At 72.7% G+C, this 112,907-nt stretch carries 106 protein-coding genes and 2 pseudogenes (1 of these 108 running past the window's edge); 74 read left to right on the forward strand and 34 right to left on the reverse strand.

The genetic code is table 11. The annotated features are described in order from the left end of the window. Positions 1-181 precede the first annotated feature (181 nt). Complete coding sequence (locus ABZ810_RS18740; RefSeq protein WP_358404434.1) at positions 182-1,099, forward strand: IS3 family transposase; 918 nt, start codon at positions 182-184, stop codon at positions 1,097-1,099. 198 nt (positions 1,100-1,297) lie between these two features. On the opposite strand, the gene ABZ810_RS18745 is transcribed toward ABZ810_RS18740, so the two are convergent. Beyond that, positions 1,298-1,531, reverse strand: coding sequence for a hypothetical protein (locus ABZ810_RS18745; RefSeq protein ID WP_358404437.1), 234 nt, complete (start codon positions 1,529-1,531; stop codon positions 1,298-1,300). A gap of 148 nt (positions 1,532-1,679) precedes the next feature. Between ABZ810_RS18745 and ABZ810_RS18750 the strand changes: the two genes are divergently transcribed. Continuing rightward, positions 1,680-2,498, forward strand: coding sequence for a helix-turn-helix transcriptional regulator (locus ABZ810_RS18750; protein ID WP_358404439.1), 819 nt, complete (start codon positions 1,680-1,682; stop codon positions 2,496-2,498). Next, on the forward strand, positions 2,495-2,695 hold the full coding sequence (locus ABZ810_RS18755; RefSeq protein ID WP_358404442.1) for a DUF397 domain-containing protein: 201 nt from the start codon (positions 2,495-2,497) through the stop codon (positions 2,693-2,695). The genes ABZ810_RS18750 and ABZ810_RS18755 overlap by 4 nt, the downstream gene beginning before the upstream one ends. Before the next feature lie 122 nt (positions 2,696-2,817). Here ABZ810_RS18755 and ABZ810_RS18760 read toward each other — a convergent pair whose 3' ends face one another. Further along, entirely contained in the window at positions 2,818-3,663 is an 846-nt protein-coding gene (locus tag ABZ810_RS18760) for a polysaccharide deacetylase family protein (RefSeq protein ID WP_358404445.1), read from the reverse strand. A gap of 179 nt (positions 3,664-3,842) precedes the next feature. Between ABZ810_RS18760 and ABZ810_RS18765 the strand changes: the two genes are divergently transcribed. Next, entirely contained in the window at positions 3,843-4,469 is a 627-nt protein-coding gene (locus tag ABZ810_RS18765) for a carbon monoxide dehydrogenase subunit G (protein WP_358404448.1), read from the forward strand. Positions 4,470-4,504: 35 nt separating this feature from the next. On the opposite strand, the pseudogene ABZ810_RS18770 reads toward ABZ810_RS18765, so the two are convergent. From ABZ810_RS18770 to ABZ810_RS18785, 4 genes and pseudogenes are all read right to left on the reverse strand, one after another. Beyond that, positions 4,505-4,954, reverse strand: a pseudogene (locus tag ABZ810_RS18770) (Pr6Pr family membrane protein); the annotation flags it as partial. Positions 4,955-5,049: 95 nt separating this feature from the next. Then, positions 5,050-5,877, reverse strand: a complete 828-nt coding sequence (locus ABZ810_RS18775; RefSeq protein ID WP_358404450.1) for an ABC transporter permease subunit — start codon at positions 5,875-5,877, stop codon at positions 5,050-5,052. A gap of 278 nt (positions 5,878-6,155) precedes the next feature. Then, positions 6,156-7,061 (reverse strand): annotated as a pseudogene (locus tag ABZ810_RS18780) (ATP-binding cassette domain-containing protein); the annotation flags it as partial. Positions 7,062-7,170: 109 nt separating this feature from the next. Beyond that, on the reverse strand, positions 7,171-7,545 hold the full coding sequence (locus ABZ810_RS18785) for an FKBP-type peptidyl-prolyl cis-trans isomerase (protein ID WP_358404453.1): 375 nt from the start codon (positions 7,543-7,545) through the stop codon (positions 7,171-7,173). Between the two features lie 143 nt (positions 7,546-7,688). Between ABZ810_RS18785 and ABZ810_RS18790 the strand changes: the two genes are divergently transcribed. The 3 genes from ABZ810_RS18790 to ABZ810_RS18800 are packed head-to-tail and all read left to right on the forward strand — an operon-like array spanning position 7,689 to position 12,441. Beyond that, a complete protein-coding gene (locus ABZ810_RS18790) occupies positions 7,689-9,794 on the forward strand; it encodes a hydantoinase/oxoprolinase family protein (protein ID WP_358404455.1) in 2,106 nt (701 codons plus the stop codon). Continuing rightward, the gene (locus ABZ810_RS18795; protein WP_358404458.1) at positions 9,791-11,812 is read left to right on the forward strand and encodes a hydantoinase B/oxoprolinase family protein; all 2,022 of its coding nucleotides are present in this window, start codon (positions 9,791-9,793) and stop codon (positions 11,810-11,812) included. The genes ABZ810_RS18790 and ABZ810_RS18795 overlap by 4 nt, the downstream gene beginning before the upstream one ends. Before the next feature lie 44 nt (positions 11,813-11,856). Next, positions 11,857-12,441, forward strand: coding sequence for an exonuclease (locus ABZ810_RS18800; protein WP_358404460.1), 585 nt, complete (start codon positions 11,857-11,859; stop codon positions 12,439-12,441). 50 nt (positions 12,442-12,491) lie between these two features. Here the strand turns inward: ABZ810_RS18800 and ABZ810_RS18805 are convergent, their stop codons facing one another. The 5 genes from ABZ810_RS18805 to ABZ810_RS18825 all read right to left on the reverse strand — a co-directional run bounded on the left by ABZ810_RS18805 (position 12,492) and on the right by ABZ810_RS18825 (position 15,940). Further along, positions 12,492-13,178 (reverse strand): phenylalanine--tRNA ligase beta subunit-related protein, encoded by a 687-nt coding sequence (locus ABZ810_RS18805; protein ID WP_358404463.1) that lies wholly within the window; start codon positions 13,176-13,178, stop codon positions 12,492-12,494. A gap of 8 nt (positions 13,179-13,186) precedes the next feature. After that, on the reverse strand, positions 13,187-13,789 hold the full coding sequence (locus tag ABZ810_RS18810) for a LysE family translocator (protein ID WP_358404465.1): 603 nt from the start codon (positions 13,787-13,789) through the stop codon (positions 13,187-13,189). Positions 13,790-13,916: 127 nt separating this feature from the next. Beyond that, positions 13,917-14,675 carry a GAF and ANTAR domain-containing protein gene (locus ABZ810_RS18815; RefSeq protein WP_358404468.1) on the reverse strand — a complete coding sequence of 253 codons (759 nt, stop codon included), beginning with the start codon at positions 14,673-14,675 and terminating at the stop codon, positions 13,917-13,919. 45 nt (positions 14,676-14,720) lie between these two features. Beyond that, entirely contained in the window at positions 14,721-15,197 is a 477-nt protein-coding gene (locus tag ABZ810_RS18820; RefSeq protein WP_358404471.1) for a GAF domain-containing protein, read from the reverse strand. A gap of 167 nt (positions 15,198-15,364) precedes the next feature. Then, positions 15,365-15,940, reverse strand: a complete 576-nt coding sequence (locus ABZ810_RS18825) for a hypothetical protein (RefSeq protein WP_358404474.1) — start codon at positions 15,938-15,940, stop codon at positions 15,365-15,367. Positions 15,941-15,963: 23 nt separating this feature from the next. Between ABZ810_RS18825 and ABZ810_RS18830 the strand changes: the two genes are divergently transcribed. The 5 genes from ABZ810_RS18830 to katG are packed head-to-tail and all read left to right on the forward strand — an operon-like array spanning position 15,964 to position 22,783. Further along, positions 15,964-17,400, forward strand: a complete 1,437-nt coding sequence (locus tag ABZ810_RS18830) for an acyl-CoA synthetase (RefSeq protein ID WP_358405492.1) — start codon at positions 15,964-15,966, stop codon at positions 17,398-17,400. Next, on the forward strand, positions 17,397-18,698 hold the full coding sequence (gene codA, locus ABZ810_RS18835) for a cytosine deaminase (protein WP_358404477.1): 1,302 nt from the start codon (positions 17,397-17,399) through the stop codon (positions 18,696-18,698). The genes ABZ810_RS18830 and codA overlap by 4 nt, the downstream gene beginning before the upstream one ends. 27 nt (positions 18,699-18,725) lie before the next feature. Further along, a complete protein-coding gene (locus ABZ810_RS18840) occupies positions 18,726-20,078 on the forward strand; it encodes an APC family permease (RefSeq protein WP_358404480.1) in 1,353 nt (450 codons plus the stop codon). Between the two features lie 27 nt (positions 20,079-20,105). Beyond that, complete coding sequence (locus ABZ810_RS18845; protein WP_358404483.1) at positions 20,106-20,537, forward strand: Fur family transcriptional regulator; 432 nt, start codon at positions 20,106-20,108, stop codon at positions 20,535-20,537. A 23-nt stretch (positions 20,538-20,560) separates the two neighbouring features. After that, complete coding sequence (gene katG, locus ABZ810_RS18850) at positions 20,561-22,783, forward strand: catalase/peroxidase HPI (RefSeq protein WP_358404486.1); 2,223 nt, start codon at positions 20,561-20,563, stop codon at positions 22,781-22,783. A 74-nt stretch (positions 22,784-22,857) separates the two neighbouring features. Here the strand turns inward: katG and ABZ810_RS18855 are convergent, their stop codons facing one another. Further along, positions 22,858-23,289 carry a Fur family transcriptional regulator gene (locus tag ABZ810_RS18855; RefSeq protein ID WP_358404489.1) on the reverse strand — a complete coding sequence of 144 codons (432 nt, stop codon included), beginning with the start codon at positions 23,287-23,289 and terminating at the stop codon, positions 22,858-22,860. Then, complete coding sequence (locus tag ABZ810_RS18860) at positions 23,286-24,098, reverse strand: carbon-nitrogen hydrolase family protein (RefSeq protein ID WP_358404492.1); 813 nt, start codon at positions 24,096-24,098, stop codon at positions 23,286-23,288. Before ABZ810_RS18860 ends, ABZ810_RS18855 begins: the two co-directional genes overlap by 4 nt. A gap of 88 nt (positions 24,099-24,186) precedes the next feature. On the opposite strand from ABZ810_RS18860, the gene ABZ810_RS18865 reads away from it, so the two are divergent. The 15 genes from ABZ810_RS18865 (at position 24,187) to ABZ810_RS18935 (ending at position 38,806) form a co-directional block, all read left to right on the forward strand. After that, entirely contained in the window at positions 24,187-24,924 is a 738-nt protein-coding gene (locus ABZ810_RS18865) for a hypothetical protein (protein ID WP_358404495.1), read from the forward strand. A 67-nt stretch (positions 24,925-24,991) separates the two neighbouring features. Next, entirely contained in the window at positions 24,992-25,927 is a 936-nt protein-coding gene (locus ABZ810_RS18870; RefSeq protein ID WP_358404498.1) for an ABC transporter ATP-binding protein, read from the forward strand. Continuing rightward, positions 25,924-26,718, forward strand: coding sequence for an ABC transporter permease (locus ABZ810_RS18875; protein ID WP_358404501.1), 795 nt, complete (start codon positions 25,924-25,926; stop codon positions 26,716-26,718). The genes ABZ810_RS18870 and ABZ810_RS18875 overlap by 4 nt, the downstream gene beginning before the upstream one ends. Positions 26,719-26,772: 54 nt before the next feature. Continuing rightward, entirely contained in the window at positions 26,773-28,008 is a 1,236-nt protein-coding gene (locus ABZ810_RS18880; RefSeq protein ID WP_358404504.1) for a histidine kinase, read from the forward strand. Then, on the forward strand, positions 28,005-28,610 hold the full coding sequence (locus ABZ810_RS18885) for a response regulator transcription factor (protein WP_358404506.1): 606 nt from the start codon (positions 28,005-28,007) through the stop codon (positions 28,608-28,610). Before ABZ810_RS18880 ends, ABZ810_RS18885 begins: the two co-directional genes overlap by 4 nt. 29 nt (positions 28,611-28,639) lie before the next feature. Continuing rightward, entirely contained in the window at positions 28,640-29,803 is a 1,164-nt protein-coding gene (locus ABZ810_RS18890) for a pyridoxal phosphate-dependent aminotransferase (RefSeq protein WP_358404509.1), read from the forward strand. Positions 29,804-30,048: 245 nt separating this feature from the next. After that, positions 30,049-30,315, forward strand: coding sequence for a hypothetical protein (locus ABZ810_RS18895; RefSeq protein ID WP_358404511.1), 267 nt, complete (start codon positions 30,049-30,051; stop codon positions 30,313-30,315). Beyond that, positions 30,312-30,557 carry a hypothetical protein gene (locus ABZ810_RS18900; protein ID WP_358404514.1) on the forward strand — a complete coding sequence of 82 codons (246 nt, stop codon included), beginning with the start codon at positions 30,312-30,314 and terminating at the stop codon, positions 30,555-30,557. Before ABZ810_RS18895 ends, ABZ810_RS18900 begins: the two co-directional genes overlap by 4 nt. Positions 30,558-30,669: 112 nt before the next feature. Then, complete coding sequence (locus tag ABZ810_RS18905; protein WP_358404517.1) at positions 30,670-31,620, forward strand: carbamate kinase; 951 nt, start codon at positions 30,670-30,672, stop codon at positions 31,618-31,620. A gap of 6 nt (positions 31,621-31,626) precedes the next feature. Further along, positions 31,627-32,733 carry a ring-opening amidohydrolase gene (locus tag ABZ810_RS18910; RefSeq protein WP_358404520.1) on the forward strand — a complete coding sequence of 369 codons (1,107 nt, stop codon included), beginning with the start codon at positions 31,627-31,629 and terminating at the stop codon, positions 32,731-32,733. A 69-nt stretch (positions 32,734-32,802) separates the two neighbouring features. After that, complete coding sequence (locus ABZ810_RS18915; protein ID WP_358404521.1) at positions 32,803-33,510, forward strand: SseB family protein; 708 nt, start codon at positions 32,803-32,805, stop codon at positions 33,508-33,510. A 10-nt stretch (positions 33,511-33,520) separates the two neighbouring features. Further along, positions 33,521-34,117 carry an A24 family peptidase gene (locus ABZ810_RS18920; RefSeq protein WP_358404524.1) on the forward strand — a complete coding sequence of 199 codons (597 nt, stop codon included), beginning with the start codon at positions 33,521-33,523 and terminating at the stop codon, positions 34,115-34,117. 45 nt (positions 34,118-34,162) lie between these two features. Continuing rightward, a complete protein-coding gene (locus ABZ810_RS18925) occupies positions 34,163-34,945 on the forward strand; it encodes a phytanoyl-CoA dioxygenase family protein (RefSeq protein ID WP_358404526.1) in 783 nt (260 codons plus the stop codon). A gap of 70 nt (positions 34,946-35,015) precedes the next feature. Beyond that, complete coding sequence (locus tag ABZ810_RS18930; RefSeq protein ID WP_358405493.1) at positions 35,016-38,015, forward strand: glycine--tRNA ligase; 3,000 nt, start codon at positions 35,016-35,018, stop codon at positions 38,013-38,015. Then, entirely contained in the window at positions 38,012-38,806 is a 795-nt protein-coding gene (locus ABZ810_RS18935; protein WP_358404528.1) for a hypothetical protein, read from the forward strand. Before ABZ810_RS18930 ends, ABZ810_RS18935 begins: the two co-directional genes overlap by 4 nt. Before the next feature lie 18 nt (positions 38,807-38,824). Here ABZ810_RS18935 and ABZ810_RS18940 read toward each other — a convergent pair whose 3' ends face one another. Together ABZ810_RS18940 and ABZ810_RS18945 are read right to left on the reverse strand one after the other, a co-directional pair. Then, the gene (locus tag ABZ810_RS18940) at positions 38,825-40,210 is read right to left on the reverse strand and encodes a phenylacetate--CoA ligase family protein (RefSeq protein WP_358404530.1); all 1,386 of its coding nucleotides are present in this window, start codon (positions 40,208-40,210) and stop codon (positions 38,825-38,827) included. A 26-nt stretch (positions 40,211-40,236) separates the two neighbouring features. After that, the gene (locus ABZ810_RS18945) at positions 40,237-41,028 is read right to left on the reverse strand and encodes an SAM-dependent methyltransferase (protein WP_358404532.1); all 792 of its coding nucleotides are present in this window, start codon (positions 41,026-41,028) and stop codon (positions 40,237-40,239) included. Between the two features lie 172 nt (positions 41,029-41,200). On the opposite strand from ABZ810_RS18945, the gene ABZ810_RS18950 reads away from it, so the two are divergent. The 6 genes from ABZ810_RS18950 (at position 41,201) to aroQ (ending at position 47,089) form a co-directional block, all read left to right on the forward strand. Beyond that, complete coding sequence (locus ABZ810_RS18950; RefSeq protein WP_358404534.1) at positions 41,201-42,463, forward strand: hypothetical protein; 1,263 nt, start codon at positions 41,201-41,203, stop codon at positions 42,461-42,463. Further along, positions 42,460-43,734 carry a hypothetical protein gene (locus ABZ810_RS18955; RefSeq protein WP_358404537.1) on the forward strand — a complete coding sequence of 425 codons (1,275 nt, stop codon included), beginning with the start codon at positions 42,460-42,462 and terminating at the stop codon, positions 43,732-43,734. The genes ABZ810_RS18950 and ABZ810_RS18955 overlap by 4 nt, the downstream gene beginning before the upstream one ends. 90 nt (positions 43,735-43,824) lie before the next feature. Then, positions 43,825-45,006, forward strand: coding sequence for a chorismate synthase (aroC, locus tag ABZ810_RS18960; RefSeq protein WP_358404539.1), 1,182 nt, complete (start codon positions 43,825-43,827; stop codon positions 45,004-45,006). Between the two features lie 13 nt (positions 45,007-45,019). Then, positions 45,020-45,532, forward strand: a complete 513-nt coding sequence (locus tag ABZ810_RS18965) for a shikimate kinase (protein ID WP_358404540.1) — start codon at positions 45,020-45,022, stop codon at positions 45,530-45,532. Further along, positions 45,529-46,605 (forward strand): 3-dehydroquinate synthase, encoded by a 1,077-nt coding sequence (gene aroB / locus ABZ810_RS18970; protein ID WP_358404543.1) that lies wholly within the window; start codon positions 45,529-45,531, stop codon positions 46,603-46,605. Before ABZ810_RS18965 ends, aroB begins: the two co-directional genes overlap by 4 nt. A 34-nt stretch (positions 46,606-46,639) precedes the next feature. Next, positions 46,640-47,089 carry a type II 3-dehydroquinate dehydratase gene (aroQ, locus tag ABZ810_RS18975; protein WP_358404545.1) on the forward strand — a complete coding sequence of 150 codons (450 nt, stop codon included), beginning with the start codon at positions 46,640-46,642 and terminating at the stop codon, positions 47,087-47,089. 105 nt (positions 47,090-47,194) lie between these two features. Here the strand turns inward: aroQ and ABZ810_RS18980 are convergent, their stop codons facing one another. Next, positions 47,195-47,767 carry a TetR/AcrR family transcriptional regulator gene (locus tag ABZ810_RS18980; protein ID WP_358404548.1) on the reverse strand — a complete coding sequence of 191 codons (573 nt, stop codon included), beginning with the start codon at positions 47,765-47,767 and terminating at the stop codon, positions 47,195-47,197. A 100-nt stretch (positions 47,768-47,867) separates the two neighbouring features. Between ABZ810_RS18980 and ABZ810_RS18985 the strand changes: the two genes are divergently transcribed. From ABZ810_RS18985 to ABZ810_RS18995, 3 genes are all read left to right on the forward strand, one after another. Continuing rightward, the gene (locus ABZ810_RS18985) at positions 47,868-48,326 is read left to right on the forward strand and encodes a PaaI family thioesterase (protein WP_358404550.1); all 459 of its coding nucleotides are present in this window, start codon (positions 47,868-47,870) and stop codon (positions 48,324-48,326) included. 36 nt (positions 48,327-48,362) lie between these two features. Further along, positions 48,363-49,028, forward strand: coding sequence for an enoyl-CoA hydratase/isomerase family protein (locus ABZ810_RS18990; RefSeq protein ID WP_358404552.1), 666 nt, complete (start codon positions 48,363-48,365; stop codon positions 49,026-49,028). A gap of 76 nt (positions 49,029-49,104) precedes the next feature. Continuing rightward, positions 49,105-50,151 carry an LLM class F420-dependent oxidoreductase gene (locus tag ABZ810_RS18995; RefSeq protein WP_358404555.1) on the forward strand — a complete coding sequence of 349 codons (1,047 nt, stop codon included), beginning with the start codon at positions 49,105-49,107 and terminating at the stop codon, positions 50,149-50,151. 102 nt (positions 50,152-50,253) lie between these two features. Here ABZ810_RS18995 and ABZ810_RS19000 read toward each other — a convergent pair whose 3' ends face one another. Continuing rightward, positions 50,254-51,750: a flavin monoamine oxidase family protein gene (locus tag ABZ810_RS19000; protein ID WP_358404557.1), complete on the reverse strand. Its 1,497-nt coding sequence runs from the start codon at positions 51,748-51,750 to the stop codon at positions 50,254-50,256. Between the two features lie 149 nt (positions 51,751-51,899). On the opposite strand from ABZ810_RS19000, the gene ABZ810_RS19005 reads away from it, so the two are divergent. The 6 genes from ABZ810_RS19005 to ABZ810_RS19030 all read left to right on the forward strand — a co-directional run bounded on the left by ABZ810_RS19005 (position 51,900) and on the right by ABZ810_RS19030 (position 56,591). Beyond that, a complete protein-coding gene (locus ABZ810_RS19005; RefSeq protein WP_358404558.1) occupies positions 51,900-52,979 on the forward strand; it encodes an aminopeptidase P family protein in 1,080 nt (359 codons plus the stop codon). A 34-nt stretch (positions 52,980-53,013) separates the two neighbouring features. After that, a complete protein-coding gene (gene efp / locus ABZ810_RS19010) occupies positions 53,014-53,571 on the forward strand; it encodes an elongation factor P (protein ID WP_358404560.1) in 558 nt (185 codons plus the stop codon). Further along, on the forward strand, positions 53,571-53,987 hold the full coding sequence (nusB, locus tag ABZ810_RS19015; RefSeq protein WP_358404561.1) for a transcription antitermination factor NusB: 417 nt from the start codon (positions 53,571-53,573) through the stop codon (positions 53,985-53,987). The genes efp and nusB overlap by 1 nt, the downstream gene beginning before the upstream one ends. Positions 53,988-54,001: 14 nt before the next feature. After that, on the forward strand, positions 54,002-54,811 hold the full coding sequence (locus ABZ810_RS19020) for a methyltransferase domain-containing protein (RefSeq protein WP_358404563.1): 810 nt from the start codon (positions 54,002-54,004) through the stop codon (positions 54,809-54,811). Further along, positions 54,808-56,070 carry a DNA polymerase IV gene (locus tag ABZ810_RS19025; RefSeq protein WP_358404565.1) on the forward strand — a complete coding sequence of 421 codons (1,263 nt, stop codon included), beginning with the start codon at positions 54,808-54,810 and terminating at the stop codon, positions 56,068-56,070. Before ABZ810_RS19020 ends, ABZ810_RS19025 begins: the two co-directional genes overlap by 4 nt. 134 nt (positions 56,071-56,204) lie before the next feature. Further along, the gene (locus tag ABZ810_RS19030; RefSeq protein ID WP_358404568.1) at positions 56,205-56,591 is read left to right on the forward strand and encodes a DUF3040 domain-containing protein; all 387 of its coding nucleotides are present in this window, start codon (positions 56,205-56,207) and stop codon (positions 56,589-56,591) included. A 157-nt stretch (positions 56,592-56,748) separates the two neighbouring features. Here ABZ810_RS19030 and ABZ810_RS19035 read toward each other — a convergent pair whose 3' ends face one another. From ABZ810_RS19035 to ABZ810_RS19045, 3 genes are read right to left on the reverse strand one after another with little or no spacing between them, the layout of a single operon-like run. Then, on the reverse strand, positions 56,749-59,154 hold the full coding sequence (locus ABZ810_RS19035) for a DUF3488 and transglutaminase-like domain-containing protein (protein ID WP_358404571.1): 2,406 nt from the start codon (positions 59,152-59,154) through the stop codon (positions 56,749-56,751). Beyond that, on the reverse strand, positions 59,154-60,395 hold the full coding sequence (locus tag ABZ810_RS19040) for a DUF58 domain-containing protein (RefSeq protein WP_358404573.1): 1,242 nt from the start codon (positions 60,393-60,395) through the stop codon (positions 59,154-59,156). Before ABZ810_RS19040 ends, ABZ810_RS19035 begins: the two co-directional genes overlap by 1 nt. A 21-nt stretch (positions 60,396-60,416) precedes the next feature. Beyond that, entirely contained in the window at positions 60,417-61,352 is a 936-nt protein-coding gene (locus ABZ810_RS19045; RefSeq protein WP_358405495.1) for a MoxR family ATPase, read from the reverse strand. 517 nt (positions 61,353-61,869) lie between these two features. Between ABZ810_RS19045 and mraZ the strand changes: the two genes are divergently transcribed. The 19 genes from mraZ (at position 61,870) to ABZ810_RS19140 (ending at position 83,534) form a co-directional block, all read left to right on the forward strand. Beyond that, positions 61,870-62,301 carry a division/cell wall cluster transcriptional repressor MraZ gene (gene mraZ / locus ABZ810_RS19050; RefSeq protein ID WP_358404574.1) on the forward strand — a complete coding sequence of 144 codons (432 nt, stop codon included), beginning with the start codon at positions 61,870-61,872 and terminating at the stop codon, positions 62,299-62,301. A 248-nt stretch (positions 62,302-62,549) separates the two neighbouring features. Continuing rightward, on the forward strand, positions 62,550-63,527 hold the full coding sequence (gene rsmH, locus ABZ810_RS19055) for a 16S rRNA (cytosine(1402)-N(4))-methyltransferase RsmH (RefSeq protein WP_358404575.1): 978 nt from the start codon (positions 62,550-62,552) through the stop codon (positions 63,525-63,527). Next, complete coding sequence (locus ABZ810_RS19060) at positions 63,524-64,330, forward strand: hypothetical protein (protein WP_358404578.1); 807 nt, start codon at positions 63,524-63,526, stop codon at positions 64,328-64,330. Before rsmH ends, ABZ810_RS19060 begins: the two co-directional genes overlap by 4 nt. Positions 64,331-64,355: 25 nt before the next feature. Next, on the forward strand, positions 64,356-66,467 hold the full coding sequence (locus tag ABZ810_RS19065) for a penicillin-binding protein 2 (protein WP_358404579.1): 2,112 nt from the start codon (positions 64,356-64,358) through the stop codon (positions 66,465-66,467). 81 nt (positions 66,468-66,548) lie between these two features. After that, entirely contained in the window at positions 66,549-68,084 is a 1,536-nt protein-coding gene (locus ABZ810_RS19070) for a UDP-N-acetylmuramoyl-L-alanyl-D-glutamate--2,6-diaminopimelate ligase (protein WP_358404581.1), read from the forward strand. Further along, positions 68,081-69,478, forward strand: a complete 1,398-nt coding sequence (gene murF, locus ABZ810_RS19075) for a UDP-N-acetylmuramoyl-tripeptide--D-alanyl-D-alanine ligase (protein ID WP_358404582.1) — start codon at positions 68,081-68,083, stop codon at positions 69,476-69,478. The genes ABZ810_RS19070 and murF overlap by 4 nt, the downstream gene beginning before the upstream one ends. Then, positions 69,475-70,536, forward strand: a complete 1,062-nt coding sequence (gene mraY / locus ABZ810_RS19080; RefSeq protein WP_358404585.1) for a phospho-N-acetylmuramoyl-pentapeptide-transferase — start codon at positions 69,475-69,477, stop codon at positions 70,534-70,536. Before murF ends, mraY begins: the two co-directional genes overlap by 4 nt. Before the next feature lie 56 nt (positions 70,537-70,592). After that, entirely contained in the window at positions 70,593-71,954 is a 1,362-nt protein-coding gene (gene murD, locus ABZ810_RS19085; RefSeq protein WP_358405496.1) for a UDP-N-acetylmuramoyl-L-alanine--D-glutamate ligase, read from the forward strand. A 5-nt stretch (positions 71,955-71,959) separates the two neighbouring features. After that, complete coding sequence (gene ftsW / locus ABZ810_RS19090; protein ID WP_358404588.1) at positions 71,960-73,216, forward strand: putative lipid II flippase FtsW; 1,257 nt, start codon at positions 71,960-71,962, stop codon at positions 73,214-73,216. Positions 73,217-73,253: 37 nt separating this feature from the next. Beyond that, positions 73,254-74,348, forward strand: coding sequence for an undecaprenyldiphospho-muramoylpentapeptide beta-N-acetylglucosaminyltransferase (gene murG, locus ABZ810_RS19095; protein WP_358404590.1), 1,095 nt, complete (start codon positions 73,254-73,256; stop codon positions 74,346-74,348). Further along, positions 74,345-75,763, forward strand: a complete 1,419-nt coding sequence (murC, locus tag ABZ810_RS19100) for a UDP-N-acetylmuramate--L-alanine ligase (protein ID WP_358404592.1) — start codon at positions 74,345-74,347, stop codon at positions 75,761-75,763. Before murG ends, murC begins: the two co-directional genes overlap by 4 nt. A 59-nt stretch (positions 75,764-75,822) precedes the next feature. After that, positions 75,823-76,599, forward strand: a complete 777-nt coding sequence (locus ABZ810_RS19105; protein WP_358404593.1) for an FtsQ-type POTRA domain-containing protein — start codon at positions 75,823-75,825, stop codon at positions 76,597-76,599. Positions 76,600-77,017: 418 nt separating this feature from the next. After that, a complete protein-coding gene (ftsZ, locus tag ABZ810_RS19110; RefSeq protein WP_358404595.1) occupies positions 77,018-78,499 on the forward strand; it encodes a cell division protein FtsZ in 1,482 nt (493 codons plus the stop codon). Beyond that, the gene (gene pgeF / locus ABZ810_RS19115; RefSeq protein ID WP_358404597.1) at positions 78,496-79,254 is read left to right on the forward strand and encodes a peptidoglycan editing factor PgeF; all 759 of its coding nucleotides are present in this window, start codon (positions 78,496-78,498) and stop codon (positions 79,252-79,254) included. Before ftsZ ends, pgeF begins: the two co-directional genes overlap by 4 nt. Next, complete coding sequence (locus ABZ810_RS19120; protein WP_358404599.1) at positions 79,247-79,948, forward strand: YggS family pyridoxal phosphate-dependent enzyme; 702 nt, start codon at positions 79,247-79,249, stop codon at positions 79,946-79,948. Before pgeF ends, ABZ810_RS19120 begins: the two co-directional genes overlap by 8 nt. A gap of 122 nt (positions 79,949-80,070) precedes the next feature. Continuing rightward, positions 80,071-80,625, forward strand: a complete 555-nt coding sequence (gene sepF, locus ABZ810_RS19125; RefSeq protein WP_358404602.1) for a cell division protein SepF — start codon at positions 80,071-80,073, stop codon at positions 80,623-80,625. A 21-nt stretch (positions 80,626-80,646) separates the two neighbouring features. Beyond that, positions 80,647-80,931 carry a YggT family protein gene (locus ABZ810_RS19130; RefSeq protein ID WP_358405499.1) on the forward strand — a complete coding sequence of 95 codons (285 nt, stop codon included), beginning with the start codon at positions 80,647-80,649 and terminating at the stop codon, positions 80,929-80,931. 49 nt (positions 80,932-80,980) lie between these two features. After that, positions 80,981-81,898, forward strand: coding sequence for a DivIVA domain-containing protein (locus ABZ810_RS19135; protein WP_358404604.1), 918 nt, complete (start codon positions 80,981-80,983; stop codon positions 81,896-81,898). A gap of 151 nt (positions 81,899-82,049) precedes the next feature. Beyond that, complete coding sequence (locus ABZ810_RS19140) at positions 82,050-83,534, forward strand: hypothetical protein (RefSeq protein ID WP_358404606.1); 1,485 nt, start codon at positions 82,050-82,052, stop codon at positions 83,532-83,534. A gap of 88 nt (positions 83,535-83,622) precedes the next feature. On the opposite strand, the gene ABZ810_RS19145 is transcribed toward ABZ810_RS19140, so the two are convergent. Next, complete coding sequence (locus ABZ810_RS19145) at positions 83,623-84,372, reverse strand: DUF1707 domain-containing protein (RefSeq protein ID WP_358404608.1); 750 nt, start codon at positions 84,370-84,372, stop codon at positions 83,623-83,625. Positions 84,373-84,533: 161 nt separating this feature from the next. Beyond that, positions 84,534-87,692: an isoleucine--tRNA ligase gene (ileS, locus tag ABZ810_RS19150; RefSeq protein WP_358404610.1), complete on the reverse strand. Its 3,159-nt coding sequence runs from the start codon at positions 87,690-87,692 to the stop codon at positions 84,534-84,536. Between the two features lie 849 nt (positions 87,693-88,541). Between ileS and ABZ810_RS19155 the strand changes: the two genes are divergently transcribed. Genes ABZ810_RS19155 through ABZ810_RS19165 form a run of 3 tightly spaced genes read left to right on the forward strand, consistent with a single transcriptional unit; the run spans position 88,542 to position 90,606 of the window. Further along, positions 88,542-88,916: a TraR/DksA C4-type zinc finger protein gene (locus ABZ810_RS19155; RefSeq protein ID WP_358405500.1), complete on the forward strand. Its 375-nt coding sequence runs from the start codon at positions 88,542-88,544 to the stop codon at positions 88,914-88,916. Beyond that, entirely contained in the window at positions 88,889-89,677 is a 789-nt protein-coding gene (gene lspA / locus ABZ810_RS19160) for a signal peptidase II (RefSeq protein ID WP_358404612.1), read from the forward strand. The genes ABZ810_RS19155 and lspA overlap by 28 nt, the downstream gene beginning before the upstream one ends. Next, positions 89,677-90,606 carry an RluA family pseudouridine synthase gene (locus tag ABZ810_RS19165; protein ID WP_358404615.1) on the forward strand — a complete coding sequence of 310 codons (930 nt, stop codon included), beginning with the start codon at positions 89,677-89,679 and terminating at the stop codon, positions 90,604-90,606. Before lspA ends, ABZ810_RS19165 begins: the two co-directional genes overlap by 1 nt. 40 nt (positions 90,607-90,646) lie before the next feature. On the opposite strand, the gene ABZ810_RS19170 is transcribed toward ABZ810_RS19165, so the two are convergent. Both ABZ810_RS19170 and ABZ810_RS19175 read right to left on the reverse strand, forming a co-directional pair. Beyond that, complete coding sequence (locus tag ABZ810_RS19170) at positions 90,647-90,964, reverse strand: AzlD domain-containing protein (RefSeq protein WP_358404617.1); 318 nt, start codon at positions 90,962-90,964, stop codon at positions 90,647-90,649. Beyond that, positions 90,961-91,725, reverse strand: coding sequence for an AzlC family ABC transporter permease (locus ABZ810_RS19175; protein WP_358404618.1), 765 nt, complete (start codon positions 91,723-91,725; stop codon positions 90,961-90,963). The genes ABZ810_RS19170 and ABZ810_RS19175 overlap by 4 nt, the downstream gene beginning before the upstream one ends. Positions 91,726-91,846: 121 nt before the next feature. Between ABZ810_RS19175 and ABZ810_RS19180 the strand changes: the two genes are divergently transcribed. Further along, the gene (locus ABZ810_RS19180; RefSeq protein ID WP_358404620.1) at positions 91,847-93,316 is read left to right on the forward strand and encodes an amino acid permease; all 1,470 of its coding nucleotides are present in this window, start codon (positions 91,847-91,849) and stop codon (positions 93,314-93,316) included. Here the strand turns inward: ABZ810_RS19180 and ABZ810_RS19185 are convergent. Further along, a complete protein-coding gene (locus ABZ810_RS19185; RefSeq protein WP_358404622.1) occupies positions 93,258-93,626 on the reverse strand; it encodes a chorismate mutase in 369 nt (122 codons plus the stop codon). The genes ABZ810_RS19180 and ABZ810_RS19185 overlap by 59 nt on opposite strands. Positions 93,627-93,896: 270 nt before the next feature. Between ABZ810_RS19185 and ABZ810_RS19190 the strand changes: the two genes are divergently transcribed. Together ABZ810_RS19190 and dnaE are read left to right on the forward strand one after the other, a co-directional pair. Beyond that, complete coding sequence (locus ABZ810_RS19190; protein WP_358404625.1) at positions 93,897-94,745, forward strand: AraC family transcriptional regulator; 849 nt, start codon at positions 93,897-93,899, stop codon at positions 94,743-94,745. Positions 94,746-94,964: 219 nt separating this feature from the next. After that, complete coding sequence (dnaE, locus tag ABZ810_RS19195; RefSeq protein ID WP_358404627.1) at positions 94,965-98,498, forward strand: DNA polymerase III subunit alpha; 3,534 nt, start codon at positions 94,965-94,967, stop codon at positions 98,496-98,498. On the opposite strand, the gene ABZ810_RS19200 is transcribed toward dnaE, so the two are convergent. Next, a complete protein-coding gene (locus ABZ810_RS19200) occupies positions 98,488-99,768 on the reverse strand; it encodes a WS/DGAT domain-containing protein (RefSeq protein ID WP_358404629.1) in 1,281 nt (426 codons plus the stop codon). The two genes, dnaE and ABZ810_RS19200, sit on opposite strands and share 11 nt — an antisense overlap. Positions 99,769-100,117: 349 nt before the next feature. Between ABZ810_RS19200 and ABZ810_RS19205 the strand changes: the two genes are divergently transcribed. Together ABZ810_RS19205 and ABZ810_RS19210 are read left to right on the forward strand one after the other, a co-directional pair. Beyond that, positions 100,118-100,609 carry a LuxR C-terminal-related transcriptional regulator gene (locus ABZ810_RS19205; protein ID WP_358404631.1) on the forward strand — a complete coding sequence of 164 codons (492 nt, stop codon included), beginning with the start codon at positions 100,118-100,120 and terminating at the stop codon, positions 100,607-100,609. Positions 100,610-100,624: 15 nt separating this feature from the next. Next, positions 100,625-101,023, forward strand: a complete 399-nt coding sequence (locus ABZ810_RS19210; RefSeq protein WP_358404633.1) for a LuxR C-terminal-related transcriptional regulator — start codon at positions 100,625-100,627, stop codon at positions 101,021-101,023. Positions 101,024-101,134: 111 nt separating this feature from the next. On the opposite strand, the gene ABZ810_RS19215 is transcribed toward ABZ810_RS19210, so the two are convergent. Beyond that, complete coding sequence (locus ABZ810_RS19215) at positions 101,135-101,611, reverse strand: VOC family protein (protein ID WP_358404634.1); 477 nt, start codon at positions 101,609-101,611, stop codon at positions 101,135-101,137. Positions 101,612-101,660: 49 nt separating this feature from the next. On the opposite strand from ABZ810_RS19215, the gene ABZ810_RS19220 reads away from it, so the two are divergent. After that, positions 101,661-102,311 (forward strand): helix-turn-helix domain-containing protein, encoded by a 651-nt coding sequence (locus ABZ810_RS19220; protein WP_358404636.1) that lies wholly within the window; start codon positions 101,661-101,663, stop codon positions 102,309-102,311. On the opposite strand, the gene ABZ810_RS19225 is transcribed toward ABZ810_RS19220, so the two are convergent. The 3 genes from ABZ810_RS19225 to ABZ810_RS19235 form a co-directional block, all read right to left on the reverse strand. Then, on the reverse strand, positions 102,280-102,582 hold the full coding sequence (locus ABZ810_RS19225) for a hypothetical protein (protein WP_358404637.1): 303 nt from the start codon (positions 102,580-102,582) through the stop codon (positions 102,280-102,282). The genes ABZ810_RS19220 and ABZ810_RS19225 overlap by 32 nt on opposite strands. Positions 102,583-102,693: 111 nt before the next feature. After that, on the reverse strand, positions 102,694-103,824 hold the full coding sequence (locus tag ABZ810_RS19230) for a serine hydrolase domain-containing protein (RefSeq protein WP_358404639.1): 1,131 nt from the start codon (positions 103,822-103,824) through the stop codon (positions 102,694-102,696). A gap of 109 nt (positions 103,825-103,933) precedes the next feature. Then, positions 103,934-104,575: a TetR/AcrR family transcriptional regulator gene (locus ABZ810_RS19235; RefSeq protein ID WP_358404641.1), complete on the reverse strand. Its 642-nt coding sequence runs from the start codon at positions 104,573-104,575 to the stop codon at positions 103,934-103,936. Between the two features lie 110 nt (positions 104,576-104,685). Here ABZ810_RS19235 and ABZ810_RS19240 point away from each other — a divergent pair, with 110 nt between their 5' ends. Next, complete coding sequence (locus ABZ810_RS19240) at positions 104,686-105,690, forward strand: oxygenase MpaB family protein (protein ID WP_358404644.1); 1,005 nt, start codon at positions 104,686-104,688, stop codon at positions 105,688-105,690. Between the two features lie 61 nt (positions 105,691-105,751). On the opposite strand, the gene ABZ810_RS19245 is transcribed toward ABZ810_RS19240, so the two are convergent. Next, positions 105,752-106,387 (reverse strand): TetR/AcrR family transcriptional regulator, encoded by a 636-nt coding sequence (locus ABZ810_RS19245; RefSeq protein ID WP_358404646.1) that lies wholly within the window; start codon positions 106,385-106,387, stop codon positions 105,752-105,754. Between the two features lie 129 nt (positions 106,388-106,516). Here ABZ810_RS19245 and ABZ810_RS19250 point away from each other — a divergent pair, with 129 nt between their 5' ends. Both ABZ810_RS19250 and ABZ810_RS19255 read left to right on the forward strand, forming a co-directional pair. Further along, entirely contained in the window at positions 106,517-107,590 is a 1,074-nt protein-coding gene (locus ABZ810_RS19250; protein WP_358404649.1) for a hypothetical protein, read from the forward strand. A 47-nt stretch (positions 107,591-107,637) separates the two neighbouring features. Then, positions 107,638-109,455, forward strand: coding sequence for an FAD-dependent oxidoreductase (locus ABZ810_RS19255; RefSeq protein ID WP_358404651.1), 1,818 nt, complete (start codon positions 107,638-107,640; stop codon positions 109,453-109,455). A 286-nt stretch (positions 109,456-109,741) separates the two neighbouring features. Here ABZ810_RS19255 and ABZ810_RS19260 read toward each other — a convergent pair whose 3' ends face one another. Both ABZ810_RS19260 and ABZ810_RS19265 read right to left on the reverse strand, forming a co-directional pair. Beyond that, positions 109,742-111,196: an SDR family oxidoreductase gene (locus ABZ810_RS19260; RefSeq protein ID WP_358404653.1), complete on the reverse strand. Its 1,455-nt coding sequence runs from the start codon at positions 111,194-111,196 to the stop codon at positions 109,742-109,744. A 90-nt stretch (positions 111,197-111,286) separates the two neighbouring features. Next, on the reverse strand, positions 111,287-111,985 hold the full coding sequence (locus ABZ810_RS19265) for a DUF6882 domain-containing protein (RefSeq protein WP_358404655.1): 699 nt from the start codon (positions 111,983-111,985) through the stop codon (positions 111,287-111,289). A gap of 130 nt (positions 111,986-112,115) precedes the next feature. Here ABZ810_RS19265 and ABZ810_RS19270 point away from each other — a divergent pair, with 130 nt between their 5' ends. Beyond that, positions 112,116-112,718 (forward strand): hypothetical protein, encoded by a 603-nt coding sequence (locus ABZ810_RS19270; RefSeq protein WP_358404657.1) that lies wholly within the window; start codon positions 112,116-112,118, stop codon positions 112,716-112,718. On the opposite strand, the gene ybaK is transcribed toward ABZ810_RS19270, so the two are convergent. Then, a protein-coding gene (gene ybaK / locus ABZ810_RS19275; protein WP_358404659.1) for a Cys-tRNA(Pro) deacylase crosses the window boundary here: on the reverse strand, positions 112,602-112,907 show its 3' portion. It continues 210 nt past the right edge of the window; 306 of the gene's 516 nt are visible here — the last part of the coding sequence; its start codon lies beyond the right edge, outside the window — the gene reads right to left on this strand; it ends in the stop codon at positions 112,602-112,604. The genes ABZ810_RS19270 and ybaK overlap by 117 nt on opposite strands.

Consider the following 112,907-nt stretch of genomic DNA (forward strand, 5'->3'; position numbering starts at 1 on the left):
GAGTACGAGGAGACGTTCCACCGATCAGCCGCTGGCACCGGCACGGCGATCGAGAACCAACCGATCTAGCCTCCAACTTTGCCGGGGCGGTCCACCGATCCCCTCTGCGACCCCCTGCGCGGTGGCAGCCGCATGGCCCGGCGGACACCCGTTCACCGGGCCTACAGGCACGTTCACTCGCATGCCAAGGGGTGGAGCCCACCGGGACCGCAAGCGCACCACCACACCGGACCAGACGGCGCCGCGGCCGCCGGACCTGGTCAACCGGCAGTTCACCGCCGACCAGCCCGACCGGCTGTGGCTGGCCGACATCACCTATGTGCGCACCTGGGAAGGCTGGGTGTACGCAGCGTTCGTGCTGGACGCCTACTCCCGCCGCATCGTCGGCTGGCAACTGGCCGATCACCTGCGCACCGATCTCCCGCTGGACGCGCTGGAGATGGCGCTATGGCAACGACGGCGAGACAGCGGCCGCGAACAGCCAGAGCCCGGCACTTTGATCCATCACTCCGACAAGGGCTGCCAATACGTCAGTTTCCGCTACACCACCCGGCTCGCCGACCTGGGCGTCACCGCCTCGGTCGGATCGGTCGGATCGGTCGCCGATTCCTACGACAACGCCATGGCCGAGTCACTGAACGCCACCTTCAAGACCGAGCTGATCCACCGCCGAACCTGGCGCACCCGCGACCAGGTCGAATACGCCATCGTCGAATGGTCGGCCGGTACAACCACCGCCGGCTGCACACCGCCATCGGCGACGTCCCACCTGTCGAGTACGAGACCGCCTACTACCGTTCGATCAACACACCAGCGCCGACCGGCGCCAGGTAGACCGGGCTTCACCGAACCCGGTGGGCTCCAGGGTGGTGATGTCTTGATCTCCGCGCGGTCCCCTCTCCGGTGTACTGGTGTCGGCTGGTTGGGCGGCGGACAGTTGTGTGGACGGGGGCTTGTCAGGTTGGGCGGGCTTGAATCCATGGGGTCAGGGAGGCGGTCAGGTCGTCCGCTGCCGTCTCGACGTTCTGGACCGGGGCCAGGCAGGTCCCTGTGGAGGAGGCGTACCACCACGTGGCGGCGCCGCCCCGGATCACGGTGACGGTCTCGCCGACACAGGGAGTCTCCGTGTGGAACACCCGGAGCCGGGGCGGGTTCTCGGCGGGTCGGAGAACGGCCGTCCAGCCGCGTCGGCGCAGGGCGCGGGCGAGGCGGGTCAAGCGTCGGCGCGCCTGCCGTCGTGTCCGCCGAGACTCCAGCGGCGGTGCGGAACGCGGTGTCGTGACCTGTCGCTGTGGCATTACCGGCCGCCGTTGCGGTGCTGTGCCGCTCGTTCGCGCTCATCGAGGAGCGCTTCGCGGAGGGTGATCGCGTTGTCGCGGATCACCGTCGGATCGATGCCGGCCGACTCGTCGTGCAGGGTCGCGACCCAGTCACCGGGGAGGCCGTCATAACGCTGTGCGCGCCAGACGCGATAGGCGGGGAAGTCCGCGCGAAGCCGATGGAGCGCCTGGGCATCGGGGTTGGTGGGCATGGAGAAGGCCTTCGTTCGTGGTCGGGGGTGGGTTTCGCGACCACTGTCACAGGCGGGATATACGCTCGGAAAGCAACCGACCGCGCCCGGTGACGCACCCCATGTGAGATCGACCGAACCCCGGCCCGGGTTCGACACTGGAGCCCCCATGCCCGCACGCTCGGAGCCGTACGACGCGCCCGCCATCGTCACGTTCGCCAAGGAGCTGACCGCCTGGCGCGAGGCGAGCGTCCAGAACAAGAAGCAACTCGCGGACGCGCTCGGATACGCCGACTCCTACATCGGCCAGATCGAACGGTGCAAGAACACCCCGTCACCCGAGTTCGCCGAGGCGCTCGACACCTTCTTCAAGACCAACGGCCTCTTCCGCCGTCTCTGGGAACGCATCATCGAGACCAGGTACTCGCGCACCCGCCCCCCGGGCTTCGAGCAGTACCTGGAGTACGAGGTGAACGCGGACCGCCTTCGCATCTACTGCACCAGCCTGGTCAGTGGGCTGTTCCAGACGGAGGGGTACGCCCGGACGATCATGAGCATGGTCGGCGGGCCCATCGCGGAGCAGCGCTTGCGTGAACGCCTGGCACGACAAGAGATCCTTGGGCGGGAAGACGGCCCGTACGCCTTCCTGGTTTTGGACGAGGTGGTGATCCGGCGCACCATCGGGTCCGGCGAGGTCATGCGGGAGCAGCTCGCCCATCTACTCGAAGCGGGACAGAGCGAGCGAACGCAGGTGCAGATCGTTCCCTACGGCGTCGGGTACTACGCCGGGCTGTCGGGCAGTCTCACACTCCTTGGATTCACCGACAGACCGGACGTCTCCTATACCGAGTCGTCGGGTGAAGGGCTGCTCCTGGAGCGGCACGACAGCGTCGCGCACCAGATCCTAAAGTGGGATCAGATCCAAGGACACACGCTCTCGGTCGCGGAGTCGCTGGCCGTGATCCAGGAGGCGATGGAGCGGCTATGAAGTCTCATGACCTGTCTGTGGTCCGATGGCGTAAGGGCAGCCGGAGCTCGCACGAGGGCGGGGAGTGTGTCGAGGTCGCCGGGTTGGGGTCGGTGGTCGCCGTTCGGGACTCCAAGGACCCGGGCGGGGTCGTGCTCGTCGTCGACGGTGACCGGTGGCGTGCGTTCACCCGGCGGTTGAAGCGCGGTCTGGACTGATGCCGGCGGGGTTGCTCGGGGAGCGGGGGACCTCAACCCCGCCGGCGTTCGAACCCTAGACCCGGCTGGTCGGCGTGGGACGGGTAACCGGGGATCGTCCCGGAATGTCGAAGTGCTGGTGACTAGGGGGTTGTGGCCGGGTCGGGGGCGTTTCCGCCGAGGGACTCGGGGAGGTAGTTCTCCACGGCGGCGGGGCGGAAGCCCTGGGCGCGGATCCAGCCGAGGATGGTCTGGAACTGCTGGGCGAGGCCCTTGCGGTAGTGCATCAGGACGATGTCGCCCGGCTTGAAGCCGGTGCCGCCGTCCGAGCGCTGGAAGTCGTCGTGCTTGCCCCTCGGGCTGGTGGTGCCGTTGTAGAACTCCGTGTTCCACAACATGATCGACTTGATGCCGCAGGCCTTGGCGGCCTGGCGGGTGGTGTCGTTGAAGCTGCCGAACGGCGGGCGGAAGATCTGCGGGCGGCGGCCGTACTGGCCGGTGATGGTGTCGGAGGCGTCGCAGATCTGCTTGCGCTGGCCGTCGGGCGACAGGGTCACCATGTTGGGGTGGGAGACGGTGTGGTTCTCCATCTGGGAGCCGGCGTTGCGCAGGGCCCAGAAGTACTGGCCGTGGCCTTTCACGTACGTCGAGGTCAGGAAGGTGAGGATGGGCACCTTCTCCTTGCGGACGAGGTTGACGAACTCGGCGTCGTACTCGTAGCCGTCGTCGATCGTCAGGAAGACGACCTTCTCCTTCGTCTCGATCGACTTGATCACTGGGGGGAGGCCGCCGGACTCGGGCTTGGGGAGGGTCCAGGAGCCGGGCTTGGGGGTGGCCCACCGCTGGTCGGCCAGCACCGTGCCGAGCTGGGCCCGCATCGAGGGGCCCGGGTCGCGTTCGGCCTGTGCGCGGACGGAGGGCCAGGCTCCTGCGGCGACGCCGAGCGCTCCTGCCAGCACGGTGGCGATCACGGGAATCTTGCCAAGCATCAGCCGCTGTTCTCCTGTCTCCGTAAGGCGCACCAGGGTTGACGCTCCCAGGCGTCCTCAGGTTCGCAGGATCTATCTGACCATGCCGGGACGGAACAGGTCGTATCTGACCAACACTCGGCGTGTACTCGGCACAAGTTGCCCTTCGCTCCGGGGTGCACGTTCCGTAGGGTCGGTCCATGAAAGTCACCGGCAGTGCCACCATCGCCGCCTCGCTCCCGCGCGTCTGGGACGCGCTGCAGGACCCGTCGGTGCTGGCGCTGACGATCCCGGGCTGCGAGTCGCTGGAGGCCCTGGGCGACGACCGCTACCGCATGACGGTGCACGCCGGCGTCGCCTCCATCAAGGGCGTGTACGTGGGCGAGGTCGCGCTGACAGATCCCGATCCGCAGCGGTCGTTCGTGCTGCGGGCCAAGGGGCAGGGCGCGCCGGGCACGGTGGACGCGACCGTCCAGGTGCGGCTGGCCGACGACGGCGGGTCGACGCGGGTGGAGTACGACGCGGACGCGGTCGTCGGCGGGATGGTCGGCGGCGTGGGGCAGCGCATGCTGGCCGGGGTGGCGAAGAAGACGGCGGGGGAGTTCTTCGAGTCGGTCGAGAAGGCGCTGAGCGGTCCGGCCGTGGTGCCGGACGCGCCCTCGGCGCGGGTGGACAGGGCCGGGCCGGGCGAGTTCTACCCGGGCGCGGCGTTCTTCGAGGGGGAACGTTCGGTCGGGCCGATGCTCATCGCGTTCGGCGTCGGCGGCGCGGTGGCGCTGGCCGGGGTGGCGATCGGCCACGCGCTGGCCCGCCGTTCGCGGCGCTGACCGCGGACCTGGGCCCAGCCGAGCAGCAGCGCGGCGACGGAGACGAACGTGGCGGCGATGCCGGCCGAGTATCCGGTGACGATGCCCAGGCCGTGGCGGGGCAGGTCGAGGAACGGGTACGGGTACCACGCGGTGAACTCGCCGTGGACCAGCGTGTAGCCGAGGTAGGCGACCGGGAACAGCAGCCAGGTGCCGAGCGTGCGCCAGGTCGGCAGCTTGTGGGCCGGGGCGAACAGCAGCCAGTCCAGCGGCATCACCACGGGCAGGATCCGGTGCTCGACCCAGCCGGTCCAGTGGCCGGCCTCGCCGCCCATCACGAGCGCGTACACCAGACCGGTGATCGCCAGGTAGAGCGCGGCGGCGCCGCGCAGCCAGTCGACCCACGGCCGGGCGCGCCAGGCGGGGACGGCGGCGGCGAGCAGGGCGGCGCTTCCGGCCAGGTTGCTCAGGATCGTGAAGTAGCTGAAGTAGTCGACCGCGTCCATGCCGGGCCGCCGGGCCAGGAAGCAGAACACGACGGTGCCCAGCGCGAGCAGGCCGAACCCGGCCCGCCACGCCGTGACGAAGGCGCGTGCGGCACTCACGCGTCGCGCTTCTGGAAGACGGCGAACGCCGCGACCAGAACGATCGCCGTGTAGAGCAGGAACACCCCGAAGCCCGCCCAGGGCGACAACATGTCGTCCAGCGGCCGGGCCGTCATGATCGCCCCGCCCGCGTTGGACGGCAGGAACTTGCTGACCGTCCGGCCCCAGTCGCCGGGCAGGAAGCTGCCGATGATGGGCAGCACGAACAGCACGCCGAGGATGGTGGTGACCGAGCCCGCGGTGTGCCGCAGCAGGACGCCGATGCCGAGCGCGATCACCGCGATCAGCGCCAGGTAGAGCCCGCCGCCGATCACCGCGCGCAGCACGCCGTCGTCGCCGAGCGAGGCGTTGATGTCCTTCGACTTGAAGATCAGCTGGCTGAGCAGGAACGAGGCGAACGCCACGATCTGGCCGACGACCAGCGTGATCAGGCCGAGCACCAGGACCTTGGCGGTCAGGTACTCCATGCGGCGCGGCATCGCGGTCAGCGCCGTGCGGATCATCCCGGTGGCGTACTCGCCGGTGATGACGAGCACGCCGAGCACGCCGAACGCGACCATGCCGAAGTTGATGCCGACCAGCCCGAAGGAGGCCGGGTCGAACTGCGCCCGGTCGGCGGGCTTCATCTGGTCCCACGCGCTGGTGAACGCCAGGGCCAGCAGCAGGCTCAGCCCGATGGTGACGATCACCGCGGCGATCATCGTCCAGAACGTGGACTTGACGGTCATGATCTTGGTCCACTCCGAGGAGAGGACGTTCCCGAACGTCGCGCGCTTGGCGGGCGCCGGCGACTGTGCGGGCGGTGCGGCGGTTCCCGTGCTCATGCCCGGCCTCCGTCCGGTCCGTCCTCGGGCCGCGGCGGCGGTCCCGCCGGCGGTGGCGTTCCCTGCTGCGGCAGGGATCCCGGCGGGGGCGGCGGTCCCGGCTGCGGCGGTGCCCCCGGCTGCGGCGGCGCCTGCGGTGATCCCTGCGGCGGTTCCTGCGGCGGCCCTTGCGGCGGTGGGGCGGCCCACGAGCCGTCGGGCGTCGCGGCGGGGACGGGCGTGCCGTCCGCGCCGGCCACCGGCGTGCCGTCCGCGCCGGCCACCGGCGGCGTGCCGCCGGGGATGCCCGCGTGGTACTCGACGGTGTCGCCGGTGAGCCGCATGAACGCCTCCTCCAGCGACGGCTGGACGGGGCTGAGCTCGTGCAGGCGCAGCGCGTTGTCGGCGGTGACGTCGCCCACCTGCGCGGTGGTCGCGCCGTACACCCGCAACGACTCGTCGCCCTCCACCTCGACCCGCCAGCCCTGCCGGGCCAGCAGCGGGCCGAGGTCGCCGAGCTGCGGCGACCGGACCAGGACGTGGCTGGTGGCGTTGGTGTCGATGAACTCGCGCATGCCGGTGTCGGCGAGGATCCGGCCGCGGCCGATGACCACCAGATGCTCGGCGGTGAGGGCCATCTCCGACATCAGGTGGCTGGAGACGAAGACGGTGCGGCCCTCCCGGGCCAGCTGCTTCATCAGGTTGCGGATCCACAGGATGCCCTCGGGGTCGAGCCCGTTGACGGGCTCGTCGAACATGAGGACGCCCGGGTCTCCCAGCAGCGCGCCGGCGATGCCCAGGCGCTGGCCCATGCCGAGCGAGAAGCCCCGCGACGGCTTCTTGGCCACGGCCGTCAGGCCGACCAGGCCGAGGACCTCGTCCACCCGGCGGCGCGGGATGCCGTTGCTCTTGGCCAGGCAGAGCAGGTGGTTGTAGGCGCTGCGGCCGCCGTGGACGGCCTTGGCGTCGAGCAGCGCGCCGACCTCGCGCAGCGGCGCGCCCAGCTCGCGGTAGTGCCTGCCGTTGACCGTGACGTCCCCGGCGGTGGGCCGGTCGAGGCCGAGGATCATGCGCATGGTGGTCGACTTGCCCGCGCCGTTCGGACCGAGGAACCCGGTCACCCGGCCCTCGTGCACGGTGAAGTCGGCGTGGTCCACCGCCACCTTCGACCCGTACTTCTTGGTCAGCCCGCGCGCCTCGATCATGCTCGGCTGATACCGCACGCCGCCCGTCCCGGAAACGGCGACGGCGGGCAAGCGGAGAAGATTTGACCTCCGCTTGCCCGCCGTATTCAGTGCGTTCGCGACGTTCGGGCTAGTTCACGCCCACCAGGTCGACGACGAAGATGAGCGTCTCGCCGGGCTTGATGCGCGGGCTCGGGCTGCGGTCGCCGTACGCCAGGTGCGGCGGGATGACCAGCTTGCGCCGGCCGCCGACCTTCATGCCCTCGACGCCCATGTCCCAGCCCTTGATGACCCGGCCGCCGCCGAGCGGGAACTGGAAGGTCTGGCCGCGGTTCCAGGAGGCGTCGAACTCCTCGCCGGTCGAGAAGGAGACACCGACGTAGTGCACCTCCACGGTGTTGCCCTTGCTGGCCTCCGTGCCGTCACCGACGGTGATGTCGGTGATGTCCAGCATCTGGGGCGGGGTGCCCTCGGGGAAGTCGATCTCGGGCCGTTCAAGCGCCATTGCCAGGCTCCATCGGTTGGGTCGGCGGGTCGTTTCCGGACGCCGTTCAGCGTAGCCGCAGCGCCGACTCGCCAAAGAGACGGCGCCCCGTTGGGCAGGAAGCGACGGTGTCGGGGACCGTCCGCGACCGGTAGAGAGGGACCATGGCAGGAGCACGGCGGTTGCGGATCGGCATCGACACCGGCGGGACGTTCACCGACGTCGTGGCGCTGGACGAGGACACCGGGGAGATCGTCCTCACCAAGACGCCGTCGACCCCGGCCGATCCGGCCCGGGGTTTCGAGGAGGGCGTGCTGAAGGTGCTCGGCCTGCTCGGCGCGGACCGTTCGGACGTCACGGCGCTGGCGCACGGCACCACCGTGGCCACCAACCAGCTCCTCGAGGACCGGATCGACGACCTGGGGTTCGTCACCACCGAGGGTTTCGAGTTCGTGCTGGAGATCGCCCGGCAGAGCGTGCCCGACGGCTACGGCAACAGCTACTTCTGGGTGAAGCCGCCGCGCATCGTGCCCGTGCACCGTGTCCGGACGGTCGGCGGGCGGCTCGACCACACCGGTGCCGAGCTGCGGCCGTTCGACGAGGAGTCGGCCGTGGCGGCGGCCCGCTGGTTCCGCGACCGGGGCATCCGCGCGATCGGCGTCTGCTTCCTGCACTCCTACGCCGATCCGGCGCACGAGCTGCGCATGCGCGAGGTGCTGCGCCGCGAGCACCCCGAGGCCGTGGTGTCGCTGTCGTGCGAGGTGCTGCGGGAGTACCGCGAGTACGAACGGTCGGTCACCACGCTGGTCGACGCGGCGGTGAAGCCGACGATGACGCGCTACATCGAGCGGCTCGTCGAGCGGGGAGCGGCGGAGCGAGGAACGAGTGAGCAGGCGAGCGCGACCATGGGCGCAGCTCGGCTTCCCGGCGGGCGGCTGCACGTGATGAAGAGCAACGGCGGCGTGCTGTCGGGGGAGGAGGTGGTGCACCAGCCCATCACGACCGTGCTCTCCGGCCCGGCCGCGGGCGCGCTCGGCGCCGCCTTCGTGACCCATGCCGCCGGCCACCGCTCGGTCATCACGCTGGACGGCGGCGGCACGTCCACGGACGTGGCGGTGGTGCTGGACGGCGAGCCGACCCTCACCACCGAGGGCACCATCGGCCGACACCCGGTCAAGATCCCGATGATCGACATCGTCACGGTGGGCGCCGGCGGCGGCTCGGTCGCCTGGTTGTCGCCGGAGGGCACGATGAAGGTCGGCCCGCGCAGCGCCGGCGCCGATCCCGGCCCGCTCTGCTACGGCCGCGGCGGCACCGACGTCACGGTCACCGACGCGCACGCCTACCTCGGCCGCATCCCGCCGCACCTGCTGGGCGGCGAGATCCCGCTGGACACCGGCGCCGCCCGTACCGGGATCGAGGGGCTGGCCGCCAAGCTCGGCCTCACGCCCGAACGCGCCGCGACGGGCATCCTGGAGATCTCGGCGTGGAACCAGGCCAACGCCATCCGCCAGATCACCGTCAAGCGCGGGCTCGACGTCCGCGACTACCCGCTGGTCGCGTTCGGCGGCTCGGGGCCGCTGCTGGCCTGCCGCCTGCTCGACGTCCTCGGCCTGCCCGCCGCGGTCGTCCCGGCGAACCCCGGCAACCTGTCGGCGTTCGGCCTGCTCACGGTGGACGTCAAGAACGACTATGTCCGCACGCGCGTGGAGCGGGACGCCGAGCTCGACCTGGCCGCGCTGGCCGTGACCTACGGCGAGCTCGAACGCCAGGCGGCCGCGGCGCTCGACCGCGAGGGCTTCCCCGCCGCCGGGCACCGCTTCGCCCGCTCGGCCGACCTGCGCTATTACGGCCAGGCGTTCGAGGTACGGGTGACGGCGCCGGACGGCCCGTTCGGCGACGCCTTCCGCGCCGAGGTCGTGCGGCGCTTCCACGACGCGCACGAGGGGCTCTACGGCTACTGCTACCGCGACGACCCGGCCCGCCATCCCGTCGAATGGGTCAACGTCCGGGTCTCCGGCATCGGCCCGATCACCCGCCCGGTCCTGCGCGAGCGCCCGGTCCGGCCGGGGACGCCCGCGCCGGACGGCACCCGCCGGGTGTTCTACGACGACTGGGCGGACGTCCCGGTCCATCGCAGATCCGAGCTGGCGCCGGGCGCCGAGGTGGAGGGCCCGGCCGTCATCGAGGAGTTCGGCTCGACGGTGCCGCTGCACCCCGGCTTCCGCGCCCGCGTCGACGCCCACGGCAACCTGGTGGTGACCCGATGACCGACCCGGACGAGGCTGTGGAGAACGAGGCCATGAGCGCGACCGACCCGATCCTGCTGGAGATCGTCGAGGGCACGCTGGCGTCCGTCGAGCGCGAGGTCGAGACGGCGATCGCCAGGACCGCGCGGTCGCCGATGATCCGGGACGCGCACGACTTCCGCGCGGGCATCCACGACCGCCGCCTGCGCAAGCTGACCGGGCGCTCGTACTCCGCGCTCGTGCAGCCGATCGCCCGCGACTTCCCGCTCGGCACGATGCGGCCCGGCGACGTGTTCTTCCACAACGACGTCTACCTGTCCGAGGGCGGCATCGGCCACCTGCCCGACCTGTGCGTCACCGTCCCGGTGTTCCACGGCGGCGAGGTCGTCGCGTTCGTCCAGGCGTTCGGTCACCACGACGACATCGGCGGCGCGGTGCCCGGCTCGATGCCCAGCCACGCCCGCAGCGCGTTCGAGGAGGGGCTGATGGTCCCGCCGATCAGGCTGTGGGACCAGGGCGTGCCCAACGAGGCCGCGCTGCGGATCATGACCCGCAACTCGCGCATGCCCGACTCCCTCGCCGGCGACCTGGACGCCGAGTGCTCCGCCTGCCTCATGGGCGCCCGCCGGCTCGGCGAGCTCTTCGACCGGTACGGCCGCGCCGCCGTCGAGGCGTGCTTCGACGCGATCATCGACAAGACCACCGAGACGTTCCGCCGCGAGCTGCTGGCCAAGATCCCCGACGGCACGTACGTCTGGGAGGACTACGCCGAGCACGACGGCGTCGACCCGCCCCGCCTGCACGCCCAGCGCATCACCCTCACCGTCGACAACGCCGCGGACGTCCCGCTCGTCATCGACTTCGCCGGGACGTCGCCGCAGGCCAAGGGCCCGATCAACCACGCGGGCGACTACGCCGACGGCGTGTTCCTCAAGAAGTGGCTGGCGCCGATCCTGCGCAACCTCGCCGACACGCCCGAACGCGCCGCCGAGCTCGACGTGAACGAGGGCGTCGTGCCGCTCATCGAGATGCGCTTCCCGGACAAGGGCACGCTCCTCACCCCGGTCTTCCCGGCGCCGACCAACGCCCGCACGTTCGTCATCCTGCGCCTCCTCGGCGTCCTGGCCGGGGTCCTGGCCAAGGCGACGAACGGCCGGATGCCCGCCGACCAGGAGACGATCCGCTACACCGGCGTCTACGGCGACGACGACCGCGGCCCGTACCTCATGCGGGAGGTCCTCGGCGGCGGCTCGGGCGGGCGCTACTACGCCGACGGCGAGGACACCATCCACGTCGTGCCCGACTCGCGCAACATCCCGGCCGAGTTCGCCGAGGCCCGCTGGCCGTTCGTGGTCGAACGCCTCGGCCTCGCCGCCGACTCGGGCGGCCCCGGCCTGCACCGCGGCGGCCTCGGCTACGACAAGCACCTGCGCATGCTCCGCGACGCGCACTACATGTCGATCGCCGACCGGTCGATCCTGTCCTGCTGGGGCGTCAACGGCGGCGCGGCGGGACGCCCGTTCCGGGTCGACATCGACGGCGCCGAGATGGACGGCCTCGTCGACGACCGGCCGGTGCGGGCCGGCCAGGTGATCCGTGTCCGCACCACCGGGGGCGGCGGCTGGGGCGACCCGTACGACCGCGACCCCGCCCTGGTCGCCGCCGACGTCCGCGACGGCAAGGTCACCGTCGAGGGCGCCCGCGACGACTACGGCGTCGTCCTCACCGACCCCACGGACACGGCCACCACTGAGGGCGCAGCCACCACTGAGGGCGCGGGTGGTGCTGAGGGCGTGGGCGGTGCTGAGGGCGTGGGCGGTGCTGAGGGCGTGGGCGGCGCCGGGGGCATCGCCGGGGGCATCGCCGGGGGCATCGCCGGGCCTGGAGGCACCGCCGGCGCGGATCGGACGGTCGACGTGGAGGCCACCGAGGCGCTGCGCGCCCGGCTGCGCGCCGAACGCGGCCCGGCGGCGTTCTTCGACCGCGGCCCCGGCTACCCGACGCTCTCCGGCGGCAGGACGCGGGCGGACGTCGACTGAAACCCCGTTGATCACCGGCTCGGCCGGCGCCTAGGTTGGCCGCCATGGCGAAACTCCCGGAGCTCTACCTGGCGACGGACGTCGAGGCCGACGGCCCGATCCCGGGCCCGTACAGCATGATCTCGCTCGGCATGGCGGTCGTCGGCCGCCCCGAGCTGACGTTCTACACCGAGATCCGGCCGATCTCCGGCGAGTTCGTCCCCGAGGCCCTCGCCGTCTCGGGCCTCGACCGCGACCGCCTGCTCCGCGAGGCGCCGCCCGCCGCCGAGGCCATGGCGGCGTGCGCACGCTGGATCAACGGCCTGCGCCCGATCGGCCGCCCCGTCTTCCTGGCCGGGCCCGCCGTCTTCGACGGCATGTTCGTGCACTGGTACTTCCAGCGGTTCCTGGGCAAGAGCCCGTTCAGCAACTCCGGCGCCGGGATCGACCTGCGCAGCTACTACATGGGTCAGACCGGCGGAGACTGGAGCAATTCACGTAAGAGCGACATCAAGCGGACGCTCGGGCTGACCGGCCTCCCGCACACCCACCACGCGGGCGAGGACGCCGCCGAGCTCGCCCAGGTCTTCCAGGCCGTCCTCGACGCCCGCGACGACCCCAGGCCTGGCCCGGACCGCGACGAGGCCTGAGGCCGGCGACCAGCGGCCGGGGGCAACGGTCAGGAGGCAGCGGTCAGGGGTCAGAGGTCGAAGCGGGGTACCGCGGCGGTGAGGATCGCCGTGCGGGGTGAGGCGGCCCAGTGCGCGCCGAGGCCGGCGGCGATCGCCTCGACCACGCGGGGCACGTCGGCGGCGGCGGTGCCGTGCACGGCCTCGGTGACGATGAGGACGTCCGCGGTCTCGGCGCGGACGGCGGAGAGGCCGCTCTGCCGGTTGGTCCAGCGCCGCGCGTGCGCGTGCCCGCCGGCGTCGGCGTAGACGATCTCGTCTGGCGCGGGGTGCTCGGTGTCGCCGCCGAACGTCAGGTAGGTCTCGTCCCCGGTGGCGTGCCGGACCTCCAGGTCACCGGTGATCCTGGAGACGTCCAGGGCGGCGACCGGGATCGCGTACGCCAGGGAGACCGCGTTGCACAGGTCGACCAGCGGGTGCAGGCGGGGGAGCACGCCCTCCTTGCGGAAGCGGCGCAGCAGCGCCTCGGACGCGCAGCGGTACTGCGTCGGCTTGAGCCCCATCGCGGCGAACGTGCGCCGCCAGGCCTGGATCTCGGGGAACTCGCTCTCGGGCGACCCCGCCAGCCGTTCCTTGGCCGCCGCGAGATACGGCGCGAGGTCGGGCTCGGGGCCGGGGGTGACGCCCGTCGCGGCGACGGCGCCGGCGACGAGGGCGGGGTGCTCCGACCAGAGGCGGGGCGAGTGCTGGAAGCGCATGGTGTCCTTCATCGGGAGGCGAGGGCGAGCTTGGCGCCGAGGGCGGCGAACGAGCCGGCGAAGACCCGGCGCATCCAGGTCATCACGCGGGGCCGCGAGATCACCTGGGAGCGCATCGAGGCGGCCAGGATCCCGTACACGGCGAAGACCACGAAGGTCGCGAGCATGAAGACGGCGCTGAGGCCCAGCATCCGGGTGACCGGCTCGCCCGGGCTGACGAACTGCGGCAGGAACGCGAAGAAGAACATGGTCAGCTTCGGGTTGAGGATGTTGATCAGCACGCCGGAGACCACCAGGCGGGTGCCGGAGCGGGGTTCGGCGCGTTCGACGACGAGGGCGTCCCGGTCCCGCAGCGTGGCCCAGGCCATGTAGGCCAGGTAGGCCACGCCCAGGTACTTCAGGGTCTGGAACGCCACCGCGCTGGTGTGCAGCAGCGCGGCGACGCCGGTGATCGTCGCCGTCATGTGCGGGACGATCCCGAGCGTGCAGCCGAACGCGGCCACGACACCGGCCCGGCGGCCGTCGGACAACCCGGCCGCGAGGGTGTAGACGACGCCCGTGCCCGGCGTCGCGACCACGATCAGCGTGGTGACGAGGAAGGCGATGCTCACCCGCCCCAGCGTGCCGACGTCATGGACCCTGGAACAGGTCCAATGACGGTACGCCGCACTGGACCATTGGAGCGATCCCCGCCCTAGGGTGTGTCGCGGAGCAGGGCGGCCGACTTCGAGACACGCCCTAGCTGACCGGCGGGCGGTCGGCCTCCTTGGGCAGTTCCTCGCCCAGGAGCTCGGCCGCGACGTGGACGGTGCGGCGGCGGCTGCTGCGGGCCCGGCCGCGCAGGTGGTCGAACGCCTGGGACGAGTCGAGGCCGCGGTCGGCCATCAGGAACCCGACCGCCCGTTCGATCATCACCCGGTTGCGCAGCGCGTACTCGAGCTGGCGGGCCAGGCTGCTGGTGTGCTCGGCGGCCAGCGCGGCGGCGATGGTCTCCTCGATCAGCTCCGCGTACGCGGGCAGCCCGTGCAGGTCCGACTCGTCCCATTCGCGCGGCCCGTGCGCGTGCAGGTTGAGGCAGCCGATCGGCGTGCCGGAGAGCCGCACCGGGGCGCCCATCATGCCGCGTACGGCGCCGTGCGGCGCGCCGGTGCCCTGCGGCCCGTCGCCGTTCTGCAGCACCGCGGCGAGCGCGGGCCAGCGGCTGTCCTCGGTCACGTCACGGCAGGCGACCACCTTGCCGTGCACGTACGCGTCGACGCACGGTCCCTCGCCCAGCTCGGCCTGGGAGACCTCCAGCCGCCGGCCGGTCTCGTCGGTCGCGGTGACGTACCGCAGCACCCCGTTCCCGTCCGCGAACATCAGTCCGGCCCCGTCGCAGTCGAACAACCGGTGGACCGCCGTGACGACCTTGCCCAGCGCACGTTGCAGGTCCGCCTCCCGCGGGGGGTGGGACAACATGCGGAGGCTGGCATCCAGGGCCTCCGGATCGAGATGCATGTGGCCTTCCTTCAAGCTTCGAACCTTCAACCCGACAATCACGGATCATTGGGGTACCCCGGAGAACGAGCCCGACACCGCGGCCTCCGCCGGGTCCGAGGCGAGCAGGTGCAGAACCGCCGCCATGACCTGGGCGAGCTCACGTCCGGCGGTCAGCTTCCTGGCGGGCCAGCCGTGCGCCGTGTGGTCGTACAGGTCCAGGGCCCCGGTGACGACGGCGTCGATGCGGATGGGCACCGAGAGGATCGCGTGCACCGGGCCCGAATAGGGCGCGAGCTCGGGGTGGCCGAAGGGGTAGTCGGCCACCACGTCGTGGATGGCGACGGGCTCGCCGCTCACCATCGAGCGGAAGGCGGGGCCGGAGCCCATGGTCACCTGCGCGCCGGCGAGCGCCATGCTCGGCTGGTCGCTGCCCCCGATGGCACGGGCTCGGCCGCCGGTGACCAGGATGAGACCGGTGCCCCCGACCTCCGCGGCGTTCGCCGTGGTCGCCAGTGTGGACGCGAGTGCGTCGGCGATCAACGCCCTGCGGCACTCCGTGCTGTTGCGCGGCACCTCCGCGGACCTCCGCCGCCCGGACGATCCGCGGGGGCAGGGCGGATGCGTGAGTGAACTCAACCTATCTTGTTCGATCCCGGCGCGGAGCGGGTTCCCCCATTGAGAAAGCGGGAGGTCGGGACCGACACCGGTCAGCCGCCGAAGCCGCCGCCGTCGACCGTGAGATCGGCCCGTCGGCGTGTCGCGTCGGCGGCGAAATGGCGTTCCTCGGTCGCGGCCCAGCCGTCCCAGGCGTCCGCCCACTCCGGGCCGTCGCGTTCGATCGCGCGGGCCCTCCGGACCGCCCTGGGCGCGTCGATCCAGATCCGGTACGCGGCGGGCGACCCGCGCCAGGCCGCGCCGACGCCCTCGACGATCAGCACCGGGCCGGGGGCGATCTCCTCCTCGGGCCCGTACACGTCGCGGTGCCAGTCGTACCGCCGCAGCCGGGCCGGGCGGCCCGCCGCCAGCGGGTCGAGCACGGCCGCGCGGAGCGGTTTCCACCAGGTCAGAGGGTCGGCGTCCCACGGCACCCGGAAGTCGTCGGACCGGACCACCGGCACGCCGCCCAGCGCCGCCGACAACCGTCCGGCGAGGGTGGACTTGCCGGCGCCGCTGGGCCCGTCGATCGCCACCACCCGCACGGTCCCGAGCGAGGGCGGCAGGGCGAGCACCTGCGCGGAGATCGCCGTCAGGCCGGCGGACGCGGCCATGGGGTCGTCGGGCACGAGACGGCATACTCCCAGATGTGATGGATCTTCTGGGCGACCACGGTGCCGGCGCGAGTGAGGCGGGCGCGGGCGAGGCGGTACGGGTCGGCGACCGCGCGGTGACGCGGGACGAGTTGTTCGGGTGGGCCGCGGGGGTGGCCGCCGAGATCCGCGGCGCGGACGCGGTGGCCGTGCACGCCACCGCGTCGCTGGAGACCGTCGCGGCGGTGGTCGGCGGGCTCCTGGCAGGGGTCCCTGTCGTCCCGCTGCCGCCCGACTCGGGCCCGGCCGAACGCGAGCACATCCTCGGCGACTCGGGCGCCCGGATGGTGCTGGCCGCGCGCGGCGCCTACGAGGGAGAGGGCCCGCCGATCGTGCCGGTCGACGAGATCGGCCCGGCCGATGGGCAGGCCGGGGCGCAGGGCGGGGTCCCGGCGGACGGCTCCATCGCGCTGATCCTCTACACCAGCGGCACCACCGGGGCGCCGAAGGGCGTGCTCGTCTCCCGTGCCGCGATCGCCGCGGGACTGGACGGGCTCGCGGAGGCCTGGGCCTGGACGCCCGCCGACACGGTGGTCCACGGGCTGCCGCTCTTCCACGTGCACGGGCTGGTCCTCGGCGTCCTGGGCGCGCTGCGGGTGGGCTCGCCGCTGGTCCACACCGGCCGCCCGCGCGCCGAGGCGTACGCGGCGGCCCGTGCCCGCGGCGGGTCGCTCTACTTCGGCGTGCCGACCGTCTGGTCGCGGGTCTGCGACGACCCGTCAGCCGCCCGCGAGCTCGCCGGGGCGCGGCTGCTGGTCTCGGGGAGCGCGCCGCTGCCGGTCCCGGTGTTCGAACGCCTGGCCGCGCTCACCGGGCACCGGCCGGTCGAGCGGTACGGGATGACCGAGACGCTCATCACGGTGAGCGCCCGGGCCGGCGGCGACCGGCGTCCCGGCTACGTGGGCACGCCGATCGCCGGGGTGGAGACCCGGCTGGCGGGCGAGGACGGCGGCCCGGTGCCGCACGACGGCGAGACCCCCGGTGAGCTGCACGTGCGGGCGCCGACGGTGTTCAGCGGCTACCTCAACCGGCCGGACGCCACCGCGGAGGCGCTCGGCGCCGACGGCTGGTTCCGTACCGGCGACATCGCCACGATCGGGCCGGACGGCTGGCACCGGATCGTCGGCCGGGCCTCGACCGACCTGATCAAGAGCGGCGGCTACCGCATCGGCGCGGGCGAGGTCGAGAACGCGCTGCTCGCGCATCCGGCCGTCCGGGAGGCGGCGGTGATCGGCACCCCGCACGCCGACCTCGGCGAGCAGGTGACGGCCTTCGTGGTGGCCGACGGCGTCGAGGGCGCCCAGCTCATCGACTTCGTGGCCGAACGGTTGTCGGCGCACAAACGGCCGCGCCTGGTCCACCTGGTCGGCTCCCTGCCGCGCAACGCCATGGGCAAGGTCGTCAAGACCCGCCTGACCTCCGGGGGGACGCCGTGAGCCTGCTCGTCCGCAACGCCCGCCTCGCCGGCGGGGCGGGCCGCGACGGCGGCCTGTGCGACATCGAGATCGACGGTGACCGTTTCGGGCGGATCGTGCCCGCGGGGGAGGGGACCGGGCGGCAGCTGCTGGACGCCGCCGGGTCGCTGGTCAGCCCGCCCTTCGTGGAGCCGCACGTCCACCTCGACACCACGCTCACCGCGGGCGAGCCGCGCTGGAACGCCTCCGGCTCGTTGTGGGAGGGCATCGCGGTCTGGAGCGAGCGCAAGCGCACCCTCACCCGCGAGGACGTGATCTCCCGCGCCTCGGAGGTGCTGCGCTGGTACGCGGCCAACGGCGTGCTGCACGTGCGCAGCCACGTGGACGTCACCGACCCGGGCCTGGTGGCGCTCGACGCCATGCTGGAGGTGCGCGAGCGGGTCCGCGACGTCATCGGCCTCCAGCTCGTGGCGTTCCCGCAGGAGGGCGTCTGCTCGTTCGACGACGGCGCCGAGCTGCTGGAGGAGGCGGCCCGCCGCGGGGTGGACGCCATCGGCGCGATCCCGCACTTCGAGGACACCCGCGAGGACGGCGTGCGCTCGCTGGAGATCGCGTTCGACATCGCGCAGCGGCACGGGCTGCTGCTCGACGCGCACTGCGACGAGATCGACGACGAGCAGTCGCGGTTCGTCGAGGTGCTCGCCACCCACGCCCGCCGCGGCGGGCTGCGCGACCGGGCGACGGCGTCGCACACCACCGCGATGGGCTCGTACAACGGCGCCTACTCCTACAAGCTGCAACGGATCCTGGCCCGCTCGGGCGTCAACCTGGTCTGCAACCCGCTGGCGAACCTGTGCCTTCAGGGCCGCTTCGACGGCCATCCCAAGCGGCGCGGGCTGACCCAGGTCAAGGAGATGCTCGGCGCCGGCGTGAACGTGGCGTTCGGCCACGACGACGTCATGGACCCGTGGTTCCCGCTCGGCACCGCCTCGCCGCTCCAGGTCGCCCTGGTCGGCGTCGCCGCCGCGCAGCTCACCGGCGCCGCCGAGATCGACGAGGCGTTCGCCATGGTGACCGGGCGCGCCGCCCGCGTACTGCACCTGAACGAGGGGTATGGAATCGAACCGGGGAGGCCCGCGAGTCTCGTGGTGCTGCCCGCGACATCGAGGTTCGACGCGATCCGGCGTCAGACCCGGCCGAGCCACGTCGTGTCGCGGGGGCGCCTGATCGCCGAGACGCCGGTCGCCGCGACCCGGCTCAGCTGGCCGGGACGCGAGCCCGAGGACATCGACTTCATCAGAGAACGCGACCGGGAGTAGGCCCCGTCGCGATCGGGGGGCCAGACCGTGGAGACCGGGAAGACCGGGGAGGCGCAGCCTCAGCAGCTGAGCCGCAGCCTCTCGACGCGCGACCTGATCGTCTACGGGCTGCTCTTCATCGGGCCGCTGGCTCCGGTCGGCGTCTTCGGGGTGCTGGACGCCAAGAGCGTGGGCGCCGTCGCCGCCGTCTACGTCGTGGCGACGATCGCGATGGGCTTCACCGCCTACTCCTACGCCCAGATGTCGCGGGAGATCCCGCACGCGGGCTCGGTGTTCGCCTACGCCTCGGCGGGCCTCGGCCGCCCGGCCGGCTTCCTGGCGGGCTGGATGGCGATGCTCGACTACCTGCTCATCCCTTCCGTCGCCTACCTGTTCTGCGGCATCGCGCTGCACTCGCTCGTGCCGTCCGTCCCGGCCTGGGTCTTCACGGTGATCGCGTTCGCGCTCACGACCGCGCTCAACCTGCGGGGCGTGCGGCTGGCCGCCCGCGTCGGCTTCGTCGTGATCATTGTCGAGGTGGCACTGCTGGCCGTCTTCATCGTGGCCTCGGCCGTCGTGCTGGCCGTCGAGGGCCCGGCGCGGCCGTGGACCTCGCCGTTCCTGGGCACCGGCGGCTCCTCGGCCACCCTGGTGATGAGCGCCGTCTCCGTCGCCGTCCTGTCCTACCTGGGCTTCGACGCGATCGCCTCGTTCGCCGAGGAGAACGCCGGGGACGCCCGCCAGGTCGGCCGCGCGGTCCTGATCTGCCTGGCGGCGGCCGGCCTGATGTTCGTGGTGCAGACCTACCTGGCGGGGGTCCTGACCCCGATGACCCCCGAGGAGCTCGCGGCCCGCCCCGAAGAGCAGGGCACGGCCTTCTACGACACCACCGACGAGGCCATCGGCCCCTGGATCTCCAAGGCCTTCGCCATCGTCAAGGGGATCGGCCCGGCGTTCTCGGCCATGACCGCCGTGGCGGCGGCCTCCCGCCTGCTGTACGGCATGGCCCGCGACCGGGGGCTGCCCAGGGCGCTCTCCTCGATCGACCCGCGCTCGCGCGTGCCGCGCACCGCGCTGCTCACCACGGCCGCCGTCACCCTGGTCGTCTCGGTGTGGGCCGCCCGGCGCGACGACGGCCTGGACGTCCTGGTCTCCGTCGTCGACATGGGGGCCCTGGCCGCGTTCACCCTCCTGCACGCCGCCGTGATCGGCTATTTCGCCGTGCGGCGCCGCAGCCGTTCGTGGTTGCCGCATGTGGTCATCCCGGTCCTCGGTGCCGCGGTGGCCGTCTGGATCATCGTTCTGGCCAGCACCCTCGCCAAGATCGTCGCCGCCGTCTGGCTGATCATCGGCTTGATCCTGGCCTTCACCCGCCGTTGGCCCGGCCGTAATCTTGACTGATTCCAGAAAAGACGGCACAGTGTGTCCGTGGCCACGACATCGGACTTCCAGCAGATGCTGCGCGGAGCCTCCCTGCGTGTGACCCGTCCACGGTTGGCGGTGCTGAGCGCGGTCTTCGCGCATCCGCACGCCGACACGGACTCGATCATCCGCGCCGTGCGCCGGGAGCTCCCCGAGGTGTCCCACCAGACCGTGTACGACTCGCTGCACGCGATGACGTCCGCGGGCCTGGTCCGCCGCATCCAGCCGTCCGGCTCCGTGGCCCGCTACGAGTCCCGCGTCGGCGACAACCATCACCACGTCGTCTGCCGGTCCTGCGGCGTGGTCGCCGACGTCGACTGCGCGGTCGGGGAGGTGCCCTGCCTGACCGCCTCGCACGACAACGGCTTCACGATCGACGAGGCCGAGGTCGTCTACTGGGGCCTGTGCCCCGACTGCTCCTCCACCCGCAGTTCCTGAGAACCGTGTCCGGAAGGATTCCCATGACCGAGAACCACGATGCGATCGTCACAGACGCGAAGGTGGAAGGCGAAGGCGCCTGCCCCGTCGCGCACGGTCGCGCACCGCACCCGACCCAGGGGGGCGGAAACCGCCAGTGGTGGCCGGACCGCCTCAACCTGAGGATCCTCGCGAAGAACCCCGACGTGGCCAACCCGCTCGGGGCCGGCTTCGACTACAAGGCCGCGTTCAACAGCCTCGACCTCGACGCCGTCAAGCGGGACATCGCCGAGGTCCTGACCACCTCCCAGGACTGGTGGCCGGCCGACTTCGGCCACTACGGCCCGTTCATGATCCGCATGGCGTGGCACAGCGCCGGCACCTACCGGATCAGTGACGGCCGCGGCGGTGCCGGGGCGGGCCAGCAGCGCTTCGCGCCGCTCAACAGCTGGCCCGACAACGGCAACCTCGACAAGGCCCGCCGCCTGCTCTGGCCGGTCAAGCAGAAGTACGGCCAGAAGATCTCCTGGGCCGACCTCATGATCCTCACCGGCAACGTCGCGCTGGAGTCGATGGGCTTCCAGACGTTCGGCTTCGCCGGCGGCCGCGAGGACGTCTGGGAGGCCGACGAGGACGTCTACTGGGGCCCCGAGACCACCTGGCTGGGCGACGAGCGCTACACCGGCGACCGGGAGCTCGAGAACCCGCTCGGCGCGGTCCAGATGGGCCTCATCTACGTCAACCCGGAGGGCCCGAACGGCAACCCGGACCCGCTCGCCGCGGCCCGCGACATCCGTGAGACGTTCCGCCGGATGGCGATGAACGACGAGGAGACCGCCGCGCTGATCGTCGGCGGCCACACCTTCGGCAAGACCCACGGCGCCGGCCCGGCCGAGAGCGTCGGCGCCGACCCCGAGGCCGCCCCGATCGAGGCCCAGGGCCTGGGCTGGAAGAGCAGCCACGGCACCGGCGTCGGCGCCGACGCGATCACCAGCGGTCTGGAGGGCATCTGGACGCCCACCCCGATCAGCTGGGACAACAGCTTCCTCGAGACGCTGTACGGCTACGAGTGGGAGCTCTTCCAGAGCCCCGCCGGCGCCAACCAGTACCGGCCGAAGGACGGCGCGGGCGCCGGCACCGTGCCGGACGCGCACGACCCGTCCAAGCGCGTCGCCCCGACGATGCTGACGACCGACCTGTCGATGCGCGTCGACCCGGTGTACGAGCAGATCACGCGCCGCTGGCTCGACCACCCCGAGGAGCTGGCGGACGCCTTCGCCCGCGCCTGGTACAAGCTGACCCACCGCGACATGGGCCCGATCGTGCGCTACCTCGGCCCGGAGGTCCCGAGCGAGGTGCTGCTCTGGCAGGACCCGCTGCCCGCGGTGACGCACGAGCTCGTCGACGCCGCGGACGTCGCCTCCCTCAAGGAGAAGGTCCTGGCGTCCGGCCTGTCGGTGTCCCAGCTCGTCTCCACCGCGTGGGCGGCGGCCTCGTCGTTCCGCGGCAGCGACAAGCGCGGCGGCGCCAACGGCGCGCGCATCCGCCTGGAGCCGCAGAGCGGCTGGGAGGTCAACGAGCCCGACCAGCTGGCCGTGGTGCTGCGCACCCTCGAGGGCCTCCAGGAGTCCTTCAACGCGCAGGGCGGCGGCAAGCAGATCTCGCTCGCCGACCTGATCGTCCTCGCGGGCGCCGCGGGCGTCGAGAAGGCGGCCAAGGACGCCGGCTTCGACGTGGAGGTCCCCTTCACGCCGGGCCGCGCCGACGCCACGCAGGAGCAGACCGACGTCGAGTCGTTCTCCGCGCTGGAGCCGACCGCCGACGGTTTCCGCAACTACGTCGGGAAGGGCAACCGCCTGCCCGCCGAGTACCTGCTGATCGACAAGGCCAACCTGCTGACCCTGTCCGCGCCGGAGCTGACGGTCCTCGTCGGCGGCCTGCGCGTGCTGGGCGCCAACTACCAGGGGTCGCAGCACGGCGTGTTCACCGCCACCCCGGGCAGGCTGACCAACGACTTCTTCGTCAACCTGCTCGCCCTGGGCACGACCTGGACGGCGACGTCCGAGGCCGCGGACACCTTCGAGGCCCGCGACGCCGACGGCAAGGTCACCTGGACCGGTACCCGCGCCGACCTGGTCTTCGGCTCGAACTCCGAGCTGCGCGCCCTCGCCGAGGTCTATGCCGGCGATGACGCCAGGGAGAAGTTCGTGAGCGACTTCGTCGCCGCCTGGGACAAGGTCATGAACCTGGACCGGTTCGACATCTGAGTCCGGCGATGACGTCCGGGCCGGCCCACCTCGGGCCGGCCCGGACGTTCGTCTTTCGCGGCCCGTTCGCCGGTTCAGCCCTGCGGGCGGCAGCGCGGGCAGAGGCCCCAGAACGTGACGTCGGCCTCGTCGACCAGGTAGCCGCCGTCGTCCACCGGATCCATGCAGACCGGATGGCCCGCGGCGCAGTCGACGTCCCGTACGGCCCCGCAGGAACGGCACACCAGGTGATGGTGGTTGTCGCCGACGCGCCCCTCGAACAGGGCCGGGCTGCCGGCCGGCTCGATGCGGCGCACCAGGCCCGCCGCGGTGAGCGCGTGCAGGGCCTCGTAGACGGCCTGCAGCGAGATGTGGCCGACCCGTTCGCGGACCCCGCCGGCGATCGCCTCGACGCCGAGGTGGCCACCCGCCCGGACGGTCTCGAGCAGCGCGACGCGGGCCGCCGTCACCCGCAGGCCGGCGCCGCGCAGCTCCTCGGCGGTGGTCGGCTTGGGAGGCGCGGTCACGGAGCCCGGAAGATGTCGGGGCGCCGGTGCTGGAGGGACGGCAGGAACTCGCGGACCTTCGCGGTGGCGGCCGGGTCGAGCTCGGCGACCCGGACGGCCGGGAAGGGGCCCAGGTCGGCCACGATCACGCCCATCGGGTCGATGAGCTGGCTGCGGCCCACGCCGCCGGGGGCGCCGCGCGGCGGGCGCGAACGGTCGGGCGCCTTGTCGACGGCGACGACCCAGGTGGTGTTCTCGATCGCGCGGGCGCGGACGAGGGTCGTCCAGTGCTCCTCCTTGAACACGCCCTGGGCCCAGGCGGCCGGGACGGCGAGGATCTCCGCGCCGCGGTCGACCAGGGCGCGGGCGAGCTCGGGGAACCGCACGTCGTAGCAGGTGATGAGGCCGACGCGGAGGCCGTCCAGGTCGAGCACCACCGGCGCGTCGCCCGCGGCGACGTCCTCGGACTCGCGGTCGCCGAACGCGTCGAACAGATGGATCTTGCGGTAGGAGCCGGCCAGCGCGCCGGTCCGGTCGATGCCGACGACGGTGTTGTAGACCCGGCCGCCGGGGGCGGGCTCGAAGACCCCGGCGATGACGGCCGTGCCGTGCTCGCGCGCGGCGCCGCGCAGGGCGGTGACGAACGGGCCGTCCAGGGGCTCGGCCGCGGCGGCCAGGTCGTTGCCGAACCGCACCGTGGTGGCCTCGGGGAAGACCGCCAGGTCGGCGCCGCCCGGTGAGGCGGCAGCCTCCGCGAGGGCGTCCAGCGCCGTCCGCAGGTTGTCGTCGGGGTCGTCGCCGACGGTGATCTGGCACAGGGCTACGCGCATGCCCCCCAGCGTACGTCCCCCGTTGATCGGGTCTGGCGGGGCTTGTACGGTAACGCCCCGACGGGGGCGCGGCAGCGGGGAGTCTCAGGTGGCCGAGAAGACCGACACCCGGAAGAAGAGCTACACGGCGCGTTACTGGCCGGTGCTGCCGTTCGGCATGCTGGTGATCGCGCTCACCTGGCTGCCCCTCCTGGCGGTCCTCGCCGCCGACGGCGGGCTGCTGGACGAGGGGGCGGGGGCCGCGCTGTCGACCGTCGGCACCGGCGTCCTGATCACCGTCCTGTGCGCGCTCGGCGCCTACTTCCGGCTGGGCCGGGCGGTGCGCAACGGCGGCGTCATGGTCCGGGTGAACGCCGAGGGCGTCCTCCTGGCCGGCCGGTCCTGGACGACGGCGCCGCAGTTCGTGCCCTGGGAGGACGTGGCGGACGTGGTGCTCTGGGACAGGCCGCGCGCGGGCGCGCAGTTCGCCCGCAAGCAGTACGTCGGCGTCCGGGTGAGGCACGGGGCCGAGGGCGACTTCCGCGGCCTGCGCCGGAAGCTGCGGCGGGTGTTGTCGGGCGACGGCCTCGGCCCTGAGACGCGCGAGCGGGTCGAGGTGGTGCTCGGCGACGTGCGCGACACCGCCGAGGGGGTCGGCGTCGCGGCGTTCGTGTTCGTCCAGGACGGATTCCTGCGCAAGAAGGCGCTCAAGCGGGCCGTCGCGGCGTTCGCCCCCGAGGTGAAGGTGATCGACGTGGGCGGCCAGGGCGACCCGGGCGGCCGGCTCGGCAGCCGCCGCGAGATGGAGGACCCGGCCGGCATGACAGGTGTCACCCGTCCCGGCTGACAGGCGCGTCCGCAAGCGGTGACAGCGGCTTCTACCCGCGTTCCGGCGCCCCCGCGAGGCTGGGGGCATGCAGACGAACCAGGTCATCGAGGTGGACGGCCTCCGCCAGCGGTACGGGGACTTCGAGGCGGTCGCCGGCGTCTCGTTCGAGGTCGCCGAGGGAGAGCTGTTCGCGCTCCTCGGCACCAACGGCGCAGGGAAGACGACCACGCTGGAGACCCTCGAGGGCTTCCGCCCCGCCCACGGGGGCCGGGTGCGGGTGCTCGGGTCCGATCCCTACCGCGACCGCCGGACCGTCCGGCCGTTCCTGGGGATCATGCTCCAGGAGGCGGGCTTCTTCGCCGACCTCACCGTCGCAGACACCGTCGACCAGTGGCGGCGCTTCGCCGGGCGGGGGGCCAGGGGCCGGGACGAGGTGCTCGACCTCGTCGGCCTGCGCGACAAGGCCGCCGTCCGGACCCGGCAGTTGTCGGGCGGCCAGAAGCGGCGGCTCGACCTCGCGCTCGCCCTGCTCGGGCGGCCCCGGGTGCTCTTCCTGGACGAGCCCACCACCGGCATGGACCCCGAGGCGCGGCACGCGACGTGGGGCATCGTCCGGGACCTGGTCGCCGACGGCACCTCCGTCATGCTGACCACGCACTACCTGGAGGAGGCCGAGCACCTCGCCGACCGGCTGGCCATCATGCACCGCGGCCGGGTCGAGGTGAGCGGCACGGTCGCCGAGGTCGTCGCCGGCCAGGGCGACCGGATCACCTTCCGCGTGCCCGACCGCCTCTCGGTCACCGGCCTGCCGGTGCTGGGCGGCGCCGCCGCCGAGATCACCGTCGAGGGCGGCCGCGCCGTCGCCGGATACCGCGTCCGGGGCGACGGCCTCCAGCCGTCGCTGTACGAGTTGCTGCGCTGGGCCGACGCCCACGGACTCCACCTCGACGGGCTGCAGGCGCGCAGCGCCTCGCTCGAGGACGTCTTCCTCACCACCGCCACGGAAGGAGCGGTCACGTGAACCTCCCGAACATGCTCGCCGTCGCCCGGCTCGACCTGATGCTGCTCTGGCGCAACCGCACGGCCCTCTTCACCGTGGTGGGCATGCCGGTGCTGTTCGCCGGGATGCTCGCCCTGTTCAAGGGGGAGGAGGCCGCCGGGATGGACATGGCGCTCTACACCGGAACGGGCTATCTGGCGTTCTTCCTGGTCTTCGCGGTGTTCATGAACCTGGTGAGCGTCTTCACCGCGCGCCGTGAGGACCTGACGCTCAAGCGGCTGCGCGGCGGGATGCTCTCGGACGCCGAGGTGCTCGGCGGGAGCGTCCTGGTCGCCGGGGCGTTCTACCTGGTCCAGGCGCTCGTGCTCCTGGTGCTGCTCGGCACGGCCCTGGGCGGGCGGTTCCCGGCGAACCCGCTGCTGATGGCCGCGGGCCTGGCCGCCGGGACCGCCGTCTTCGCGCTGCTGGCGTTCGCGCTCTCCGGGCTCACCCCGAACGCCGACATGGCCCAGCTCACCGTGGTGCCGATCATGTTCCTGTCGATGGCGGGATCGGGCGTGATGTTCCCGCTGGACGGCCTGCCGGAGGCCGTCCAGCAGGCGGCCGGGACGCTCCCGCTGACCCCGGTCGTGGAGACCATCCGCACCGGCTACTTCGGTCAGGACTTCACCGCGGCCTCGACGCCCGCGGACGTGGGGTTCCTGGACTCCTGGGCCGCCTGCGCCCGCTCGTTCGCCGTCTTCGGCGTGTGGCTCTACCTGGGGATCTGGTCGGCCCGGCGCTGGTTCCGGTGGGAACCGCGGCATGCCTGAGGCGCCGCGCGGTCTGGGTAGGGTTCCTGGCGAGAAGGGGGAGGTGCGGGCCGGATGAGCATGGGCACGACGGCCGAGCTCGAGGAACGGGCGTCCGAGGGCTTCGAGAAGTACCGCCGGGTGACCGCACGGACGTTCCTCATCGCGGGCTTCAGCCTGGCCGTGATCCCGGTGTTCAGCTCCCTCGGCCAGTACACCGACGGGGAGTTCGGCCTGGCGCCGCTGATCCTCGCGCTCGCCGGGCTGGCGGTGTTCCTGTGGGGGTACCACCGGCTGGTGCGGGACGGCCTGAACGGCCGGGCGTCCGTGCGGGACATCGTCCTCACCGGCGCGGTCGCCGCCGCGCTCAACCTGATGGTCTTCTCGCACCCCACCTGGATGATCATGCCGGTCTTCTGGGCGGCCACCGTCGCCCTGTCGATCCGGTCGATGCCCCGGCTGATCGCCCTGACCCTGGGCACCGCCGCCTGGATGACGGCGGCGACCGTCCTGACCGATGACGTTCCCGGGGACCGGAACCCCTGGCTCGGCATCCCGGCGATCTACGCCGTCTTCTCGTTCACCTGCGCCTTCGCGGTGTTCGTCAACCGCTACCAGATGCGCATGTGGGACCTGCACCAGGAGGCGCACGCCGCCCGGCAGGCGCAGGCCCGGCTGGCGGTCACCGAGGAACGGCTGCGCTTCTCCCGCGACCTGCACGACCTGCTCGGCCACAGCCTCTCCCTCATCGCCGTCAAGAGCGAGCTGGCCATGCGGATGACCGAGAACGACCCCGCGGCGGCCCGCGCGGAGATGACCGACGTGCGCAACGCCGCCCGCGGGGCCCTGCGCGAGGTGCGGGCGGCCGTCCGCGGCTACCGCGCCGTCGAGCTGGACGCCGAGCTGGCGGGGGTGCGCTCGGTGCTGGAGTCGGCCGGGGTGCGCTGCGAGACCGGCGGGCCGCCGCCCGACCTGCCGCCCGAGGTGAGGTCCGTGCTGGCCTGGGTGATCCGCGAGGGCGCCACCAACGTGATCAAGCACAGCGAGGCGCGGAACTGCCGGATCTCGATCACCCGGTACGGTGCGTCCGTGGTGCTGGAGATGGTCAACGACGGCGCGAAGGGCGCGGACGGCGGGAGCGGCTCGGGGCTGACCGGGCTGGCGGAACGGGTCCGCGTGGTGGGCGGCGACCTCACCGCCGAACGTGACGGCCGTGACGGCTTCCTGCTGCGCGTCGTCGTCCCCGTCACCGACGAGCCCGACGCGCCGGAGGCCGGCGAGGCGGGGGCGGCCGTCGGGAGCCGGGCGTGATCCGCGTCCTGCTGGCCGACGACGAGCACCTGATCCGCGGCGCGGTCGCGGCCCTGCTCGGGCTGGAGCACGATCTGGAGGTCGTCGCCCAGGTCGGCCGCGGCGACGAGGTCGCGGCGGCGGTCGCCGAGCACGACCCGGACGTCGCCGTCCTCGACATCGACATGCCCGGCGCCGACGGCCTCACCGTCGCCGAGGAGCTGCGGCGCTCCGCCGCCCGCTGCTCGGTCTGCATCCTCACCAGCTTCGGCCGCCCCGGCTACCTGCAACGGGCCATGACCGCGGGGGTGCGCGGCTTCGTCGCCAAGGACGCCCCGACCGAGGAGCTCGCCGCCGCGATCCGCAAGGTCCACGCGGGCGGCCGCTACCTCGACTCCGAGCTCGCCGCCGCCGCGATGGCGGCCGGCGACAACCCCCTCACCGAACGGGAACGCGAGATCCTGCGGCTCATCGGCGCCGGCACCGAGACGTCCCGCATCGCCACCCTCCTGCACCTCACCGAGGGGACGGTCCGCAACTACCTGTCCAGCGCGATGGCCAAGCTCGGCGAGTCCAACCGCCTGGCCGCCGTCCGCGCCGCCCGGGAGATGGGCTGGATCTGACCCCCGGCCCGCTGGCTAGGCTGGACCGCGTGGCAGATCCGCTCGTACCGCGCATGCAGGGATTCGGCACCACGATCTTCGCGGAGATGTCCGCGCTGGCCGTGGCGACCGGGTCGATCAATCTCGGCCAGGGGTTCCCCGACACCGACGGCCCGCCCGCGATGCTCGACGCGGCGGTGGAGGCCATCCGGTCCGGCGGCAACCAGTACCCGCCCGGCCCCGGCGTGCCCGAGCTGCGCGAGGCGGTCGCCGCCCAGAGGCTCGACCGCTACGGCCTGGAGTACGACCCGGCCACCGAGGTCTACGTCACCGTCGGCGCCACCGAGGGCATCTCGGCGGCCGTGCTGGCGCTGACCGGCCCCGGCGACGAGGTCATCGTCTTCGAGCCCTACTACGACTCGTACGCGGCGACCATCGCGCTCGCCGGTGCCGAGCGGCGGCCGGTGACGCTGCGCCCGGTCGAGGGCCGCTTCACCTTCGACCCGGACGAGCTGCGCGCCGCGGTGGGGCCGCGGACCCGCGCGATCCTGGTCAACTCGCCGCACAACCCGGCCGGCACCGTCTTCACCCGCGCCGAGATGGAGGCCATCGCCGCCGTCTGCCGCGAGCACGACCTGATCGCGATCACCGACGAGGTGTACGAGTACCTGACGTTCGACGGCGCCGAGCACATCGCGCTGGCCACGCTGGAGGGCATGCGCGAGCGCACCGTGTCGGTCTCCTCGACCGGCAAGACGTTCTCGGTCACCGGCTGGAAGACCGGCTGGGTCACCGCGCCCGCCGAGTACGTGCGCGCCGTCCAGACCGTCAAGCAGTTCACGACGTACGCGGTGGGCGGCCCCTGGCAGCGCGCGACCGCCTACGCGCTGCGCAACGAGCTGCCGTGGGTCGAGGACCTGCGCGCCTCGCTGGAGTCCAAGCGCGACCGCCTGATCACCGGCCTGGAGGCGGCGGGCTTCACCACGTACCGGCCGCAGGGCACCTACTTCGTGCAGGCCGACATCCGGCCGCTCGGCTTCACCGACGGCATGGAGCTGGCCCGCGCGCTGCCCGAGAAGGTCGGCGTCGTGGCCGTCCCGACCCAGGTCTTCTACGACCACGCCGAGGCCGGCGCGCACTTCGTGCGGTTCGCGTTCTGCAAGAAGGACGAGGTCATCGACGAGGCGGCGGAACGGCTGCGCCGGCTCGGCTGATCTTTTCCGGGGGGCGTGTAAACGGCGGGATCCCCGAGGGACTTCCTCACGTCACTGATCCCGACCCCCCGGAGCGGAGGGCCTTCGTGGATGACCCCGAATCACGGTTCACGAGGCTTTACGACGAGAACTACCGGCGCGTGCTGGCGTACGCGCTCCCGCAAACGCCTCACCAAGGCGCTGGAGAACGGCCCCGCCGCCGCTTCGCGCCCCGCGCACGCCCAGGCCGCCCCGGAGGCGGCCCGATGAACCCCGGAGCGACCATGCCGCCCACGACCGATCCCGAGAAGGCCTTCCAGGCACTGAAGCCCGCCGTCCTCGACGAGCTGGCCGAGGACGCCCACCGCCGGCGCCGCGCGGACGACCTCACCCGTTCCCTGCGGGCCGCGCCCGCGCGGGCGCGCAGGCGCCGGACGATGCCCCTCGTGCTCGCCGCCGGGCTCACCGCCGCGGCCTGCGCCACGGGCGGCGTCATCGTCGCGGCCGACCGGAAGGACGGCTCCTCCGGGTGATCGCCGGCCTCGAGGGCGTGAAGTCCCTCGGCCGGGGGAGGGACCAGGCCGGCCGCACCGGGGTCGTGCTCGCGCTCGGCAAGGACGTCATGCCAGGCCCGGACGAGCGGCTGATCATCGACCCGGGCACCGCGCGGCTCCTGGCGTACGAGTCGGGCGGGACCGGCGCGCACGGCAAGCCCGGCCTGTCGATGGTGTACGAGGTCATGGGCTGGGTCGACGGCCTCGACGCCCACCTCTGACCGGACCGGGCCGGGACGCCGGGCAATCGGGCCAGAGTTGCCGAACGGCCGGTGCCGCTTGGGCGGATTCCGCCCATGAGCACCGGCCGTCGCGTGGCATAGCGTCGCCCCCGTGAGCAGGCATACCGGCCGGGTTCTGATCGCGCTCGGCGGCAACGCGATGACCGCGCCCGACGGGAGCGCCACCCCGGACGCCCAGAAGGCCGCGGTCGCGGCGGCGATGGAGCACGTCGCCGACCTCGTCGCGGCCGGCGCCCAGGTCGCGCTGACGCACGGCAACGGCCCGCAGGTCGGCAACCTGCTCATCAAGAATCAGCTGGCCGCGCACGTGGTGCCGCCCGTGCCCCTGGACTGGTGCGGCGCGCAGACCCAGGCCACCGTCGGCGTGCTCGTCATGAACGCGCTGGAGCGCGCGCTGGCGGCACGCGGCGTGTCCCGGCCGGTCGCCGCCGTCGTCACCCGCACCCTGGTCGACGCCGCCGACCGCGGGTTCGCCGACCCGGTCAAGCCGATCGGGCGCTACTTCCCGGCGGCGGAGGCCGAGCGGTTCACGGCCCTCGGCCAGTCGTGGAAGTCGTTCGGCGAACGCGGCTGGCGCCGGGTGGTCGCCTCGCCCGACCCGCTGGAGATCCTGGACGCCGAGGCCGCCGCCGTGCTGGTGGCCGCCGGGCACGTGGTGGTCGCCGCGGGCGGCGGGGGAGTGCCGGTCGTCCGGCGCGACGGGGCGCTGCACGGCGTGGAGGCCGTCGTCGACAAGGACCTGGCGGCGGCGTCGCTCGCACGGCGGCTGGGCGCTGAGATCATGGTCATCGCCACCGACGTCGAGCACGTGATGTCGGGCTACGGCACGCCCGCCGAACGTCCCCTGCACCGCACGACCTCGGGCGAGCTGCGCACCCTCGCCGCCGCCGGGCATTTCGCGGGCGGCAGCATGGGACCCAAGGTGGAGGCCGTGCTCCGCTTCGTCGACGGCGGCGGGCGGCGCGCCGCGATCACCTCGCTCGACCGGATCGGCGAGGCGGTCGAGGGCAAGGCCGGAACCATCATCGAACGCGAGGAGTGACCCGACGTGCCCGATCCGATCGAAGTCCGCAAGATCCCCATCGAGAGCGTGACCGACGCCGCCGGGCTGGCCCGCCTGATCGACGACGGCGTGCTCGACGCGGACCGGGTGCTGGCCGTGGTCGGCAAGACCGAGGGCAACGGCGGCGTCAACGACTACACGCGCATCATCGCCGACCGGGCGTTCCGCGAGGTGCTGCTCGCCCGGGGCACCCGCACCGAGGCGGAGGTCAAGGCGATCCCGCTGGTCTGGTCGGGCGGCACCGACGGCGTGCTGAGCCCGCACGCGACCGTCTTCGCCACCGCCGACCCGGCCACCGTGCCCGCCTCCGACGAGCCGCGGCTGTCGGTCGGGGTCGCGATGAGCGACATCATCCTGCCCGAGGACATCGGCCGCCCCGCGATGGTCGGCAAGGTCGCCGCGGGGGTGCGCGAGGCCATGAAGATCGCCGGCATCGACGACCCCGCCGACGTGCACTACGTCCAGACCAAGACGCCGCTGCTCACCCTCGACACGATCAACGACGCCAAGCGCCGCGGCCGGGACGTCGTCACCGAGGACACGCTCAAGTCGATGGACATCTCCAACTCCACCACCGCGCTCGGCATCGCGGTGGCGCTCGGCGAGATCGAGGAGCCGTCCGCCGGCCAGATCCACAAGGACCTCTCGCTCTACTCCTCGGTCGCGTCCTGCTCGTCCGGTGTGGAGCTCGACCGCGCCCAGATCGTGGTCGTCGGCAACGTGCGCGGCATCGGCGGACGCTACCGCGCCGGGCACGGTGTGATGAAGGACGCACTGGACGCCGACGGCATCTGGGACGCGATCCGCTCGGCCGGCCTGGAGCTGCCCGACCGGCCGCGTCCGGACGATCTCGGCGACCGGCTCGTCAACGTCTTCATCAAGTGCGAGGCCGACCCGAGCGGCTCGGTCCGGGGCCGCCGCAACATCATGCTCGACGACTCCGACGTGCACTGGCACCGCCAGATCAAGGCCTGCGTCGGCGGCGTCGCGGCGTCGGTCACCGGCGACCCGGCGGTCTTCGTTTCGGTCGCCGCCGTGCATCAGGGCCCGTCCGGCGGCGGCACCGTCGCGGCCATCGCCGACCTGGGCTGACATCTCAGATATCGGAGAGTATTGAAGTAAGTACCCTGTGCGGTCGCCGGAGGTTATAGCCTCGTGGCCGTGTCCGGTAAGACCATTCCCGAACCTCAGTTCCCCGCCGACGACGGCAGCGCCGACCCGAGGCTGGCCGAGGCGCTCGCCGGATACTCGGCCGGGCGCGTCGGTGAGCACGCCGTGCTCGATGAGCTGTACGACTCGCGCCTGCTGGTGCCGGTCGTGGCCGTGCTCACCGAGGAGGAGGCGGTCGCGCCGGGCGAGCTCCGCCGCGAGAAGTCCAGCGACATGGCCCTGCCCACCCTGGTCGGTGAGGACGGCCGCCGCGGCGTGCTCGGCTTCACCTCGGTGGAGGCGATGAAGGCCTGGCGGCCCGACGCCCGTCCCGTCGCGGTGCACGCGCGGCAGGCCTGCCTGGCCGCCCTCGACGAGGGCGCCCACGCGCTGGTGGTCGACGTGGCGGGACCGGTCCCGTTCGCCGTCGACGGGCTGCGGCTGCACCTGCTGGCCGAGGGCCGGCCGATCCCGCCGCCGCACGAGGACCCCGAGGTGCTCGCCGCGATCGAGGCCGCGTTCGGCTCCGATCCGAGCGTCAGCGGCGTCAGGGCGACCCGCGGCGTCGGCGCCGAGCTCGCCATCCGCTTCGCGGTGGTGCCCGGCCACGACGAGCGGGTGACCGTCCAGCGCGTCTCCGACCGGCTCGCCGAGCTGCTGCGCGGCCGGATCGTCGGCGGTGTCGAGCTCAACGTCATGCGCGGCGGCGTCAGCCGTTAGGGTCCCTTCCGTGGAGGCTTCCGCCGCGGCGCCCACGGCCTGGTCGCCCCGGGCCGACTGGACCGAGCCGCTGCGGGCGCGGCCGATCGGCACCGCGTTCGGCTGCGCGGTGATGATCGCCCTGCTGACCTGGCGGGTCGGGCCGCACGCCGCGCTTCCCGCGTTCCTCTACCTCGGCGTGGTCGGCGTCGCCCTGGCCGTCGTGGACGTCGCGCTCAAGCGCCTGCCCGATCCGCTGACCCTTCCGTCGTACGCGATCGGGGCGGTGCTGCTCGCCGCCGCCGCGCCGTTCACCGGCGACGGCGGCGCCCGCCTCGTGCACGCGCTCATCGGGATGGCGGCGTTGTGGGCGCTGTTCGCGGTCCAGTGGTTCCTGCTGCCCAGCGCGATCGGGCTCGGCGACGTCAAGCTCGCCGGCGTCCTGGGCCTCTACCTGGGGTGGCTGGGGGCGGACGCGTGGCTGCTCGGCGTCTTCGCCACGTTCGTGACCGGCGGGCTCGTCGCCGTCGCGTTGCTGGTCACCCGGCGGGCCGGGCGCGGCTCGGAGCTCCCGTACGGCCCGTTCATGCTGCTCGGCACCCTGATCGCCGTTCTCGTCCACGCGTGAAAAATGGTTGGCCGTGACCGGCCGCCCCTGGACATGCTGGGGTTCATGCTCGATGACGCGCAGGTGGAGGGCTTCGTCCGGGACGGCTTCGTCCGGATCGAGGAGGCCGTGCCACCGGACCTGGTGGCCGCGTGCCGGGAGATCCTCTGGCGGGACACCGGAGCCGACCCCGACGACCGCTCGACGTGGACGAACCCGGTGGTGCGCCTCGGCGACTACGCCCAGGAACCCTTCCGCGAGGCCGCCAACACGCCCGCCCTGCACTCCGCGTTCGACCGGCTCGTCGGCGCCGGGCGCTGGGCGCGGCGCGGGAGCCTGGGCAGCTTCCCGGTACGTTTCCCCAGCGACGACGAGCCGGGCGACGACGGCTGGCACGTGGAGGCGAGCTTCCCGGGAGATGATCCGTTCGACTACATGAGCTACCGGGCCAACCTCGCGTCCAAGGGGCGCAGGCTGCTCCTGCTCTTCCTCTTCTCGGACGTGGGCACTGACGACGCGCCCACCCGCGTCCGGGTCGGCTCGCACCTGGACGTCCCGCCGATCCTGGAGCCCGCGGGCGACGCGGGCCTGGCGTTCATGGACCTGGCGGAGCGGGCGGTCCCCGCCAGCGAGCACCGGCCGGTCGCGTACGCCACGGGCCGGGCCGGCGACGTCTATCTCTGCCACCCGTTCCTCGTCCACGCGGCGCAGCCGCACCACGGCACCGAGCCGCGCTTCATGGCGCAGCCGCCGCTGCAGCCCGCCGGGGACGCCGAGCTGACGCTCGACCGGGCCGACGGGGCGTACACGCCCGTCGAGGTGGCGATCCGGCGAGGTCTCGGGCGGTGACCACGCGCCGCGTGGTGACCGCCGTAGGCTGAGAACCCGTCGCCATCCGGAGGAACCGCCCGTGCCCACCATGCAGGACGCGCTCATCACGCTCACCGACTACTGGGCGGGGCGCGGCGCCCTCGTCGCCCAGCCGATGAACACCGAGGTCGGCGCGGGAACGCTCAATCCCGCGACCGCGCTGCGCGTGCTCGGGCCGGAGCCGTGGCGCGTCGCCTACGTCGAGCCCAGCGTCCGCCCCGACGACTCGCGCTACGGCGACAACCCCAACCGGCTGCAGACCCACACCCAGTTCCAGGTGATCCTCAAGCCGGAGCCCGGCGACGCGCAGGAGCTCTACCTGGGCAGCCTGCGCGCGCTCGGCATCGACCTCGCCGCCCACGACGTGCGGTTCGTCGAGGACAACTGGGCCTCGCCGGCTCTCGGCGCGTGGGGGCTCGGCTGGGAGGTGTGGCTGGACGGGCTGGAGATCACCCAGTTCACCTACTTCCAGCAGTCCGGCGGGCTGACCCTCGACCCGGTCTCGGTCGAGATCACCTACGGGATGGAGCGCATCATCATGGCGCTCCAGGGGGTCTCGCACTTCAAGGACATCGAGTACGCGCCCGGCATCTCCTACGGCGAGGCATTCGGGCAGGCCGAGTACGAGATGAGCCGCTACTACCTCGACGACGCCGACATCGACACCAACAGGCGGCTGTTCGAGGCCTACGCCGCCGAGGCGCGGCGGCTGCTCGACGCGCGCCTGCCGGTGCCCGCGCACACCTACGTGCTCAAGTGCTCCCACGCGTTCAACGTGCTCGACTCGCGCGGCGCGATCGGCACCACCGAGCGGGCCCGCGCGTTCGCCCGCATGCGCGGCCTCGCGCACGAGGTCGCGCAATTGTGGGTCGAACGCCGCGCCGAGCTGTCGCATCCGCTCGGCGACGCCACGATCAGGGCACCCGCCGCGGCCGAGACCCCGGCCGGCGCCGGGACCGGCGCCCCGGCGGCCTTCCCGGAGATCGCCGGCGAGGCCACGTTCGCGCTGGAGATCGGCGTCGAGGAGCTGCCCCCGCACGAGGTGGCGTCCACCCTGGGCCAGGCGGCCGACGCGCTGGTCCGCGGCCTGGAGGAGGCCGGCCTGTACGACGGCGGGTCGGCGCTCCAGGCCTACGCCACGCCCCGCCGGGTCATCGCCGTCGTCACCGGCCTCGCGGCGCGCGAGCCCGATCGCGAGCAGGTCGTCAAGGGGCCCCGCCTCACCGCCGCCTACGACGCCGACGGCAACCCGACCAAGGCCTTGCAGGGCTTCGCCCGAGGCCAGGGCGTCGACCCCGGCGAGGTCGGCACCGTCACCGTCGGCGGGGGCGAGTACGCCGGGTTCACGCGCACCGTCACCGGCCGGCCGGCCGTCGAGGTGCTGGCGAGCCTGGTCCCGGACGTCGTCAAGGGCCTGCGCGCCGACCGCAACATGCGGTGGAACGCCCCCGGCCTGTCGTTCAGCCGCCCCATCCGCTGGATCGTCGCCCTGCTCGACGAGCACGTCGTCCCCGCCGCCGTCGGCGGCATGACCGCCGGGCGGATCACCCGCGCGCACCGCACCGCCGACGAGCCACTCGTCTCCGTCCCGCACGCGTCCGCGCTGGTCGAGACCCTCCGCGCGCACGGCATCGAGCCCGACGCCGCCCGCCGCAGGTCCCGGATCGTCGAGGCCGCCGAGCCCCTCGCCCGCTCGGTCGAGGGCGAGATCGACTTTCCCGGCGAGCACCCGCTCGTGGAGGAGATCGTCAACCTGGTCGAGGAGCCGACGCCGATCCTGGGCTCGTTCGACGAGTCCTACCTCGCCCTGCCCGAGGAGATCCTCACCACGGTGATGAAGAAGCACCAGCGCTACCTGCCGGTGCGTTCCGCCGCGGGCCGCCTGCTGCCGCACTTCGTCACCGTCGCCAACGGCCCGTGCGACACCGCGGCCGTCTCCGCGGGCAACGCCGCCGTCCTGCGCGCCCGCTACGAGGACGCCGCGTTCTTCTTCCAGCACGACCTGCGCACCGAGCCGGAGGCGGCCAAGGCGGGCCTGGACAAGCTCACGTTCGCCGAGGGCCTCGGCTCGATGGCCGACCGCGCCGCCCGCATCCGCGCCATCGCCAACGAGCTGGCGAGCCGCCTCGACCTCGACAACCAGGAGTACGAGGTCGTCCGCCGCGCCGGCAAGTTGGCCAAGTTCGACCTGGCCACGTCCATGGTCATCGAACTGTCCAGCCTCGCCGGCACCATGGCCCGCGAATACGCGCGCCGCGCCGGCGAGGACGAGGCCGTCGCCCAGGCCCTCTACGAGATGGAGCTGCCCCGCGCGGCCGGCGACGCGCTGCCCGCCGGCATCGCCGGCGCGCTCCTGTCGGCCGCCGACCGCCTCGACCTGCTGGCCGGGCTCTTCGCCCTCGGCTCGGCGCCCACCGGCGGCTCCGACCCGTTCGGCCTGCGCCGCGCCGCGCTCGCCCTCACCGCCATCCTGCGCACCAACCCGCGCCTCGCGGCCGTGACCGTCGGCGAGGGCCTGGAGATCGCCGCGCACAACCAGCCCGTCGAGGTGACGCCCGCCGCGCTCGCCGAGGCCGAACGGTTCGTCGCCCGCCGCCTGGAGCAGGCCCTCCTGGACGAGGGGCACCCCGTGCACGTCGTCCGCGCCGTCCTGCCGCACGCGGGCTCGCCCGCCTACGCCGAACGCGCCGCCGCCGACCTGGAGAAACTCCTCGCCGACGACAGCTTCCAGCGCCTCACCACGGCGTTGCAGCGCGTCCTGCGCATCGTGCCCGACGGCACCCCGGCCGGCTACGACCCCGCCCTCTTCACCGAGGCCGCCGAGCGCGACCTCGACGAGACGTTCGGCGAGGTCCGCCACCGGCTGCCGCACTACGCGACGATCCCCGAGTTCACCGCGGCGGCCCTGCCGCTGGCCGGCCCCATCGACGCCTACTTCGACGACGTCATGGTCATGGACCAGGACCCCGCCGTGCGCGCCAACCGCCTCGGTTTCCTCGCCTGCGTCCGCGACCTCGCCGCCATCCTCGATTGGACCCAGATCGCATGACCCCCGACGGCTCCCTGAACGACGACCCTGTGCACGACGCCCCCATGGACGGCGAGCGGTACGAGGACTTCCTGGCCGAGCTCGACGAGGCCGCCGGGATGCTCGGCGCCGACGGCCAGGATCTGGCGTCCGGCTTCATCGAGCTGCCGGCGGGCGCCTACTACGAGATCCACGCCTTCTCCCTGGCGCCCCTCGCCGCCCGGTGCGCGGAGGCGCCGCGCGACCGGTGGGGGAGCCTGTGCCTCCGGCAGATCGAGGCCTGGAGCGACAACGCCGACGAGCTCGCCCGGCTGGAGAAGGCCTCCTTCGACGACGTGCGCGACCGCCTGCGCCCCCACCTCTACAGCGGCCACGCGCACTACCGCGACACCGCTCCGGACGACCCGTCCGAATACCTGCGCCGCCCGCTGGACTCGGGCCTGGCGCAGGCGATCGTCGTCACCGGCGAGATCGACACCATGGTGCACAACGGCGCGGCGGCGGCCTGGGGAGTGACCGCCGACGAGCTCTTCGCCGCGGCCCTCGCCAACCTCAAGGAGGAACGGCCGACCTGGAACAAGCGGCCGATCCACTTCCCGGACGGCGAGAAGAGCACGCTCTGGCGGGCCCAGGCGAGGGGCGCCGCGTCATGGGCGCTGCTCGTCGAGGCCCCGGCGCTCTTCGCCGTCCCCTCGCACCACACCCTGATCGTCTGCCCCGCCGTCCACGTCCACGCCGCCGCGGCGGTGGCCGAGGCCGCGGCGGGCGAGCGCGGCGACCTCCTGGGCGCCGCCGTCTTCACCCGCCGCTAGGACGCCGCCTCGACGCGGCTAGGCCGAGGGGCCGCGCGTGTAGCGGTGCTTGACACCCGGCGGGAAGTAGTCCGGGTCGGCGAACGCCCGCACCCGCACCAGGGGCCGCTGCCGAGGCTCCGGCACGTAGTGCGCGAACTCGCTGTTGAGCCGCCGCAGCTGCGTGACGATCGCCGCGGCGACGCGGTTGGCCAGCGCGGGGTCGGGGACGGCGTCCGGGGCCTGCTCCACGGTCACCGACAGGTGCCGGTCCCGCTCGTCGTCCTCGATGACCTCGAGCACGAACTTCCCGGTCACCGCCTCGGCGATGCCCCGCTGCTCCAGGCCCACCGTGATGTTCTCCGGGTAGACGTTCGCCCCGTAGAACGACACGGTGAAGTGGCTGCGCCCGAAGACGTACACGAACGGCAGCCGGGGCCCGTCCGACTTGACCGTCAGCCCGTGCGCGTCCAGGAAGCCGGCCATCCGTTCGTAGGGGACGAGGCCGCCCTCGTCGGCGATGTCGTAGCGGACGAGCGGCACGCCGCTGTCGCCGGTGAACATCAGCCGGCCGTCCGCCTCCTCGAAGTACCGGGCGTACGGGTCGTACTGCACGAGCGTGGGCAGCCGCGACTCCCCGAACAGCTCGCGCGCCGCCTCGGGACGCTCCGCGAGCAGCCGCCTGATCTCGATCGACAGCGGCGTCTCGGTGCCCAGCACCCCCGCGTCGGCCGTCCCGTACAACGACGCCGTCGACCGCACCGGATCGCCGATGCCGGCCCGCCGCGCGACCAGCGACCGCCACTCCTCGCTGAACACCTCGCCCGCGGTGACGAGCTTGAGGTCGAAGTCGCCCCACGGCACGTCGCCGCCGGAGTCGATGACGTCCTTGAGGAACGGCGGGTACCCCAGCAGCACCGTCTGCTCGAACTGCGGCGCCAGAGCGGTCACCACGCGCACGATCTCGTCCCGGTCACTGCCCGGCGCGACGACGGATATCCGGATCCCGCGTCCGGCCAGCTCCCGCAGGCACCCGACCGTGTAGAGCCCGCCCACCCACGTGCCGAGGGCGAAGCACACCACCGCGAGCGTCGGCCGTTCGTGGGCCCGGAACGCGTCGCGGAAGACCAGCTCGAACCGGTCGGCCACCAGCCGCTCGTCCTCGGCCGAACGCGGCCAGAACGCCGGCTCGCCGGTGGAACCCGACGACACCGCGATCATGTCGCCGACGACCCCGCCCCGGCACCGTTCGGCCAGCGGGTACCGGCGCACGTAGCCGTCCTTGCTCATCACCGGGACGTCGCTCAGCGCGGTCACGCCCGCAGGGTCGACACCGTGCTCGCGCAGGAACGCCGCGTACGCCGGGACGGTGTCGGCGGCCTGGCGGAACACCGCCAGCGCCGCCCGCTCCGGAGAGTCGCCCATCCTCCGACCCTAACCCCGGGCGCGGCTCAGGGCTTGCGGGCGATGGCGGCGTAGGCGCGGGAACGGTCGGGGCCCGAGGGGACGCGGGAGGGGTCGGTGTGCCACTGCGAGACGTACACCAGGCCGGGGCCGGTCAGGTCGAGGCCCTTGAAGAAGGGGAGGATCTGGTCGCGTTCGCGCAGGGTGACGGGGGAGGACGAGGAGTCGTAGATGTCCATGACCTTGGGCAGGTCGGCCCGGTCGCCGTCCTGGGGCGTGGCGTGCGTGACGACCAGGTGGGAGCCGGACGGGAGCGGCGCGCACAGCCGTTCGACGAGGTCGGCCGGGTCGCCGGGGATGAAGTGCAGGATCGCCAGGAGCAGCAGCGCGACGGGCTCGTCGAAGTTGATCATCGAGGCGATGGTGGGGTGGCGGAGGATGGCCTCGGGGTCGCGCAGGTCGCCCTCGACCACGGCGACGTCGCCGGTGCCGCCGGTCAGCAGCGCGCGGGCGTGGGAGAGCACGACCGGGTCGTTGTCGACGTAGACCACGCGGGCGCCGGGCGCCAGCTCGTGCACGTTGTTCTGGGTGGGGAGGCCGGTGCCGATGTCGACGAACTGGCGGATGCCCGCCTCGGTGAGGTAGCGCATCGCCCGGGCGAGGAAGGCGCGGTTCTGCCGCACGACGTGGAGCGTCTCGGGCGCGAACTTCAGGATCCGCTCGGCGGCCTCGCGGTCGGCGGGGAAGTTGTCCTTGCCGCCCAGGAAGAAGTCGTACATCCGCGCCGCGTTCGGCGTGGTGGTGTCGATGCCGACCGGGTTCCATCCCGGATCCGTCACTGCGCACCTCCGTCCGTCGGTGATCACGCTACTACCCGGCGCAGGGCCGGGAGACCGCGCGTTCACCGGCCGTTCTGAAAGGTTCAGAACAGCCGGCGCGCGGAAGACCGAACCGGCTCGGCGGCGGTCCCGTCTCAGGGATCACTCTTCGATCCTCTGAGCCGGAGCACGCATGCCAGCCTTACCCGACGACCGGGCGGCCATCGCCGCCGCCGCGTCCAAGGTCTCCGCCCTCCTCGCCGGCACCCGCGCGAGGGTCGCCCTCGGCGCGGTCCTGCTCGCCGGCACCCTGGTGATCTTCATCGTGCCGTCCTCGGACGACGAGGCGGCCAGGCTCACGGAGGGCCGGCTGACCCCGGCGGCGGCCGCCGCCGACCGGGTCCCGCCCGCGCCCGGGGAGCCGCCGTCCGGCTGCGGGCTCACCAAGGCGACGCTGGAGGCCCTGGTACCCGGGGCCGACCGTTCCCTCGAAGGCTGCACGTGGTCCTCGCTGGACGACCGGGAGCCCGGCAGTCGGCGGTCACTGCGCGTCACCCAGGACGAGGGGTTCCCGCGCGGCATGCCCGTCTCGTCCACGTCGGACGCGCTCTACGCACTGAGCCCCGATCCGCCTGAGCGGCTGGGCGGGCTCGGCGACGACGAGGCGCTGGCCCGCTACACGGTCGAGGGCGGCGAGGGCGTCGGCGAGATCGTCTTCAGCCACCGCGGCTCGCTCGTGACGGTCGCCTACAAAGGCCTGGACCACCGGTTCGCGGACGATTCCGAGCCGCTGGCCGAGAAGCCCGCCAGGGCGGGCGCGCTCCGCGCCGCCGTCGAGGTCGCCCGGAGGCTCGGGACGCGGGCGAGCCCCGGCCCGGCGGCGCCCCCGGCCGCTACGCCGCCGGTGCGGAGCGTCCCCAAACCGTGTGACAGCGTCCCGCGCGGCACGCTCGACAAGGTCGCGAAGGGCGCCGTCAGGTCCCGGGGGCAGAGCACGCTGCTGTCCACGACGTTCGGCGCCGCCGTCGACAGCTGTGTCTGGACGGCCGGGACGCCCGCGGACCTTCCTGAGCCGGAGACGCGCCGGTGGCGGTGGCTCCAGGTGACGATCGCCCGCGTGCCCGACAGGGAACCGGGGGGCGGCACCGCGGCGGCGGCCCGCGCCTATCTGTTCCTGCATCGGACGGCCCGCGGGGACTTCCCCATGACCGCCGTGCGGGAGGTACGGCCGTTCCGGGCCCTCGCCGGGCCGGGCGACCAGGCCTTCGGCGGCGTGTGGTCGCAGAACGACGCCCACGGGAGGGTCGTCTTCCGGATCCGCAACGTGGTGGCCGAGGTCCGGTACTCGGGCGAGGACGAGCCGCCGGGCAACGCCCTCGCCCGGGACATCCCCGAGGACACGGCGCTCGACGGCGCGTACACGGTCGCCCTCGCCGTCGCCGGAGGGATCCGATGAACGAGACGGAGGGGCCCGTGCCGATCACCCGCCGCCTGGCGTCCCGCCCGCTCACCTGGCTCGCCGCGGCCGTCGTCGCGGCGGTGCTCCTGCTCGCCTGGGCCTGCCGGCCGGGCTCGTCCGGGCCGGACGCGGCCGACCTGCCCGCGCCGAGGACGCTCCCGGCCGACCCGGTGCCCGCCGGCCCGGTCGTGACGAGGCTCCCGGCACGGTGCGGCGTCTCCCCGGCCACGATCGAGGCCCTGGTGCCCGGCGCGCGCGTCGAGAACGACGGTGACTTCGGCGAGTGCCGGTGGCACGCGCCCGGCAGCGGCGCATCGCTCAAGGTGGTGCTGACGGCCTTCCTCGATCCGGCCGTCGGGATCACGGCACCGCCAGAGCAGGCCACGCTCGGCAGGCCGCCCCGGCCGCCGGCCGCCCCCAACACCGCCACGTCGTACGGACAGGTCAGGGCGGTACCGGCGGCGGTCGCCGTGACCCACCTCACCGACGGGCTGTACTCCGACATCGCGCCCGAGGTCGTCACCGGCCTGGGCGACGAGGCCGTCGGCCAGTACGACCGTTCCCAGGGGGTCGTGCGGATCCGGGTGCGGGCCGGCGACGTCGTGGCCTCGCTCGACCACCACTGGGGGGCTAGCCCGGGAGGACGGCGGGACCCCGCCGGACCCAGGCGGGACACGCTGAGGGCCGCCGCCGACGTCGCCCGGAGCCTGGGCGCGCCTCCCCGGGGGACTCCGGCGTTCGGCCCGGCGGAGACCGGCCGGCCGCTCCTGAACCTCCCGGCCGACGTCTGCGCGCTCGTGCCGAAGGCCGTGCTGGACAAGGTCATCGGTGACCGCGGGTCCCCCCTGAGGGGCCGGGGCCACGTCGCGCCGACCGCCGTGAAGGGCGCCAGGAACGGGGAGTGCTCCTGGCGGACCGGACGCCGTGCGCTCGACGTCACCGTGCAGGCCGTGCCCGACGTCGGGGCCTTCGGCGGCGTCCGGACGGCGGGGCGCGAGTACCTGAAGCTGCACCTCAACGCCCGAGGTGAGGAGCCGCTCGGCACGGGCGGCGAGAAGTACTTCGCCGCCCTGCCCGGACCGGGCGACCAGGCGTTCGCCGCGTACGTGCAGGGAGGCGCACCGGGCCGGGTGGTCTTCAGGCACCGGAACCTGCTGGTCGAGGCCGTCTACACCGCCGGAGACCCCGGCGAGCCGCTCACCCGGCGGCAGACCGTCAACGGCGCGTACGCGGTGGCCGTCGAGATCGCCCGGAGACTGCCCCGGTAGCCGGGCGGTGCGCCGGTCGCCGGGGCGAACGGTGTTCTCACCAGTTGGACATGGATCCGGCCACCAGCGCGGAGTCACTAGGATCGACGCATGCTGCGCTGGTTGACCGCGGGGGAATCCCATGGCCCGGCCCTCACCGCGATCGTGGAGGGCCTGCCGGCCGGCGTGCGCGTGACCTCGGACGACATCGCCGAGGCGCTGCGCCGCCGCCGACTCGGACATGGGCGGGGCGCCCGCATGAAGTTCGAGCAGGACCAGGTCACGATCCTGGGCGGGGTCCGGCACGGGATCACGCAGGGCGGCCCGGTGGCCGTCCAGGTGGGCAACACCGAGTGGCCCAAATGGGAGACCGTGATGTCGGCCGACCCGGTCGACCCCGACGTCCTGGCGGCCCAGGCGCGCAACGCCCCGCTGTCACAGCCGCGGCCGGGCCACGCCGACCTGGTCGGCATGCAGAAGTACGGCTTCGACGACGCGCGGCCGATCCTGGAGCGCGCGAGCGCCCGGGAGACCGCGGCGCGGGTGGCGCTGGGCGAGGTCGCCAAGGCGTTCCTGCGGCAGGCGCTGGGCGCCGAGGTGCTCAGCCACGTGGTGTCGCTCGGCGAGGTGGCGGTGCCCGAGGGCGCCGGCCTGCCCGAGCCCGATGACCTCGCCGCGGTGGACGAGAGCCCGGTGCGGTGCTTCGACGCCGCCACGGCGGACGAGATGATCAAGCACATCGACGATCTCAAGAAGGCCGGCGACACGATCGGCGGCGTGGTGGAGGTGCTGGCGTACGGGCTGCCGCCGGGCCTGGGCAGCCACGTGCACTGGGACCGCCGCCTCGACTCGCGGCTCGCCGGGATCCTCATGGGCATCCAGGCGATCAAGGGCGTGGAGGTCGGCGACGGCTTCACCACCGCGCGCCGGCCGGGCTCGCGGGCCCACGACGAGATCGACAACACGCCGGAGGGCATCCGGCGCCGCACCAACCGCGCCGGCGGCGTGGAGGGCGGCATGACCACCGGCGACGTGCTGCGCGTCCGGGCCGCGATGAAGCCGATCTCCACGGTGCCGCGCCGGCTCGACACCATCGACGTCAGGACGGGCGAGCCGGCCAAGGCCATCAACCAGCGCAGTGACGTGACGGCCGTCCCGGCCGCCGGGGTCGTCGCCGAGTCGATGGTGGCGCTGGTCCTGGCCGACGCCGCGCTGGAGAAGTTCGGCGGCGACTCGGTCGAGGAGACCGCGCGCAACGTGCGGGGATACCTGTCCGCACTCGCGATCAAGTAGAGATCCTGGGGTTATGACGCAACCGAAGGCCGTCCTCATCGGGCCGCCCGGCTCCGGCAAGTCGACGGTGGGCGCCGCGCTGGCCGAACGGCTGGGCCTGGTCCTGCGCGACACCGACGCCGACACCGAGGCGGCGGCGGGCAAGCCGATCGGCGAGATCTTCATCGACGACGGCGAAGAGCACTTCCGCGGGCTGGAGAGCGAGGCCGTCCGGGTCGCGCTGGAGGAGCACGAGGGCGTTCTGGCGCTCGGCGGCGGGGCGATCCTGTCGGCCGAGACGCAGCGGCGGCTCTCCGGCCACACCGTGATCTACCTCCAGGTGGGCCTGTCGGAGGCGGTCAAGCGGGTCGGCCTGGCCTCCGCGCGCCCCCTTCTGGTGCTCAACCCGCGCAGTCAGCTGCGCAAGCTGCTGGAGGAGCGGCTGCCGATCTACGAGCGGCTGGGCACCATCATCGTCGCGACCGACGGCCGCGACCCCGGCGAGATCGTCGAAGAGATCGTCAAGGAGCTGGAGCGGGCGTCGTGAGCGAATCGCGGGTGCACGTCGGCGGGGCCGACCCGTACGACGTCGTGATCGGCACCGGGGTGCTCGGCGAGCTGCCCGGCCTGCTCGGCGAGCGGACGCGGACCGTAGCGGTCGTGCACGCCGAGGGGCTGCCGGAGATCGCGCGGCCGGTGTGCGGGGCGCTGGAGCGGGCGGGCCACACCGTGCACGCGCTGCCGGTGCCGGACGGCGAGGCCGCCAAGGAGTCCGGCGTGCTGGCCGGGCTCTGGTCGCACTTCGCCCGGCTCGGCATGACCCGTTCGGACGCGATCGTGGGCGTCGGCGGCGGCGCCACCACCGACCTGGCGGGCTTCGCGGCGGCCTCGTGGCTGCGCGGCGTCGAGGTCGTCCTGGTCCCGACCACCCTGCTGGGCATGGTCGACGCGGCGGTGGGCGGCAAGACCGGCATCAACATCCCCGAGGGCAAGAACCTCGTCGGCGCCTTCCACCCGCCCGCCGGGGTCCTCTGCGACCTGGCCACCCTCGTCACCATGCCGCACGACGACTACATCAGCGGCCTGGCCGAGGTGATCAAGGCGGGCTTCATCGCCGACCCGAAGATCCTCGAGTTGGTCGAGGCCGACCCCGGCGGCGCCGCCCGCCCGGACGGCCCCCACACGCGGGAGCTGGTCGAACGCGCCGTGCAGGTCAAGGCCGACGTGGTGTCGGCCGACCTCAAGGAGAGCGGGCTGCGGGAGATCCTCAACTACGGCCACACCCTCGCGCACGCCATCGAGAAGGCCGAGGACTACCGCTTCCGGCACGGGCACGCGGTGGCCGTCGGCATGGTCTACGCCGCCGAGCTGTCCCGGCTCGCCGGCCGCCTCCCGCGGGACGTCGTCGACCGGCACCGCGCGGTGCTCTCGGCGGTCGGCCTGCCGACCTCGTACGGCGCGGACGCCTGGCCGGGCCTGCGCGCCACCATGACCATCGACAAGAAGTCGCGCGGCGCGACGCTGCGTTTCGTCGTCCTCGACGGCATCGCCGCGCCGGGCCGCCTCGAGGGCCCCGGCGAGGACCTGCTCGCCGCCGCCTACCAGGAGGTCGGCCGATGAACACCGCGGGCGGCGGCATGAGCGGAGCGAACCGATGAACACCGTTCTTGTGCTGAACGGGCCCAACCTGCGCCGGCTGGGCGTGCGCGAGCCGGACGTCTACGGCGCCGCCTCGTTCGACGACCTGGTCGCGCTCTGCCGCGACACCGCCCGCCGTCTCGACCTGCACGCCGAGGTGCGGCAGACCGACGACGAGGCGGAGATGGTGAAGTGGGTTCACCAGGCCGCCGACGAACGCATCCCGGTGATCATCAACCCGGCGGCGTTCACGCACTACTCCTACGCGCTGCGCGACGCGCTCGCCCAGCGCACCGCGCCGCTGATCGAGGTGCACATCTCCAATCCCGCGGCGCGCGAGGACTTCCGCCACACCTCGGTGGTGGCGGCGGTCGCGACCGGCACGATCGCCGGTTTCGGCCTGATGTCGTACGTGCTGGCCCTCCAGGCCGTCGCCGAACTGCTCGCCGAGAAGAAGGACGACTGAGTCAGCGTCACGTTCCCGCCGTTCCCGCCGTTCCCGCTGTTCCTGCTGGCGTGCCAGCTCAGGCCGGCCGCGCGCACGGCGGAGCCGGCCGCGCGGCCGTAGGGCTCAGGCGGTCGTCGCGGCGACCGTCATCATCTTGAGCTCGGCGACCACGTCGTCGAGGGGGCGGACGTCGCGGTGGGCGCGGCACAGGATGGTGGCGCCCTCGACGGCGGCCACGATCATGCGCGCCAGCCGTCCGGCGCGCTCGTCCGGGACGCCGCCGTTGGCCAGGCAGGTGGCCAGGGTGTCCTCCCACCGGTCGAACGCGGTCGCGGCGGCCTTGGCGAGCTGCGGCGCGTCGTCGTGCGACTCGACGGTGACCGCGACGACCGGGCAGCCCGCCCGGAACTCGCTGCGCACCAGCACCTGCCGCCACCACGCCACGAACGCGTCCACGGCGGCCGCCGGGTCGCCGCCCTCCGCGGCCGCCTGGATGCCGGAGTTGAGGAACTCGCCGGCGTAGCGCACGGCCTCCTCGGCGAGCTCCACCTTGCCGCCGGGGAAGTGGTGGTAGATCGATCCGCGCGGCGCGCCACTGTGCGCGATCACGTCGCGGAACGCCGTGCCGCTGTACCCGCGCTCGCGGAAGAGATAGGCGGCACTGCGCACCATGCGTTCGCGGCTGTCGGTCCCCATGGCCCCGATTATGACATTCGTCATAAGCTTTTCGTCTTGACTATGATGAGCGTCATAGAAAGTCTGGGTTATGACGGTCGTCATACCTAATCGGGGGTGGATGGTGGAGCAGGCGCGGACCACGGCGGGGCTCGAGCAGCTCAAGGAGCTCATCAACATGGGCGCCGAGCAGGGCATCGGCATCGGGAGCCTGCTCGGCATGACCGCCGAGACGCTGGAGCCCGGACGGGTGGTCTTCGTGCTCACCCCCCGGGCCGCGTTCAGCAACCCGCTGGGCACGGTGCACGGCGGCATCATGTCGACGCTGCTCGACTCGTCCATGGGCTGCGCCGTGCACACCTCGCTGCCCGAGGGGTCGGCCTACACGACGCTGGAGCTCAAGGTCAACTTCGTCCGCGCGGTGTCGCCGGACGCGGGCCCGCTGCGGTGCGAGGGCACGGTCGTCCACCTGGGCCGCAAGGTCGCCACGACCGAGGGCCGCATCCTGAGCGCCGAGGGCAAGCTCGTCGCGCACGGAACCAGTACCTGCATGGTCCTGCCGGCACCTACCCGCGAGTAGGGTTCGAGGCGACAAACGGAATAGAAGGAGCCCGGCATGATCGACCTCCAGCGTGACGGCGACGTCTTCGTCCTGCGCTTCGACGACGGCGAGAACCGGTTCAGCCCCGGTTTCCTGGACGCCGTGGGCGACGCACTCGACACGGTCGAGAAGAACGACGGTCCCGGCGCGCTGGTCACGTCCGGCACCGGCAAGTTCTACTCCAACGGGCTCGACCTCGACTGGCTGAGCGCCAACCAGGATCGGTTCGAGGACTACCTCAAGCAGGTCAACGCCATGTACGCGCGCTTCCTGTCGCTGCCGCTGCCGACCGTCGCGGCGATCAACGGGCACGCGTTCGCGGGCGGGGGCATGCTCGCGCTGGCGCACGACTTCTCGGTCATGCGCACCGACCGCGGCTACTTCTGCCTGCCCGAGGTCGACCTCGGGATGAGCTTCACGCCTGGCATGAGCGCCCTCATCCAGAGCCGCCTCACCGCGCCGGTCGCGCACGAGGCGATGATCTCCGGCCGCCGCTACGCCGCCGAGCAGGCGCGGGCCGCGGGCATCGTCCAGGAGGTCGCGCCCGAGGCCGAGGTGCTCCCGAAGGCCGTCGAGCTGGCCGCCTCGCTCGCGCCCAAGAACGGCAAGGCCGTCGGCAAGATCCGCAGGGACATGTACAGGGACACGCTCGCGGCGCTGCACGGACCCGTCTTCGCCTAGGCCGCCGCGATCCGCCCGGAACGCGGTACGTTACGTTCGACTGAACCAGATTCGGTTTGAGGAAAGGGAGCCCGGTATGCGCATCGGAATGCCGCTCAGCTATTCAGGCGGCTTCAAGGAGGCCGCCGACGAGCTGGCCGACTTCGAGAAGGCCGGTCTCGACATCGTCTACGTGGCCGAGGCCTACAGCTTCGACGGCGTGAGCCAGATGGGCTACATCGCGGCCAAGACCGAGCGCATGCAGATCGCCTCGGGCATCCTCAACATCTACTCCCGGACGCCGACCCTGCTGGCCATGACCGCGGCGGGCCTCGACTACGTGAGCGACGGCCGCTTCACGCTGGGCATCGGCGCGTCCGGCCCGCAGGTGGTCGAGGGCTTCCACGGCGTGCCGTACCACGCGCCGATCGGCCGCCAGCGTGAGGTCGTCGAGATCTGCCGCAAGGTGTGGCGGCGCGAGCGCCTCCAGCACGACGGCAAGTACTACAAGCTGCCGGTCCCGGCCGACCAGGGCACCGGCCTCGGCAAGCCGCTCAAGCTGATCAACCACCCGGTGCGCGCCGACATCCCGATCGAGATCGCCGCCATCGGCCCCAAGAACGTCGAGCTGACCGCCGAGGTCGCCAACGGCTGGCAGCCGATCTTCTACCTGCCGGAGAAGGCCGCCGACGTCTGGGGCCCGTCCCTGGAGGCCGGCAAGGCCAAGCGCGACGACTCCCTCGGCGAGCTCGACATCGTCGGCCAGGCGCCGCTGGCCATCGGCGACGACGTCCAGGGCTTCCTGGAGTTCGGCCGCCCGATGGCCGCGCTCTACATCGGCGGCATGGGCGCCAAGGGCAAGAACTTCTACAACGACCTCTGCCGCCGTTACGGCTGGGAGAAGGAGGCCGAGGAGATCCAGGACCTCTACCTGGACGGCAAGAAGGACGAGGCCGCCGCCAAGGTGCCCTACGAGCTCCTGGAGAAGATGTCGCTCATCGGTTCCGAGGGGCACGTGCGCGAGCGCCTCGCCGCCATGAAGGAGTCGGGCGTCACCACGCTGAACGTGACGCCGATCGCCGGCGACCACAAGGCCAAGCTCGCCCTGGTCGAGAAGGTCAAGGCGATGGCCGCCGACCTCTAGGCAGGCTCCGAGGGCCGGTCCCGGCGGACGGGCGACCAGCGAACCGCGCGGCGGCGTGCCCCCTCGGCACGCCGCCGCGCGGCGGTTCTCTCCGGCGGTTCTCTAGAGGAGCGCGTGGACCTCCTTGGCCACGCGCTCGCCCGAACGGACCGCGCCGTCCATGTAGCCGGTCCAGTAGCCGGACGTCTCGGTGCCCGCCCAGTGCACGAGCCCGCACGGCGCGCGCAGCGCGGCGCCGAAGTCGGTGAGCACGCCAGGCGCGGCGATGCCGACCGGTCCGCCGCCGCTCCACGTCTCGTTGTCCCACCGCTGCATCGCGGTGAGCGCCGGCGCCTTGGCCCGGTCGCCGAAGAGCTTGCCGAACGAGTCCAGCGCGGCGGCCTTCACCTCCTCGGGGGAAGCGGCGTCCAGGCGGCGGATGTTGGTCTGGTTGATGAAGCCCATCAGGATGCCGCGGGACCCGTCCGCCGGGCTGTTGTCGAACGTCACGTCGATGACCCCGCTGTCGGCGATCGACTGGCCGGTGAGGCCCTCCGCCCGCCAGAACGGGGTCTCGTACACGCCCACGAACTTGGCGATCGAGCCCATCGGGTACCGCTGCATCAGCTGGAGCCGGCTCGCCGGCAGCACCGGCGTGAAGTCGATCTTCCCTGCGATGGCGGGGGACATCGCCACGATCACCCGCTCGGCGCTGACGGTGATCCCGTCCGCCGTGACCGTGACCCCGCCGTTCGTGCTCGCGATGCTCCGGACCGGTGCGTTGTAGCGGACCCGGTCCCCGAGCCGGGCCGCCAGCCGGATCGGCACCTGCTCGGGGCCGCCGGCGAACCGCGTCTCCTGCGCGCCGTTCTTGACGTTGATGAGGCGGTCCACGTTGCCCGGGCTGGTCTCGTTCCCCGACGAGGCGATGTAGTTGAGGACGTACAGCAGCGACACGTCGCGCGAGCGCACCGACAGGGTCGAGCTGATGAACGCGTCCATCAGGAAGCGGGCGCCGTTGCTCAGCGAGTTGGACCGCGACCAGGTGTAGAACGTCTGGCTGTCCCACTCCTCGGCCTTGGGCGCCTTCCACGGCTCCCCGACCGGGATCTCCTTGGCCATGTTGCCGAGGCTGACGAGCGCCAGTTGCAGGTCCACCACGCCCCAGTCGGGCGGGACCGCGCCGAGGATGCCGTCCGTCGCGTACAGCGAGCGCTTGCCGTTGCGGTAGTAGACGTTCTTGCCGGTGTTGTACGTGGGGAACGTCTCGACGCCCATCTCCGCGGTGAGCGCGGCCATGCGGTCCTGGGTGGGCCCGATGAACTCGGCGCCGCCCTCGCTGGTCGTGCCGTCGCCGAGCGGCAGCCCGTACACCCGCCCGCCCGGCCGTTCCCTGGCCTCGAGGACGATCACCGAGCGGCCCGCCGCGACCAGGTCGCGGGCGGCGGTGAGCCCCGACAGCCCGGCCCCGACGATCACCACGTCCGCGCTCGCGGCGGTGGTGGTGGCGGTGGTGGCGGTGGCGCGGGCGGACGAGGCGGGGATCGCCGACATCGCGGCTCCGGCGGCGGCGGTGAGCGCACCGGTGCCGAGCAGTCTTCGGCGGCTTACTCCGGTCACGGGGGTCCTCCTCGGGGGGAAGGCCGGGGGAGCGCCGGCTGCGGGGGATTTTTGATCACTCGACTACGAAACGTAGGGGGATCCGCGCGCGCCGGACAAGAGGAAGCCGAGGCTTCTTCATGTTCTGTGACCAACTAGAGTCCAGGATCATGGGGGATCTCCACAACGCACGGCGCGGGCGGCTCACCGCGCTCCTCGCCGGCCACGACGTCGACGCCCTGCTGGTCACCCGGCTGGTCAACGTCCGCTACCTGACCGGCCTGGCCAGCTCCAACGCGGCGCTGCTCGTCCGCGCCGACGGGCCCGCGGTGCTGGCCACCGACGCGCGCTACGCGGGCATCGCCGCCGCGGTGAGCCCCGACCTGGAGCTGGTCGTCGACCGCCGGACCGCCCAGGCCCTGACCGAGCTGGCCGCCGACGGCGGCGTCCGGCGGCTCGGCTTCGAGGCGCACGACGTCACCGTCGAGAAGCACGCGGAGCTGGCCGCCCTCGACCGCGGAGTGGAGCTGCCGCCGCTGGGCCGGCTGGTCGAGACGTTGCGGACGGTCAAGGACGAGGAGGAGCTGGCGCTGCTCCGCGAGGCGTGCGCGATCACCGACCGCGCGTTCGAGGAGATCCTGCCGATGGTCCGGCCCGGCGTGACCGAGCGGGAGATCGCCGTCACGCTGGAGCGCCGGATGGTCGACTTCGGCGCGGAGCGGCCCGCGTTCGAGTCGATCATCGCGTCGGGCCCGCACGGCGCGATCCCGCACCACCGGCCGGGCGAGCGCGCCCTCGAGGCCGGCGACCTGGTGACCATGGACTTCGGCGCCCTCTACGGCGGCTACCACGCCGACATGACCCGCACCGTCGCCGTCGGGCGGGTCGCCGGGTGGCAGCGGGAGATCTACGAGCTGGTCCGGCGCGCCCAGCAGGCCGCCGTCGACGCCGCCCGCCCCGGCGCGGAGACCAAGGCCGTCGACGCCGCGGCGCGTGACCTGATCAAGGAAGCCGGGCACGGCGACGACTTCCCGCACGGGCTGGGGCACGGCGTCGGCCTGGAGATCCACGAGGCTCCGCTCATGGGGTACGACAAGACCGGTAAGCTGATGGATCGAGTTCCCGTCACCGCCGAACCCGGGGTCTATCTCGCGGGCCGGGGCGGGGTCCGGATCGAGGACACTCTGGTGGTCCGCGCGGACGGGCCGGAGCTTCTCACGACGACGACCAAGGAACTGCTCGTACTCTGATCCACGCGGGCGGGTCCGCAACCAGGAGAAACACGTGGCGACGACGAACGACCTGAAGAACGGCATGACGCTGAGGATCGACAACCAGCTCTGGACCGTTCTGGAGTTCCAGCACGTCAAGCCAGGCAAGGGCCCGGCCTTCGTCCGCACCAAGATCAAGAACGTGCTCTCCGGCAAGACCGTCGACAAGACCTTCAACGCCGGCACCAAGGTCGAGGTCGCCAGCGTCGACAAGCGGGAGATGCAGTACCTCTACCGCGAGGGCGAGGACTTCGTCTTCATGGACACCGAGACCTACGACCAGCCGCACATCCCGGCCGCGGTCGTGGGCGGCGCCAGCGACTACCTGCTGCCCGAGGGCAGCGCGGTGATCGCCTTCAACGACGAGAACCCGCTGTACGTCGAGCTGCCCGCCGCCGTGGTGCTCCAGATCACCGAGACCGAGCCCGGCCTGCAGGGCGACCGCTCCACCGGCGGCAGCAAGCCCGCCACCCTGGAGACCGGCGCGCAGATCCAGGTCCCGCTGTTCATCACCACGGGCGAGAAGGTCAAGGTCGACACCCGCTCCGGCGAGTATCTCGGCCGCGGCTGATGTCCGCGCGCACCAAGGCTCGCAAGCTCGCCCTGGACATTCTGTTCGCGGCCGAGCTCCGGGAGGAGCGGCCGACCGAGGTGCTCACCCAGCGCGGCCGTCCCAACCAGGACGAGCTGGCCGAATACGACCACGCCGTCCGGTTGATCGAGGGCGTCCAGGAGCACCAGGAGCGCATCGACGAGCTGATCGCCACCTACGCCACCGGCTGGACGCTGGAGCGCATGCCGGTGGTCGACCGCAACATCCTGCGGATGGGCACGTTCGAACTGCTGTACGTCGACGACGTCCCGGACGGCGTCGCGGTCAGCGAGGCCGTGTCGCTGGCGACCGAGCTGTCGACCGACGAGTCGCCCCGGTTCGTCAACGGCCTGCTGTCACGACTCCAGCAGCTCAAGCCGTCCCTGACGCTCTAGGGTTGGGGGCGGACATGAGCGAAGTGAGGGGTGCAGCCGTGACCGCCCAGCAAGCCAAGCGGATCCGGGGGAGCGGCCGGGTGCGGAGCGCCGTCCTGTGGGACGCGCTGCGCACCGTCCTGGACCGCATCGCCCCCGAGGGGCCCAGCGACGTGGTCGACGTCGGCGGCGGCACCGGCGGTTTCGCCGTGCCGCTCGCCGAGCTCGGCCACCGGGTCACGGTCGTCGACGCCAGCCCCGACGCGCTGGCCGCCCTCGAACGCCGCGCCGACGAGTCGGGCGTCACCGTGAAGGCCGTCCAGGGCGACGCCCGCGACCTGCCCGACCTGCTGGGGGCCGACGCCGCCGACCTCGTCCTCTGCCACAGCGTGCTGGAGTACGTGGACGACCCGGCCGCCGCCGCCCGCGCGCTGACCGCCACCGTCCGGCCCGGCGGCTCGGTCAGCGTCCTGGTCGCCGGTCAGGTCGCCGCGGCGCTGCACCGCGCCGTGGCCGGGCACTTCGACGACGCCCGCCAGGTCCTCACCGACCCCGACGGGCGCTGGGGCGAGGGCGACCGCATGCCCCGGCGCTTCACCCGCGAGACCCTCTCCGCCCTCGTCGCCTCCGCCGGCCTCACGGTCGGCGAGCTGCACGGAGTCCGGATCTTCGCCGACCTGGTGCCCTCGGGCCTGATCGACGGCGAGCAGACGGGTGCGGCGGGGCGTGGCCACGGGGGCGAAACGCGTGCCGCCGAGGCCCTCATCGCGCTGGAGTCGGCCGCCGCCGTCCACCCGGTCCTCCGCGAGCTCGCCACCCAGCTGCACCTGCTCGCCCATAAATGAGCCGCAAACAGCAGCTGCACCGGCCGGGACCGCAGCCGGGGCCGCCGGCCGACGACACCGGCTGCTCGATCCTGCACGTCGACATGGACGCGTTCTTCGTCAGCGTCGAGCTGCTCGACCGCCCCGAGCTGCGCGGCCGGCCCGTGATCGTGGGCGGCGTCGGCCCCCGCGGCGTGGTCTCCGCGGCCTCCTACGAGTCCCGCCGCTACGGCGTGCACTCGGCCATGCCGATGAGCCGCGCCCGCCGCCTGTGCCCGCGGGCCGTGGTGATCCCGCCGGACCACACCAAGTACGGCCGCGTCTCCCGGGCGGTCTTCGAGATCTTCGAGTCGTTCACGCCCCTCGTGGAGGGCCTCTCCCTCGACGAGGCGTTCCTCGACGTCTCCGGCGCCCTCCGCCGGCTGGGCCGTCCCGCCCTCGTCGCCCAGATGATCCGCGAGCAGGTCCAGGCCCAGCAGGGCATCACCTGCTCGGTGGGCGTCGCCAGCACCAAGTTCGTCGCCAAGCTCGCGTCCACGCACTGCAAGCCCAACGGCCTTCTGGTGATCCCGGCCGACAAGGTGGAGGAGTTCCTCCACCCGCTTCCCGTCGCCGCTCTGTGGGGCGTTGGGGAGCGTACAGAGCAAAGTCTGCTGCGGCTGGGCCTCCGCACGGTCGGCCAGCTCGCCCAGACGCCCCTGGCCACGCTCCAGCGGGAGCTGGGCAACGCGCTGGGCGGCCACCTGCACGAGCTCTCCTGGGGCCGCGACCCCCGCGAGGTCGTTCCGGAGACCGCCGACAAGAGCATCGGCGCCGAGGAGACGTTCGACACCGACATCGACGATCCCGAGGTCATCCACCGCGAGCTCCTCCGCCTGGCGGAGAAGGTCGGCGCGCGGCTGCGCGCGTCCGGAAACTCTGGCCGGACGGTGAGCGTCAAACTACGCATGGCGGATTTCAAGACGATCACCCGCTCCCGCACGCTCCGCGAGCCCACCGATCTCGCTCGTGTGATCTACGTCACAGCGCGCGAGCTCTATGAGGCGGCGGGCCTCGAACGGGTACGACTCCGTCTGGTGGGAGTCCGGGTGGAAAACCTGGTCCCCGCCGACCAGGCTCCCCGCCAGCTGGCGTTCGGTGAACCCGAGACCGGCTGGCGTGAGGCCGAACGAGCGGTGGACCAGGCGGCACACCGGTTCGGAAGCGGTACGGTCAGGCCGGCCGCCCTGGTCCGTAAACAGGAAGACACCAGTGGTTCTGGTGACGCAAGAGGACGGTGAGATGACCGGCATCTGGTCCGCGGTTGGCCGTTTGCTTTCGTACGCTTGTCGGGCCTCGTATTCTGGGCATATCACCGTTGAGGTTCCTGTCCTGCATCGGATACCCCGTCGCGGGGCTGTCGTTGGGAGGCGCCGTGCCGCTGTCTGAGCACGAACAACGCATGCTCGAGCAGATCGAGTCGGCGTTGTACGCCGAGGATCCGAAGTTCGCTCACGCGGTTCGCTCGACCAACCCCCAGGTCCACTACAAGCGCCGGATCGTCAAAGCCGCCCTCGGCTTCGTGCTGGGCGTCTTCGCACTCATGGCGGGCCTGGTCATCAACGCGGGCCCGGCCACGATCGCGATCAGCGTGACCGGCTTCGTTCTGATGGTGGTCTGCTGTGTCTGGGCCCTGTCCAGCTGGAAGCGCATGACCGGAGTTGGCACCGAGCCGGAGCAGCAACAATCCTCCGGCCCCGCCAAGTCCGGCTTCATGGACCGGATGGAAGAGCGCTGGCGTAAGCGCACCGAAGGCGAGTAGACCGACGGCGCGGCCGCCCGGCGGCCGCGCCTCGCCCTCGGTTAGCGTAGCCATGCCCTGACGCGTCCCCACAAGCCCCACCCAGACCTGCGCCCTACCCCGTGCCTGTGCCCGGGATGACCCCTGCCCGCGGCCACCCGCGCGGGCGGGGCGACGGCTATTTGCGGCGGCGGGGGAGGGTGGGGATGCGGGCGTTGAGGCGGCCCAGGAAGTCGAAGCCGCGGGTGGTGGCCTGCCGGAAGTCGGACATGGTGGAGGACGGGAGCAGGCGGGCCCTGATGCGGGTGCGCCGGCTGACCGAGGCCGACATGGCCGTGCGGACCGTGCGGACGTCGCCGCGCAGGTCGGGGGCGGGCGGGATGTCCCGGGCGTAGCGGGCGACCTCTTCGGCCCGGGCGATGCGGTTCAGCGCCTGCGAGGCGGGCTGGTCGAGCTCCAGGAGCTCGCCCAGACGGCGGGCGGCGGCGCGGGGGCTGTCGCTGGGACGCCAGGTGACGCCGTGGTCGAGGGCGTCGGCGTGGACCTCGTTCCACGCGGCGTGCGCCTGGCTCGACGCGATGAGCGCCTGGCTCGACGCGATGGGCGCCGACCCGGCCGCGGCCTCGAGGGTGACCGTCGACCAGCGGCGGCGCCGGGTCAGGGCGCGGGCGGCCATGGGGGACGCCAGGAGCATGATCACCAGGACGGTGCCGATGATCCATCCCAGCGGGAGGGGGCTGTCGTCCTGCCGGGTCTCGCCGGCCCCGGTGTCGGTGGTGTTGTCGTCGGGCCTGCGGTTGGGGTCGGTCGTGGCGTCGGGGCCTTCGGGCAGGGCAGTGGAGGACTCCGGGGCGGGCGCCTCGGTCGGCTCGCTGGTGGTGGGCTCGGCCGACTCCTGGGTGTAGACCGGGGTCGAGGCGGTGCCCTGGTTGCCGAAACCGGACGGGGTGGGCTCGAAGCGCACCCAGCCGGCGCCCTCGAAGTAGAGCTCGGGCCACGCGTGCGCGTCCTTCGCGCGGACCTCCCACTCGCCCGGGCGTACCTGGGTGCCCGAGGTGTAGCCGATGGCCACGCGGGCGGGGATGCTGAGCATCCGGGCCATGATGGCCATGGACGCGGCGAACTGCTCGCAGTAGCCGCGCTTGCCGTTCAGCACGAAGTAGGCCAGGTCACTGGTGGACTTGGGCGCGGGCGGGTCGAGGTCGTAGGTGTAGCCGCCGGTCTCGGTGAACCAGCGCTGCAGGCGTACGGCCTTCTCGTAGTTGGTGGTGGCGTCCTTGGTGAGGCTCTCGGCCAGCCGCCGCACCTGCAGCGGCATGGGCCGGGGCAGCAGCGTGTAGCGGCTGAGGACCTCGGGCGGGTAGGTGTCGGCCTCGGCGAGCTGGCTCGCGGTGGGCCGGGGACGCAGGCTGGTCACGGTGTACGAGCGGCCGCCCGCCGAGTCGCGGAGCGAGTAGACCATCAGGGACGGCGAGTGCACCCGCCAGTCGCCCTTGATCTGGACACGGTTGGGCGCGTACGGGAGCGGGAGGAAGTCCACCTTGCGCACGTTCCGGGAGACCTTGACGCGGGTGGTCACCGCGTGGAACGGGGGGTTGAGGCCGGGGGGCGTCGGCAGGGTGCGGTCGGCGACGCGGTCCTCGGTCGAGCTCGGCAGGGCGCTGTAGGTCCACCGGTCGCCCTCGAACTTGTCGAGCGCGTACATCCGCAGGTATTCGGGCCGGTCGTCGTCATCGGTCCGGTAGGTCAGGATGACCGCCTCGCGGTTCTTGCCGTTCAGGTCGCCGCGCAGGCTGGCCGTGGGCTCGGGGGTCATGACGGTCTGCGAGCCGGTGCCGGTGCCGCCGCCCATGCCGAACAGCCCGCGCGGGTGGATGCCGGGGACGATCGTGGGGAGCAGCACCGCGACGGCCACGGCGCCCGCGCTGATGCGGCGCCCGCTGGCGGCCATGCCGCTGGAGTCGGGGCGTTCGGCGGACGAGCCCGACCAGCGGCGGGTGAAGACGGCCCGCCCCCAGCCGCCGATCTGCTCGCGGGAGTCGGTCATCAGGAGCATGAGGTAGCCGAACGCGCCGAGGCCGAACGCGATCCAGCTGACGCTGTCCTCCCGCACCGCGGCCGGCACGCTGTACATCGCGAGCAGCGGCAGCCCGGCGGGCGCGGAGCGACGCAGGCGCACGGCGAGGAGGTCGACGACCACGGCGACCAGACCGATCCCGGCCGCGGTCAGCAGCTCGATGCCCGGGACGAGGGGCACCGGCGCCGCGTACTGGTTGGCGGCCTGCCACCCGTCGCCCATCAGCTCGCCCAGGCGGCGCAGCGACGCCGGCGTGGGGAGGACGCCCAGCAGCGCCTCGGACGAGGCGAACCGCGCGTTCAGGTAGAGGTGCAGCGACGCCAGGCCGCCGAGCGCCCCGACCAGGGCGGGGGCGCGCAGCCGCCGCATGAGCACGCCGGCGCCGGCGACGACGACGACCGCGCCGAATCCCGACCAGAACCACGAGCCGCTGGAGTAGAGCGGGTAGAGCCCCACCGAACAGGCCAGGGTCGCCAGCGCGGCCATGACCGTCATCTTGATGCGCATCATCCGTCCCTGGCGAGATCCTCGGTGGCCTGGTCGGCCTGCGCCCAGGCGCCGCCCAGCTCGGCGGCGGTGCGCACGGTCACGACCCGCCAGCCGGCCGCGCGCAGCAGCCGGGCCGCCGGTTCGCCGGCGTCGTCGATGATCACGGCGACGCAGGTCGCGGTGCCGCGCCGTACCGCGGCGACGGTGCCGGCCTCGTCGGTGGTCAGCGCCCCGAAGACCGCGACGACCAGGCCGTCGCCCTCGCGGCCGTGGCCCATCGCGCCGCGCAGCGCGGCGAGCCCGGGGGTGAGGGTACGGCCGTCGGAGGTGCGGATCACCGCCAGCGCGTCGAGGAGGGGCCCCTCGAACGCGCCCGCGGACGCCACGGAGCGCGGCAACGCCTCGCCGGTGTCGGTCACGAAGCGCAGGCCCATCCCGGCCCGGCCCAGGTGCACGCCGACCGACGCGGTGACCGAGACCGCCTGCTCGAACGAGGCGCCCGGCCCGTCGCCGCGGTGCGCGATCCGGCGGGTGTCGAGGAAGAGCGAGCCGCTGCTCTGCCAGTGCTGCTCCTCGCGCCGCACCATCAGCTCGCCGCGCCGCGCGGTGGACCGCCAGTGCACCCGGCGCAGGTCGTCGCCGTGCCGGTATTCGCGCGGCGCCACGTCGTCCTCGCCCGCGCTGGAGATCGTCCGCGCCAGGCTGTCGCCGCCGCCGGTCCAGGCGCCGGTCAGCCGGCTCGGCGGCAGCGGCACGATCGTCGGCGTGACCGTCAGGGTGTCGGACAGGCTGAAGGAGCGGACCAGCTCCACCATGCCGAACGGGTCGGCCAGCCGCACGACCAGCGGCCCGACCCGGTAGCGGCCGCGCACGTCCGACCGGATCCGGTAGGTGAGCTCGCGGGCCCCGTGCGGCTCGATCCGGTCGAGCACGAACCTGGCCCGCCCGCCGAGCGTGTAGGGGACCTGGTCCTCGACCAGCAGCAGGCCGCTGGGCAGCCGCGACACGTTCTCCATCCGCAGGTCGACCCGCGCCTCGTGCCCGACCGGCAGGCGGGACGGGTCGAGGCGGCGCGCGCAGGCCAGCCGGTAGCGGGTGCGCGAGACCGCCAGCGTGCTCAGCAGCGGCAGGGCCAGCACGAGCACGCCCGCGCGCAGCAGGTCGCGCTCGCCGAGCACGAACGCGCACACGATGGCGGTCGCCCCCGCGGCCATGAACGACCGTCCTCGGGTGGTCAGTCCGGCCAGCGCTCTTCTCAAACCGTCACTCCAGGGGGCGGGTCACTTACGCGGGGACGGCACCGGGAGGCGGTTGACCAGCTCGGCCACGACCTGCTCGGGGCGCCGCCGTTCGACCTGGGCCTCGGCGGTCGGCAGCAGCCGGTGGGCGAGCACCGGCACGGCGAGCTCCTGGACGTCGTCGGGGAGGACGTAGTCGCGGTCGTCGAGCGCCGCGTATGCGCGGGCCGCCCGTACCAGGTGCAGGGTCGCGCGGGGGGAGGCGCCCAGGCGCAGCTCGGGGTGCTTGCGGGTGGCGCCGACCAGGTCGATGGCGTACTGCTTGACCGTGGGCGCGACGTGCTGGTGGCGCACGACGTCGATGATGTCGCGGACGTCGGTGGCGTGTGCGACCGGGGTGAGCCGGTCGAGGGGCGCGCTCTGCCCGTGGACCTCGAGCATCTCCAGCTCGGCGGCCGGGTCCGGGTAGCCCATCGAGATGCGCGCGGTGAAACGGTCGCGCTGCGCCTCGGGCAGGGGGTAGGTGCCCTCCATCTCCACCGGGTTCTGGGTGGCGATCACCATGAACGGCTGCTCGAGCGAGTAGGTGGTGCCGTCGACGGTGACCTGCCGCTCCTCCATGCACTCCAGCAACGCCGACTGGGTCTTGGGGGAGGCGCGGTTGATCTCGTCGCCGACCACGATGTGCGCGAACACAGGGCCGGGCTTGAACTCGAACTCCCGCCGCTCCTGGTTGTACGCGCTGACCCCGGTGATGTCGCTGGGCAACAGGTCGGGGGTGAACTGCACCCGCCGTACCGAGCAGTCGATCGACCGGGCGAGGGCCTTGGCGAGCATCGTCTTGCCGACCCCGGGCACGTCCTCGATGAGCAGGTGCCCCTCCGCGAACAGCACCGTCAACGCCAGCCGGACGACCTTGGGCTTGCCCTCGATCACCGACTCGATCGCGTCACGGATCTTGGTGGCGACCTGAGCCAGCCCGTCGAGCCCCGCGCTCGGGCCGCCGCCGTGCGGGCGGCGGCCGGGTGATCCCGGGGGGTCGGTCTCTATGTACGACTCGCCGTGAGTGCCTACTGCCACCAACAACCCTCCTCAGCCGAACGGCCGTACGTGAACGACAGTACGTGGTCGGACCGTTCGCCGCGATGTTTCGTCACTCCCGCAGCCCACCGGGACGTTCTTGTGGAACGGGTGAGCCCATTGTGCTGCACCTGGATCTGTGTCACACCCTCAAGAGCCACTCCACTTCCCTCCACACCGCCCCCGGAGGGCGGGCCGGAGGGCGGCTTGGAACGGTTCGACGGCCGCGGCCGCTCTCCGCCACGCGCCCGCCCCCCTCCGCCCCTCCGCTCCGCACCACCCCCTCTGACCTGCGATGTCTCGCGAGATTGTGACGCGCGACAGCTGTTTACACAGTTGACGGTGGGGAAGAGTGGAGTAGAGTGGGGCGCCGTGGGGGGCGGAAGCGCTCCACGCGGCGCGGGAGGTGGGGCCGATGTTCCTCGGCACCCATTCGCCGCGCCTCGACGACAAGGGACGGCTGTTCCTGCCGGCGAAGTACCGCGAGGAGCTGTCGGGGGGATTGGTGATCACGAAAGGCCAGGAGCGCTGCCTGTACGTCTTCCCTTTGGCAGAGTTCCAGCGCATCACCGAGGCCCTGCGCGCCGCCCCCGTCACGGAGAAGGCGGTCCGCGCCTACAGCCGCGTGTTCTTCGCCAGCGCGTCCGACGAGATCCCGGACAAGCAGGGCCGCATCACGATCCCGCCGCCATTGCGCACCTACGCGGGCCTGACGCGCGACTGCACCGTCATCGGGGCCAACACGCGCCTGGAGATCTGGGACACGCCGTCCTGGGAGACCTACCTCGAGCAGGAGGAGCAAGCCTTCTCCGAGATCTCCGAGGAGGTGTTGCCCGGGGTCCTCTGAGATTCGACTCGTCGGTCCGATGACCGGCATGGCCCACGTTCGGCCAGGTCTCCAGCCGCTCTCCAGCCAGCTGGCGCAGCTTCCCCGGTGCCAGACGGCGACCCCCCGCGGTAACGCGGTGAAACTTCCTCAGGGCAGCGGATGGGGACCTGGCCGGGCGAGGCCGCCGGGTCCGCCGCTTCAGGGGGAGCGGGCCGACGACGCGCCACACAGTCCGCGAGCGAGGTGGCAGCACAAGGGGGTGAACCATGGACGTGGGCGACCACGCGGCCGACGCCGGTCACATACCGGTCATGCTCGACCGCGTTCTGGAACTTCTCGCGCCCGCCGTGCAGGTCAGCGGCAGGGCGCCGGTCTACGTCGACGGCACCCTGGGCATGGGCGGCCACGCCGAGGCCATGCTCGACGCCCACCCGTCGCTCCGCCTCGTCGGCCTCGACCGCGACACCACCGCGCTCGAACGCGCGGGCCGGCGGCTCGCCCGCTTCGGCGACCGGGTGGCGCTCGAGCACGCGGTCTACGACGAGCTCCCCGAGGTCCTGCGCAGGCTGGGCGTCCCCGTGGTGGACGCGGTCCTGTTCGACCTCGGCGTCTCGTCCCCCCAGCTGGACGAGGCCCAGCGCGGCTTCGCCTATTCCTATGACGCCCCGCTCGACATGCGCATGGACCGTACCCAGAGTCTCACCGCGGCCGAGGTGGTCAACGGCTACCCGCCCGCCGAGCTGGCCCGCATCCTGCGCGAGTACGGGGAGGAGCGGTTCGCCCAGCGCATCGCGAGCGCGATCGTGCGCGAACGCGAGAAGGCCCCGCTCGACTCCACCAGGCGTCTCGCCGACCTGGTGCGCGTCTCGATCCCGGCCGCGACCCGCCGCACCGGCGGCAATCCGGCCAAGCGCACCTTCCAGGCGTTGCGCATCGAGGTGAACGGCGAGCTCGACACCTGGCGCCGGGCGCTGCCCGCCGCCCTCGCCGCGCTGCCGGTCGGCGGACGCGTCGTGGTGCTGAGCTACCACTCGCTGGAGGACCGCATCACCAAGCAGGTCCTCGCGGCGCAGGTCGCCGACACCACCCCACCGGACCTGCCGGTGCCGCTGCCCGAGCATCAGCCGCGTTTCTCGCTGCTGACGCGCGGTGCCGAGCTGCCGTCCGACGAGGAGACCACGACCAACCCACGGGCCGCCTCGGTGCGCATGCGCGCCGCGGAGCGGATCCGGGAGGCGACATGACCACGACGAGCACACGCGGGCCGGGGGCCGGCGGCACGACCAGGTCGCGGGGCCGCAAGCCCGCCGCGCCGGCCCGTCCCGACGACGAGGCCACGACCTCGGGCACGACCTCGGGCACGACGACGGCCAGGCCGCGTCCCGCCACCAAGGCCAAGCCCAGGACGGGCGACAAGCCCAAGACGGGGAGCAGGCCGGCCGGCGGCAAGGCCGCGGGCACGTCGACGGGCACGTCGACGGGCAAGGCCGCCGGCAAGACGGCGGCCAAGACCTCGGCCAAGACCGTCAAGCAGGGCACGCCCGCGCGCCCGGCCGTGCGCGCCGCCGCGCCGCCGCGCACGCCGTTCGTGCTGCTCATCGTCGGGCTGCTGGGCGGTGCGCTGGTGAGCCTGCTGCTGCTCAACACCGTGCTCGCCGAGGACGCCTTCCGGCTCACCGAGCTGCAGCGCTCCAACAAGCTGCTCGGCCAGCAGCGCCAGGCCCTCGAACGCGAGATCGCGCGCGAGGAGTCGCCCGAGCGGCTGCGCGAGAAGGCCGAGGCGCAGAACATGTCCAGGCCGGAGCAGCAGAGCTACATCGACCCGGTCAGCCGCGAAGTGATCGAGATCGGTGGATCGGTCCGCGCGCTGCCCAACGCGGCGGCCGCGGCGGCCGCGGCAGCGGCGGCGGCCGGGGTCCCGGGCGCGGTCGTGCCCGGCCAGGGCGTGCCGACCGCCCCCGGCGGCCAGACCACGACGCAGGCCGGCGTGCCGGGCGTTCCGAGCCGCCAGTCGCCGGTCGACGGTTCGGGGGCCGGTAGGCCGTGATCGGGCGGGACGAGCGGAGGACGCGGTGACGGCGGGGCCCGGGCGCGGGACGGCGGGACCGCCGCCCGGCCGTGGCGGCCGCGGTCCCCAGGGACGCGGCCGGGGGAGCGCCCCCGGCCGCGACGACAAGAGCGGCCCGGGCGCGGCGCGCGCGTCCGGGCGTCAGACAGGGAATCCCCCGCGTTCGCCCAACCCGCGGACGGGCAAGGACCGCGGCTCGGCGGCCCGGCGCACCGCGCGCGGCGGCACGGCCGTGCCGCCGCCGCGCAAGGCGGGCGCGGGCGGGAGCGGCACCGGCCGCACCGCCACCAGGCCGCCCGAGCGCGGCGGCACCCGCCCCGCGCGGCCCGGCGGCTCCGGCGGGCGGCGGCCACCGCCGCCGCGCCGCCCGCGCGTCCCGTTCCGGCGCCGCGACCCGATCAAGCGGCTCAACGTGGGGCTGCTGGTGCTGGCGTTCGTGCTGTCGCTGTTCGCCGGGCGCCTCGTCCAGCTCCAGACGATCGAGTCGGGCAAGTACACCGAGCTGGCGATGAAGCAGCGGCTCCAGGAGATCACCCTGCCCGCGGTGCGCGGCGACATCACCGACGCCGACGGCAACCCGCTCGCCATGACCGTCGAGGCGCGGGCGATCTTCGCCGACCCGTTCGTCATCAAGCCGGAGAAGCGCGCCGAGATCGTCAACGCGATCTCGCCCATCCTCGGCCTGCGGCCGGACGCCGTGCTGAAGTCCATCAGCAAGCCGCGCAGCCGGTTCGAATACCTCGCGCACGGGGTGCCGCCCGACAAGGCGCGGCTGGTGACGGCGCTGAAGTTCCTCGGCATCGGCACGCTCCCCGAATACCGCCGCGACTACCCCAACGACTCGCTGGCCGCCGACGTCGTCGGTTTCGTCAACCGGGCCGGCGACGGCGCCGCCGGGCTCGAGTCGGCGATGAACAAGCAGCTCGCCGGGCGCAACGGGGCGCAGAAGGTCGAGATCAGCCCGGACGGCCAGCACATCCCGATGGGCGAGGACCAGAAGCGGCCATCGGTGCCCGGCCGCGGGCTGCGGCTCACGCTGCTGCGCGACCTGCAGTTCACCGCGCAGCGCGCGATCGAGGCGCAGGTCAAGGCCTCCCAGGCGCGCAACGGCAGCGTCATCGTGATGGACCCGCGCACCGGTCAGATCCTGGCGATGGCCTCCTCGCCCGGCTTCGACCCCAACAACTACCTCAGGTCGCCCAAGTCGACCTGGGGCAACCCGATCGTGCAGGAGGCCTTCGAGCCGGGCAGCACCAACAAGGTCATCACCGCCGCGGCGGCGATGGAGCGGGGCGGCGTCCGGCCCGACAGCGTCTTCGAGGTGCCCTACTCGATCAAGCGCCTCGACCGCACGTTCCACGACTCGCACCACCACCCGACCCAGCGGCTGACCTTCGCCGGGGTCCTCGCCACGTCCAGCAACGTCGGCACCATCAAGGCCAGCGAGACGGTCAGCCCGGACGTGCTCTACCAGTACCTGCGCGCGTTCGGCTTCGGCGAGCGCACCGGCATCGGCCTCCCGGCCGAGACCGCGGGCCAGCTCAGCCCGCCCGCCCGGTGGTCGGGCACCGACCGCTACCCGATCTCGTTCGGGCAGACCGTGTCGGTCAACGCGCTCCAGATGGCCAGCGTCTACTCCACCATCGCCAACGGCGGCGTGCGGGTGGCGCCCCAGCTCATCGCCGGCACGATCGGCGAGGACAAGTCGTTCACCGCGGCCCCGCCGCCCGGGCAGAAGCGCGTGATCAGCGCCGAGACCGCCCGGCAGATCAGGGACATGCTGGAGGGCGTCACCAGCGACGAGGGCACCGCCGTCAAGGCCAAGATCGAGGGTTACCGGGTGGCGGGCAAGACCGGCACCGCCGAGATCGTCAACCCGGCCTGCGGCTGCTACGGCGGCGGCGGTTTCACCGCCTCGTTCGCCGGGTTCGCGCCCGCCGACGATCCGCAACTGGTGGTCCAGGTCGTCCTGCAGGCCCCGAAGCGGGGGAGCCACTATGGTGGCGATGTCGCGGCCCCCGTCTTCAAGGACGTGATGACCGCCGCTCTGAAGACCCGGAAGGTTCCGCCGACGGGGAGCAAAGCGCCGACCATCAAGATCCACGCCCGCGACTGACCACAGCGAGTACGCTCTCTCGCCGTGAGTCCAGCATCCACGCCCCAGCCCGGCTCCACGCCCCGTCACGAAAGAAACGCGATGCGCCCGACGAGCAATCCGGCCCGTCCGCTGCCCGGACTGGCGGCGCTTCTGGGAGCCGAGACGGCGGGCGACGTGGCGGGCGCGGAGGTGACCGGGGTCACGCACGACTCGCGTGCCGTGCTGCACGGCGACCTCTACGCGGCGCTGCCCGGCACCCGGATGCACGGCGCCGAGTTCGCCGCCCAGGCCGCCGCGGCGGGCGCGGCCGCGATCCTCACCGACCCCATGGGGCGCGCCCAGGCCGTGCGCACCGGGCTGCCGGTGCTGGTGGTCGGCCAGGTGCGGACGCGGCTCGGCGAGGCCGCCGCCTGGGTGTACGGCGAGCCCGTCCGGGATCTGACACTCGTCGGCGTCACGGGCACCAGCGGCAAGACCACGACCGTCTACCTGGTCGAGGCCGGGTTGCGGGCGGCCGGAGTGGAGACCGGTGTGGTCGGGACCGTCGAGATGCGGATCGGTGACCGCAGGGTGCCCTCCGCCCTGACCACCCCCGAGTCGACCGACCTGCACGCGCTGTTCGCGATGATGCGCGAGGAGGGCGTCGGGGCCGCGGCCATGGAGGTCTCCAGCCACGCGCTCGAGCAGGGGCGGGTCGGCGGCGCCGTCTACGAGGTCGCCGTCTTCACCAACCTCTCCCAGGACCACCTCGACTACCACCCGACGATGGACGACTACTTCGCCGCCAAGGCGAAGTTGTTCACCCCCGCCTACAGCCGTGTGGGCGTGGTCAACCTCGACGACCACTACGGCCGCCGCCTCATCGACACGGCCACCGTGCCGATCACGACGTACTCCTCGACCGGCGACCCGGCCGCCGACTGGCGGGCCGACGACGTGCGCCTGGGCGCCGACGGCAGCGTTTTCCGGGTCGTGGGGCCCGGCGGCATCGAGGCCGACGCCACGGTCCAGCTGGCCGGGCCGTTCAACGTCGCCAACGCGCTCGCCGCGATCGTCGCCCTCGTCGAGGCCGGGATCCCGCTGCAGACCGCGGTGACCGGCGTCGCCGCGCTGCCGGGCGTGCCGGGCCGCCTCGAACGGGTCGACGAGGGGCAGGACTTCGTCGCGCTGGTCGACTACTCCCACAAGCCCGGCGCGGTCGAGGCGGTGCTGACCTCGCTGCGGCCGGTCACCGAGGGCCGCCTGATCATCGTGCTCGGCTGCGGCGGCGACCGTGACCGGGGCAAGCGCCCGCTGATGGGGGAGGCCGCGGTCCGGCTCGCCGACATGGCGTATTTCACCGATGACAACCCCCGGTCAGAGGACCCGCTGGGCATCCTCGCCGCTATGGTCGAGGGCGGGCTGAGGGTGCCGCGGGAGCGGCGCGCGCACCTCGTCATGGAACCCGACCGGAGGGCCGCCATCGAGCTGGCGGTCGGCCGGGCCCGGCGCGGCGACGTGGTCGTCGTCGCGGGCAAGGGCCACGAGCAGGGACAGTACGTGGCCGGCGAGGTGTTCCCGTTCGACGACCGCGAGGTCGTCCGGGAGGCCCTGCGCGGCCTGAAGAATCTGAGAGGGGACGGGACGCAGGCGTGATTCCGCTTCCGCTGGCGACGATCGCGGAGCTGACCGGGGGGGTCCTCCACACGGAGCGTCCCGAGACGGTGGTCAGCGGTCCCGTCGTCATCGACTCGCGCGCGGTGGAGCCCGGCGCGCTGTTCGCCGCCTTCCAGGGCGAACGTGTGGACGGGCACGACTTCGCCGCCGCCGCCCTGGCGGCGGGCGCCGCCGCGGTCCTCGCGCAACGCCCGGTCGACGGCCCCGCCGTCGTCGTGGACGACGTGCAGAGGGCGCTGGGCGAGCTGGCCCGGGGCGTGCTCGGGCGGCTGCCCGGCACCACGGTCATCGGCGTCACCGGCTCGGCCGGCAAGACCTCCACCAAGGACCTCATCGCCCAGGTGGTGCGGCGCGCGGGCGAGACCATCGCGCCGGTCGGCTCGTTCAACAACGAGATCGGCCTGCCGCTCACCGCGCTGCGCGCCGACCCCGGCACCCGGCACCTGGTGCTGGAGATGGGCGCCCGCGGCGTCGGCCACATCGCCTACCTGGCGCGCATCGCCCGCCCGCGCATCGGCGTGGTGCTCAACGTGGGCACCGCGCACATCGGCGAGTTCGGCAGCCAGGAGATGGTGGCGCGGGCCAAGGGCGAGCTGGTCGAGGGCCTGACCGCGCGGGGCACCGCGGTGCTCAACGCCGACGACCCGCTGGTGCGCGCCATGGCCGCCCGCACCCCCGCCAAGATCGTCTACTTCGGGCGCACGCCGGACGCGCACGTCCGGGCCACCGACGAGTGGCTCGACGACGCGGGCCGCGCCCGGTTCTCCCTGGTGACCCCCGAGGGCACGCTGCCGGTCGCGCTGCGGCTGCACGGCGCCCACGCGGTCGCCAACGCGCTGGCCGCGGCCGCCGTCGCCCGGGAGGCCGGCATGGGGCTGCACGACGTCGCCGAGGCGCTCTCGGCGGCGGAGCCGGCCAGCCGGTGGCGCATGGAGGTCACCCGGCGGGCGGACGGGGTCACGGTCGTCAACGACGCCTACAACGCCAACCCGGAGTCGATGCGGGCGGCGGTCGACACCCTCGCCCACATGGCCCGGGGCGGCCGCGCCTACGCGGTCCTCGGTGAAATGGCGGAGCTGGGCGCCTCCTCTGTGGCAGAACATGCCAAGATCGGGCAGCATGTCGCGCGCAGCGGTTTGGCCGGCCTCGTCGTCGTCGGCGCGAACGCCGCGCCGATGGCCGACGGGGCCGAGCAGGTGGGGTCATGGACGGGAGAGTGCGTACAGGTGGATGACGTCGGCGCGGCGGTGACCGTGCTCAGGGAGCGGCTCAGGCCGCGGGACGTCGTACTGGTGAAGGGCTCTCGCGTCGCCGGGATGGAACGGGTCGCCACCGGCCTCCTCGTGGCCGACGACCGGGGTGAGCACGCATGACCAACATCATCATCGCCGCGGGCGTGGCCCTGGTGTTCGTCATGGTCGGCACGCCGGTGTGGATCCGCATCGTCAACCGGCTCGGCTACGGCCAGATGATCCGCGAGGAGGGCCCCGAGGCCCACCTCAACAAGCGCGGCACGCCCACCATGGGCGGCACGGTCTTCATCGTCGGCTCGCTGGTCGGCTACGCGGCCGCGCACCTGGCCACCCGGTCGATCCCGACCGTGTCCGGCTTCCTGGTGCTCTTCCTGATGACGGGCCTCGGCCTGGTCGGGTTCGTCGACGACTACATCAAGGTGTTCAAGCAGCGCAGCCTCGGCCTGCGCAGCGGCGCCAAGATGATCGGCATCATCGTCGTCGGCGTGGTCTTCGCGATCGCGTCCCTCAACTTCCCCAACGGGTACGACATCACCCCCGCCTCCCCGCACCTGTCGTTCCTGCGCGACTTCGGGCCCTCGATCGGCCCCTACCTCTTCGTGGTCTGGGCGCTGCTGCTCATCGCGGCGATGTCCAACGGCGTCAACCTCACCGACGGGCTCGACGGACTGGCCGCCGGACCGGTCGGCATGGTCCTCGCCGCGTACGTCATCATCGGCAACTGGCAGCTGCGCAACTCCTGCTACGACTACGGCCTGGCGCCCGGCTGCTACAGCGTGCGCGACCCGCTCGACCTCGCGGTCGTGGCCGCGGCCGTGCTCGGCGGCGTGTTCGGCTTCCTGTGGTGGAACGCCCCGCCCGCCAAGATCTTCATGGGCGACACCGGTTCGCTCGCGCTCGGCGGCGTTCTGGTCGGCCTGGCGATCCTCACCCACACCCAGTTCCTGCTCGCCATCCTGTGCGGCCTGATCGTGATGATCACCCTGTCGGTGATCATCCAGGTCGGCGGCTTCAAGATGACCCGCAAACGCGTCTTCAAGATGGCGCCGCTCCAGCACCACTTCGAGCTGTCCGGCTGGGCCGAGACGACGATCGTCGTGCGGTTCTGGCTGATGTCGGCGCTGTTCGTGGCGATCGGCCTCGGCCTCTTCTACCTGGAATGGATGCCCAAGCGGTGACGGAGGCGGTGGCCGGGGGGCCGGGCGGATCCGCCTCGCGGAACGACTGGGCGGGCCTGCGGGTCTGCGTGGCGGGCCTGGGCGTGTCCGGGCTGGCCGCCGCCCAGGTGCTGGCCGAACGCGGCGCCCGCGTCACGGCCGTCGAGGGCCGCGACGACGAGGCGCTCCGCGCCCGCGCCGCCGGGCTGGAGGCGCGGGGCGTCACGGTGCGGCTCGGCGACGGCGAGACGCTGCCCGAGGGCGTCGACCTCGTGGTGACCTCGCCGGGCTGGAAGCCGACCGCGCCGCTGCCGGCCGCCGCCGCGGCCGCCGGGATCGAGATCATCGGTGAGGTCGAGCTGGCCTGGCGGCTGCGCGGCGACGACGCCGCGCCCTGGCTCGCGCTGACGGGCACCAACGGCAAGACCACGGCGGTACGGATGCTGGCCTGCATCCTGGAGGCCGCCGGGCACCGCACGCTCGCCGTCGGCAACGTGGGCACGCCCATCGTCGAGGCCGTCCTCCAGAAGCACGACGTCCTCGCCGTCGAGCTGTCCAGCTACCAGCTGCACTGGTCCAGCACGGTCGTGCCGTTCGCCGCCGCCGTGCTGAACGTGGCGCCCGACCACCTCGACTGGCACGGCTCGCTCGAGGCCTACGCCGCCGACAAGGGCAAGATCTACGCGCCCGGGACGGTGGCGGTGGTCAACGCCGACGACCCGGTGTCGGTGCGGCTCGGGGGCGAGGGCGCGATCGGCTTCACGCTCCAGGTCCCGCGCCCGGGCCAGCTCGGCGTCGTCGAGGACCTCCTCGTGGACCGCGCGTTCACCGCCGACCGGATGCGCGAGGCGGCCGAGCTCGCCGAGCTCGCCGACGTCCGCCCGTTCGCGCCCCACAACGTCGCCAACGCGCTCGCCGCGGCGGCCCTGGCCCGAGCCTTCGGCGTGCCGCCGGAGGCCGTGCGCGAGGGACTGCGGGCGTTCGTGCCCGATCCGCACCGCATCGCCCACGTGGCGACGGTCGCCGGGGTCGACTACGTCGACGACTCCAAGGCGACCAACCCGCACGCCGCCGCCTCCTCGCTGGCCGCCAGCCGGTCCGCCGTCTGGATCGCGGGCGGGCTGCTCAAGGGCGCCGACGTCGACGACCTCGTCCGGTCGTGCGCCGGCCGGCTGCGCGGCGTGGTGCTGCTGGGGGCCGATCGGGCACAAATCGCCGCGGCACTCGCGCGACACGCGCCGAAGGTCCCGGTCGTGGACGTCCCCGACACCGACACTGGGGCGATGGACCGCGTCGTGACTGAAGCCTCCGCCCTGGCACAGCCCGGGGACACCGTGCTCCTGGCCCCCGCCGGAGCCTCGTTCGACATGTTCACCAGTTACGGGGCCCGCGGCGACGCCTTCGCGGCCGCGGTCGCGCGGTTGGCGAAGCGCGCGTAACCCCCATGACCGCCGTAGAGGCCGAAGAGGAGAACACCGGACGGCCCGGCCCGCGCGAGCAGGTCGCGGCCGCCGTCGGGCTGCTCGACCGCCCGCTGACGTCCTACTACCTGGTGCTCGGCTGCTCCATGTTGCTGCTGGCGCTCGGGCTCACCATGGTGTTGTCGGCCTCCAGCGTGAAGCAGCTGCAGGAGACGGGGTCGGCCTACACGCTGCTCCAGAAGCAGGCGATGTGGATGGCGCTCGGGCTGCCCGGCATGTGGCTCGCCTCGCGGCTGCCGGTCAAGACCATCCGGGTGATGGCCTATCCGCTGCTCCTGCTGTCCATCGTCGCCCTCGCCCTGGTGCTGGTGCCCGGACTGGGCCGCACGGCGGGCGGCGCGACCCGCTGGATCAGCTTCGGGCCGTTCCAGCTCCAGCCGTCCGAGCCGGCCAAGCTCGGCCTGGTGCTCTGGGGCGCCGACCTGCTGGCGCGCAAGGAACGGCTCGGCCAGCTCACCGAGTGGCGGTCGCTGCTGGTGCCGCTGCTGCCCGGCTCCGGCCTGCTGGTGCTCCTGGTCATGCTGGGGAACGACCTGGGCACGACCCTGGTGCTCCTCACGATCTTCCTGGCCCTGCTGTGGGTCGTCGGGGCGCCCGGACGGCTGTTCGTGGGCATCGCGGGGCTGGTGTGCCTGCTGGTGTCGATCCTCATCGTCGTCGAGCCGTACCGCATGCAGCGCCTCACCGGGTTCCTCGACCCCTCGGGCAACCAGCTGACAAGCAACTATCAGGGGCGGCAAGGACTGTTCGCGGTGGCCTCGGGCGGCTGGTTCGGCACCGGACTGGGGGAGGGGCGTGCGAAATGGAACTATCTTCCGCACGCCGAAACGGACTTCATCTTCGCGATCGTCGGAGAGGAGCTCGGCCTCGTCGGTACGCTCGTCGTGCTGGGCCTGTTCGGCCTGCTGGCCTACGCCGGGCTGCGGATCGCGAGGAGGGTGAAGGACCCGTTCACCCGTCTCGCCGCGGCCGGCGCGACCGCGTGGCTGGTGGTGCAGGCGATCGTCAACATCGGAGCGGTGATCAATGTGCTTCCCATCACAGGGATCCCGCTCCCGCTGGTCTCCTACGGGGGATCGGCGCTCATCCCGACCCTGATCGTGCTGGGCGTGCTGCTCTCGTTCGCCAAACGTGAGCCGGGCGCCCGGCAGGCACTGGCCGCGCGGGGTCCCGGACCGGTGTCGCGGGCCCTAAGCTGGCTGGGCCTGGCACGGCGTTGAATCCCCTGATCGACACCACGAGGAGTTGTCAACGAGCATGAGGGTTGTCCTGGCCGGCGGCGGCACCGCCGGACACATCGAGCCCGCCCTGGCCCTCGCCGACGCGCTGCGGCGCAACGACCCCAACGTGGGGATCACCTGCCTGGGCACGGAGCGGGGTCTGGAGACCCGGCTCGTCCCGCAGCGCGGCTACGAGCTCGCCCTGATCCCTCCGGTGCCGCTCCCGCGTACGCTCACCCCGCAGCTGCTGTCGGTCCCCGGCCGGCTGCGCGGTGCGATCAACGCGGCGGCGAACGTCCTCGACCAGGCCCAGGCCGACATCCTCGTCGGCTTCGGCGGCTACGTGGCCACCCCCGGATACCTGGCGGCGCGCAAGCGCAAGGTGCCGATCATCGTCCACGAGGCCAATCCCAAGCCCGGCCTGGCCAACAAGCTCGGCGCCCGCTTCACCGACCACGTCGCGGTCTCGCACGCCGACTCCCCGCTGCCCAACTCGACGTTCGTCGGCATCCCGCTGCGCCGCGAGATCGCGGCGCTCGACCGGCTGGCGATGGGCGACAAGGCGCGGTCCTACTTCGGGCTGCTGCCCGACCTGCCGACGCTGCTGATCTTCGGCGGCTCGCAGGGCGCCCGGTCGCTCAACCGCGCCGCGGTCGCCGCGGCCCCGGCGTTCCGGCAGGCCGGCATCCAGGTCCTGCACATCGTCGGCCCCAAGAACACCGAGGAGCCCGAGCCGGCCGACGGCCCGCAGTACGTCACCATCCCCTACTGCGACCGGATGGACCTCGCCTACGCCGCCGCCGACATGGCGATGTGCAGGGCGGGCGCGATGACCTGCGCCGAGCTCGCCGCGGTGGGCCTGCCCGCGGTCTACGTGCCGCTGCCGATCGGCAACGGTGAGCAGCGGCTCAACGCCGAGCCGATCGTCGCCGGCGGCGGCGGCCTGCTCGTCGACGACGCCGAGCTGACGCCGGAGTGGATCGCGCACAACGTGCTCCCCGTGCTGGCCGACCCGGGCAAGGTCGCCCACATGTCGGAGGCGGCGGCGCGGCTGGGACGGCGCGACGCCGACGTGGCGCTGGCCAAGATGGTCTACGACGTGGTGCGCTCCTCGGGGCGGCAGCACGGATGAGCCTGATCAAGCCCGGGGAGATCGTGCCGGCCGGTGAGCTGGGCGCGGTGCACTTCATCGCGATCGGCGGCGCCGGCATGTCCGGGATCGCCCGCATCATGCTCAAGCGCGGCATCCCCGTCTCCGGCAGCGACGCGCAGGACTCCGAGCTGCTCGGGCAGCTCGGCGCCCTGGGCGCGAAGGTCTTCGTCGGGCACGACGCCGCCTACGTCGGCGCCGCCGACACCGTGGTGGTCTCCACCGCGATCCGCGAGACCAACCCCGAGCTGGTCGCCGCGCGCGAGCGCGGCCTGCGGGTGCTGCACCGGTCGGCCGCGCTGGCCTCGCTCATGGCGGGACGCCGCGCGGTCGCGATCGCGGGCACGCACGGCAAGACCACGACGACGTCGATGCTGACCGTCGCGCTGCAGCACGCCGGGGTCGACCCGTCCTACTGCATCGGCGGCCAGCTGGTCACCACCGGTCTCGGCGCCGACGAGGGCACCGGCGACGTGTTCGTGGCCGAGGCCGACGAGAGCGACGGCTCGTTCCTCATGTACACGCCGCACATCGCGGTCATCACCAACGTCGAGGCCGACCACCTCGACAACTACGGCGGCTTCGACATGGTGAAGGACAACTTCGCCAGGTTCGTCGACCGCGTCGAGCCCGGCGGCACGCTGGTGGCCGGGGCCGACGACCCGGTCGCGATGGAGCTGGCCGAGCGGGCGCGCGTTCGCGGGCTGACCGTCCGCACCTACGGCGAGGCGGCGGGCGCCGACCTGCGCGTCACCGGCTTCACCCCGCGCGGGCTGGGCTCGCGCTTCGAGATCGAGGGCCTGGGCGAGATCGCGCTGGCGGTGCCCGGCCGGCACAACTCGCTCAACGCGGCCGCCGTGGTGGCCGTCGCGCAGGCGCTCGGCTGCGCGTTCCCCGACGTGGCGGCGGGGCTGGCCGAGTTCCGCGGCGCGATGCGGCGGCTGGAGCCCAAGGGCGAGGCGGGCGGTGTCGAGGTGTTCGACAGCTACGCCCACCACCCGACCGAGCTCACCGCCGACCTGGAGGCGACCCGCGACTACGTCGGGCAGAGCGGGCGCACGCGGATCGTGGCGGTCTTCCAGCCGCACCTCTACAGCCGCACCCGGTTCTTCGCCGCCGAGTTCGGCGCGGCGCTCGGGCTGGCCGACGTCGCCGTCGTCCTCGACGTCTACGGCGCCCGCGAGGACCCCGAGCCCGGGGTCACCGGGCGGCTCGTCGCCGACGCCGTGCCGGCCGGCACCGAGACGGTCTACGCGCCGGTCTGGGGCGAGGTGGCCGCGACGGTGACGGGCCTGGCCCGACCCGGCGACGTGGTCATCACGCTCGGCGCGGGCGACGTCACCCGGCTCGGCCCGGCGGTCCTCGACCTGCTCGGGGACGCCTCCGCCGAGGGGTAGTGGCGATCGTCCGGCGTGGGCTCCCGCGTCCGGGACCGCCGGACGGTCATGCTGGGGTCATGACCGAGACGGGCACCAGTCATCCGGAGACCACGGCGGCGGACGACGGTTCCGCCGGCGAGCGGGACGCGCCGCGGGTGCCCGCCGAGCGGCCGCGTCCCAACCGGTGGAAGGTGGTGTTCGTCACCCTGCTGGTCGTCGGTCTCCTCGGCACCGTGGTGTGGGTGCTGCTCGGATCGCGCCTGCTGGTCGTCCGGCACGTCGAGGTCACCGGCACCAAGATCGCGCCGCGCGACCGGGTGGTGGCCGCGGCGGGCATCACGCTCGGCGGCCCCATGGTGCGGCTCGGCGCCGGCTCCGTCGAGGCCCGGGTGGAGAAGCTGCGCGAGGTCGAGTCGGCCAAGGTCGAACGGCACTGGCCCGGCACGGTGCGCATCGTCGTCCGCGAGCGGGTGCCGCTCGCGGCGGTCGAGCGCGGCGGCCGTTTCTACCAGCTCGACAAGGACGGCGTGATCGTCACCGACACCCCGGTCCGGCCCGGCCGCATGCCCGCGCTGACCGTGTCGGCGCCCGGCCCGACCGATCCCGCCACGCTCGCGGCGCTGCACGTCGTGGACGCGCTGCCCGCCGCCCTGTCCAGGCGGCTCACCGAGGTCGAGGCGTCCACGCCCGAGTCGGTCACGCTGCGGCTGAACGCCGGGCTGACCGTCGTGTGGGGTTCGGCCGAACGCGGCGACGAGAAGGTGCGCCTCTACGAGGCCCTTCTCCGCACGACCGCGGGGCGCACCGCCCGCCAGATCGACGTGAGTTCGCCCGAGGTCGTCACCACTCGCTGATCCGCTCGGTGCGCCGATCTCGTACCAGTCGGTGTGGTGAGTCGGGGCCCGTGCGTGTGTCGCGGCGAATAAGCACGCCCGATGGGGCACGCTTGACGGGTGGCCGTTCGTCCGGACGGGACGACGGGAGGAGAGGTGCGATGTCCCCTTGGTTCGCCAACCAGGGCAACTGGCGCGCACCGCGACACGCCGGTTCAGTTGGCGGGAGGTTAGTTGACCCTGGCGGTTAGCCCGCCCTACTGTCCGTATCAGCCTTCAGGTTGACATAACTGTAAGTCTCAAGTTGAGGGTGAGGGTTGAGGGAAGAGGTCGGACGACCTCCTCGGCCCGCCGACAGAGCTAGACCTGGTCAGAACATGGCAGCGGCACCGAATCCGGGCCGGCCGGTTGGATAGAGCGAGCGGAAAGGCCCCTCGTCGTGGCAGCACCGCAGAATTACCTCGCGGTCATCAAAGTCGTCGGCATCGGCGGCGGCGGCGTCAACGCCGTCAACCGGATGATCGAGGAGGGACTCAAGGGCGTCGAGTTCATCGCGATCAACACTGACGCCCAGGCGCTGCTGATGAGTGACGCCGACGTGAAGCTGGACGTGGGGCGTGAGCTCACCCGCGGCCTGGGCGCCGGGGCCAACCCGGACGTGGGCCGCAAGGCCGCCGAAGATCACCGCGAGGAGATCGAGGAAGTCCTCAAGGGCGCCGACATGGTGTTCGTCACCGCCGGAGAGGGCGGTGGCACCGGCACCGGCGGCGCGCCCGTGGTCGCCAACATCGCGCGCTCGCTGGGCGCGCTGACGATCGGCGTGGTCACCCGTCCGTTCAGCTTCGAGGGCAAGCGCCGGGCCATGCAGGCCGAGGCGGGCATCGAGACGCTGCGCGACGAGGTCGACACCCTCATCGTGATCCCCAACGACCGGCTGCTGTCGATCTCCGACCGCCAGGTCAGCGTGCTGGACGCGTTCAAGGCCGCCGACCAGGTGCTCCTCTCCGGTGTTCAGGGCATCACCGACCTGATCACCACGCCGGGCCTGATCAACCTCGACTTCGCCGACGTCAAGTCGGTCATGTCCGGCGCCGGTTCGGCGCTCATGGGCATCGGCTCGGCGCGCGGCGACGACCGCAGCGTGGCCGCGGCCGAGATGGCGATCTCCAGCCCGCTGCTGGAGGCCAGCATCGACGGCGCGCACGGCGTGCTGCTGTCGATCTCCGGTGGCTCCGACCTCGGCCTGTTCGAGATCAACGAGGCGGCGCAGCTGGTGTCGAACGCCGCCGCACCCGACGCCAACATCATCTTCGGCGCGGTCATCGACGACGCGCTCGGCGACGAGGTCCGGGTGACGGTGATCGCGGCGGGTTTTGACGAGGGCCGACCGTCCAAACCGGCCCCTGAACCCGAGGCCAAGAGAGTCCCTCCACCGCCGCGCCCGGTGCCGCCGCCACCGTCGAGCACCCCGCCGCCGCCCGCGGCGCCGCCGATCCAGGCCAACCCGATCCCCAGCCGGGTCGGCCGCGCGGAGGCTCCGCCGCAGCAGACTCCGCAGCAGACCGTCGCGCAGGCCGCGGCGGCCCCCGCTCCGGCACCGGCGCCGCAGGCTCCGGCCCCGCCGCGGGAGCCCGAGCGGCCGCAGCAGCAGGCCGACGACCGTTCGGGCGGACGGCCGCGGGAGGAGTCCGCGGCGCGTTCGGAGGGCGGATCGGCCGGTGGGCCCGGGTCCGGCGAAGGTTCCGGCGAGCGTGAGCCCGACTCGGGCAACCGCCCGCCCGCGCCGCGTCCGGCCGAGCCCGCCCCGACGCGGGTGCACGCCGGCGACAGCGAGAGCGGCTCGTCCGCTCCCGGCCAGCGCCGCCGTCCGGTCGTGTTCGACGAGGACGACGATCTCGACGTCCCCGACTTCCTCAAGTGATCACGAACGTCGGGCTCGGCGCGGGTGTCGGCGCGGCGTTCACCGCACGCGCGGGCGGCGTGAGCCGACCCCCGTACGACTCTCTCAACCTGGGCGGCGCCGTCGGTGACGACGCCGCCTCGGTGCGTGACAACCGCGGCCGCGCGGCCGGCGCGCTCGGCATCGCCGCCGGCCGCACGGTCTGGATGCGCCAGGTGCACGGGGCGGACGTGGCGTTCGTCACCGGCGAGCCCGGTGGTTCCGGCAGTCCCGGCGACGGCCTGCCCCCGGTCGACGCGATCGTGACGACCGAGCCGGGCCTGGCCCTGGCGGTGCTGGTCGCCGACTGCGCGCCCGTCCTGCTGGCCGATCCCGAGGCCGGGGTCGTCGGCGCCGCCCACTCCGGACGCCCGGGGACGGCGGCGGGAGTCGTCCCGGCGCTCGTCGCCAAGATGCGCGAGCGGGGTGCCGACCCCGCCCGGATGCGGGCCGCGATCGGCCCGGCCGCGTGCGGCGACTGCTACGAGGTGCCGGACGCCATGCGCGCCGAGGTCGCCGGCGTGGTGCCCGAGGCCTACGCGACCACCCGCAAGGGCACCCCCGGCCTGGACATCAGGGCCGGGATCACCGGGCAGCTCGCCGGCGCGGGCGTCACCGACGTCTGGCTCGACCCGCGCTGCACGATCGAGAGCGGCGACCTGTTCTCGTTCCGCCGAGAGGGCGTCACGGGGCGCTTCGCCGGATATGTGTGGATAAAAGGCGCCGAGGATGAGTGAGGCGCGCAGGGACGAGCTGAGGGCCAACCTCGCCGACGTCCGCAAGCGCATCGAGGCCGCCTGTGCCGCGGCCGGGCGGTCCGCCGAAGAGATCACCCTGGTCGCCGTCACCAAGACCTTCCCCGCCTCCGACGTCCGCCTGCTGTCCGGCCTCGGCCTCACCGACGTCGCCGAGAACCGCGACCAGGACGCCGCCCCCAAGGCGAAGGCCTGCGCCGACCTCCCGTTGACCTGGCACTTCGTCGGTCAGTTGCAGACCAACAAGGCCCGCTCGGTCGCCGCGTACGCCGACGTCGTGCAGTCGGTCGACCGCCCCAGGCTCGTCACCGCGCTGGAGAAGGCGGTCCGCGACTCCGGGCGCACCCTGCGCTGCCTGGTCCAGGTGTCGCTGGACGACGAGGAGGGCCGCGGCGGGGTCGCCCCGGACGGGGCGCTCGCGCTGGCGGACATGATCGCGGGCGCCGACGGGCTGCGGCTGGACGGCGTGATGGCGGTCGCACCGCTGGGCGGCGACCCGGCCGAGGCGTTCGCGCGGCTCGCCGGGATCGCCGCGGATCTGCGCGCCGCGCACCCTTCGGCGACCGCCATATCGGCGGGTATGAGCGCGGATCTGGAGCCGGCGATCGCGTGTGGCGCGACACACGTACGTGTCGGTACGGCGTTGCTCGGCGGCCGACGGGCAATCGTCAGGTAATGTCCCCCCAGTGGTACCTGCCGAAACGGCAGGCCACATCGGCTCGGGGTCGCACTCGGGCCGGTCAGATCGGTCCGATCGCGGTGCCGGGGCGCCGGGGCCACGAGGACGACGGAGGGCAAATGGCCAGCGCGATGCGCAAGATGGCGGTCTACCTCGGCCTTGTGGAGGACGATCGTTACGACGACAAGTACGCCAAGTACGACGAGTACGACGACTACGAGGTGTACGACGACGAGGCCGACCCGGGCGCGGGGCGGCAGGGCCGGCTGCGCGACGACGAGTCCGCCGGGCAGCTTACCCGAGCGGAGGACGGCGCGGACCGCGACCGGGATCATCACGTTCCGTCGACATCCGGCCAGCGCTCGGTAGCGCTCTACGAGTCGGGTACCACAGACCTTGCGCGTATCACTACGCTGCATCCAAGGACCTACAACGAGGCAAGGACCATCGGGGAACACTTCCGAGAGGGAACACCGGTGATCATGAACCTGACCGAGATGGTCGACAGCGACGCCAAGCGTCTCGTCGACTTCGCGGCAGGTCTCGTATTCGGGCTGCATGGGAGCATCGAGCGTGTTACCAACAAGGTGTTCCTCCTGTCACCCGCCAACGTCGAGGTGACCGCCGAGGACAAGGCCCGGATGGCAGAACGAGGATTCTTCAACCAAAGCTGACAGCCACATGCGAGAGTGTCCGTGACAATCGTTGGAACCGTGCTGAGCGCACTGCTCTATATCTTCCTCCTCTTCCTGATCGGGAGGTTGATCCTCGAAGTCCTGCAGTCGTTCGCCCGTTCATGGCGACCCACGGGAGTGGTGCTGGTGATCGCGGAGGCGACCTACACCGTCACCGATCCGCCACTGAAACTCCTGCGGCGGTTCATCCCGCCCGTGCGTCTGGGTAACGTGGCACTTGACCTCAGCTTCACGGTCCTCATCCTTGTGGTCTGGGTCATGATCATCTTCGTGCAGAAGCTCTGATCGGATACCGTCCTTTGGGACAGACTCCAAGCGCGCCAAGGAGACGAACATGCCGCTGACACCCGCCGATGTGCGGAACAAGCAGTTCAGTACCACCAGGCTGAGGCCGGGGTACGACGAGGAGGAGGTGGACGCCTTCCTCGACGAGGTCGAGGCGGAGCTCGACCGCCTCATCCAGGAGAACGAGGAGCTGCGGGCCAAGCTGGCGGAATGCCTGCGCGGCAAGGTCCCCGCCATGGCCGCCCCGATCGTCGAGCCCAAGCCCGACGTGCAGAAGATCCACGAGCCTCCCCGGCCCGAGCCCCAGCCCCAGCCCGAGCCGGAGCCCGTGCTCGGCGGCCTGGGCATGAGCGCCCCGTCCGGCGAGGACAACATGGACACCGCGGCGCGCGTGCTCGCGCTGGCGCAGCAGACCGCCGACCAGGCGATCGCCGACGCCCGCCGCGAGGCCGACGAGACGCTGGGCCGCGCCCGCCGCGAGGCCGAGGAGATCCTCGGCAAGGCCCGCCGGCAGGCCGACCAGATCGTCAGCGAGGCCCGCTCCCGCGCCGAGGCCCTCGACCGCGACGCCCAGGAGCGCCACCGCCAGGTCATGGGCTCGCTCGTGCAGCAGCGCGAGGAGCTCGAGCGCGAGGTCGACAACCTGCGCGCCTTCGAGCGCGAGTACCGCAGCCGTCTCAAGGTCTACCTCGAGGGTCAGCTGCGCGACCTGGAGGCCGGCAGCACCGAGACCGGTGCCTTCCCGAGCCCCGGCGGCCAGGGCGGCGTCCCGGCGGGCACGCAGACCGGTCCGCAGAACGCCATCCCGCAGCACGGCGACAACCGCAACGGCGCCGCGGGTTCGGCCAACACCGGAGCCACGCCGTTCCCGCCGCCCGCCGAGCCCGCCCAGCACGGCCAGCAGGTGCAGCACTCCGCCACCGGCGCGTTCCACGCAGGCGACAACCCGCCGCACGAGAGGCGCTGAGGCTCATCGCGCAGGCGATAGTGTCTTCCCGATCGCCGCGCCGGCGATGGCATGGCAGCCATCCCGGCGGCGTTCGGCGTTTCGGAACGTGGTTGGCGTCCTGTGAGCCGGGAAGGCTCGGAGCGCGCGTCTGTTAGAGGGGGAGAGACCCTTGATCATCCTGAGTGGCGTCCTCGTCGTCGTCGCGATCGCCCTGCTGGTGGCGGGGATCGTGGCGGGCAACGGAGAGAGCGCACAGGTCTTCGGCCTGGACGCACTGGTGGTGATCTACATCTCGATCGCCGTCAGCATCGTGTCCGCACTGTGCCTGGCCATCGGGGTGTTCTTGCGGCGCAGGGAGCTCTTCGGCGCGGGCGGCGCCCAGTCCTCGGGCAGGAAGAAGAAGTCCAAGAAGGCCGAACGGCTGGCCGCGGCCAAGGCGGCCACGACCCCCGTACCGGTCAAGGGCGGCAAGCCCCCCAAGGGTGCCAAGCCGGTCAAGGACGAGCCCGGCGACGACGAGGTCGCGATCCCCGCGCCTCCCGCCGACGTGCCCGACGACGCCGTGGTCTTCGTGATCCGCGGCCGCAAGCGCTACCACCTCGACACCTGTCGCCAGCTCGCCGGGCGCGACAAGGAGGAGCTCACCTACGTCGAGGCCAGGGAAGAGGGGTTCAGTCCCTGTACGGCCTGCATGCCCGACACCGCACTGGCGGCGCGCGCCGCGGTGTCGGTCCCCGCAGAGCCGAAGAAGGGCGCCGCGGGCGGCCCGGCCACGCCGAAGGCGGCCACGGCCGAGACGGCGGAGCTCCCTCGTTCCGGTCCTCGCCCCGGTGGCCCGGCGGCGGCACCCGCCCCGCCGGCCGGCTCGCCCAGGCCGCCGCAGGCCTCGGCGACCCCGCTGGGCGACATCGCCGCCGCGGCGGCCAAGTCGCCCGGCTCCTCAGCGCCCCCCGCACCTTCCACGCCTTCCGCACCTCCGGCATCGGCCGCACCTCCGGCACCGTCCGTGGCCTCCGCCGCGGCGGCACCGTCCGCGCCGAAGGCCCCGCCCGCACCCAAGGCCCCCGCCAAGGACGAGCCGGGCGCCGCCAAGGCCCCCGAGCCCTCCGCCCCGGCGGGCGACCCGGCCACGGGCGCGCTGCCCTCCGCCTGGGGCACCCCGTCGTTGTCGGTTCCCCCGTCCACGCCCGAGCGGGACCTGCCGTCCCCCGAGCGGACGGTCACCGACCTGCCGATCGGCCGTGCCGCGGGCGCGGCCACCGAGAAGCCCGAAGACGACTCCGCTCCGGCGGCGCCCAAGCCGCGCGAGTCCGGTGAGGCCGGCCGTCCCGGCACGCCCGCGGACACCGAGCCGGCACGGTCCGGCGGCTCCGAGCCCGCCGCGTCGCCGGCACCGTCCTCAGCGTCCGGGGCCTCCTCAGCGTCCAAGGCCTCCACTGCTCCCGGGTCCTCCTCGTCCGCGCCCTCCGACGAGGGCCCGCAGGTGCGCATCCTCAGCGGCACCAAGCGTTACCACCGCACCGACTGCGCCCTGATCGAGGACATCGGTGACGAGGCCGACGACCTGGAGGCGCTGTCGCGCGCGGAGGCCAAGGCGCGCGGCTGCACCCCGTGCCTGGTCTGCCAGCCCGACAAGGAGCACGCCCGCGACTGACCCGGGCCCGCTCGATCCGCGGCCGGGTCCGGCTCCCCTGGCCGGCTCTCACGCCGGTACGGCACGTCCAGATCGCGAATGCGGTGTATCAGTGGCCGTGGCGCCGGTCGTGACGGCGTGCGTCCCGCAGCTCGCGGAGGCGGTCGCGCTGCTCGTCGCGCATCTCCCGGTGCTGCTCGTGGATCTCCTGGTGCAGTTCGCGGGCGGCCGCGCGGCGGTCGCGGCGGTGCTTCTCGCCCACGGCCCGGCGCCTGACGTTGACGCCGCCGAACATCGTGAAGCCGGTCAGCCGGATGACGGGCGCCTCGCCGGACAGGTCGTCGTCCTCGGGAACGTCCACGCCGCCGAAGACGGCGGAGTTGGAGTTGACGACCCGGACGCCCGGCGGGACGGTGATCTCCACGCCGCCGAAGATGCAGGTGACGTTGACGGTGACCTCGCGCTGCGACAACACCGCCCGGCGGAAGTCCAGCTCGGTGCCGCCGAAGACGCAGGTGACGTTGGTCTCGGGCTCGACGAGCCAGCGTCCGCTGCGGCTCGCGCCCGCGAAGATCGCGATGATGTGCGAGCCCTGGGTGGCGGGCGCGGGCTCGGCCGTGTCCTTGGTGAGGCGGACCGTGCTCTCGGCCTGCTCGCCCGGCAGGTCCCGCAGGACCGGCTCCAGCTCCGCGTAGGTCTTGGCGGCGTAGACCACGTCGATGCGCTCGGCGTGCTCCTCCGGGGTGATGCGGCCCTCGGCGAGGGCCTCGCGCAGCCGGTCGGCGACCTTGTCGCGGTCGGAGTCCGACGCGCGCATGCTCGCCGGCTCGGGCGCGGAGGGATGCTCAGGAGGGTTCACACCGACATCCTCTCAAACGCGATGTGTCGCGAAAAAGCCCCCACGCGGAAATGGCACGTCCGGGCCGCGAAACCCGCGGCCCGGACGCGCCATGCCGACCCTGCTGCCAGCTCTGATGCCGGCCCCATGCCCGCCCCCGCGCTCAGGGGGCCGGGCATCGGTCAGTTCTTGCGGAGCCAGAAGGTCAGGCCCAGCTCCCCGTCGTGGTGGGCGGGGAGATCGTCGTGCTCGCCCTCCTCGACGGACTCGGCCAGCACCTCGGCGCCGATCTCGGCGGCGTGGGCGCGCAGCGCCTCGGCGAGGTCGCCCGACGCCTTCCACCAGAGCCCGATGCGGTCGGTGACCTCCAGGCCGCTGGACTTGCGGCCCTCCTGGACGAGCCGGATCGCCTCCCGCACCAGCCCCGCGCGGCGCAGCCCGGGGGTGAGCTCCAGGTCGAGCGCGACCGTCTCGCCCGCGGCGCTCTCGACCGCCCAGCCGCTGCGCGGCCGTTCGGTCACGAGCACGTCGGACGGCGACAGCGCGATGGCGCCGATCTCGCTCTCGACGGTGACCGTGCCGTCGGCGCGCAGGGCGGCGACGAGCGCGGCCGGGTCGGCGGAGGTGACGGCCTTGGCGACCTTCGGGGTGTCCTTGGCGTAGCGCTTGCCGAGCTCGCGGAAGTTGGGCTTGACCTCGTAGTCGACCAGGTCGCCGCCGATCGAGGAGAGCTCCTCGAACGCCTGGACGTTGAGCTCCTCGGCGATCTGGGCGCGCAGGCCGTCCGGCAGCGTGCCCCAGCCGGCCGCGCCGACCAGCGCCCGGCCGAGCGGCTGCCGGGTCCGCACGCCGCTCGCGGCACGGGCCGAGCGGCCGAGCTCCACCAGCCGGCGCACGAGCGCCATCTGGGTGCCGAGCTCGGCGTCGAGCAGCGTCTCGTCCACCTCGGGCCAGGTGGCCAGGTGGACCGACTCCGGCCCGTCGACCGGCCTGATGACGTCCCACACGTGGTCGGTGACGAACGGGACCATCGGCGCCATGAGCCGGGTGAGGGTCTCCAGGCACTGGTAGAGCGTCGCGAACGCGGCCTCGTCGCCGTCCCAGAACCGGCGCCGGGAACGCCGCACGTACCAGTTGGAGAGGTCGTCGACGAACTCGGCCAGCCGGCGCCCGGCCCGAGCGGTGTCGAACTCCTCCAGCGCCGCGTCGACCTCGGCGACGGTGCGGTTGAGCTCGGCGAGCGCCCAGCGGTCGAGCAGGGGCCGGTCGGCGGGCGCCGGGGCGGTGCCGAGCCGGTCCGGGGTCCAGGCCTCGCCCTGCGCGGCCGCGGCGTTGGCGTACAGCACGAAGAAGGAGGCGGTGTTCCAGTAGGTCAGCAGGACCTTGCGGACGACCTCCTCGAGCGCGTTGTGGCCGATCTTGCGGGAGGCCCACGGCAGGCCGCTGGCCAGCATGTACCAGCGCAGCGCGTCGGCGCCGTGCTGGTCCATCAGCGGGATCGGCTGCAGCACGTTGCCCAGGTGCTTGCTCATCTTGCGGCCGTCCTCGGCGAGGATCAGCCCCAGGCACAGCACGTTCTCGTACGAGCTGCGGTCGAAGACCAGCGTGCCGACCGCCATCAGCGAGTAGAACCAGCCGCGGGTCTGGTCGATCGCCTCGCAGATGTACTGGGCGGGGTAGGACTCGTCGAAGATCTCCTTGTTGCGGTGCGGCGCGCCCCACTGGGCGAACGGCATCGAGCCGGAGTCGTACCAGACGTCGATCACGTCCGGCACCCGGCGGGCCTCGCCGCCGCAGTCCGGGCAGGGGATCGTCACGTCGTCCACGTACGGGCGGTGCGGGTCGAGCGCGTCGAGGTCCTGACCGGCGAGCTCTCCCAGCTCCTTGAGGGAGCCGACGCAGGTGACGTGGTCGTCGTCGTCGCCGCAGACCCACAGCGGGAGCGGCGTCCCCCAGTAGCGGCTGCGCGACAGCGACCAGTCGACGTTGTTGCGCAGCCACTCCCCGTACCGGCCCTCCTTGACCGTCTCGGGGAACCAGCTGGTCTTCTCGTTCTCCTGGAGCAGCCGGTCCTTGATCTGGGTGGTCCGGATGTACCAGGCGGGGAGCGCGTAGTAGAGCAGCGGCGTGTGGCAGCGCCAGCAGTGCGGGTAGCTGTGCTCGAAGTGGTCGCCCTTGAACAGCAGGCCGCGCGCCTTGAGGTCGGCGGTGAGCGCCTCGTCGGCGTCCTTGAAGAACGTGCCGCCGACCATCGGGACGTCGGGCAGGAACCTGCCGTCGGGGCCGATCGGGTTGACGACCGGCATGCCGTAGGCCTTGCAGACGGTCATGTCGTCCGCGCCGAACGCGGGCGCCTGGTGGACCAGGCCGGTGCCGTCCTCGACGGTGACGTAGTCGCCGAGCACGACGTAGTGCGCGTCGGGGATGTCGACCAGCCCGAACGGGCGGGAGTAGGGGGTGCGCTCCAGCTCGCGGCCCTGGAACGTGGCGAGGCGTTCGGCGTCGTCGCCCAGCACCTGCGCGAGCAGCGGCTCGGCGACGACCAGCACCTCGTCGGACCCGGCGGCGCGGGCGGCGACGTAGGTGACGTCGGGGTGCACGGCGACCGCGGTGTTGGAGACCAGCGTCCAGGGCGTGGTGGTCCAGATGAGCAGCGAGGCGCCCAGCTCGGCGAGCGGGCCGTCGCCGGTGACCGGCATCCGCACGTACACCGACGGGCTGGAGATCGTCTCGTAGCCGCCCGGCTGGCCGAGCTCGTGGTCGGACAGGCCGGTGCCGCAGCGCGGGCAGTACGGGGTGATGCGGAAGTCGCGGAAGAGCAGGCCCTTGTCGAAGACGACCTTGAGCGACCACCACACGGCCTCGACGTAGTCGGGGTCCATGGTGCGGTAGGCCTGGGACATGTCGACCCAGTAGCCCATCCGCTCGGTCATGTCCTCGAACGCGTCGACGTGCCGGAGCACCGACTCGCGGCAGCGCGCGTTGAACTCGGCGACGCCGTAGGCCTCGATGTCCTTCTTGCCGGTGAGGCCGAGCTCCTTCTCCACGGCCACCTCGACGGGCAGGCCGTGGCAGTCCCAGCCGGCCTTGCGGGGGACGTGGAAGCCCTTCATGGTCTTGAAGCGCGGGAAGACGTCCTTGAAGACGCGGGCCTCGACGTGGTGCACGCCGGGCATGCCGTTGGCGGTGGGCGGGCCCTCGTAGAAGACCCAGCGCGGCCCCGACTCGGTGCGCTCCATCGACCGCTCGAAGACCTTGGCGTCCTGCCAGCGGGCCAGCATGTCGCGCTCGAGGGCGGGCAGGTCCACCTGCGCTGGCAGGGGCCTGAACTGACGGCTCACGTGGGTCTACCTCCGGATCGGCACGTCTAACGCTCGGTCCGGAGGGACGAGACGCCCTTGCGGGGCCCCGCGGTACCACCCTCCTTGGCCGCGTCGGCAGAACGCGGCCCGCTTCGTTCGAGTCTCGGCTGCCGGGTCTACTTTGCCCTGACTTGACGGATATCTCGTCCGGGCGGTTCTTCCGGCGGCTCAGGGGTGATCAGACCGCCGGGCCCGCCTCCGGGCTCGCACCGTCCCCGGATCGCTCGTGGCTGCTTGCGGCGGCAGGTGTCCCCATCGTGGCCGTGCCGATGAGACTGCTCGCTGCGACCTTAACGCACCCGGCGGGGAAACTCTTCCCGATAAACGGGCGGCCGGGACCGGGGTGGCGAGTGTGGCGCAGGTCACTCCAGAGATCGACCTTCCGTTGGGTTCCCGTGTGGGCGTCACGGGGCATATGCGGCCTGTAGCGCTCCAAGGTCGAGTGTCACGTTCCAGGGGTTTTATCCGTGCTGAGAGAGGGGACCCATGCTGCCCGCACTGCCTGTCGAGGAGATCAGCACGAGGGAGGCCGACACGGCCGGCGCGGCGAAGGGCGAGGCGTCTCCCTCGGGCGGTGCCGAGCGCGCCCCGGCCAAGCCCGCCAAGAAGGCGCCGGCGAAGAAGGCCCCCGCCAAGAAGGCGCCGGCCCGCAAGGCCCCGTCGGGCAAGGCCCCGGCGAGCAAGGCGCCCGCCAAGCGGAGCGCCGCCAAGCCGGTCAAGAGCACGGCCGCCAAGAGCGCCGAGAGCGCCGCCGAGACCACCGGCAGGCCGGCCGCCGTCAAGAGCACCGCGGCCGGGACGGCCCCGGCCAAGGCCGCGAAACTTCCGGTGCGCGAGGGCGAGGAGCGCTGGTCGGAGAGGGAGCTCGCCGAGGTGCGGTCGAACCTGGCGGCCGAGATCGCCGCGCTGAGCGAGGAGATCACCACGTCCGCCACCCAGATCGCCGAGGGCGACGCGACCGACGGCGCGGGCGACGACCAGGCCGACGCGGGCGCCAAGACCTACGAGCGCGAGCACGAGCTCGCGCTCACCAACAACTCCCGTGACCTGCTCGCACAGAACGAACGTGCGCTCGAGCGCATCGACACCGGCACCTACGGCATCTGCGAATCCTGCGGAAAGCCCATCGGCAAGGGGCGCTTGCAGGCCTTTCCTCGCGCTACCTTGTGCGTAGCATGCAAACAACGCGAGGAACGTCGCTGAGCGACAACACGGACTCCAAGGGCGCGGCCGAGGGATCTGAGGGATCCCCTCGGCCGCGCCGCATCGGCGTACTGCTCCTGGTCGCGCTGACGGCGCTGGCCCTGGACGTGGTCTCGAAGATCATCGTGGTGGCCGCGCTCCAGGACCGGGAGCCGATCGAGCTGCTGGGCGGCCTGCTCACGCTGCGCGAGACGCGCAACAGCGGCGCCGCGTTCTCCATCGGGACCGGCTACACGATCATCTTCACCGTCATCGCCTGCGGCGTGGTGATCGCCATCCTGCGCACCGCCCGCAACCTGCGCAGCCTGCCCTGGGCGATCTGCCTGGGCCTGCTGCTGGGCGGAGCGATCGGCAACCTGATCGACCGGATGTTGCGCGCGCCCGCGCCGCTGAAGGGCCATGTCGTCGACTGGATCGAACTGCCGCACTGGCCCGTCTTCAACCTCGCCGACTCGGCGATCGTCTGCGGCGGCGTGCTCGCCGTCCTGCTGGCGGCCCGCGGCCTGCAGCTGGACGGCACCCGGCTGACCGACGAGAAGGACGACGGCAAGGACACGGCCGAGCCCGAGCCCGCCTCAGACGCGGCCGAGCCCGCGCCCAAGGCCGAGGGCGTCGCGGCAGGCGACGGCAAGGCGGCGGCGACGCCCCCTTCCACGCCCGAGCCCACGCCCGAGCCCACGCCCGAGCACGCGCCTGAGCCCACGCCCGCGGAGCCCCAGGCGGAGGTCCCGGCGGAGCCCGCGCCGGAAGAGAAGCCCTGATGGCCGACGTCCGCAGTCTCCCGGTGCCCGACGGCCTGGAGGGCGAGCGGGTCGACGCCGCGCTGGCACGCCTGTTCGGCCTGTCCCGCGGCCGGGCCGCCGACATCATCGCCGCCGGCGACGTCCTCGTCGACGGCAGGGAGGTCGCCAAGTCCGACCGCGTGCACGGCGGCGCGTGGCTCGAGGTGACGCTCCCGCCGCCCCCGTCGGCTCCCGCCCCGGTCGCCGAGCCGGTGCCGGGCATGGGGATCCTCTACGAGGACGACGACATCGTGGTGGTCGACAAGCCCATCGGCGTCGCCGCCCACCCGACCACCGGCTGGACCGGCCCGACGGTCCTGGGCGGCCTGCTCGGCGCCGGGCACACCGTCGCCACCAGCGGCGCGGCCGAACGCCAGGGCATCGTGCACCGGCTCGACGCCAACACCACCGGCGCCATGGTCGTGGCCAAGAGCGAGGTCGCCTACTCCCGCCTCAAGCGCGCGTTCAAGGAGCGCACGGTCGACAAGCGCTACCGGGCGCTCGTGCAGGGCCATCCCGACCCGTTCCGCGGCACCGTGGACGCGCCGATCGACCGGCACCCGTCCGGCGACGGCCGGTTCGCCGTCGTCGCGGGCGGCAAGCCGTCGGTGACCCACTACGACACGGTCGAGGCCTACCGCGCCGCCACCCTCCTGGACATCAAGCTGGAGACCGGCCGCACGCACCAGATCCGCGTGCACATGTCGGCGCTCAGGCATCCCTGCGTCGGCGACATGGCCTACGGCGCCGATCCGACGCTCGCCGCCCGGCTGGGCCTGACCCGCCAGTGGCTGCACGCCGCCCGGCTGGGGTTCGAGCACCCGACGCGCGGCGACCGGATCGAGTTCGAGAGCCCGTACCCCGACGACCTGGCCCGCGCCCTGGAGATCGTCGCCGGCGAGTCCTGACCGGCGCGCGGGCGGCCGGGGCCTGACCGGCCCGGCCGGGCTACAGCACGAAGCGCAGCCCGGCGGCGACGCCCGCCGCGGCCAGCAGCACCACCAGGAACGGGGCCCGCAGCAGCAGGGCGGCCACGGCGGCGCCCAGCCCGGCCATCCGCGGCACGTCGAACTCCAGGTGCCGCCCCTCGGCCAGGGACTGGACGGCGATCAGCGCGGTCAGCAGGGCCACCGGCACCAGGTCGGTGAACCGGCGCACCCGCGGGTCGTCGAGCACCCGCTGCGGCGTCACCAGCCCGCCGAGCTTCAGGGCATAACACCCCAGTCCGGTCGCGATCACCGCGATCCACAGGTGCGCCGCGTTCACGCGTTCACCCGCTCGCGCCGGCCGGCCGGGAGGGAGCCCAGGAGCGCCGCCACGGCGGCCAGCATCACCGGGACGCCCGGAGGCAGCAGGGGAGTGGCCGCGATCGCGATCACCGCCGCGGCCAGCGCGACCTTGATCTCCGTGCGCCCGCCCGCCAGCCGGGGCCACAACAGCGCGAGGAAGACCGCGGGCCCGAGCGCGTCGAGCCCGAACGTGTCCGGGTCGCCGACCCTGGCCGCGCCGGCGGCACCGGCCAGCGTGGTGAGGTTCCAGGTCAGGTAGAGGCTGACCGCGGTGACGTAGAAGCCCGTACGGGCCGCGGCGCGGTCAGGCTGGGCGGTCGCCACGGCGGTGGTCTCGTCGATGACCACGTGGGCGGTGAGGAGCCGCCGCCACCCGCGCACCCCGAGCAGCCCGGCCAGGCGCAGGCCGTAGAGCGCGTTCCGGCCGCCCAGCAGGACCGCGCCGAGCGTTCCCGCCACCAGGCCGCCCCCCCCGCCGATGACCCCGGCCAGCGCGAACTGGGAGGCGCCGGTGAACGTCAGCAGGCTCAGCACGCACGCCTGCGCCACCGACAACCCCGCGGTGACGGCCGCCGCGCCGAAGGCCAGGCCGGAGACGCCCACCGCGATCCCCACGCCGAGCCCGTCGCGCACCGCCGCCGGCCGGGCGGACCGGCCGGGTGGGCCCGCCCGGTCCGGCGCGGCCGCCCCGGGGTCCTCAGGCGCCCCCTCGCGCGTCCTGCAGTCCGTCGCATCCATGCCGGTGACGCTAGGGGGCCGCCGCCGCGCGGTCTTGAACGTTCTTGCATGCCGCCGCGACACGTCCCGGACGCACTGTGATCGAATGGCGACGTTCAGTGCTCGAAGGGCGGGGGCGGGGTTGGACCAGAGGGAACCGGGCGAGGATTTCGGGGCGGCGGCCACGGCCGACCGGACGGCTCCCGGCATGACCATGGACCCGGACGACGAGGGGTATCACAAGTCGCTCAAGCCGCGGCACGTGCGGATGATCGCCATGGGCGGCGCGATCGGCGTCGGGCTCTTCCTCGGCACCGCCGACCGCATCGCCAAGGCCGGCCCGGGCCTCGTCCTGGCCTACCTGGCCGCCGGCATCGCCGCCCTGTTCGTGATGCGGGCGCTCGGCGAGCTCGTGCTCTACCGGCCCACGTCGGGGAGCTTCGTGGCGTACGCGCGCGAGTTCATCGGGCCCTGGGCCGGGTTCGCCAGCGGCTGGATGTACTGGCTCAACTGGGCCATGACCGGCGTCGCGGAGATCACCGCGGTCGGCGTCTACGTGCACTACTGGGCGCCCGGCTTCCCGCAGTGGCTGTCGGCACTGCTCGCCCTGGCCGTGCTGCTGGCGGTCAACCTGGTGTCGGTCCGGATGTTCGGCGAGATGGAGTTCTGGTTCGCCATGCTGAAGGTCGCCGCCCTGGTGACGTTCCTGGTCGTCGGCGTGGCCCTCGTCCTGACGGGCGCCGACGTCGGCGGCCACAAGGCGCGGCTGTCCAACCTCACCGACCACGGCGGCTTCTTCCCGATGGGCTTCTGGGCGGTGCTGCTCAGCCTCCAGGCGGTGATCTTCGCGTACGCGGCGATCGAGATGGTCGGCATCTCGGCGGGCGAGGCCGAGAACCCGCGCGAGGTCATGCCGGGCGCGATCAACGGCGTGGTCTGGCGGATCGCGCTGTTCTACGTCGGCGCCGTCTTCCTGCTGGTCGTCGTGCTGCCGTGGACGGTCTACAAGCCCGGCGAGAGCCCCTTCGTCACGGTGTTCGCCGCGCTCGGCGTCCCGGCGATCGGCGGCGTCATGAATCTCATCGTCCTCACCGCCGCGCTGTCCGGCACCAACTCCGGCCTCTACTCCACCGGGCGCATCCTGCGCTCCCTCGCCGACCGGGGCGAGGCGCCGCGCTTCGCGGGCAAGATGAGCTCGCACCACGTGCCGTACGGCGGCATCCTGTTCACCTCGACCGTCTATCTGGCCGGTGTGGTGCTCAACGTCTTCGTGCCGCACGACGCGTTCACCATCGCCACCTCGATCGCCTCGCTGGGGGTGCTCACCACCTGGGCGACGCTGCTGTACGCGCAGATCCGCTTCAAGCGGGCGGCCGAACGCGGCGAGGTCGAGCGGCCGGGCTACCGGATGCCGGGCTCGCCGTACACCAACTGGGCGACGCTGGGCTTCCTGGCGTTCGTGGTCGGCCTGATGGCCTTCGACGGCGACCAGAAGTGGGCGGTCATCGCCATCCCGTTCCTGGCCGCCGGCCTCTGGATCGGCTGGAAGGCCGTCAGGAGCCGCCCGGGCCACTCCGACGCCGTTCGGCGACGTCCAGACCCGCCTCGATGACCGCGTTCATGATCGTGGCCAGGTGGCCGGCGCCGAGCGAGGGCGCGCGCTCGGCCATCGCGGCCACGATCTGGCGCTCCCGCTCGGGGTTGCGGCCCGCGAAGCCGCCCACCGGCTTGAGCCGCTGGACGGTCCCGGCCACCGCCGTCCGGCGTTCCAGCAGGTCGGCGAGGGCGGCGTCGATCTCGTCGATCGCGGCGCGCGCCTGCGCCAGCGACGTGATCTCGGCGTCGGCGTCGGTGGGGGAGGCGGTGTGGGAAGCGGTGTGGGAAGCGGTGTGGGAAGCGGTGTCGGTCAGCTGGTCCTGCATGCGGGATCCCTTCTCGCGGCGGCGGCCCCGCGCCGGGGAGGTACCCGGAGGCCGGCCATGGCTCTGAAACACGAATAGGCAGGCCCTGCTGGGCACTGCCTCGTTGCCGGCTCCGGGGTCGTCGCTCAGGTCGCGCCGACCGGCTCGGGCGGAGCCGGCTGCGTAAACCCGAAATAGCGACGATCCATGACCGCAATGGTAGACGCCGTTCCGTGACCTCGCCAATTCCCGGAACGACCGTCTCATCATCCGAGACGGTACGATGCGGTCGTGAGCGAGGAACGGGCACGCTACTGGCGGCATCCGGCGCTGCCGGAGGTCGATCTGCTGCGTGCCCGCTTCATCACCCACCGGTTCGGCCGGCACGTCCACGAGTCCTACAACTTCAGCGTGATCGAGCAGGGCGTCGAGGAGTTCGAGCATCGCGGCACCCTGCTGCGCGCCGGGCCGGGCTCGATCGTCGTGGTCAACCCCGACACGGTCCACACCGGCCAGGCCGTCCACCCGGAGGGCTGGGTCTACCGCGGCATGTACCCGTCCGCCGACCTGGTCGCCGAGGTCGCCGCCGAGCTGGGCATGCCGCCCGGCACCCCCTACTTCCCCGAGACGGTCCTGGACGACCCCGAGGCGGCCCGGCTGCTCAGCGCCGCGCACCGCGCCGGCGAGCACGGCGACGCGCTCGCCGCGTCCTCGCTGCTGCGCTCCGCCCTCGCCGGCATGCTCCGGCGCCACGCCGACCGGGCCCCGCCGGGCGATCTGGCCGCCGCCGTGCCGCCCGCCGTCCACGCCGCCCGCGAGATCCTGCACGCGCGCCTGGTCGACCCGCCCTCCCTGGAGGAGCTGGCCGCCGCCGTCGGTATGAGGCCGTTCCCGCTCCTGCGCGCCTTCCGCGCCGCCACCGGCCTGCCGCCGCACGCCTACCTCAACCAGATCCGCGTCCGCGAGGCCCGCCGGCTCCTGGACGGCGGCGACCCGCTCGCCGCGGTCGCCGCCCAGGCCGGGTTCGCCGACCAGTCGCATCTCACCCGGCACTTCAAGCGCTCGCTGGGCGTCCCGCCCGGCGCCTACCGGCGCGCCCGCGCCGCCGCTTGGGCGCGCCCGGTTCATTACCGGACGTAACGGTCGGGACGGGCTCACCGGGGCATCCGGAGTGTCGGGGCGCGGGGTGTCGGTGGGGAGGGTTAGGCTCTCAGAGCCGCGTCGTCCCGGGCCCGTCCCGGGTGGCGATCTTCCCCCGGAGTGGATGTCGCAGACACGTGCCGAGCGCACGTGCGCGGTCGCATGACCTGACGTCGCATGGCGTGAAGCCGGACGGCCCGACTAGGAGGCGCACTGAGCATGGCGGACTCGTTCGTACATCTCCACGTACACACCGAGTACTCCATGCTGGACGGGGCCGCCCGCCTCAAGCAGATGTTCGAGGAGGTCGGCAACCAGGGCATGCCCGCGATCGCCATGACCGACCACGGCAACATGCACGGCGCCTACGACTTCCACCGGCAGGCGACCGCCGCCGGGGTGACGCCGATCATCGGCATCGAGGCCTACCTGGCACCCGAGTCGCGCTTCCACAAGAAGAAGGTCCAGTGGGGCGAGCCCAGCCAGAAGCGCGACGACGTCTCCGGTGGTGGCCTCATCAACCACAAGACGCTCTGGGCGCGTGACAAGACCGGGCTGCACAACCTCTTCAAGCTGTCGAGCCGCGGGTTCACCGAGGGCTTCGTCTTCAAGTACGCGCGCATGGACGAGGAGCTGCTCGCCGAGCACTCCGAGGGCGTCATGGCGACCACCGGCTGCCCGTCCGGCAAGATCCAGACCCGGCTGCGCCTGGGGCAGTTCGACGAGGCGCTCAAGGCCGCCGCCAACTTCCAGGACATCTTCGGCAAGGACAACTACTTCCTCGAGCTGATGGACCACGGCCTGGAGATCGAGCGCCGCGTGCGCCAGGGCCTCATCGACATCGGCAAGAAGCTCGGCATCCCGCCGGTCGTCACCAACGACTCGCACTACACCCACGAGTCCGAGGCGACCGCGCACGACGCGCTGCTGTGCGTCCAGGTCGGCAAGCAGCTCGCCGACCCCGACCGCTTCCGCTTCGACGGGTCCGGCTACTACATCAAGTCCGCCGACGAGATGCGGGCGATCGACTCGTCCGACATCTGGGCCGAGGGCTGCAAGAACACCCTGCTGATCGCCGAGAAGGTCGACCCGGCGGGCATGTTCGAGTACCACAACCTGATGCCCAAGTTCCCGGTGCCCGAGGGCGAGACCGAGGAGACCTGGTTCCGCAAGGAAGTCTGGAAGGGGATGGACTGGCGCTTCCCCGAGGGCTACGACGAGGAGCACAAGAAGCAGGCCGAGTACGAGATGGACATCATCTGCAAGATGGGGTTCCCCTCCTACTTCCTGGTCGTCGCCGACTTCATCATGTGGTCCAAGCAGAACGGCATCGCGGTGGGCCCGGGCCGAGGCTCGGCGGCCGGCTCGCTGGTCGCGTACGCGATGGGCATCACCGACCTCGACCCCATCCCGCACGGCCTGATCTTCGAGCGGTTCCTCAACCCCGACCGCGTGTCCATGCCCGACATCGACGTCGACTTCGACGAAGTCGGGCGGGCGGAGGCCATCCGCTACACCACCGAGAAGTGGGGCGCCGACAAGGTCGCGATGATCGCCACGTTCGGCACCATCAAGGCGAAGGCCGCCGTCAAGGACGCCGGCCGCGTCCTGGGCTTCCCGTACGCGCTGGGCGACCGCATCTCCAAGGCGTTCCCGCCCGCCGTCATGGGCAAGGACATCCCGCTGTCGGGCATCTTCGACGACAAGCACCCGCGCTACGGCGAGGCCGGCGAGCTGCGCAAGCTCTACGACGAAGAGCCCGACGTCAAGCAGATCATGGACCTGGCGCAGGGCCTCGAGGGCCTGATCCGCCAGACCGGCGTGCACGCGGCGGGCGTCATCATGTCGTCCGAGCCGCTGACCGACCACATCCCGATCATGCGACGGGACGCGGACGGCGCGATCATCACGCAGTTCGACTACCCGACCTGCGAGACGCTCGGCCTGCTCAAGATGGACTTCCTGGGCCTGCGCAACCTGACGATCATGCAGGACGCGCTGCGCTACATCGAGGCCAACAAGGGGGAGAAGCTCGACCTCCTCAAGCTGCCGCTCGACAACCGCAAGGCCTACGAGCTGCTGGCCCGCGGCGACACCCTGGGCATCTTCCAGCTGGACGGCGGCGGCATGCGCTCACTGCTGCGGCTGATGAAGCCCGACAACTTCGAGGACATCTCCGCCGCCCTGGCGCTCTACCGGCCCGGCCCGATGGGCGCCAACTCGCACACCAACTACGCGCTGCGCAAGAACAAGCAGCAGGAGATCACCCCGATCCACGCCGAGCTCGAAGAGCCGCTCGAGGAGATCCTCAGCACGACCCACGGCCTGATCATCTATCAGGAGCAGGTCATGGCCATCGCGCAGAAGGTCGCCGGCTACTCGCTCGGCGGCGCCGACCTGCTGCGTCGCGCGATGGGCAAGAAGAAGAAGTCCGAACTGGACAAGCAGTTCGAGTTCTTCGAGAGGGGCATGCAGGACAACGGCTTCTCCGCCGCCGCCATCAAGGCCCTGTGGGACATCCTGCTGCCGTTCTCCGACTACGCGTTCAACAAGGCGCACACCGCGGGCTACGGCCTGGTCTCGTACTGGACCGCCTACCTCAAGGCCAACTACCAGGCCGAGTACATGGCGGCGCTGCTGACCTCCGTCGGCGACGACAAGGACAAGAGCGCGCTCTACCTCAACGAGTGCCGCCGCATGGGCATCAAGGTCCTGCCTCCGGACGTCAACACGTCCGAGGCCGACTTCACCCCGATGGGCGACACCGAGATCCGCTTCGGCCTCTCCGCCGTCCGCAACGTCGGCCACAACGTCGTCGACGGGATCGTGGCCGCCCGCAAGGAGAAGGGCGCCTACACCGACTTCAACGACTTCCTCAGCAAGGTCCCGCCGATCGTCTGCAACAAGCGCGTCGTCGAGTCCCTCATCAAGGCGGGCGGCTTCGACGAGCTCGGTCACCAGCGCAAGGCCCTGCTCATGGTCCACGAGCAGGCCATCGACTCGGTCATCGACATCAAGCGCAAGGAGGCCATCGGCCAGGACTCCCTCTTCGGCGCTCTCGAGGAGGAGGACGGCCAGGACGCCTTCGCCGTCGCCATCCCCGAGGCCGAGGAGTGGGACAAGACCACCCTGCTGGCCTTCGAGCGCGAGATGCTCGGGCTCTACGTCTCCGACCACCCGCTGCTCGGCATCGAGCACATCCTGGAGCGCGAGGCCGACCGTTCCGTCGCCGCCATCAACGAAGGCGACGGGTCCGACGGCCACGTCGTGACGGTCGCCGGCCTGCTCTCGGGCCTCCAGCGCAAGGTCACCAAGCAGGGCAACTCGTGGGCCATGTTCTCGCTGGAGGACCTGGGCGGCTCCATCGAGGTCATGTGCTTCCCGTCCTCCTACCAGCTCTGCTCGACCCTGCTCGCCGAGGACGCCGTCCTCGTCGTCAAGGGCCGCATCGACCGCCGTGAGGACGTCGCCAAGATCATCGCGATGGAGGTCACCCAGCCCGACCTCACCATCGCCGACTCCTCGGGCCCCCTCTCGGTCACCCTGCCCATCGGCCGCTGCACCCCGCCGATCGTGGCGTCCCTCAAGGAGGTCCTCACCGCCCACCCGGGCACCTCCGAGGTCCACCTCCACCTCCAGAACGGCCCGCGCACCACCGTCGTCCGCCTCGACGACAAGCTCCGCGTGGCGCCGTCCCCCGCCCTGATGGGAGACCTCAAGCAGCTCCTCGGCCCCTCCTGCTTCAACCTCTGACCCGCCCGGCGGGTTCGGCGAGGCGGGCGAACTCGGTCTCGACGGCGGTGACGAGCAGGTCGGCGAACTCCCGCAGGCGGAGGTCGGCGAGGACGCTCAGCGTGAGGTCGTCGCCTGAGGTGACGAGCAGCACCGAGAACCCGTGGCGGTGGGGGAGGAACGGGATCCCCGCCGACTGCAGGTGGGGGCGTCCGGCGCACGCCATGGGCAGGTCGGCGACGGGGACGTTGGCGCAGATCACCGGGGTGCTCCGGGGGGCGAGGCCGAACCTGGCGAACGAGGAGAGCAGCGGCCCGCCGATCCGGGCGAACGTCTCGATGAGGAGGACGTTGCCCGAGGTGGCGTCGCGTTCCCTGGCCTCGCGCATCGCCCGGGTCACGGCGTCCAGGCGTCCGGCCGGGGACGCGACGCCCAGCGGCATCGGCACGCGCAGGAACGACAGGCCGTTGCCGAGCATGTACCTGCTCTCCGGTGCCCTGATGTTGACCGGCACTCCGACGTGCGCCGTTCCCAGGAGCCGCCGCCCGCTCCGGGCGGGCAGCAACGCCCGCAGGGCTCCGCTCACCGCGGCCAGGTAGACGTCGTTGACGGTCGGCCGCCCGTCCGCGACCGGTTGCTCGCGTGCCGCCCGCACGGTGGCGCGGGGGACGGAGCCCAGGCTCAGGTGCCGGTCCTCGCCGAGGGCCGGGCCGGCGTTGAGGGGCGCCGACCGGTTCGTCAGGTCCCACGCCGCGACCGCGGTCCCGCGCACGGTCCCCGGGACCCATGCCGGGCCCCCGTCTCCCGGGTCGATCGGCAGGCCCTCGGGGCCGTAGAGCAGCGACGTGCACATGGAGATCGAGGCTCCGTCGAGCAGGGCGTGGTGGGCCCGCAGGAGGACGGCGAACTCGTCGGGCGCGTACCCGGTGACCATGGTCAGCCGCCAGGGCGGCGATTCGGTGGGCAGCCGCTGGGAGACCAGCGCCGCGACGGCCTTCCGCAGGGCGCCCAGGCCGTCGGCCCGCGTCTTGGTCACCTCCATGTTCTGGCGGATGTCGAAGCCCGGGACCGCCTCCCACCGCGGCAGCCGCCCGCCGGCCGGCGCCCGGATGAGCCGGAACCGCGTGTGCGCGGCCAGCCTGCCCGCGGCGAACGCCCTGAACTCGGTGAGGCCGGGAGGTGATCCGCGGAAGCGCACGAAGCCGCCGATGGTGTTGACCGCGGCGGGCGTCCGGCGTTCGTGCTCGAGGAACAGCGCGTCCGCCGGTCCCATCGGGAACACGGTGGTCATGGTGACGCCCTCTCAGCCGGCCCCCGGACGGGGCACGATCCGGCGCGGTGTCGTAGCAGCCGATGTCAATGCTTTCCGGCGCGTCCCGCGGAATTCAATGCACCGAAGGTCATGTGCCCATCGGACCGGGACGGTGGCGGCGTCGGGAACAGCCGATGATCGGGGTCGATGCCGCGGCCGTTCGTCCGTTCGTCGTGCGAGCAGAACGTTTCGTCGCAACCTCGCAGGTCAGGGGATTCCGTATCAGGCGCCCGGGAAGCAATCGGGTGCGGGCCGGTGTCACGGCACCGGCCGTCCGCCCCTTTCCCCGGCCGCTGGTCTCGCCCCTGAACGATCAAGTGGAGTGTGCGTGGAGCAGGATGACGACAACGTCCCCGAAATCGGTTCCCTGGTGACCGGCGTCATGCCGCCGCGCGCGTTGATGAAGGACTACATCGAGGACGCGGCCGCGCGGCTTCACGAGCTCGCCCATGCGGTCGGCGAACTCGTGGAGCTGCTCGACGACGACTCCGGGGACGTGCCACCGCCCCGGCCGCACGCCGACGGGGCCGCGCGGGACGCCGAGGAGTTCCGCCGCCGTCTCGAACGCCTCACCGTCCGGGAAAGGGAGGTCGTGGAGGCCCTGGCTCGCGGGATGTCCAACCGCGAACTCGCCCGGCACCTGGGCATCTCGGAGCTGACCGTCAAGAACCATCTGCACTCGATCTTCATGAAGCTCGAGGTCGCCGACCGCACCCAGGCGATCTCCAGGGTCCTGCGCGCCCGCGGCATGCCGGCCGCCCGGGACGGGGACGAGCCGCCCGGGTTCGATCGGCCGCGCGGTTTTCGTTCCGCGTACTGAGGGGAGCCAGTGGTCATGACCGAACGCGGGTCCGACGGCGACCCCGAGCCGGACGTGCCGGCACGGGGGCGGCCGGTCGCCCCCGACCGGATCGACGCCGTGCACCGGCTGATCGACAGCGCGATCGGCAGCCTCACCGAACTCCAGCGGGCCATGCACACGCTCGGGCGGCTCGAGCCCCCGCGGGCTCCCCGGCAGGGCAGGGGCGTGGAGACGCTTCCGCCCGAGAGCCGCCACCGCCTGACGGCGCGCGAACGGGAGGTCCTCGAGCTCCTCGTCGACGGCCGGTCCAACCGGCAGATCGCGCGCCGGCTGCGCATCTCGGAGCCGACCGTGAAGAACCACCTGCACGCGATCTTCCTGAAACTCGACGTCACCGACCGCGCGCGGGCCATCGCCAAGGTCCTCGGCTGAGCCCGTGCCCCGGGCCGGGTGTCCCGGCCGTGCGCACCCCCCGCATGCGCATGGCCGTGGGCACCCGGCCGTTCCTCCGGTCGCGCCCGCTCCCGTAGGGCGCGGGCGCGGCTACGAGGGGTCGGCGGCGAGGTATTCGCGTTCGCGCCGCTCCGCGGTCTCGCGGGGGTCCTCGACCCGCGACGGGGGAGTCTCGGTGTGGCGTTCGGTCGTGTAGAAGCGGACCTCGTGGCCGTCCGGGTCGTGCAGGTCCGGCAGGATCCAGCCGATGCTGGCGAAGTGCACGCCGGCGTGGGTCTCGCCGAGGTCGGTGAGGTGCTGGGCGAGGGCGTCGACGGTCTCCTTGCCGGGGACGCCGATCGAGAAGTAGTCGAAGCCCGCGGCCACCTCGGCGCGGGTGGGGTCCAGGCGCAGGGCGAGTGCGGGCCCGCCGGCCGGATGGGTCATCGCGACGCCCATGAGAACGCCCTGCTCGACGAACTCCATCGCGACCTCGTAGCCCAGGCGCGTCCGGTACCACTCCATGGAGCGGGCCAGGTCGCGCACCGGGAGTTTCAGGTGGTGCACACCGTCCAGCCGAGGGATCATCGCTGCCTCCTTGCAGTATCACTGCATTGATGCAGTTATAGTGCAATGCATGAGCGAACGCGTCAAGAGAGACCTGCGCGCGGCCCGTGTCGCCGAGACCGAGGAGAAGATCCTGGCCGCCGCGACCGAGCTGTTCGTGCGGCAGGGGTACGCGGCGACGACGCTGGCCGCGGTCGCCGACCACGCCGGGGTGGGCGCCCGGACCGTCTACGTGCGGTTCGGAACCAAGGCCGCGCTGCTCAAGCGCGCCGTGGACGTCGCGCTGGTCGGCGACACCGCGCCCGTCGACGTCGCCGGGCGGGAGTGGTTCGAGGTCGCCCGGACGGCACCGTCCGCCGGTGAGCGGGTCGCGGCCATGGCCGGGGGGTCCCGGGAGATGATGGGCAGGGCGGGCGACATCCTGGCGGTGGCGCTGGAGGCGGCGGCGATCGAGCCCGAGATCGCGGCGGCGGCGCAGGCCGGGCGCGAGGCGACCCGGGCCAACGTCCGGATGTTCTGGGAGCGGATGGCCGCCGACGGGTTGCTGCCGGCGGACCGGGACCTGGCGTGGCTGACCGACACGGCGTCCCTGCTCGTCCACGCCGAGACCTACCTGCTGGCCCGTCAGATGATCGGGTGGGACGTCGACGCCTACGAACGGTGGCTCGTCACGAGCCTGGCCGGGCTCCTCACGGTGCCAGGACGACCTCGTAGTGCGTGACGGTGGTGTCGTAGCCGGTCAGCGCGGCGCGGGCCGCGGGCTCGACCACGGCGCCGTCGGTGTCGGGGCCGGTGAAGGCGCGCACGGCGTCCATCGACTCCCACAGGGTGACGACCTGGATCTCGACGGTGCCCGCCGGGTCGTCGCGTTCCATCAGGTAGGCGCCGCGGTGGCCGTCCAGCTCGCCGAGCGCGGGCAGCACGGTGTCCTCGAAGTGGCGGCGATAGGCCCCCGCGTCCGCGGCGGTCGCCCGCCAGGTCCTGGCGATCATCCCGGTCCCTCTCCTCGTCGGCTCCTTGATCGGCAGGTCCGAGTCTGGTGGAGGACCGCGCCGGCCGGGCGCGGAACGGCGGCGGCCGGCGTGACCGGAACCGGCGCCGGTTCATTCGCCGGTGACCGTGCGGGTCCAGAACGCCCTCATGTGCTCCGGCGGGGTCGGGTCGTCGGCCGCCAGCTGGGTCAGCAGGATGCCGGTCGTCCCGGTGGACGGGAGGATGTGCGCCGAGGTGCCCGTTCCGCCGACCCATCCGTACCGCCCGCGCACGTTCCACGGGTCGATCTCGGCGACGTCGACCGATCCGCCGAAGCCCCACCCCTGCCCTTCGAGGTACAGCCGCCCCGCCTCCCGCTGTGGTGCGGTCAGGTGGTCGGTCGTCATCAGCCGCACGGACTCGGGTGACAGCAGTCCCTTGCCGCCGGCGAGCAACATCCGGGCGAACGCGAGCCAGTCGTCGGCCGTGGAGACCAGACCGCTCGCGGCGGAGGGGAAGGCGGGCAGGCCGCTCCACTGCCCGTCCGGGGCGTCGGTGAGCTCCAGGCCGCCGCCGGTGCGGGTGTAGTAGCCGCAGAACCTGCCGAGCTTCGCCGCGGGCACCGCGAAGCCCGTGTCCGCCATGCCGAGCGGCTCGAAGATCCGCTCGGCCAGCAGGGCGGGCAGGGGCCGTTCCGAGACGCGCGCGAGGAGCACGCCGAGGATGTCGTAGGCGGTGTTGTACGACCATCCCTCGCCCGGCTGGTGCAGGAGGGGCACGCGCGCCAGCGCCGCGATCCACTCGTCCGGCGGCCCCGCCAGCAGCGGGTCGCGAACGTGCCTCTGGACCTCGGCCGTCAGCCGGAGGACGGGCAGCGTGAAGTCGGACGGGAAGCCCCAGCCTGCCCGCGAGGTGAGCAGGTGCCGCACGGTGACCGGCCGGACCGCCGGGACGACGTCGTCCACCGGGCTCGCCGGTGTACTGAGCACGACCGGCGCCGCCAGTTCCGGCAGCCAGCGCTCCACCGGGTCGTCCAGCGCCATCAGCCCGTCCTCGACCAGGACCATGGCCGCCGCGGCGGCGATCGGCTTGGTGATCGAGGCGATCCGGACGATGGTGTCGCGGGACATCGGCGTCCCGCCGCCGGTGTCCGTCGTCCCGACCGCGGCCGCCTCGACCCGGTCGCCGCGGGCGATCAGGCCCACCGCGCCCGGGAACGTCCCGTCGTCCACGTACGGCTGAAGAAGGTCGTGCAGGCTCATCCACCGGCTCCCGGTCCGTCGTCCGCGTTCGTGCTCTCGGTGGTCCTGACTTGTCCCGCGCCCGGAACTCATCGGCGCGGCGGCCGCGTCCCGGCGGCTGGTCAGCGGGTCAGCGGGCCTGGGGGCGGAGCCGGTTGGCGGTCGCGAGCAGGGAGAGCGAGTAGGCGACCGCGGCGTCGACGACGGCGTCCAGGTCGGTGCCGAGCCGGCCGTCGCACCACTGGCGGGCGAGCTCGTTCATCGCGCCGGTGAACATCGTGGCGGCGACGACGAGGGGGAGCGGCGGCTCCTTCAGGCTGGCCATCGCGATGATGCCCTCGAGCATGGCGGTCTCGGCGGCCTTGCGGCGCGCGGCGAGCACCTCGTTGCCGGCGACCTCGGCGAACAGGACGCTGCCGCGGCGCGGGTCGTCGCTGATGTGGCGCAGGACGCTGCGGATGCCGGCGCGCGTGCGGCGTTCGGGATCGGGCCCGGCCTCGTCCAGCGCCTGGAAGAGCGCCTCGCCGAGCTCGGCGGCCTGGCGGTCGTAGAGGTCGGCGAGCAGTTCGGAGGTGTCGGCGAAGTTCTCGTAGAAGTAGCGGGTGTGCAGCCCGGCCTCGCGGCAGACCGCGCGCACCGACAGCGCCGACTCACCGTCGGCGCCGAACAGGGCGAACGCGGCCTCGATGAGCATGTCGCGCCGCTCGTCCTTGCGGCGGGCCACCGGGACCCCCGCCCACCGTGTGCCCGTGGAGGCCTGATCCGGCGCCATGCCGCCACGATACCAATTCTGGGCACAGATGTACCCAGACTTCTGGACACGGCTGTAGCCAGATGCCTATTCTGGCTACAGCCGTATCCATAAAATCCCCGGGAGTCCGGATGCCGACCCTCAACCCGCTGGCCGCGCGCTTCGAGCGGTCCTTCGACGCCGACATCCGTTCGAAGTTCTTCCGCGGCCTGGACTTCGCCGGTCCCGAAGGCGACCCGGGCTGGTTCGGCCCGGACAGCGCCGTCTGGTACGTGCACTCGCACCTTCCCTGCCTGGTCATGGGCCTGGTGGGCGCCGCCTACATCGAGGGGCTCGACCCCAGCATCAGCTGGATGGGCTACGACCACACGCGGCTGGCCGAACGCGACGAGAACGGCGTGCCCACCGGCAACGTCGACCCCGAGGGCGCGGCGGTGCGCCTGGCCCACTCCGTCTCGTTCTTCATCGGCACCGCCTACGGCTCGACCGAGACGGCCGAGAAGCTCGCCCGCACGGTCCGGGCCATGCACCACACCGTCAAGGGCACCCGCCCCGACGGCCTGGCCTACGACGCCGACGATCCGGAGTGGCTGCGCTGGAACTACGCCACCGTCGTGTGGGGCCTGGCGACCGCGCACGAGCGTTACCACCGCAAGCCGCTGCGCGGCGACGACCTGGAGCGCTACTACCGCGAGTTCGTCCGGGTGGGGGAGGCGCTCGGCGGCACCGACCTGCCCGCCACCAAGGGCGAGGTCGCCGACTGCCTCGAGTCGTACCTGCCGAAGCTCGCGCTCACCCCGATCAAGGCGTACGCGACCGGGCCCAACCTCAAGGGCAACGGCGTCAAGCCGTGGGAGCCCGGCAGCGCCTACTTCGACTGGGCGGCGCGCGACATGCTGCCCGAGTGGGCGGCCAAGCTCTGCCTCTACCGGCCGCCCAACCAGGCCGTGCTGCGGTTTCGCCGTTCCGCGTTGTGGTTCGCGCTCAACGCGGTGCACGACGGAACGGGGCCGATCAAGGAGTTCCGCCAGGCGCGGGCCAGGGTCGCCGGCGGCACCCGGGCTCCGGTCGCCTCGACCGCCCCGACCGCGCCCGACCCCGTCCGCACCCGCGAAGAGGTCGAGGCGCTCGCCTGAGCCACCGGGCCGGCCGTCCAACGCGCCGGTCGGCCGGCCCGGTTCCCCGCGCCGCGGCTCGTCACGAGGCGGGACGCTCCACGCCGTAGATCGTCAGCCAGATGGACCGGGCGAGGGTGTGCGCCATCTGCTCGTCGCCCGCCCCTTCGTCCAGACGGCAGTGGGCCGCGATGGTGCGCTCGACCATCCAGGTGAGCAGCTGCGCGGTGGTCGGCGTGTCCATCCCGGGCTCGACGGTGCCCGCGTCCCGCTCGGTGTCGAGGCGTTCCTGCACGACCTCGACGAAGCCGCGCATCCGGCCGCGCCAGTAGTCGGCGACGTCCGGATCGTAGGCCGCGACCTCGGAGATGGCGAGCAGCGTGCGGCGGTGGGCGCGGTACGCGGCGATCATCTCGCTCATGGCGCGCTCCACGCCCGCGCGCCCGCCGGAGTGGTCCTCCCGCCACCAGTTGACGGCGACGCCGAAAAGCGCGTCCACCGCCTGCTCGGCGAGCGCCAGCAGAAGCCGGCTCTTGTCGGGGAAGTGCAGGTAGAAGGTCGAGCGCGCGACGTTCGCCCGTTCCGCGATGCGCTGGACGGCCAGCTCGGTGTACGGGGTGCCGTCGGCCATCATCTCCTCGACCGCCGCCAGCACCCGCCGCGCGACGTCCTCGCGGCGTTCCCTGACCTTGCCGCGCGACCGCGTGGTGGAAGCCATGACGGCAGCGTACCCGCACCGAATCGAATTCGGACAGTGTGTTGACAGTGTGTCCGATGCGTCTCAGACTCAGGCGCACGGCTCGACGGCAGCCGGTGAATCGGGGGTCTTCCGACCCGAGGAGGTCACGTGATCCGTCGCAGCACCATCCGGCGCGGCGCCCTGTCGCTCGCCGTGCTCACGGCCACCGTCATCACCACCCTCGCCGCCCCGCGGACGGCGTCCGCCGACGATCTGCCCATCCCGCCGACCGACATCAAGGCCGTCGACCTCACCCAGGTGCCCGGCAAGCTCGCCGAGCCCGCCGACGACGGCCCGCACCCCGGTTCCGCCACCGAGTGGTGGTACGCCCACGTCATCGACCCCAAGACCGAGCGCACGTTCATCGCGATGTTGTTCACCGCGCCGATCCCGACCGCGCTGATCTTCTGGTACCCGGAGGAGGGCGACAAGATGGTCCTGCCGGAGCCGGTCCTGGCGGTGACCGCCAAGCCCGGCCCGGACGTCAGCAGCAGCGCGGGCAGCCTGGTCTGGGACAGCGCGCGGCAGACCTACCACCTGCGCTGGCACGGCCTGTGGGCCGAGGCCGACATCTGGTTCGACGACGCGCTGCCCGGCGTGACCGGCGGCCCGATCAAGTACGACGGCGGCCAGACGATGTACTGGAGCTCGCCCGTCGCCACCAGCAAGGCCCGCGGCTGGCTGCGCCCGCCGGGCGCCAGGGAGCGCATCAGCATCGACGGCTGGCGCGGCTACCACGACCACAACTGGGGCAACTTCAACGTCATCGACCAGCGCTACTCGGGCTGGGAATGGGGCGTGTCGCACGAGCCGGACGGCTCGGCCACCCTGCTCGGCGGCGTGGTGAAGGGCGACGGGACCTGGCAGGGCGTCGTCGGCCGGGTCACCCGCAAGGAGACCTACGGCTGCATGACCAACATCAAGCTGTCGGACTGGCGGGTCTCCGGGCTGTTCTCGTACCCCGACAAGACGAGCCTGTGGTGCGACTCCTCGCTGCTGGCGACCCCGCAGGGCCTCATCGGCAAGCGGCCCGGCGTCCGGACGAGCTTCCACGTCGTCGACCCGTTCATCCTCGACGTCGGCCTGCTCGCCCTGCCCGAGTCGCTGGGCCGGACCGTGCCCGGATCGCTCGGCCTGATCGAGCACATCCGGACCCTGCCGTCGCGCCTGCCGCGCTCCTGACCCGCTCGGCCCCCACCCCGAGTCCCACCTCCGAGGAGAACGGCTCCATGACCCCCAAGGACACCCCCTCCAGCGGCCCGGCCGCTCCCGGCGGCGGGGCGCGTGACGGCCGCCCCACCGCTCCGGGACCGGCGGTCTCGCGCCGCGCGGTCCTCGCCGGCACCGGCGCGGCCCTCCTGCTGCCCGCCGCCGCCCGTCCCGCCCTCGCCGCCGCGAAGCGGAACGTCGTCGTGCTCGGCGGCGGCATGTCCGGCCTGACCGTCGCGCACGAGCTGGCCGAACGCGGCTTCACCGTCACCGTCATCGAACGTAAGGCGCTGGGCGGCAAGGCCCGCAGCATGCCCGTGCCCGGCACCGGGGCGGGCGGGCGGCGCGACCTGCCCGGCGAGCACGGGTTCCGCTTCTTCCCCGGCTTCTACCGGCACGTGCCGGACACGATGCGGCGCATCCCGGTCGCGGGCAACGCCAACGGCGTGCACGACAACATGATCGACCTCACCTCGACCCGCGTGTCCCGCAACGGCGGCCGCGCCGACATCATCGTCCCCGAGTTCACCGCGCCCGGCGGCGGCCTCGACCTCGACCTGATCCGCGAGACGATCACCGGGCTCGTCCAGCAGGTCGCGGCGCTGCCGCCGGACGAGCTCCTGCTGTTCGTCAACCGCTTCCTGGTCTACGTCACCAGCAGCGACGAGCGCCGCCTCGGCCAGTGGGAGAACCTCCCGTGGTGGGAGTACGTGCGCGCCGAGGGCAAGTCGCGCGACTACCAGGCCATCGTCGCCCGCTTCCTCACCCGCGGCCTGGTCGCCGTCAAGGAGGAGGTCGCCAGCACCAAGACCGTCGGGTCGATGGGCCAGGCGTTCCTGCTGTCGGGCATCGGGCTGGGCACCGACGGCGGGCTGGCCAGGATGCTGAACGCCCCGACGAACGAGGCCTGGATCGACCCCTGGGTGACGCTCCTGAAGAGCCTCGGCGTGCGGTTCGCGGTCGGCCAGACCGTCGAGTCGCTGGAGACGTCCTCCGGGAGCGTCACCGCCGTGGTCGTCACCGACGCCTCGGGCACGCGCCGCCGCGTCGAGGCCGACTGGTTCGTCAGCGCGGTCCCGGTCGAACGCGCCGGGCCCCTGCTGGCGCCGCTCGCCACCCTCGACCCGGCCTTCACCCGGCTGAAGAACCTGCGCACCGAGTGGATGAACGGCCTGCAGTTCTTCCTCCGGCGCACCCCGGCCGGGCTCGCCCAGGAGATCAGCTTCATGGACTCGCCCTGGCAGATCACGGCCGTCGTCCAGAGCAAACTCTGGGACCGCGACTTCACGCGCGACTACGGCGACGGCGCGGTGGCCGACTGCCTCTCCCTGGACATCTCCGACTGGGACAGCCCCGGCATCGTCTACCGCAAGCCCGCCAAGGAGTGCACGCCCGCCCAGGTCGCCGAGGAGGCCTGGGCCCAGATGAAGGACCACATGGAGGACACGGGCCGGTCCGTCCTGCCCGACGACGTCCTGCACTCGTGGTTCCTCGACCCGGCCATCGCCTGGGACCCGGCCGCCCGCCGCAACGCCAACCACGAACCCCTCATGGTCAACACGGTCGGGAGCTGGGCCGACCGGCCCGCCACCCGGACGAAGGTCCCCAACCTGTTCCTGGCCGGGGACTACGTGCGGACCAACATGGACCTGGCCACCATGGAGGGCGCCAACGAGTCGGGCCGCGCCGCGGCGAACGCCCTCCTCGACGCCGCCGGCTCCACCGCGTCCCCCGTCCAGATGTGGACGCTCTACCAGCCGCCCGAGCTCGACGGCCTCAAGCGCCTGGACGCCGACCGTTACAGGGCGGGCCAGCGCCACATCCTCGACACCTTCTGATCCCGCTCCCGGCCGCGGGAGCGGGGCCCTGGCCCCGTCCCCGCTCCCGCGGCCGGCTCACCGCAGGTCCAGGTGGGTCACGCCCATCCAGGCGTGCCGCCCGGCCCGGACAGATGGGGTTCGAGCTCCACCCGCCCGGCGTATGTCCTCGCGTAGGCCTCGGCGGACTCCCTGTCGCCGAACGGCCGGGCCCGGCGTACTTGTCCGGGACGCCCCAGTGGCCGACCCGCTCGATGACCGATCCCAGTTCCGTCGACGGCCTGCGGCCATCGTAGGAAGGCGCCGCTCAGTTCCGTTCGGCGCGGCGGGTGATGTTGCGCGGCATGCCGCCGAAGATGATCCCGTGGAACGGGTAGATCGCCCACCAGTACAGCTGGCCGGGCAGCCCGTGCGGATGGAAGATCGCGCGCTGCTCGTACACGGTGCCGCCGTTCTCGTCCGGCCGCACCCGCAGTTCCAGCCAGGCCAGGCCCGGCAGCAACATCTCGGCGCGCAGCCGCAGCAGCCGCCCGGGTTCGATGGCCTCCACCCGCCAGAAGTCCAGCGCGTCCCCGATGCGCAGCCGGCCGGGGTCGCGCCGGCCCCGGCGCAGGCCGACCCCGCCCACCAGGCGGTCGGCCAGGCCGCGCAGCCGCCACGCCACCGGCAGCGAGTACCAGCCGTTGTCGCCGCCGATGCCCTCGACGACCTTCCAGACCGCCTCGGGCGCCGCGCCGGTCGCGCGGGTCCGCTCGTCGGTGTAGAGGCTGCCGCCCGCCCAGTCGGGGTCGGTGGGCAGCGGGTCGCTCGGCGCGCCCGGTGTGGACGCCGAGCTCCAGCGGGTCGCCACGTCGGCCTCGCGGATGCGCTTCAGCGCGAGCCGCACCGCCTCGTCGAAGCCGATCAGGCCGTTCGGCGGGTCGGGCACGTACGCCGCGATGTCGTGCTCGCGGCAGACGACCTCGCTGGTGAGCGACTCCACCAGGGGCCGGGCGATGCCGCTGGGAACCGGGGTGATCAGGCCGACCCACAGGCTCGACAGTTTCGGCGACAGGACCGGCACCGGCACGATCACCCGGGGCGACAACCCCGCGACCGCCGCGTACCGGCCCATCATCTGCCGGTAGGTGAGCACGTCCGGCCCGCCGATGTCGAACGCGCGGTTCACCTCCGGCGGCAGCTCCGCGGCGCCGACCAGGTAGCGCAGCACGTCCCGGATCGCGATGGGCTGGATGCGGGAGTCCACCCACTTCGGCGTGACCATGGCCGGGAGCCGTTCGGTCAGGTAGCGCAACATCTCGAACGACGCCGAGCCCGAGCCGAGCACGACGGCGGCCCGCAACACCGCGGTCGGCACGCCCGAGGCGAGCAGGATCTCGCCGACCTCCGCCCGCGACCGCAGATGCGGCGACACCTGCCCGCCCGAGTACAGACCGCCCAGGAAGACGATGCGGCCCACGCCCGTCTCCTCGGCGACCCCGGCGAACGAACGTGCCGCCCGCCGGTCCCGGGAGGCGAAGTCGCCGCCCTTGCCCATCGCGTGGATCAGGTAGTAGGCGACCTCGACGCCGTCCAGGGCCGTGCGCAGGGCGTCCGGATCCAGCACGTCGGCCTCGACGATCTCCACCCGGTCCGCCCACGGGTACGCCTGGAGCCGGTCGGGGCGGCGTGCCATGCAGCGGACCTCGTGGCCCGCGTCGAGCAGTTCGGGGACGAGGCGGCCGCCGATGTAGCCGGTGGCCCCGGTGACGAGACAGCGCATGATCCGTTCATACCCAGCGTGAGCACTTCACGCCGCACCGTGGCGAATCGCCCTGGTGATCAGCGGGGACCGGGGACGATCAGCCCGGGGTCACAGGCTCGCGGGGCTGAGCTCGGCGTTCCAGTGGACGAAGCGGCCCAGGCCGTCGAAGTTGGCGTGGGCCCGGGCGCCGCCGGGCAGCAGGACCTCGGTCTCGCCGTCGGTCTCGCGGTAGGCGATCTTGTGATGGCTGAGGAGCCGGGCCAGGGTGAGCCGGGGCTCGCGCGGGAACAGGCTGACGGCGTTGGTCAGCAGCCGGGGGACCGGGACGGGGTCCCAGAGGGCCGGCGGGGCCTGCGGGTCGTCGACGTGCAGGTAGGCCGAGCCGCCGTCGTAGCCCGCGCCGATGTAGCCCCCGCCGCCGAGGACGCCGCCGGCGGCCATCGCGATCAGCTCGCCGCCGTGCCCCGCGGGGCCCTCGTACCAGCTGAGGTCGATCTCGGGGGTGGTGAACTCGGGGATGCCCAGGCGCTCGCCCAGCGCGCGGATGTCCAGGGTCGGCCGGACCGCGGGGTGGTCGTCGCCGAACTGCGGGTTGGCCCAGCCCCACAGCCAGGTGCGCTCGCGCGCGGCGTAGCTGCCGAGCAGGGACACCTGCACGGTCACACCGCCGCTGGAGTACGTGCGCGCGGTCAGGTCAGCGCTCCAGTCCTCGCGCGGCAGGAACTCCGCGAGGGTCTCCTGCTGCTGCAGGACGACCGCGGCGAGGGCGGCGCCGAGGCGTTCGAACGCTGGACTGAATCCGGACATATCGGGGACATTATCCCAGGGAGAGAGTGGTTCGCGGGCGGGAATCGGACACCAGGCGGTAGTCGATCAGCTGACCTGGGGCGGCTAGGCTTTCGCTGACAGAGGACAGGTTCACAGAGGAGCGTACGAGGTGCGGGGACCGACCGGGAAGGCCTTCCGGACCTGGTGGGTCACCACCGTGCTGGTGACGGTCCTCGGTCCGTTCGCCGGCCTGCTGTGGGCGGCGGTCGCGCCGGCCGTCGAATTCGTGGTCGTCCAGGGTGAGCCGGTGTTCGCCGACCCCGAGGGCCAGGGGCCGATCGGCGTCGACGGCCGCTACACGCTGATCGTCGCGGTGGCCGCGATCGCCTGCGGCGGCCTGGCCTATCTCCGGGGCGGGCGCGGCAACGACGTGCCGCTGATCCTGGGACTGGCCGCCGGCGGGATCGTCGCGGCGGTGATCGCGATGAAGGTGGGCCACCAGATCGGCCTCTCCGACTACGAGGCCGCGGTGCGCCGGGCCAAGGACGGCGCCACCGTCACCGGGGTCGCCGAGCTGCGGGCCACCGGCCTGGTCACGGTCTGGCCGATCCTGGCCGTCGGCACGTACGGGGTCCTGGAGCTGATCGTCAAGCGGCTACCCGCGGGCGATCGCGGCGAGCCGGGCGCCGGTGAGCCGGACGAGGTCGCCGGGGGGAAGCTCGATCTGGAGGCCGCGCCGGCCGGCGGAGACGTAGACCGTCGCGAACCCTGACACGCTCTCGTCGATCACGGTCGGCAGCCGCTTGCGCTGCCCCAGCGGGCTGATGCCGCCCACCACGTAGCCGGTGGCGCGCTCGGCGTCCGCCGGGTCGGCCAGCCGCGCCTTCTTGCCGCCCGCCGCGGCGGCCAGAGCCTTGAGGTCGAGGCCGGCCGAGACGGGCACGACGCCGACGATGAGCGC

Source organism: Spirillospora sp. NPDC047279 (assembly GCF_040643285.1).
Taxonomy (GTDB): domain Bacteria; phylum Actinomycetota; class Actinomycetes; order Streptosporangiales; family Streptosporangiaceae; genus Spirillospora.

Coding starts and splice junctions, on each gene's coding strand:
- ABZ810_RS18740 (WP_358404434.1), top strand. CDS start 182: ATGCCAAGGGGTGGAGCCCACCGGGACCGCAAGCGCACCACCACACCG.
- ABZ810_RS18745 (WP_358404437.1), bottom strand. CDS start 1,531: ATGCCCACCAACCCCGATGCCCAGGCGCTCCATCGGCTTCGCGCGGAC.
- ABZ810_RS18750 (WP_358404439.1), top strand. CDS start 1,680: ATGCCCGCACGCTCGGAGCCGTACGACGCGCCCGCCATCGTCACGTTC.
- ABZ810_RS18755 (WP_358404442.1), top strand. CDS start 2,495: ATGAAGTCTCATGACCTGTCTGTGGTCCGATGGCGTAAGGGCAGCCGG.
- ABZ810_RS18760 (WP_358404445.1), bottom strand. CDS start 3,663: ATGCTTGGCAAGATTCCCGTGATCGCCACCGTGCTGGCAGGAGCGCTC.
- ABZ810_RS18765 (WP_358404448.1), top strand. CDS start 3,843: ATGAAAGTCACCGGCAGTGCCACCATCGCCGCCTCGCTCCCGCGCGTC.
- ABZ810_RS18775 (WP_358404450.1), bottom strand. CDS start 5,877: ATGAGCACGGGAACCGCCGCACCGCCCGCACAGTCGCCGGCGCCCGCC.
- ABZ810_RS18785 (WP_358404453.1), bottom strand. CDS start 7,545: ATGGCGCTTGAACGGCCCGAGATCGACTTCCCCGAGGGCACCCCGCCC.
- ABZ810_RS18790 (WP_358404455.1), top strand. CDS start 7,689: ATGGCAGGAGCACGGCGGTTGCGGATCGGCATCGACACCGGCGGGACG.
- ABZ810_RS18795 (WP_358404458.1), top strand. CDS start 9,791: ATGACCGACCCGGACGAGGCTGTGGAGAACGAGGCCATGAGCGCGACC.
- ABZ810_RS18800 (WP_358404460.1), top strand. CDS start 11,857: ATGGCGAAACTCCCGGAGCTCTACCTGGCGACGGACGTCGAGGCCGAC.
- ABZ810_RS18805 (WP_358404463.1), bottom strand. CDS start 13,178: ATGCGCTTCCAGCACTCGCCCCGCCTCTGGTCGGAGCACCCCGCCCTC.
- ABZ810_RS18815 (WP_358404468.1), bottom strand. CDS start 14,675: ATGCATCTCGATCCGGAGGCCCTGGATGCCAGCCTCCGCATGTTGTCC.
- ABZ810_RS18830 (WP_358405492.1), top strand. CDS start 15,964: ATGGATCTTCTGGGCGACCACGGTGCCGGCGCGAGTGAGGCGGGCGCG.
- katG (WP_358404486.1), top strand. CDS start 20,561: ATGACCGAGAACCACGATGCGATCGTCACAGACGCGAAGGTGGAAGGC.
- ABZ810_RS18860 (WP_358404492.1), bottom strand. CDS start 24,098: ATGCGCGTAGCCCTGTGCCAGATCACCGTCGGCGACGACCCCGACGAC.
- ABZ810_RS18870 (WP_358404498.1), top strand. CDS start 24,992: ATGCAGACGAACCAGGTCATCGAGGTGGACGGCCTCCGCCAGCGGTAC.
- ABZ810_RS18880 (WP_358404504.1), top strand. CDS start 26,773: ATGAGCATGGGCACGACGGCCGAGCTCGAGGAACGGGCGTCCGAGGGC.
- ABZ810_RS18895 (WP_358404511.1), top strand. CDS start 30,049: ATGAACCCCGGAGCGACCATGCCGCCCACGACCGATCCCGAGAAGGCC.
- ABZ810_RS18925 (WP_358404526.1), top strand. CDS start 34,163: ATGCTCGATGACGCGCAGGTGGAGGGCTTCGTCCGGGACGGCTTCGTC.
- ABZ810_RS18930 (WP_358405493.1), top strand. CDS start 35,016: ATGCAGGACGCGCTCATCACGCTCACCGACTACTGGGCGGGGCGCGGC.
- ABZ810_RS18935 (WP_358404528.1), top strand. CDS start 38,012: ATGACCCCCGACGGCTCCCTGAACGACGACCCTGTGCACGACGCCCCC.
- ABZ810_RS18940 (WP_358404530.1), bottom strand. CDS start 40,210: ATGGGCGACTCTCCGGAGCGGGCGGCGCTGGCGGTGTTCCGCCAGGCC.
- ABZ810_RS18950 (WP_358404534.1), top strand. CDS start 41,201: ATGCCAGCCTTACCCGACGACCGGGCGGCCATCGCCGCCGCCGCGTCC.
- ABZ810_RS18955 (WP_358404537.1), top strand. CDS start 42,460: ATGAACGAGACGGAGGGGCCCGTGCCGATCACCCGCCGCCTGGCGTCC.
- aroC (WP_358404539.1), top strand. CDS start 43,825: ATGCTGCGCTGGTTGACCGCGGGGGAATCCCATGGCCCGGCCCTCACC.
- ABZ810_RS18965 (WP_358404540.1), top strand. CDS start 45,020: ATGACGCAACCGAAGGCCGTCCTCATCGGGCCGCCCGGCTCCGGCAAG.
- aroQ (WP_358404545.1), top strand. CDS start 46,640: ATGAACACCGTTCTTGTGCTGAACGGGCCCAACCTGCGCCGGCTGGGC.
- ABZ810_RS18980 (WP_358404548.1), bottom strand. CDS start 47,767: ATGGGGACCGACAGCCGCGAACGCATGGTGCGCAGTGCCGCCTATCTC.
- ABZ810_RS18985 (WP_358404550.1), top strand. CDS start 47,868: ATGGTGGAGCAGGCGCGGACCACGGCGGGGCTCGAGCAGCTCAAGGAG.
- ABZ810_RS18990 (WP_358404552.1), top strand. CDS start 48,363: ATGATCGACCTCCAGCGTGACGGCGACGTCTTCGTCCTGCGCTTCGAC.
- ABZ810_RS18995 (WP_358404555.1), top strand. CDS start 49,105: ATGCGCATCGGAATGCCGCTCAGCTATTCAGGCGGCTTCAAGGAGGCC.
- ABZ810_RS19005 (WP_358404558.1), top strand. CDS start 51,900: ATGGGGGATCTCCACAACGCACGGCGCGGGCGGCTCACCGCGCTCCTC.
- nusB (WP_358404561.1), top strand. CDS start 53,571: ATGTCCGCGCGCACCAAGGCTCGCAAGCTCGCCCTGGACATTCTGTTC.
- ABZ810_RS19020 (WP_358404563.1), top strand. CDS start 54,002: ATGAGCGAAGTGAGGGGTGCAGCCGTGACCGCCCAGCAAGCCAAGCGG.
- ABZ810_RS19025 (WP_358404565.1), top strand. CDS start 54,808: ATGAGCCGCAAACAGCAGCTGCACCGGCCGGGACCGCAGCCGGGGCCG.
- ABZ810_RS19035 (WP_358404571.1), bottom strand. CDS start 59,154: ATGCGCATCAAGATGACGGTCATGGCCGCGCTGGCGACCCTGGCCTGT.
- mraZ (WP_358404574.1), top strand. CDS start 61,870: ATGTTCCTCGGCACCCATTCGCCGCGCCTCGACGACAAGGGACGGCTG.
- rsmH (WP_358404575.1), top strand. CDS start 62,550: ATGGACGTGGGCGACCACGCGGCCGACGCCGGTCACATACCGGTCATG.
- ABZ810_RS19060 (WP_358404578.1), top strand. CDS start 63,524: ATGACCACGACGAGCACACGCGGGCCGGGGGCCGGCGGCACGACCAGG.
- ABZ810_RS19070 (WP_358404581.1), top strand. CDS start 66,549: ATGCGCCCGACGAGCAATCCGGCCCGTCCGCTGCCCGGACTGGCGGCG.
- mraY (WP_358404585.1), top strand. CDS start 69,475: ATGACCAACATCATCATCGCCGCGGGCGTGGCCCTGGTGTTCGTCATG.
- ftsW (WP_358404588.1), top strand. CDS start 71,960: ATGACCGCCGTAGAGGCCGAAGAGGAGAACACCGGACGGCCCGGCCCG.
- murG (WP_358404590.1), top strand. CDS start 73,254: ATGAGGGTTGTCCTGGCCGGCGGCGGCACCGCCGGACACATCGAGCCC.
- murC (WP_358404592.1), top strand. CDS start 74,345: ATGAGCCTGATCAAGCCCGGGGAGATCGTGCCGGCCGGTGAGCTGGGC.
- ABZ810_RS19105 (WP_358404593.1), top strand. CDS start 75,823: ATGACCGAGACGGGCACCAGTCATCCGGAGACCACGGCGGCGGACGAC.
- ABZ810_RS19120 (WP_358404599.1), top strand. CDS start 79,247: ATGAGTGAGGCGCGCAGGGACGAGCTGAGGGCCAACCTCGCCGACGTC.
- sepF (WP_358404602.1), top strand. CDS start 80,071: ATGGCCAGCGCGATGCGCAAGATGGCGGTCTACCTCGGCCTTGTGGAG.
- ABZ810_RS19135 (WP_358404604.1), top strand. CDS start 80,981: ATGCCGCTGACACCCGCCGATGTGCGGAACAAGCAGTTCAGTACCACC.
- lspA (WP_358404612.1), top strand. CDS start 88,889: ATGCAAACAACGCGAGGAACGTCGCTGAGCGACAACACGGACTCCAAG.
- ABZ810_RS19165 (WP_358404615.1), top strand. CDS start 89,677: ATGGCCGACGTCCGCAGTCTCCCGGTGCCCGACGGCCTGGAGGGCGAG.
- ABZ810_RS19175 (WP_358404618.1), bottom strand. CDS start 91,725: ATGGATGCGACGGACTGCAGGACGCGCGAGGGGGCGCCTGAGGACCCC.
- ABZ810_RS19185 (WP_358404622.1), bottom strand. CDS start 93,626: ATGCAGGACCAGCTGACCGACACCGCTTCCCACACCGCTTCCCACACC.
- dnaE (WP_358404627.1), top strand. CDS start 94,965: ATGGCGGACTCGTTCGTACATCTCCACGTACACACCGAGTACTCCATG.
- ABZ810_RS19200 (WP_358404629.1), bottom strand. CDS start 99,768: ATGACCACCGTGTTCCCGATGGGACCGGCGGACGCGCTGTTCCTCGAG.
- ABZ810_RS19210 (WP_358404633.1), top strand. CDS start 100,625: ATGACCGAACGCGGGTCCGACGGCGACCCCGAGCCGGACGTGCCGGCA.
- ABZ810_RS19215 (WP_358404634.1), bottom strand. CDS start 101,611: ATGATCCCTCGGCTGGACGGTGTGCACCACCTGAAACTCCCGGTGCGC.
- ABZ810_RS19220 (WP_358404636.1), top strand. CDS start 101,661: ATGAGCGAACGCGTCAAGAGAGACCTGCGCGCGGCCCGTGTCGCCGAG.
- ABZ810_RS19225 (WP_358404637.1), bottom strand. CDS start 102,582: ATGATCGCCAGGACCTGGCGGGCGACCGCCGCGGACGCGGGGGCCTAT.
- ABZ810_RS19230 (WP_358404639.1), bottom strand. CDS start 103,824: ATGAGCCTGCACGACCTTCTTCAGCCGTACGTGGACGACGGGACGTTC.
- ABZ810_RS19235 (WP_358404641.1), bottom strand. CDS start 104,575: ATGGCGCCGGATCAGGCCTCCACGGGCACACGGTGGGCGGGGGTCCCG.
- ABZ810_RS19240 (WP_358404644.1), top strand. CDS start 104,686: ATGCCGACCCTCAACCCGCTGGCCGCGCGCTTCGAGCGGTCCTTCGAC.
- ABZ810_RS19245 (WP_358404646.1), bottom strand. CDS start 106,387: ATGGCTTCCACCACGCGGTCGCGCGGCAAGGTCAGGGAACGCCGCGAG.
- ABZ810_RS19255 (WP_358404651.1), top strand. CDS start 107,638: ATGACCCCCAAGGACACCCCCTCCAGCGGCCCGGCCGCTCCCGGCGGC.
- ABZ810_RS19260 (WP_358404653.1), bottom strand. CDS start 111,196: ATGCGCTGTCTCGTCACCGGGGCCACCGGCTACATCGGCGGCCGCCTC.
- ABZ810_RS19265 (WP_358404655.1), bottom strand. CDS start 111,985: ATGTCCGGATTCAGTCCAGCGTTCGAACGCCTCGGCGCCGCCCTCGCC.